Source organism: Archangium sp. Cb G35, assembly GCF_001896145.1.
GTDB classification, from domain to species: Bacteria; Myxococcota; Myxococcia; order Myxococcales; family Myxococcaceae; genus Archangium; species Archangium violaceum.
In genome coordinates this window covers 513,798-626,842 of sequence record NZ_MPOI01000007.1, presented here as the reverse complement: position 1 = coordinate 626,842, position 113,045 = coordinate 513,798, and the positions used below count along the sequence as shown (strand labels likewise).

The window sequence follows — 113,045 nt, the reverse complement described above, 5'->3', positions numbered from 1 at the left end:
GCGCTTCTCCTTCTCCACCGCCAGCTCGAGCTTCTTCTCCGCCTCCAACTGGCGTGCCGCCTCCCGCAGCCGCTCGGCGCGCTTGTTGGGGTCCCTCATCTCCTCGGGCAGCTCATCCCCGCGCTGCCCCTTGCCGTAACGCTTGTCCTCCTCGGCATCCAGCGCCGCGGCCTCCTCCAGCAGCCTGTCAATCTGCTCGTCCAGCTTCTTCATGGCCTCCTCCATGCGTCCGTAGCTCATGGCCTTGTGCTTGCTGGCGTTGGCCTTCCATTTCGAGCCGTCCACCGCCAGGTGCCCCAGCTTCTTGAGCCCCGAGCTACGCGCCAGCCGCAGCGTGTCCACGAAGAGCGCTCGGAAGGCTTCCAGGTGCCTCACCCGGAAGGCGCACACCGTGTCGTGGTCGGGCCTCTCGCCTCCCGTCAGGTAGCGGAAGGCGATGTCCGTCTCGCACCGCCGCTCAATCTCCCGGCTGCTCGTAATGCCTCGCGCGTACGCGTACATGAGCAGCAGCGTCATCATCACCGGGTGGTAGGGCGGCTGGCCGCGCTCCTGGGTGTACGCCTTCAGTATGGGGCTGAAGTCCAGCGTCTTGCGCAGGTCCGCGAAGAAGCACGCCAGGTGCCCCTCTCCCAGCACCTCCCTCGCGTACTGCGGCAGCAACTGCCCCTGCTCCGGCGTCCACTCCCGGAATGGCCTCGGCGAGGCGTAGCGGGCGGAGCTCTTCGACTCCTCCTCCCGCTCCGGCTTCTCGCTGGCGGCTACTTCCAACAGGGCGGCCTGCTCCGGCTTCTTCGTCGAGGTGGTGCTCACCCTCCACCTTCAACCAGAACTCGCCTCCCCTCTGAAGGACCACCTGGGGCGTCACCCCTCTGGTCCACCCTCTACGGTGGGATACTCCGACACGCTCCTAGCAGCCCGAGAAGCTACAGGTGTTGATCACACATCCAGCGGGCAGCTTCGCCGCAGCATCACCCTGGGCCTTGTTACACGCTTTATTGCAGCCCCCCAGGAAGGTCGTGTTCCCATAACCGCTGATGGTCGCTGGACACGAACCTCCTCCGATACTCTGCACGGTGCAGTTGGCCCAGCACTGCTTGCCCTGGGCTTGCACCTGTCCATCGCCGGGCTCGGGCTGCTCCTCCGTGCTGCCCACCGGCGGCGTACCCTCTTCCGTGGTGGGTTCGCTGGGTTGTTGTTCCGCGCTCCGTTCGTCTCCGCCGCATCCGGCGATGGAGAGGCATAAAACCGAAAAGAGCGACAAAAACAGCGAGCTTCTCTTCATGGCGGTTCTCCGATCTCCCTGACAGCGAGCGTTAAATTAAGAACGCCGCTCCTTGGAGCCAGTTTTGGCAAGGAGGGGTCGGGAGTTCCCCGCCCGAGGAGCAAGCCGCCGCTTTCGGGAGAACGAGGTCACCCTCCAGGGCGGGTTGCACATCGCCTGAAGACAGCCATGGCCAGGAGCGAGCCTGGCAACAGCGCGCCGCCTCTCAGCCCGTGGCGGCCAGCGTGTCCACGTACAGCGCCCGCACCTGCTCGGCGAGCGCCACCGCGTCCGGAGCGAAGGACTCGGGGGACAGCGGTGGCAGCACGCGCACGCGCATGGAGGCGCGCGGGCTCATCCAGATGCCATCGCCCTCGAGGAGCTGGGTGGTGCCCTCGATGACCACCGGCACCACGGGCACGTGCTCCTCCAGCGCGAGCTGGAAGGCCCCCCGCTTGAAGCGCAGCAGTCCCTCTTGCGAGTAGGTGCCCTCGGGGAAGATGAGCACCGGCATGCCCCGGCGCAGCCAGTACCGGCATTGATCGAGCATCTTGCCCATGGAGTTGGTGCTGCCGCGCTTCACGGGCACGTAGCCCAGCAGGCTCATCATCCACCCCACGATGGGGATGGAGAACAGGGACGCCTTGGCCACGAACTTGTAGGGGTGGAACAGGCCCATGGCGGCCAGGATGTCCGCGGCGGACTGGTGGTTGGCCACCAGCACACAGGCCCCGGAGGGCAGCAGCTCCCGGCCCTCCACCCGCGTGCGCCACCCCGGGGACGCGTGCAGCCACAGCATGTGACACCAGCGGCACACCAGCGCGTGCAGCCACCGCCGGTCCGGATCCACCGGGTACGCCACGAGGAACAACACCAGCCCGAGCACGAAGAGCACCGGGGCGGTGGTGAGGAAGAGCAGCCAGAACCAGGCGGTCACGACGTACTTCATGAGGCGGTCACCTGCGTCACCACGAGCTCCCGGCTGCTATCGGGAACGCCGGAGAGCCGCCGGATGAGCCGCCGGCGGACCACGTCGATGTGCTCACGGAAGAAGTAGAGGTTCTCGGCGTAGGCCAGCGGCACGGGGATCCGGTTCACCGCGCGCTCGGCCTCCTCGAGCCGCTTCATCATGTCCTCGAGCATCTCTCGCCCGGGGTTCTCCTCCAACTGGAGCTCGATTTCCTTCAGGCGGGCATACCAGCGGAAGATGCGCGAGCGCACCCGCCACAGGTACAGCGCCGGCACGGCCCGTCCGAGCGGCACCACCACGGCGATGATGGGCACCAGCATCACCCAGAGCCGGTCCACCAGGTTCGCGGCCCAGAAGGGGAGGTAACGCTGCAGCAGCGGGATGCCGGCGTCGTAGTAGCGGCGGGCCTCGCTGCTGAGCGGGAAGCCGGTCTCGAGCGGCGCGGGAAACTCGCCGGAGCGGTCCAGCAGCCCGGCGCTGCCGTGGATCTCACTCGCGGTGCGCATGAGCAGATAGGCGAGCGCCGGGTGCAGCGAGTCCTTCGCGACGAGGTTCGCGGTGGGCGCGAGCAGCACCACGTCATGCTCGGGGATGTCCGCGGCGAGGTTGAACACCCCCCGGGGCAGCACCAGCTTCGACAGGTAGGGGTAGCGGCGGACGTAGGCCTCACCGCGAGTGAAGCTGAGGAGCCGCACCCCGGGTTCCGCCGCGAGCTTCTGGATGGCGGGCGCCTCCGCGGGCGAGACGAGGAACACCGCGTCGATCTGGCCCTTCTTGAGCTGCTCGATGGCCGCGTCGCGCTCCAGCGGCAGGAGCTCCGTCGGGGCCTTGTCCGCGCCGTTGACCGACAGCAGCGTGCGGGCGAGCGCGTGCGTTCCGCTCTCGGCGCCCCCGATGGCGATGCGCTTGCCCTTCAACCCGAGCACGTCGTCGATGGGCTCGCCCCGGTAGAAGACCCAGAGGGGCACATACGAGAGGCTGCCGAGCGAGACGATGTGCGCCGCCTTCTCCCCGCTGGCCGTGCCGCTCTGCACGAAGGCGACATCGGCCTGTTCCGTGTCCTCGGAGAGGAGCTCCACGCTGCTGAGGGAGCCCTTCGTCTGCTGGATCTCCACCTTGACGCCGTGCCGGGCGAGGCGCTCCTGATACTTCTTCGCGAAGTAGCGGAAGCCGCCCTCGTCCTGGGGCGTGGCGATCACGAGCTTCATGGGAGGCGCGGGCTTGACGAAGTAGAACGTGACGGCGAACGCGATGCCGATGAGGAGAGCAGCGGGCGCGACCGTGAGCCACAGGTCGCGGCGCGACGTGCGCTGGAGCTGCTCCTTGAGCGTGTCCTTCTTCATGATGGGCGCGCAGTATAGACGCCGCGTGGAGAATGTCCGCTGGGCAGGCAGGGGAGCTCGTTCCGCTGCTCGGCCGGATGGCATATCCTCCCCGCCATGGATTGGTCGTGGATTCGTCCGAGATGGAAGCTGAGCAAGGCGGAGGAGGCGCGTCTGGTGGCGGCCATCCGCCGGGCGGAAGAGGGGCACCGGGGCGAGGTCGTCGTCCGCCTCGAGCGCAGCTGCCGCGGAGGGGAGCCGTTGGCCCGGGCCGCCCAGCTCTTCGAGGAGCTCGGGATGCGCCGCACGGCCGCGGACACCGGGGTGCTCCTCTACGTCGCGGTGGCCGACCGCAAGGCCGCCGTCTACGCGGGCCAGGGCGTCCACGGCGCCGCCCAGCCGGGTTTCTGGCAGGAGGTGGTGGACGGGCTCGCCCAGGGCTTCCGCGAGGGGGCTCCCGTGGCGGGGTTGGAAACGGCCATCGAGCGCATTGGCGGACTGCTTCGCACCGCCGTTCCCGGTGAGGACACCCGGGGCAACGAACTTCCGGACGTGGTGAGCCAGGCATGAGTGACGTGACACGGAACCGTTCCCCCCAGGGGCAGCAGGTCGCCGTCGATGACGTGGACGACCTCATCCACACCGCCACCCGGCTGATGCAGAAGGACTCGGCGCCGGAGACGCTCACCACCGAGGACGTCAAGCGCATCGGGCAGGAGCTGGACATCCCCGCCGAGTACATCGACCAGGCGATGGGGGTGCTGGAGCAGCGCCGCCGGGACCAGGAGCAGGCGAAGCTCGAGGCGGAGCGGGCGCGGCAGGCCCGGCGCGAGCGTCTGCGCAAGGGGGCGTGGGCCGCCGCTGGCGTGGCGGTGGTGCTCGGGATGAGCGGCCTCGTCATGCGCAATGGCCTCAACTCGACGCTGCAGGAGGTGACGCGCCAGCACGCGCAGGTGCGCAACGTGGTGGAGCGGCGGGCGCGGGAGCAGGCGCGCTATGCCACCGCCACCCCCGGCCCGGAGCGGGATGCCCAGATTTCCGGCGCGGAGAACCGGGTGAGCGTGGAGCAGCGGCGCTACGATCTCGTGGCCACCGAGTACAACGCCTCCGCGTCCTCCTTCCCGCGCTCCTGGGTGGTGCGCCTCTCGGGGCTGCCCTCCTCCGTGCCCCTGTCCTCCGAGGTGACCTCGTGGTGAAGGCCTCGGCCCTGGTGCTGCTGTTGCCGGCGCTCCTGCTGGGGAGCACACCGGTCATCGATGAGCCCGTGGAGGATCAAAGCGGGCTGCTGTCGTCCTCGGACGATGAAGAGGTGTCCAGCGCGCTGGTCCGCTTGCGCAACGAGACGGGCGTGCAGATGGCGATGCTCCTCGTGGATTCCACCGGGGGCGAGCCCATCGAGGACTACTCGATGCGGGTCTTCGAGGCGTGGAAGGGAGGCACCGCCGGCCTGGACAATGGGCTCCTCTTCGTGCTCGCGGTGGATGACCGGCGCGTGCGCCTGGATGTGGGCTATGGGCTGGAGGAGTACCTGCCGGACGACACGGTCAGGCGCATCCTCGACGCACAGGGTCCACTGCTCCGCGAGCGTGACTACCGTGGGGCTCTGCTGGGCGTCATCCAGGGCGTGCGCAATCACCTGCCGGATGTCCAGGACGTGCCGGGGCTCTCCGGCTTCGCTCCGGTGAGCGCCGCGCGAGTGAACAACATCATGCTGGCGCTGATCGGGATGGGAATCCTCGCGGGTGTGCTGCTCGGCTGCTGCCTGAGCGTCTGGCGCGAGCAGCTCGGCACCGCGCGGCTGGCAGGCAGCATCGGCGGGCTCGTCCTCGTGCCCATGGGCATCACGGGCCTGATGGTGCACTCGATCTGGATCCCCACGTTCCACTTCCTGCTGGCCTGGGCAACCTTCGCCGTGATGTTCCTGGTGGTCACCCTCGCGGCCCAGCACTTCTCCTTCCGGATTGCCTTCGTTCTGGGGCTGAGCGCCGTGGGGGGCAGCCTGGTGGCGCTCGCGGACCACCACGGCATGAACGTGCTGAGCATGATCCTCGAGTCCGGGAAGACCTTTTCCCTCCTCGCCGTCGTGCTGGTGATCGGCACCTATCCGCCCGTCTTCCGGGTGCTGCTGGAAATCTTGTTCTTGTTCCTCAGCAACTCCGGCTCCACGTTCAGCTCCTCGTCCTCGGGGGACTCCAGCTCGGGCGGTTCCTGGGGTGGGGGAGGGGGCAGTTCCGGCGGGGGTGGGGCCAGCTCCTCCTGGTAGCAACCCCGCCCCGCGGGGCAGGTGCGCACCTTTCCCCAGGTCCGTCCCCTTGATGCCGGCGGCCCTCGTGAAAACCTTCGGCGCCTCGATGGGGCTGGCGAGCGGGGGTCCAGGGTGACGCGAGGCGCGGGTGGCGAGGGTCGCTTCAAGGGCGCGTGTGGAGTGTTCACCTGTCTGCTCCTGCTCGCCTGCGAGCCGGAGGTTCCGGCACACGACAGTCACGAAGATGCGCAGTCGCCCCAGGTGGTAATGCCCGCTCCGGAGGAGCCCCGGCCCGAGCCATCGGAGCCCGCTCCGGAGGAGCCCTCGCCAACGGAACCCTTGCCCGTGCCGCAACCGCCGGTGCCTTCGGGCCGGAGCTGGTACGTGAGCACGAAGGGCTCGGACGGTGGGGCGGGCACGCTCGAGGCCCCATTGCGGACCATCGGCCGGGCGGCGGCGCTCGCGAAGCCGGGAGAGATCATCCGGGTGCTTCCGGGGGTCTATCCGGAGGAACTCGTCCTCGAGTCGCGGGGCTCGGGCGTTGCCCCCATCACCCTGCGCGGAGAGGGCTCGCCGAGGCCCACCCTCGTCCCGAAGGACAGGGTGCGCGGCGCGGTCCTCCGCGTGCAGGGGCGGTGGAACCTGGAGAACCTGCTCATCGACGTCGGGGGAGCGGGCATGTTCGCCGTGCTCTTCGATGCCACCGCGAGCCAGTCCATCCTCTCGGGCAGTGAGCTGAAGGGCGGCACCGCGGGCGCGGGTGTCTGCGTGGAGGGAGCGCGGGACATCACGGTGCGGAACAATCACATCCACCACTTCATCAAGCCGGGAGATGACTCCCATGGTGTGGCGGTGGTGGGCCCGGCGCGGAACATCGTCGTCCGGGACAATGACATCCATCACAACTCGGGCGACTCCATTCAGTGCCAGCCGGGTTCTGGTCCCGCGGACGGTGTGCTCATCGAGGGCAACACGCTGCACGACGAGGGCGAGAACGGGGTGGACATCAAGCAGTGCCTGCGCGTCACCGTGCGGGACAATGTCATTTCCGGCTTCCCCAACACGGCCATCCGTCAGGCGGGCTCGTCGGCCGGGGAGGCCGTGGTCATCCACGCCTCCGCCCGGGACATCATCATCCAGGGCAACTCCATCTCTCGCGCCGGGCGCGGTGTCTCCGTCCTCGATGGCGGCACGCCTCCCGAGAACATCGTGGTGGAGGGCAACCTCTTCCAGGACATCCGCAACATTCCCGCGGGAAACGGGCAGGGCATCCGCATCGAGGGCGCGAGGAACGTACGGGTGGTGGGCAACACAGTCGAGACCACGGCCAGCTACGGGCTGATGCTGGCGGCGGATGGCCGGAGCGTCACCGGGCTCGAGGTCAGGAACAACGTCCTCCGAGGAGGTTCGCAATCGTTGCTGCTTCGACTAGGTGCCGCCGGTTATCGCCCAGGGGTGTTGATGAGGGAAAACCAGTACGCCAGCGGTGGCGTCCTGAAGGGCGATGGCGCGAACTTCCCGGGTGAGCAACTCACCCTCACTTCCCCTGAGAAGCTCGAGGTGTGGAGACAAGTGCTCGGGGTGGATACGGGTTCCTCCGTACTGGAGTGAAGTCCGTGCGTTCCGCTCTTCCGAGCACATAGAGTCCGAGCCCCCCTTCCCCAGTGGAGGCCGTACTCATGCGTTGGTTTGGAACGATTGCCGTTGGGATTGTCGCGTTGCTCGGTTCATCGGCTCAGGCGCAGACGCCCGTCAGCGAGGAGCATGCTTCCTTCTCGGGTTGTGATTTCGCGATCAAGGTCGTGGAGGTGGCCGATCCGGAGTGGCCGTACTACTACCGGCCGCTCTACAAGATCTCCGTCCAGAGCGCGGTGCTCACGCCCGCCACCTGTGGGTTGACGCCCACGACCGTCGAGTTGGCGACCTCGAAGCTCCTGCCGGACATCGCGATCGCCGTCAGTGCCGATGGGCTCGTGGCCGGCTACTCCTTCGGAGAGTACATCCGGGCTTTCGGTCCCTGGACTCGCATCCGCGTCCACAGCCTGAACCCGAGCTCGTTGGTCTCCCTGAAGGTGGTGGGTCTGATGTCGAATCACGTGCCGACGAATGGTGGAGCCGGGATGCCGGCCGGCACCTACCTGGCTGGGCTCTCCCTCAACAACGGCGACCTCCAGGTGACTGGCTCCTTCGGCGGCAATTCGCTCACCGAGGATCCGGCGACCACTGCCTGGCCGTACCCGATCTTGACGGGAAACAACTTCGTCGCCACCTACGTGAGCTTCTTCGGCCAGTGGGCGCAGGCTCCCAGCATCGTCACCTACTGAGTGGGGCCGGGGGGGAGCATCTCCCGTGTGGATGGCCCGGCTACGCGAGCGGAAGCTCCAGCGTGGCCGTGGCGCCCTTGCCGGGCCCTTCGCTGTCCAGGGTGAGCCGGCCGCCCAGTGACTTCGCCGCCAGGCTGCTCGAGTAGAGCCCCAGGCCCTGTCCCTCCTCGCGGGTGGTGAAGCCTTGCGAGAACAACCGCTCGCGGTGCTCTGGGGCGATCCCCTTCCCATTGTCCACCACCTGGATGCGTGCCGTGCCGCCCTCCGCGTCGAGCCGCACCCATAGCTGCCGTTGCGCCACGGGCAACGCACTCATGGCGTTGCGGGCGTTGGTGAGCAGGTTGATGAGGATCTGCAACACCCGGTGCTTGTCCAGCCGCGCCTTGGGCTGCGCGCGAAGCTCCCGGGTGACGGTGATGCCATTGCGCTGGAGCGCCGGCAGTTGGATGCTCAGTGCATCCTCGACCAGTTGCGAGAGGTCGCACTCCTCGGGCAGGAGCGAGCTCCGGGCATAGGCCTGCTGCACCTGGATGATGGCGCGCATGTGCTCGATGTGCTCCCTCAGCTTCCCCGCGCTCTCCTTCAGGGACGTGTGCTCACGCAGCAGCTCATCGGCCAGGCCGGAGAGATAGCTCATCCACTGGGGGCCCCGGGGATCCTTCGTCAGGAAGCCCGCGAGGTCTCCTTGATGCTGCTCCAGCAGGCTCGCGAGTTGCTTGAGCCGGACCATGCGCGAGTTCTCCACCTTGTCGCGGAGAATCTGAGCGTTGAGGACGGCGCTGGTGAGGACGTTGCCCATGTTGTGCAGCACGTTGGCGGCCACCTCGGACGAGCCCGTCTCGCGAGCCACGTCCCCCAGCCGGGTCTGGGCCTGCTTGAGCTCCCACGCCTGCTCCTCCATGCGTTGCGCGAGCGCTTCGTGGGCACCGCGCAGGGAGGCCACGGCGCGTTGGAGCACGGCATGCCGCCGCGCGTTATCGATCGAGATCGCGGCTTGCGCGGCCAGCTGTCCGAGCAGCGACAGGCGTGCCGGGGTGAAGGTGTGTGCGGAGAGGGTGTTCCCCAGGTACAGCACGCCCTGGAGCTCCTCCTGGTGCACCAGGGGCAGGCAGAGCACCGAGCGGAGCGGGCTCCCCTCGAAGGACGTCTCGGATGAGAAGGAGTGGGGCAGCGCCGTGTCCGCGATGAGCACGTGCTCCCGGGTCCGCTCGACGTAGGAGATCAAACTCCCGGGCAGATCCTTCTCCCGGGTCTCCAGGAGCGCCGCGATCGAGAGGCCGCCATCGTTGGCGAGGAGCAGGGCGCCCTGGGAGGCCCCCGCGTGCTCGGCGGCCACGCGCACCAGTGTCGTCGCCAGCCGCTCGAGGTCCAGCTCTCCGGAGATGGCCCGTTGGGCCCTCCCCACGGCGAGCGCATCGAGCTTCTGGGCCGCCTCCACCTCGGAGTGGGGCGCATGAAGGGCCGTGAGGGGAACCAACTGGGGCCACAGCGCCTCCAGGTGCCGGACCTTCCCCAGTGCCCCCCACTTCAAATAGGCCTCGCGCGCGTGCCGGGCATAGGCGTCCGCGAGGGTGGGGACCCGGCGCTCGCGCCAGAACCTCGCCGCCAGCTCGTTGGCGAGGCCGACGTTCTGGATGAAGCCGTGCGCGCGCGCGGAGTGGATGGCCTCCTCATAGGCCCGGAGCGCTTCTTCCATGCCGCCGGTGAGGCGGGAGAGCTCCGCGGACACCATCCGCTCGGCGGCGCGGAAGGTGTCGGGACACTGGCCCGCCCACTCCGCCAGTTGCTGTTGGTGCTGCCACATGGTGTCCAGGTACTGCCGTTGCTCCTGGGGCGCCGCCGCCGGGTAGCAGGCCGCCAGCGCCAGCGCCCGGTAGAGGTGGAAGTTCAAGAGCTGGATGTGGCCGAGCGAGGCCCAGGTGAGCTCCGCGGCCTGATCCCCCGCCTCCAGCGCCTGCGCGTAGGCGCCGCACATGAAGCGCGACTGCATCTTGAGGATCCAGTACCAGCACCGCATGGTGCTCATGTGGTGCACGGTGAGGCTGGCCTCGAAGGCGTCCTCGTCGAAGCCGTCACCACTCATCGTGTCGAACGAGCGCGACAGCCCGCGCAGCTGCTGCACATAGCGCTGGGTGTGGACGAGGACGTCCTGCACGGCCTGGAAGCCGGACTGGCGCGCGAAGTCGAGCCGCGGGAGGGTCTCCTGGTACACCTCCTCCAGCGGGTGTCCCAGGAGGAGGCGGTCCGTGACGATGTGGTTGCTGCAGTAGCAGGCGACCTGGAAGTCCCCGCCCTGCAGCGCCTGGTGGAAGGCGTCGCGGACGACCTCCAGCGAGTAGGAGAGGGGGCGCACCCAATAGCTGTTCAGCTCCAGGGCGTACAGCGCCCGCCCCCGCGCGGCGGAGAAGCCGTGGCGCTCCACCAGCTCGCTCGCGAGCACGCCGAAGGCATGGCCTTCCCGGTACCGCTTGAAGACGGAGCCCTGCGTCAGCCCGTACCAGCCGTACCCGTGGACGGAGGCCTCGGTATTTCCGTACAGGAGGCTCAGGGAGACCATCCGGCACAGGTGGAGGATGAGCAGGTTCTCGTCCGTGAAGATGGCCGGGGTGAACAGCGCGGCGAGCACGTCCATCACCGCCTTCATGCCCGGGTCGGTCATGAGGGGCAGCTCGAGGAGATCCTCGATGGAGCGCTCACCCAGCAGGGCCCACACTTCGTCGTTGGCGATCACCACCTCCCTCCGGGAGGGGTGGGGAGGCAGGGGCATGCCGAGCCGGTCCAGGGCCTCCAGCAGACACGCCTTGGCGCCCTGGATTTCATTGGCGGCGAGGAGCAGCTCGCTGTCCAGGCGATAGACCGCCGCCAGGTCCACGCGGGACTGGGCCCGGGGCCGGAGCGACTCCACCAGCCGGCGCGCCTCGGCGGCGTTGCCGCTCATGAACTCACTGTGGGCCTGGTCCAGCTGGAGCCTGAACGCCAGCTCCGGGTCCGTCTCCCAGGGGTCGCCCGGAATGAGCGTGAGGGCCAGCGCGAAGAAGTCCGCGGCCGAGCGGAACGCGGTCGAGGCCCGGGCCTTCCTGCCCGCCTCGGCGTTCAGCCGGGCGACCCGGTGGCGCTCGCCCGCGTTGGTGATCAGCTCCACTCCCGCGTCGAGCTGTCCCACCACATCGAAGATCTGCTCGCGGAGCTCCTCCGGCGGCAGGCTCGCCAGCAGCAGGCGGCCGATGCGCAGGTGGACGGCCTTGCGCTCCGGCTCGGGGATGAGGTCATAGGCCGCCTGCTGGATGCGATCGTGGAGGAAGCGGCACTGCTCCGGGCCGCTGCGCACCAGCATGCCCTCGCGGATCGCCTCCTCGAGGCCCGATTCCACCTCGCCCGGCTCCGCGCCGGAGAGGATGAGCAGCAACTGGCGCGGGAAGATGTTGCCCACGCACGCGGCCAGTTGCAGCAGGTGCTGGGTCCGGACGGGCAACTGGCGCAGCCGGCTCACCATGAAGTCGGCGACGTTGTCGGAGTAGTCCTGTGCCCGGACCCCCGCGGCATCCCACCGCCACCCGCCATCGGCCGCCCGGGTCAGCAGGCCGTCCCGGTGCAACGTCAACATGAACTGGGTGAGGAAGAAGGGGTTGCCGCCCGTCTTCTCGTGGGCCAGGGCCGACAGCGGCCCCACCATGCCCTCGCCCGCTCCCGGGAGGGCGTCCGCGACGAGCTGATGGATGTGCTCGGGGCTCAGCGGCTCGAGCCGGAGGTCCGTCATCCGCACCCTCGCGTTGCGCAGCTCCGTCAGCCTCAACGCCAGCGCGTGGGAAGGGCCCACCTCGTTGTCGCGATAGGCGCCAATCAGCAGCAGCGGCGGCGTCTCCGGGTGGGTGAGCAGGTGCTGGAGGAGCCGGAGGCTCGCCAGATCGGCCCACTGCAGATCATCCAGGAACACGACGAGCGGGTGCTCGGGGGTGGCGAACACGCCGAGGAACTTCTGGAACAGCCGCTGGAAGCGATACAGCGCGTCTCCCGGGGGCAGCTCCGGAACCGCTGGCTGCCGGCCCACCACGCGCTCCAGTTGGGGCACCACGTCCACGAGGACCTGGCCCTGCTCGCCCCACGCCTCGCGCAGCCGCTCCCGCCACCGGGCGAGCTGCTCCTCCGGGCCCTCCAGGAGCTGTTGTGTCAGGCCGCCCAGGGCCTGCGACAGGGTGGCGTAGGGAATGTCCCCCTGGAACTGCTCGGACTTCCCGCTCAGGAAGAACCCCTGCCGCCGCACCACCGGCTCCCGCAGCGTGTGCACCACCGACGACTTGCCGATTCCGGAGTAGCCGCGGACCAGGATGAGCTCCGACTGGCCTTCCTGGATGACCCGCTCGAAGCTCCGCAGCAACGTGGCGACGTGCGTGTCGCGTCCGTAGAGGCGCTGGGGCAATTGGAAGCGATCGAGGGTATCCATAGGTGATGGGCCGGTGGAACGCGGAAGAGAGCATGCCACTTCCCACGCTCGAGCACCCGGAAGGGCCTCCTCCTTCTCACACTCCGGGTGACATCGGGGATTCCATGGAAGTGAAAGATAGTTTGCATTCCACATTGCGCTGCGGTTGCGGGTTGTCCAGGTCCGCTGTGTGCTTTGGGTGCTGAGACCTACATGGCGCGCAATGGCGCGTACGCGTGTCTTGGAAATGTGGCGGACTGTTCATTCCAGGGACTACTCCCGAGCCGCGACAGTTCGAGCCACGCCCCATGCACACCCCCGCTCCAGCCTTGAAGAGAGACGAAGCCCGGCGCCTGCAGGCACTCGATCGTTCCATCGTCCCCGATATGCCTCCCGAACCCGACTACGAGGACCTGGTGCGGCTCGCCGCTGCGTCGTGCGGCATGCCCATCGCCCTCATCAGCCTGGTGGATCGGGACCGGCAATGGTTCAGGGCCAGCGTGGGGCTGCATGGGCCGGGCGAGACGGAGCGTGTCAACTCCTTCTGCACCCACGCCCTCCAGCGCGAGGGCGTCCTGCTCGTCGAGGACGCCGTCGCCGACGAGCGCTTCTCCACCCACCCGCTCGTCCAGGGCGAGCCGTTCCTCCGCTTCTTCGCGGGGGTGCCGCTCCGGACGGAGGACGGCGTGCCGATCGGGATGCTCTGCGTCCTGGACCGGCGTCCTCGCGGGTGGAGTGAGTCCCAGCGCCGCTGCCTGAACGGGCTTCAGCGTCAGATCGAGCTGGTGCTGAGCATGCGCGCCCGGGCGCGGCGGCTCCAGGAGCGCAACACCGAGCTGGAGCAGGCCCAGGAGCGCATGCGCTCCCTCAACGCGTTCCTCCAGGCGGAGATGCGCGAGCGCCAGCGCATCGAGCGCGAGCTGGTGGATCAGCAGGAGCTGCTCTCCAGCATCCTCGCCCACATTCCCCACTCGGTGTTCTGGAAGGATCGCCACAGCATCTTCCTGGGCTGCAACCAGCAGTTCGCCCGTGACATGGGGGTGTCCTCGCCGCTGGAGGTCATCGGCAGGACGGACTTCGAGCTGCCCGTGTCGAGCCCGAATGCCGGCATCTACCGCCGGATTGATCGCGAGGTGATGGAGTCCGGTGTCCCGCGGCTCACCTATGAGGAGTCCCTCCAGCGCCCCGATGGACAGGTGTCCTGGTTCCTGACGAGCAAGGTGCCGCTGAAGGACTCGGAGGGGGTGGTGCAGGGGCTGGTCGGCATCTACGTGGACATCAGCGAGCGCCGGCGCCAGGAGTCCACGCTGCAGGAGACCAAGGAGCTCATCGAGCGGCATGCCGCCCACCTGGAGGAGCAGGTCCTCGAGGCCCACGAGCGCACCCTCCATCTGATGGAGCACTCCCGCGAGGTGGTCTTCGTGCTGGACGCGGCCGGGAATGTGCTGGAGGTCAACCCGGTGGCGGAGCGGCTGCTGGGCATCTCCCGCGAGCAGTTGCTCGGCACCTCTTTCGAGACGCTCGCGTCCGAGGACGATCGCGGCCCCCTGCGGCGCATGCTGACGGATCTGCGCGTGCGCGGCACGGTGCGGCTGGAGGAGCAGGGGCTGCGCTCGGCGAACGGGGGGCGCGTGGCGCTCGGGATCGCCGCTTCACTCCAGGTGTCGGGCACGGCGCGGCGCCTGCTCATCGTCGGGGATGATCTCACCGAGAAGCGGCGGCTGGAGCAGCAGAACATCCAGAATGACCGGCTGGCCTCGATGGGGGCGCTGGCGGCGGGCATCGCGCATGAGATCAACAACCCCACGTCCTATGTGCTCTCCAACCTCAGTTATCTCCAGGAGTGGAGGGACGAGCTGGAGCGGGAGCTGGAGGCGATTCCCGGGCTGCCGCCGCGCCTGTCGGAGACGCTTTCCGAGGTGAAGGAGATCCTCGCCGAGTGCCTGGTCGGGGGCCAGCGCATCCGGGACATCGTGCGCGACATGCGGTTCTTCTCGCATACGGCGGGCGAGGAGCAGACGCCGGTGGACATCCACTCGTGCCTGGATGTGGTGCTGCGCATGGCCAACAACGAGCTGAAGCACACGGCCCGGCTGGAGCTGCACTACGCGGAGTCCCTGCCGCCCGTGTCCGCCAGCGAGGGCCGGCTCAGCCAGGTCTTCCTCAACCTGATCGTCAACGCGGCCCAGGCCATGCGGTCCGGAGGCACGGAGCGCAATGTCCTCCGGGTGAGCACCGCGGTGGAAGGGGAGTGGGTGCGCATCGACATCTCGGACACCGGCCACGGGATTCCTCCCGAGGTGCTGTCCCGCATCTTCGAGCCCTTCTTCACCACCAAGCCCGCCGGCTCCGGGACGGGGCTCGGCCTGTCCATCAGCCAGTCCATCATCCAGAAGATGGGCGGGGAGATGCGGGTGAAGAGCGAATCCGGCCGTGGTACCACCTTCACGCTTCTGCTACCCGTGCTCGTCTGACTTTCACGGGGAGTCCTGATGGTGTCCTGGAAGGAGCTGGTGTTGCTGGTCCTCTCGTCCGTCTGCTTCGCGGGCGGGGGGATCTTCATGAAACTCTCGGAAGGGGCGTCCCGGCTGCTCCCGACCCTGGCCTTCCTCGCCCTGTTCCTGGTCGGAGCCGTCGTCCTGGCCTTCGCGATGCGTGGGGGCGAGCTGGGGGTCATGTACATCGCGGTGCTGGGCCTGGAAGCGGCCCTGACGCTCGTCTTCAGCATCGCGTTCTTCCACGAGAGCTTCTCGTCCATGCGCGTGCTGGCGGTCGCGCTCATCCTCGCCGGGGTGGCGCTGCTGCGGTGGTAGCTCCGGGCTCACGCCGCCGTCAGCCGGGACTGCGCGAACCGTGCCGCGTCCGTCCCCGGGTAGCGGCCCACCACGTGCCGGTAGAGCTTCTGCGCGCTCGCCGCGTCTCCGAGCCGCTCCCCATACAGGCGCGCCAGGATGACACACGCCTTGGGCGCGAGCGGATCCTCCGGAGAGAGCTGGGCCACCTGCTTCAGGGCTCGGATGGCCAACGGGTAGTCGCCCGCCGCCGCCGCCTTCTGTCCCACCGCCACATGGCTGGCGGCGGGCAGCGACGCCAGGTTCTCGGGGAGCCGCCGGTACAGCTCGAGGGCCCGGTCCAGCGCGTTCGTCTCCACCGCCTTCACCACCTGGACCTCGAGCGGCTCCGGCTCCGGCACGGCCGCGGGGCGGGGCGCCGGTTCCGGCTCCAGCTCGATGAAGCGCGGGCGGGGCGCCGGTTGCTGGGCCTCGGGCTGCGCCTGGGCGGGCACCCGCGCGGCGCGCTTCTTCCCCCGAGGCTTCACGCCGGGCAGCGCCGGCTCGTAGAACTCCGACTCGATTCCGTAGCCCACCCGGTCCCCATGCACGTACAGCAGCAGCCCGAGCATGCGGGCCATCACGAACGGGACATAGAGGGAGATGGCCTCCGCCAGCACCGAGGCCACGAGGGGGATGCTCAGCGAGTAGACCTGCGCGGCCACGAGCATCAACACCCCGTGCACCACGGCGAGTGGCACCATCCAGGCCGCGACCGTCAGGTAGCCCGAGCCCAGGCGCTTGCTGATGCCGATGACCTTGAAGGGGTTGAGCAGGGACAGCGTGCTCTCCCCGGTGGCCGCGATGATCAGGGCCATGGGGGCGTAGAGAGCACTGGCGAGCACCACCACCACCCAGAACAGGGCGTCCGGAAGGTCCAGGTCCTCGACGAGCAAGGAGAAGAGGATGGCGGGGACCCAGATCAGCGCGGTGGCCACCGTGCCGCGGATGGCGGGGCGCACCAGATCATGATGGAAGTCGTGGAAGTCGGGCGCGGTGAAGTGCTCGGCACCCATCGCGGTGCTGCGGACGATCCAGAAGAGCGAGCCCCAGAAGCTGCCCAGCCAGATCGCGAGCGGGATGAGCCCAACCAGGAAAGGCAGGATGCCGGCGACCCCTCGGGACAACGCCACCACCGCACCGACGGCGAGCAGGGCCATCAGCCCCGACTTCTTCAGCGGGTACAGCCACGCTTCCAGGAGCCGCCGGGTGACGGGAGTGTGCGAGCGGTGCACCTTCCACTCTTCCACCGCTCCGCCACACCGGGCACAGGAGAGCAGGTCGGTGGAGGCCACTGATTCGACCACGGCGCAGTCGGGGCACAGCTTCGCGTCACAGGCCGGGCAGAACCACCCGGCGGCGGCTCGGGGGTGGTACTGGCAGTAGGAGTTCTCGGAGGGCGCGGGCATGGTGGGAATCGGAGAAGGGACGTGCACTCTACCCGATGTGGCCGCCCGGCCACGCTTCCTCCTCCCACCAGGCCCGGGACGCGGCCAGCCCACCTCATTCCAGAGGGGCGCGCGCCCTACAGGGGCTGGCACGTCGCGTGCTATTCCTCCTCACGAGGAGAGGATTCCATGTACCGCCCGTTTCGCTTCCTGACCGCTCTGCTGTGTTCCGTCCTGGTTGCCCCTTCCGCCCACGCGGCGGGCCTCAAGGTGTCGCTCACCGAGCGCTCCCAATGGCCCTGGCCCATGACGAGTCCCCAGGCCTTCGACGTGGCCTCCCGCGCGGAGCTCGCCGTGTTCACCGAGGCCATGGCGGACACCGATGCCCGCGGCGACGCCACGGGCGACGCGGCGTCCCTGTCGAAGTGGAAGGAGCGGATGCGGCAGGTGGTGGTGACCAACTTCGCCAAGGCCCGGGAGACGTGTGCCGCCGGGGCGCTCTTCTGCGAGGGCGCGGTGCCCAAGGACTGGGAGGCCATGGTCGCCACCTCGCGGGCGGGGCTCGCGAAGCTGCCGGCGGAGCTGGCGCCCTGGTACGCCGAGCAGAAGCCCTTCCACCAGGGCTATGTCGCCGAGCTGGTCCGCCTGGCGGGGCTCTTCCCCAAGGTGACGAGTGAGATCCTCCCCCTGTCGCCCTCCGAGCAGTTCGGCCTGGAGATGCCGGACCGGAGCTTCCTGCTCACCTTCGATGACGGCCCCACGCCCAAGGGCGGCGGCACGGACGCGCTCGCCGAGCAGCTGCGTGCCCAGGGCATCCACGCCGCCTTCTTCCTGCTCGGCAACAACTACGAGGCCCGCCGCAAGGCCACTTCGGTGGAGCAACTCCGGGCGCTCTACGCGGGCATGTGCGTCGGCTCGCACGGCCAGGAGCACCGCTCCCACGCCTCGTGGGCCGGCGCGGTGGCGGGCATGGAGTCCTTCCATTCCAAGCTCGCGGAGACCCTGCCGGAGGGCCAGACGAAGCTGACGCTGTTCCGCCCGCCCTACGGCCAGCGCAATCCGGGCATCCTCCAGGCGCTGGATCGCGGCGGAATGAAGAACATGCTGTGGAACATCGACTCGCAGGACTGGCACGCGAGCAACTCGGGCACCAAGGCCGCCGGGCGCGTGCTGTCGCTCATGCTGCTGTGGCGGCACGGCATCATCCTCTTCCATGACATCCACCCGAAGGCCGCCAGCGCCCTCCCTCGCATCTGGAACGAGACGCGCGGCTCGGGCGTGAGCTGGGTGGACTGCCGCTCGGAGTAGAAGCACCGGTGCTGGAAACGACGAAGGGGGGCGTTGCCGCCCCCCTCGTGGAAGTCCCGTGCTTGCGGTGGTGCATGCACCTTCAAAGTTGATTCGAATCGACAGCCCTTGGGCTTCGCGGCCCCAGGCGCCATGTCGATGCTTCGCACATGTACGCCGAGTGCAGCATCCTTCGGATCACGGCCACTTCGCCCTCTTCAACACCACGGTGTCGCGGTTCTCTTCCACCGTCCTTTTCCCACCCGTGGGAGTCCGGGGCTCGCGCGCTTCCGCCCGTGGAGCGGCCAGGGAAGCACCTCGTCTCCCAGGGGCTCAGTCGTACCGCAGCGCCACCATGGGGTCCACGCGGGAGGCCCGGCGTGCCGGCAGCCACATGGCCACCAGCGCCACGCCGACGAGCCCCACCGGCGCCAGCAGGAACACGGAGACATCCAATGCCTCCACACCGTACAGCAGACTGGAGATCAGCCGCGTGAGGCCGGCGGCGCCCGCCACGCCCAGCGCCAGGCCCAGGCCCACCGGAGACAGCCCCTGGCGGAGGATGAGCCGCACCACCTCGCCGCGCGTCGCGCCCAGCGCCAGGCGCACGCCGAGCTCCCGGGTGCGCTGGTTCACCAGGTAGGACAGCACGCCGTAGATGCCCACGGCGGCCAGCACGAGCGCGAGGCCCGCCATCAGTCCCAGCAGCGTCATGTTGAAGCGCTGCGAGCCGAGCGAGCGCGAGAGGATCTCCTCCATCGGCTGGACGTGCGTCACCGGCTGCAGCGAGTCCACCGCCTGGATCTCCCGCGGCGCGGTGTCACCCAGTTGGGCGAGCTCCTTGCCAATGGTGATGCGCTGCCCGAGTGGATCCTGCCCGGGCCAGTAGCGGCGCGCGGCGGTCTCGTTGATGACCACCACCGGCGCGCTCCCATGGCGATCCGCGCCGGTCAGCAGCCGCCCGCGCACCAGCCCGATCTTCAGCGCCTGGAAGTAGCCGGCCGTCACCGGCCGGTAGTCCGCGTCCCCCTCGGCGTCCTTGCCACCGGGCCCCGGGTCGCGGCCCTCGATGGTGAAGCCCATGTCGGAGCCGTCCTCGAAGGGAAGGGTGGTGGCGAAACCCACGGTCTGGACGCCGGGCAGGGCGCGGAGCCGCTCCTCCACCTTCCAGATGAAGGACTCCTTCGAGCAGCGTGGACATGGGGGCCCCTCCCGGCTGGCTGCCCTACGTTCTTTCGCCGGGACGATTGCCGGGAATTATGATGGCGGGCATGTCCGCTCCCGAGATCTCCCCCGCGCTCTCCGTTCCACTCGACAGGCTCGCCGAGGGCTTCGCGGCCTGCTTCGCCGGGTATGTGGTGCCCATCTCCGGGGATGTGCGGGCCTTCGAGCAGCGGGTGCGCACCGAGCACGTGCACCTCACCGACAGTCTGGTGGTGGTGCGCGAGGGCCGGGTGGAGGCGCTGGCGCTCGTGGCCCGCCGGGGAGACACGAGCCGGGTGGCCGCCATGGCCATCGTGCCCGGGTCGAGGCGCACCGGGGTGGGCCGTGCGCTGGTGCACAGGCTGCTCGACGAGGCGCGGGGCCGGGGAGATCGCTCGATGCTGCTGGAGGTCATCGAGAGCAACGCCCCCGCGGTGGCTCTCTACGAGCGCGAGGGCTTCCAGGTCCGCCGCCGGCTCGTGGGGTGGGAAGGGACGCTTCCGGAGCACGCCGCGCCCCTGGAGGAGATTCCCCTGTCCACCGCGCTGGCGGCGGTTCTACGGGATGGCGAGCCCGGGCTTCCCTGGCAGCTCGCGCCGGAGACCCTGGCAGGGCTCACGGCTCCCGCGCGGGCCTTCCGTTTGGGGGCCGCCGTGGCCGTGATTCTCGAGGCCGGGCCCCAGGACGTGATGATTCGCTCCCTGGTGGTGGCCGGAGACCAGCGCAGGCGAGGCGAGGGGAGCCGCCTCCTGCGGGCGCTCGCGGCCCGGCTGCCGGGCCGCCGCTGGAGAACTCAAGTCATCCTTCCCGAGCAGCTGGGCGCCGCCTTCTTCTCCGCCAATGGTCTGCGGCGGCAGGCGCTCACCCAGCTGGAAATGGCCCATGGGCTTCAGGCGGGTGAGGCCTCCATCCGCTGAAGCGGGGCACGGAGCGCCGCCTTTTCCCAGGTGAGGAGCGCACGCTGGTAGTTCTCGGAGATCCGCTGTGCCGCCTCGGCCGCGGTGCTCCGTCCCTCCTGCAGGGCCCGGAGGGGGTTCCACCAGATCGTCTGGCCGAGCGAGAAGCCGATGAAGCCCGGAGTGGAGCCGGCCACATGCAGCCAGCGCTCCAGCCGTTTCCAGCCCGTGCGGTGGTCGAGCACGATGCACGACACGTGCTCCCGTCCTCCCGCGCGGGCCTGCCGGGCCACGTTCTCGCCGTCCTCCGGCCGTTCCAGGCCCTCGAGCTTCCACACGTCCGGCTCCACACCACCGTTCTGCAACTCCTCCATCGCCCGCACCAGGAGCGAGGGCCGCAGCTCGGCGTCATAGCGCTCCAGGTCTCCTCCGAGGGCCTCGAGCTGGGCCTCCGTGGGTGGCACCCGCAGCTCGAAGAGGAAGCGGCGTCCGCGCTGCTGCAACCAGTCCGTCAGGTGGGCGAGCCGCTCCCGCTGCCGGGCATTCCGCTCGGGGTCTCCCTCGGGGTTGTAGCGCACCATCACCTTGGTGAAGGCCGGGTCGAAGGTCTCCACGTGCGCGCCGAAGTCCTGTCCGTATTCGAAGTCGAACTCGTCCTGCCCGTTCTTCTCCACGGACAGGGCCAGGAGGGGCCCGTCCTCGAGCACGTGGGTCGCCACGTGGGTCGCGTAGTGCTCGTCCACCAGGATGCCACTGCCGTCGCGCCGTCCTCCCTGGCGGAGGGCCAGCAGGAAGCCGGTGTAGATGAGCAACTTCATCCGGCGGATGGCCTCCGCTTCGTCGTCCGTGGGGGGACCAGACAGGCCGAGGAGCGAGTGCTCGAAAGAACTCCGGTGATCGAAGGCGAGCAGATACAAACGGGAGAGGGACGGTGGAGAGAGCGTCGACATGAGCGAGGGCCTGCTTTGGGCGGAGAGAACTCCTGCCACCAAAAGTGAGGCCGGGCCCCGCAGGCGGGCAGCCCAGGACTGCAACGGCCCAAGGGACAGGGTGGCCTGCATGCTCCACGAGCAGGCCACCGCGGCTCACGCGGTCATGAACCGGTAGAGCGCTTCCGCGGCGCACGCCGGCTTGGACTCGCCCTCCACCTCGATGGTGGCGAGCATCAGGGCCTCGACGCCCTTGGGAATGTCCTTGAGCTCCTTGAGCTCGAGGCTCAGCCGGTAGCGGGCGCCAGTCTTGAGGGGAGCGGGGAAGCGGACCTTGTTGAGGCCGTAGTTGAGCACCAGGGCGAAACCCCGGATGTCGACGATCTCGAAGAACAGCCCGGCGATGCGCGAGACGCTGAAGTAGCCATGGGCGATGGGCACGCCGAAGGGTGACTCCCGCGCGCACCGCTCACGATCCAGGTGGATCCACTGGAAATCCCCGGTGGCCTCCGCGAAGCGTACGATGTCCTCGTACGCCAGCTGCTTCCATTCGGAGGCCCCGAGCTTCTGTCCGGCCAGGGCACGCAGTCCGTCCAGGCCGTCGATGATCGTCGTATTGGGCATGGGCTGCCCATACCACGGGACTACTGCAGGTAGGGCGTGTTCTCGGCGAAGTACTCGTGGTTGTCCGCGTTGTTGAGCGCGTTGGTGGGGTTGGAGATCGCCAGGCTCTTGGCGCCGCTCTGCCCGTAGACGTGGTCATCCGTGCCGGCCACCGCCGTGAAGTGGCTCATCTCGTGGATGAGGGTGCCGCCCTTGGAGTCGGTGCCCGTCATCGGCGCGGACCAGAAGGCGCTGCACACGTAGATCTTGTACGGCTGGTTCGGGTAGACGTAGGCGTAGTAGCTCTTCTTGCAGCTGCAATCGACGGTGATCGGCTTGGTGTCGAAGGCGTCCTTGATGGCGGCGAAGTGGGTCTTCGCGGTGGTCCAGCCGCTGCTGGAGAAGGCGCCGAACCAGGTGGTGTAGCGCGGCGTGCCCGAGGGCGAGCCGTTGAGGTAGGACGACGAGTCATTGGCCATGGCGCTGGCCGCGTTGATCGCATCCAGGAGGGTGGTCTGCTGCGTGGTGGAGCAGCGGCCGCTGAACGTGATGCTGCCAATCGTCGTGGGGGGGTCGGTGGGCTTGGCGGCGGCGGCGGAGCGGCCCTCGATCCACACGGTCATGTCGTTGGACTTGAGCAGGCCGGCCTTGGCGCTGTTGCCGTGGAGCTTCTCCGTGGCCACCTCGAAGCGCACGGAGTAGCTGCCGGTGCGCGACAGGTCATACACCTCGCCGAGGTCCAGCGTGCGGCTCAGGCTCTCGCCGGGGGCCAGGGTGAGGAAGTCCTTCTCGGAGGCGGCCTGGCGCTTGTAGTGCGGGCCGGTGAACTCCACGTCCTCGCCGTTGAGCTTCACCTGGAGGAGCGACTCCTCGAGGCCCTCGGCGGGCGTGTACCACTTGAGCAGCTTCACCGGGTGGCGCGAGTCGTTGGTGAGGGTGAGCGTCACCGAGGCCGTCTCGCCGGCGCCGAAGGCGGCCTTGTTCGCGGACAGCCGCACCGAAACGTCCCGGGCGGCGAGCTCCTGCGCGCCCTGGGCGAGTCCCTCTCCATTCACCGTGGTCTCGTCCCCCGGCACGCCGCAGGCGCCGAGAAGAGACGCACCCACGACAGCCATCCACTTGAAATTGCCACGAAGGTTCTTGCTCATAGGACTCGCTTCCTTTGCTGGGGGATGAGGCGAGCCGTGTGATGAGCAAGGCCCGGGCCAGGGATTCGTCCTTTGTGAGAATGCGAGGTTGCAGTGTTCCCGGCGCCGTGATGGAGCATCGGGGCTCCAGCGTCCAGCCTTCCGGAACGTAAAGAGTCATTACGAGCGCGTGACGATTTCCCAGCAACCCCGAGCCGTTGGGAGCGGGCTGGTGGGTGTCCCAGAATCGGACACGATGCGAGATCGATGGGGTCATCTGGTACAGCCGGGGCCTCTCGGGAGCGCGGCCCGACCGGCGGCCGTCTTCCTGGAGCCGTTCAGCGGGGTGGGGCTCCCTGGTGACGTGCCGCGCTCCACACTGGGCGCATGTTCGTCTTCCTCCTCGGCCTCGTGAGTGCCCCTGTCGCTGCCCTGTTGCTCGTGGCGGCCATCTCCGTGGGGGCGACCGTGTCGGGCCAGGCCTATGCCGTGGGGGGCGCGGTCCTCTCGGCCGGGCTGCTCACGAAACGCTGGCGGAGGTGGCGTGGCCTGACCCGGGCGGGGCTCGGCCTGCTGGTGCTCGTCGCGGGTGCGCGGCTCGCCCTCGCGGATGGGCGCGGCCTGCACACGGTGCGTCTGCCGGACGAGGGCTGGCGGCTCGTGAACCGGCTCGTCGATGAGCGGGATGGAACGCTGCTCGCGGCCCATGCGCTCCTGCTGTCGGGCCGGCTGCCCCGTGAGGACGCGCGTGAATTCGTCCCGGCCCTCGAGTCGGCCTTCTCACGGATGCGGGAGGCCGAGGGATTGAGCGCCACGCCCGCGGTCGCGACGTGGCTCGGGCTCCAGTCCCCCGAGTCCTTCGATACCGTCACCATCCCCGCCGGGCGCGACGCCGCTCCCGAGACCGCCGTGGTGTTCCTGCACGGCTATGCCGGCAACTTCGCCGTGTACTGCTGGCAGATGGCGCGAGCGGTCCAGGCCATCTCCGCGCTCACCGTGTGTCCCTCGGTGGGCCCGATGGGCGACTGGTGGTCGCGCCGGGGAGAGGAGACCCTGGAGCGCACCTTCGCCTGGCTCGCGCGGCGTGGCGTCAAGCGGGTGTACCTCGGAGGGCTGTCCAACGGGGGAGTGGGCGCGAGCGTGCTCGTGGGCCGGGCCGCGCATCCCGGGTTGGAGCTTCGGGGGCTCCTGTTGATCTCCGGGGCTTCGACGAAGGTGCCGCCACCGCGCGTGCCCGTGCTGCTCGTCGAGGGGAAGCACGACTCCATGATGCCCGCGAGGCTGATGCGTGAAGCCGCTCGACGGGCGGGGAGCCTCGCCACCTACGTGGAGCTCGACAGCGGCCACTTCGCCTTCCTGGACCGGCACGAGGCGTGTGAGAAGGCCATCGCCGCGTGGCTTCTGGAGAGGGAGCGGGACGCGAACCGGTGACGCTCCGTGCTTGAGGCATCCCCCACGGGTGCTCGAAGATGGCGTCCCCCTCATCCCGAGCTCTCACATGCCCCGCGCCGCGCTGATCCTCCTGCTCTCGTTGTGTGTCCTCTTTCCCGGGAGGGCCCTGGCGGAGGACGACGTCATCACCAAGGTGCAGGACTGGTTCTCGAAGCTGGGCAAGCCGAAGCCGCCTCCCGAGGAGGATCTGGGCGCCCGGAACACCTTCACCATCAATCCGCTGGCGCTGCAGCACTCGCAGCTGGGAGTCGAGTACGAGCGGGCTTTCGGCAAGCCGCTGTCGATCTACGTGGCGCCGGAGTTCGCTTATGGCCGCACGCCGGAGGCGTGGACGTTGTCGCTGGCGGGCACGCTGGGCATCCGGCTCTTCGTGCTCGGCAATGCTCCGAGCGGCATCTACTTCGGGCCCGAGTTCAGCGCGGTCTATCAGCTCCGCTCGGAGAACGGCGTGCGGCGCAGGGGCGTGGGGGTGGGCCTGGGCGGGACGGTGGGCTGGACGCTGGTGCTGTTCAACCGCTTCACGCTCGCGGCGGGCTTCTCGGCCCAGTACCGCTCGATACCGGACCTCGAGGCGCAAGGGGAGGGGGCGCTGCGGGTGCAGATCATCCCCACGCCCCGCCTGGCCTTCGGCGTGGCCTTCTGACGCCCGCGCTCACGTCTCGCGCACGAGCTTCCCGAAGGGGGCGAGCGCGAGCATCGCGAGCTTCACGTGCTGGATGGCGAAGGGGATGCCGATGATCGTCACGGCGAGCCCCAGCGCGAGCCCGATGTGGGTCACGAAGATCCATATCCCCGCGACCACGATCCAGAAGACGTTCAGGATGCAGCCGATGGCGCTGGTGCCCGGCGCGTCGACGATGTCCTTGCCGAACGGCAGCAGGCCCAGCCCGGCCATCTTGAAGCACTGCACACCAAAGGGAATGCCCACGATGGTGAGGCACAGCAGCAGGCCGCCGATCATGTACTCGAGCCAGATGACCCACCCACCGAGGACGATCCACAGGACGTTCAAGAGCAATCGCATGGCGGGAGCTTAACGCCTCGGGCTCGCTCCTTGCCGCCCTTCCTCACAGGTGTGTAGCGTCCGGGAATCCTGAGAACACAAGGAGCCGGGATGAAGCTGGTATCGAGCAGTGCCATCGTGACGGGAGCGGGGCAGGGAATCGGGCTGGGGATCGCCGCGCGTCTCATGCGGGACGGAGCCAATGTGCTCCTCTTCGGACGGACCCGGGAGAAGGTGGAGGCCGCCGCCGAGGAACTCAACCGGACGATGGAGGGGCGCGCGCGGGCCGTGCCCTTCACGGGAGATGTGGTCCGGGCCGCGGACGTGTCCCGGGCCATCGAGACCGCCACGAAGGAGTTCGGCCTGCCGGGCATCCTCGTGAACAACGCCGGGACGGCCACGCTCTCCCCGATCATCGACATGCCGGAGCAGGACTTCGAGCACGTCCTGGACATCAACCTCAAGGGGCCCTTCCTCTTCATCAAGGCCCTGGGGCGGGCGCTCGTGGACGCGAAGCAGCCCGGGTCCATCGTCAACATCTCCTCGCTGAACCAGACGGACGTGACGGACGGGCTCGCCCACTACTGCGCCTCCAAGGCGGGGCTCGCGAACCTCACCAAGGTCGCGGCCTCGGAGCTGGGGCGGTACGGCATCCGGGTCAACATCGTCGCGCCGGGCGTCATCCGCACGCCCCTCTCCGAGGGGGCCGGGCTGATGACCGAGGCCATGAAGAAGGAGTTCCTCGACCGTACGCCGCTCGGCAAGGTGTGCGGCGAGCCGGATGACGTGGCGAAGGTGGTGTCGTTCCTCGTCAGCGACCTCTCGTCGTGGGTCACCGGCGAGACCATCGCCGTGGATGGTGGCAATCACATCCGCGGAATCCACAGCTACGCGGACACGCTGGGCATCACCAGCCCCAAGGTGGGCTGAAGCCCGTCCGTCAAAGGCCGAGGGCCCGATGCACCCGTCTGGGAGACGGAGCACCGGGCCCTCATGACTGCCTGGACTCCAGTTACTTGCTGCCGGGTCCGAACAGCTCCGCGGAGGCCTGATCGCCCGTGCTGAAGCCGCCCACGGTCAGCACACGGCCATCCTCCAGCAGCGTGGACGTGTGGTCGTAGCGCACCAGGCCCAGACTGGCCGTGCCGGCGAAGGTGCCGGTGGCCGGGTCATACAGCTCGGCCGAGGCGAGGATGCCGTACCAGTCGCTGTAACCGCCGGCGAGCAGCACCTTGCCATCATTCAGCAGGGTGGCGGTGTGGTAGCGGCGGCCCTTGCCCAACTGCGCGGTGGTGCTCCACACGCCGGTGGCCGGGTTGTACAGCTCGGCCGAGGCGAGGGTGGCGGCGTTCGCGTCGTAGCCACCCGCGACGAGCACCTGACCATTCTTCAGGGCCGTGGCGGAGTGGTACCGGCGGCCCGTGCCCAGGCTCCCGGTGCGCGTCCACGCGCCGGTGGCCGGGTCATACACCTCGGCGCTGGCCAGCGGCAGACCACTGGCATCCAGGCCTCCCATGACGAGCACCTTGCCCCCGGACAGGGACACGGCCTTGTGCTGGCTGCGGGCTTGGTTCATGAAGCCCACGGGCTTCCACGTGCCGGTGGCGGGGTCATACACCTCGGCCGAGGAGAGCGTGCCCGAGTGCTCGCTGTATCCGCCGGTGACGAGCACCCGCCCATCACTCAGCAGGGTGGCGGAGTGATCCTTGCGGCCGATGCTCAGCGAGGCCGTGGGGCTCCACGAGCCGGTGGCCGGGTTGTACAGCTCGGCCGACTCCAGCGAGCGCGCGTCGTTCTCTCCGCCGGTGAGGAGCACCCGTCCGTCCTTCAGAGCGGTGGCGGTGGGCAGCAGGCGCGACATGGACGCCGGGCCCGTGAAGCTCCACGAGCCGGTGGCCGGGTCATACACCTCGGCCGCGCTGTTGAAACCACCCACGACGAGCACCTTGCCCCCGGACAGCCGCGTGGCCGTGTGGAGCCCGTGCTCGAGGTTCATCCTGCCGGTGGCGCTCCACGCGGGAGGCGCGGGGAGCTCGAGGTCCGTCAGGACGAAGTCGTCGATCTGGTGGTAGTTCTGGTCGGCGCCGATGCCCGCGGAGAACCCGACGCCCTCGTACGAGTAATCCGGCGCGGTCAGCTTGTGCGTGAAGAGCAGCCCGCCGTCGAGGTGCACGGACACCTCGCCGTCCACGAAGCGCACCTTCATGGTGTGCCACACGGCGTCCTCGGTGCGGGAGTCATTGACGTAGGCGAGCTTGCCCGAGAACGTGTGGGCGTTGTCCTTGATCAGCCCGATGAAGCTGGCCGAGGGATCCCAGCTCGCGTTGAAGTAGTTGTCGATGATGACGCCGTAGCCGGGCTGGTTCGCGTAGGCGGGGTTGAAGCCGAGGAAGCCGCCGCCCGCGGGCCTGTACCCGCCCTTCTTGTAGAACATGAAGGCGAGCCCGTCCGCGCCGCCCTGGTACCGGCCGCCGATGCGATAACGGAACGAGGCCTCCCACTTGCGCGTCTTGAGCGGGGTATTGGCCATCATGTAGATGCCGCCGCCCGTGTAGCCGCCCACCCGGGTCATGTAGAAGGACTGGCTGGTGGCGTCGTGGAGCGTGTTCGGCACGTCGCTCTGCACCACGGTCCACTTCCCGTTGGTGGCCGGGTTGGTGGAGAAGTCCTCGGAGAAGAGCGTCGTCTCCGCCTGCACGGACGACGAGCCCAGCAGGCCCCCGATCAGAGCCGCACCCAGTAGATTCATTTTCATTGTTGTTCCCCCTCGGCGGCCCGGGTGGGGGCCGCGTGTTGGACAGCGCTAGACAGCACTGCGCTGACGCTCATACCGCGCGGGCCTGACACGCGATCCGCTTGGGAACGCTTGCCGCGTAGGCGGTGCGGGGGGTAGACGGACACCCGATGAAAATCAGGCCCCTGCACTTCTTCATCTTCTGGCTGGTGCTGAATCTCGTGCAGGCCGCGTTCACGGAGCTGACCAGTGACGAGGCGTACTACTGGCTCTACTCGCGCTCCCTGGAGTGGGGCTATTACGACCATCCCCCCTTCATCGCGCTGATGGTGCGGCTCGGGTACTCGCTCTTTCCGAACGAGTTGGGCGTACGCCTGGTGAATGTGATTCTGAATGCCCTGAGCGTGCTGCTGCTGTTCGAGCTGGTGCCTCGGGAGCGGCCGGGGCGGGACACCCTCATCTATCTGATGGTGCTGTCCCTGCCGCTGCTGAACTACCTGGCGTTCATCATCTTCCCGGACGGGCCGCTCCTCTTCTTCCTGGTGCTGTTCCTCATCGGCTACAAGCGGTTCCTGGAGAAGGAGGACCTGTCCGCGGTGCTGTTGATGGGGGGCTCCACCGCCTTGATGCTGTACTCGAAGTACCACGGCGTCCTGGTGGTTGGCTTCACGGTGCTCTCCAACCTCCGGCTCCTGCGCTCTCCGCGCTTCTGGCTGTCCATGGTGCTGGCCCTGGTGTTGTTCCTGCCCCACCTGGGCTGGCAGTACGCGCACCAGTTCCCGACGTTCCAGTTCCACCTGAAGGGCCGCACCACCGCTTTCACCACCCGGTATCTGCTCGAGTACCTCGGCCAGCAGCTCCCGGCGATCGGGCCCGGGCTGATCTTCATTCCTTTCGCAGTCAGGACACAGGACCGGTTCGAGAGGGCCTTGCAGCTCATCTGCGTGGGCACCTTCGGCTTCTTCCTCTTCACGGCCCTGAAGGCATTCGTCCACTTCCACTGGACGTCCATTGCCCTCTTTCCACTCCTGCTGCTCGCCTCGCGGTTCTACGAGGAGGAGAAGCGGAGGAAACTCTTTCAATTCCTGGTGCTGCCGCTGGCCTTGGCCGTCGTGGTGCTCCGTCTGTATTTGATGTTCCGCATCTTCCCGGTGAACCACATCAACGTGGACTACTACCATGGCCGGAAGTCGTGGGCGGAAGACATCGAGAAGGTGGCCGGTGACAGGCCCGTGCTCTTCGGGGACAACTTCCGCGAGTCGTCTCTCTATTCGTTCTACTCGGGGCACACGGGTGTGGCCCTGCAGAGCGGCGAGCGGCGCCAATCCCAGTACGAGCTGTGGAACTACGAGGATGGTCTGCAGGGACGCGAGGTGGTCATCGTCCAGGATCGCCCCTTCGCCGGGAGCACGGAGCTGCGGACGCGCATGGACAAGACAGTCCATTACCTCCTCGCACCCGGGTTCTCGTCGTATTACGACACCCCGGTGGAGGTCGCGTTCCCTCCCGCCGTGAAGAGTGGAGACGCCGTGGCCTTCACCGTCGCGGTCTCCAATCCGAGGAACACGGCGCTCCGCTTCGAGCGAGGCGGCTTTCCCCAGGCGCCCACGCTGTTCTACGTCATCCGGAAGAACGGCCAGGAGGTCCATCGAGGGATGCTGGATGTCTTTCCGGAGGACGCCGTCATCCCGCCGGGCGGCCAACGGGAGTTCAAGACCTCCCTCCCATTGCCCGCGCTGGAGGACGGGGCCCATACCGTGGTGTTTGGAATCCGGTATGAGCCCCTCCTGGATGCCTACAACTCCAGGCCCCGTGAATTCCGCGTGGGCCAGTGATGAGCGCCGCGCCTACTTCGTGAAGATGCCCCGCCAGAGCAGGCGCTCCTCGCGGCCCGGATCATTTTCGACCCGGGACGTGAGGTTGAAGATCAGGGTGGGGCGCTGCTCGGTGTCGTAGGCCGGCCACGTGGGAATGGTGGGATGATTCGGGTTGCCGTTGCGTGCGAAGGCGATCCACGCCGCGCTCATCTGCTCGGACAGCTTGAAGCGCTCGGGGTCCTTGCCGGTGAAGGAGGGAACCAGGTCGGCGTTGTCGAACACGAAGGGAATCTCGAGCGCGTGGGTGGACTTGAGCTGGCCCTCGAGGATCGGCGTCTCCCAGGTGAACAGGTACACGTAGACGGGGGCGCCCGCCTGGGCCACCTTGCGCTCGGCGGTCAGCAGCGACGGCGCCCGGAACAGGTCGCTGCCGGCGGCGAGGATCAGTTCCTTCGCCGGGGCGTCCGGCATGGTGCGGCGGTAGTGATCGAAGACCTGGTCCTTCGCATCGCCCACCAGCCGGCCCAGGCCCATGCGTGCCATGCCGTCGGGCATGGCTCCCAGCTTCCCGTGGAGGAACAGCGTCATCTCGTCCTTGTTGGTGCCAATCATCAGGGGCACTCCGGCCGAGCCGGCGGGGGCCGAGGGCTCGAACGGATTGCCGGGCAGGACCTGCCCATCCGCCACGGGCGTGAAGGGCGAGTTGAAGGTGAAGGTCCCCCGGTCCTTCTTCATGACGGCCACCTGGGCATCGAACACCTTCTCCACGGGGAGGTTCTGCAATGCCTCGAGGTCTCCAGGCTGGAGCTCGAGCTCGGCCATCAGCTCGCTGGCGTGGGTTGCCGCATCCTCCGGCTTCATCGCGCGCACGAGTGCACCGCTCTGGCTGATGGCCTTGTGGAACAGCCCCTTCGCCGCGGGCATGGCGAGCAGGCTCGTCACCTTCATGCCGCCGCCCGACTCGCCGAAGATGGTGACGTTGCCCGGATCCCCGCCGAAAGAGGCGATGTTGTCGCGCACCCACTCGAGCGCCGCGACGATGTCGAGCATGCCGGCATTGCCCGACGGAGTGTTGGCGGCGCCCGTATAGAGGTAGCCCAGCGCTCCGAGCCGGTGGTTGAGCGTGACCACCACGACATCACCGCGCCGGGAGAGCGCGGTGCCGTCATACATGGCGGCGGACCCGGAGCCTTCCACGAAGCCCCCGCCGTGCAGCCAGACCATGACGGGGCGCTTGCCGCCATCCGCCACGCCAGGCGTCCAGACATTGACGACCAGACAGTCCTCGCTCATGGCCTGGGTGTCGGGCGTGGCGAGCGCCGCCACGACCTCGCGCGCGACCGCCGTGCGGATGGCACTGCGCTGGGCGCAGCGCGGGCCGTACTCGATGGCATCCCGGACACCGTTCCAGGGCTCGGCCTTCACCGGCGGCATGAAGCGGTTCCTACCCGACGTGGGCCCGCCGTACGGAATCCCCTTGAAGACGCGGGTGCCCTCGGAGAGGACACCGCGCACCTGGCCGTTCGCGGTGTCCGCGATGACCGGACCTTCGCTCTTCAGCTCGCGGCCCTTGTTCTCGGTGACGATCGGCTTGTGGACGCAGCCACCCGCCAGGACGAGCGCGAGCAGGGCGATGAGGGCAGACGGACGGCGTACGACGGCGTTGATTCCAGATGGCATCGTTCGTTCCTCCTGGCGGCGTGCCATAGCAGAAAGCCGGATGCCCACGGCGAACTCGACGCGTGGGGCGTGCGGCTCACAGCCCCCAGGCGTGGGACCACTTGACGAACAGCGTGTCCGTGGACGCTCCCGCGAAGAGGCGATTGGGGAGCACCAGGTGGAACAGCTCGGCGCTGCCCTCTTGCGGCGGCAGCTCCTGCTGGGCGCGCGAGTAGACGAGGAAGAGGGTGGCGCCGGGCGAGTACTCCCAGCGCAGCACCATGTTCATGTTGAGCGCGGCCTCGTGGTAGCTCGGGTCCATGCCGGGCTCCGTGGGGAGGAAGTCCGCCAGGTGCACGCGTCCATCCGCGCCGGGCGTGGCCTCGTAGAAGGGGCCGAAGCGGTTGGTGGCGCTGAAGAGCTGGGCGTAGAGCTGGAGGGTGAGCTGCGGTGACAGCACCAGGAGCTGGCGCAGCGTGAGGGAGAGGATGAGCGGCTCCTGCTCACTGAACAGGTAGCGGCCGTTCGGCAGGGTTTCGAGCCACCGGGGGCCCTCCATGAAGCCGTAGAAGTCCGCGATGAACTGCGTCTCGAGGTTGGGCAGGGGCCGCCAGATGGTGGTGAGGGTGGCGCCCTGTCCGTGCTTGGAGAGCGTGGGGGCGGGGGCCACGAGCCGGTTGACGTAGGCATCCAGGCGCAGCGAGAGCGGCAGGTTGCGGTTCGTCTCGCCCCAGGCGGTGATGTACTGGTAGTCGGGCCGCTCGATGGGAATGCCGGTGAGGGGGATCTCCCGGATGTCCTGGCGGTTGAACTTCGCGCCGATCTTGAAGCCAGCGACGTGGAAGCCCGGGAGGGTGGCCTCGGTCAGGAGGAGGAGCTGATCGTTGACGTGGAGGGCGCGCGAGTCCGTCGTCCAGTCCCGGTAGGCGTTGAGCGAGGTGGAGAAGGTGTGGAGCGGGCCCCAGCCCGAGGGCCGGACGAACTCGACGGTGGCCTTGGCGCTCTGCTGGTTCTGGGTGGTCTGGAAGCCGGTGGCGTTGAGCTCCAGCCTGGGAGAGGCGTACTCGTAGCCGACGCTGAAGCGCAGGGGATCGCCGCCGAGCAGGCCGGCCGTCATGTACGTGCCGAGGCCGGTGTCACCCGGGCGCAGCAGGGTGCCATCGCGGCGCAGCTGGCCGGCCTGGGGGCCACCGACGACCTGGGAGCCGGCGAGCTGTCCGACGAAGACCCAGTTTCCGTCCTGGGTGCGGAGGTTCCAGTCGAGGGCGGCGGCGTTGCCTCCGGCCACGAGGCAGTCGTCGCGTGGTCCGGGCTCCTCGGGCAGCACGGAGCCGCAGCGGTGGCCGAGCGGCGTGGCGGCACCGGCGGAGAGCCCCACGGTGGAGCCGGGGGCCACGGTGGCGCGGGAGATGGCCATGAAGAAGTTCTGGGGAACGCCAGGCTCTCGCGGCAGCGCGCTGTTGGGGGCGAAGTGGAAGGGGCGGGTGGGGTGGAACTGGTAGCGGGAGTCCGGCTGCCCCGGGTCCTCATCGGCGCGGCTCGGCGGGGAGGCATCCATCACCACGGCATCCAGCAGACCAATCTGGATGTTGCGGGTGATCGCACCGGTCAGCTTGGTGGCGGCGAGGATGGGTGTGTCCAGGCCGATGCGGCGCGAATAGAAGAGCATCTGCGAGGAGTCGCTGATCTCCGCGCCCGCGGGCTGGAAGATGTCCATGCCCTGGGTGAAGAAGGGACGCTTCTCCGGGAAGAAGGCCTCGAAGGTGGAGAGGTTGAGGATGAGCTCGTCGGCCTCCACCTGGCCGAAGTCCGGGTTGATGGTGGCGTTGAGGACGAGCTGGCTGGTGAGGGAGAGTTTGACGTCGAGTCCGACATCCGCGGACGGCTCCCACAGGCGGGGTCTGGGGAGGAAGGGATCCGAGGACAGGGGCCGGCGGCTGGCGCGGGAGGCGACGTAGGGGGTGAGCTCCACGTCCATGTGGGGCTCGAGTCCCTGCATGCCCACGAGGTTGCCGAAGCGCGAGACGAAGGCGTTGGCGTTGCGGGGGATGAGGATGGAGTCGATCACCTCGGACTTGCGGGCGATCTCCCGGCGGACGGCGAAGCCCCAATCCTGGATGGGAGCGCTGGGGAAGCGGAGCAGGCGCAGGGGGATGGCGAGCTCCACCGACCAGCCATCGGGCCGGAGGGCGGCGCGCCCGTCCCAGATGGCGTCCCAGTCATTCGAGCTCTTGTTGTCGTCGAAGTAGAGGGTGTCACGGAGGGTGCCACCCGCGTTCACGGAGAATGCGTAGGCGGTGCGGCGATCATGCGCGCTGTCGATGGACACCGTGACGATGTCCGACTCGGGAGGCTGGCCGCGGCGCCCGAGCTGGCGGTTGACGAGCTGTGGCTGCGAGTCGAAGTTGATGATGCCGACGTAGAGCGTCTGGTCGTCGTAGAGGACGCGCACCTCGGTGCGCTCGGTGGGCTCGGCGCCTTCCTGGGGAAAGGTCTGGACGAAGCGCGTGTAGCTGGGCGCGGTGGCCCAGACCTCGTCATCGAGCTGGCCGTCGAGCTGGGGCGGGACGGAGGTGCGGATGGCCTCGAAGGTGCTGTGAGCCTGCTCGGCGCGGGCCGTCGCCAGCGAGAGGAGCAGGGTCATGCAGGCAAGGGAGCGAGCGAGCGAGACCAGGAGGCGGGGGAGAGACGACATGCGGACCTGTTTGTAGCATCAGGGCCTCCCTGAACTGAACGGCAGCCAACCAGGCTCCAGCCCGCTACTCCGCGAGATACACGGCGTTCGCGGCACCCTCGAGGTCGATGACCCGGTCGCGCCTCATCCCGAGCCGCTCCGCCACGCGGAGAGAGGGTGCGTTCTCCAGGTCGATGATGGCCACCACGGGAACGTGGGGAATGTGCTTCCGGGCCAGTGCCAGGGCCACGCGAGCCACTTCCGTCGCATACCCCGAGCCCCATGACCGGGGACTGAACCGGTAGGCGAGGTTGAGCACCGGCTGTCCCTGGAGCTGCTTGTGGCGCAGGCCGCTGAAGCCCACGACCGTCCCGGGTGCGTCGAGCCGTTCCACGACCCAGTACCCCACGCCGTGGCGCGCCCAATCTCCCAGCCACAGCGCCATCAGCTCGCGCGCGGCGTCCATGGAGCGCAGGGGCCCGGAGGGATCGAACCGGCTCGTCTCCGGGTCCGCGTGGATGGCGAACACCGCGTCCAGGTCACCTTCCTGGATGCGCCGGAGCAGGAGCCGCTCCGTTGCCGTTCGCTCGAAGTCCTGACGCATGGCCATGCACTCAGGCCACTTGCTTCAACAGGCGCTCCGCCTGCTCACGCACGCTCGGATCCGTACTCTTCTGGGCCTTGCGCGCGTGCTGAGCCGCCGCGGCCTTGTCCGTCTTCACCAGGGCCAACGCCATGTTCAGGTTCGCACCCGGCTCGTCCGGGTGCACCGTCAGCACCTTCGCCAGCAGCTCCTTCGCCTTGGCCGCCGTCTCCGGCTTCTCCAGGTAGAGCACCGCCAGCTCGTTCACCGGCCCCGGTTCCGTCGGCGCTCGGGCCACCGCCTCTTCCAGCAGCGTGCGCGCCTGCGCCACATCCTTGTCCGCGCCCAGTTGCAGCGCACGCGCCAGTCCGAGCCGCGCCTCCCACGAGTCCGGTGCCAGCCCCAGCGTTTCCCGGAAGAGCCGCCGCGCGTCCTCCACCTTGCCGCTCGTCAGCATCACCAGGCCCTGCAGGTACGGCCCGTTCGGGTTCTTCGGCTGCAACTGCCGCAGCTCGAGCGCCGAGGGCAGCGCCGCCTTCGGGCTGTTCGTGAAGATGCAGAGCTTGATGAACTCCTCGTGCAGCTCCGCGTTCCGCGGCGCACGTTGGATCGCCTTCTTCAACGCCTGCTGGGCCTTGCCGATCTGTCCCTGCTGCACCAGCACCTTCGCGGCCAGTGAAAGTGGCAGCGACTCGCGGGGCGCCAGCGTGGCGGCGTACTTGAAGCACTTGAGCGCCTGCTCCAGCTGCCCCTGTCGCCACACCGAGACACCCAGGTAGGTCGTCGCGTGCGGGTTCTTCGGCTCCGCCTTCAGGGCCTGGACGAAGGCCTGCGACGCCTCCTCCTCCTTGCCCGGAAGGCTCAGCAGCGCGTAGCCCAGGTTGTAGAACTCGGTGAAGCCCGCCTTGGGGTTCTTCGCCAGCGCACGCAGCTCGTTCAGCGCGCCTTCGTCCTTGTCCTTCTCCACCTTCAGCCGCGCCAGGAACCCGAGCGCCTCCGGATGGTGGGGGTGGAGGACCAGCAGCTGCTCCAGGAGCGGCCGGGCCTCGTCCGGGTGGTGCTGCGCGAGATGCAGCCGCGCCAGACCCAGCAAGGCCGTGGCGTCCTGCGGGTTCTTCGCCAGCACTGCCTCGAACTCACGGGCTGCTTCCTTCAGCAGCCCCATCGTCATCAGCTTGAGACCTTCTTTGGCGCTACGCGCGGTGGCCATGCGAGGAGGATGCTACCAAGCGCCCGGCCGAATCAATTCCACGGCGTGAGGTCGATGTCCGGGATGATGTCGTCGATGAAGTCCTTCACGTCCTCGAACCGGTCACCCGCCCAGTCGGCGACGTCCTCCAGCTTGTCACCGGCCCACTCCACGCCCTCCTCGGCCAGGCCGCCCAGCACCTCGCCCAGGAAGCGCGCCGTGTTGCCGCCGTTGATGCTGCCGTTGACGTCCACGCCGAAGCCGGCGCCCACCGCGGCCTCCGCGCCCACGTCGAAGGTGAGGCCCTCGCCCGTCAGCTCGATGTTGGCGTGCGCATCCCCGCTCACGCCCGCCGTGCCACTCAGCTCCACGCTGCCCGAGGCCAGCTCACGGCCCTCGTGAGACACCGTCACGCCGCCCGTCAGCGCGCCCCGGGCTCCGGCGAAGCCCTCGGCTCCGGCCTGGATGGACACGTTTCCGTCGGTGCCGATGTGGATGTCCAGGTTCAGCTTGCCGTCGGCACCCACCACGCCCTCGGCGCTCAGGTCCACGGTGATTTCGATCTGCTCGCCCGCCACATCCACCGTGAACGTCTTGGTGGCGCTGGCGCCCGCCTCCACCGCCGTGGCGCTCACGTCCACGGAGAGGTTCACGTCGATGCCGCCCGGGCCCACCTTGGCCTCGGCGTTGCCGTCCACCTTGAAGCTCGGGCCGTTGACGTGCGCCTCGCCCTGCACGCCGCCGGGCAGCGTGCCCTGGGTGCTCGCCTCGAACGCCGAGCCCGTGTCATAGCCGACGTGGCCGTTGGCGCTCGTGGCATTGACCTCGCCGGAGGTGGTGACGCGGCTCTGCGGCTGCGTGGCGACGGGCGTCTGCGCGGGCTGCGTGCGCGGCGTGGTCTGGGAGCGGTTGACGTTCAGGCCGGACATGGGGGGGAGACCTCGGCGGAATTTGAGTGCGAGTACTGCGACACCCTTATTCTCCGAGAATCCCGTAGAAAGTTTCCTGGTCCGTGATTCTGGGGGTCTTTCAGGGGGCCCAGGCGAGCCAAGTGCCTGAAAAGACAGGCCTCACCCGGCGCGGAGCGGAGACCCTCGTCGATGTCACAGGATCGCGGTCCGGCTCGTCCTGGGGGCGAACGTGGGCGCCAGGGTCCAAGAGCCCCGGCCTCCCGCACGACAGCCAGGGGTATCGGACATGAAGATCGTCGTCATCGGTGGAAGCGGACTGATCGGGAAGAATCTGGTGGGCAAGCTCCGTCAGGCGGGGCACGAGGCCGTCGCGGCATCGCCCTCCACGGGAGTCGATAGCGTCACCGGCGTGGGGCTGGAGCAGGCGTTGGCGGGCGCCCAGGTGCTCGTCGACGTCTCCAACTCGCCGTCCTTCGAGGACAAGGCGGTGCTGGACTTCTTCGAGACGTCGGGCCGCAACCTGCTCGCTGCCGCGAAGCGTGCCCACGTCCGGCATTACGTGGTGCTCTCGGTGGTCGGGACCGAGCGGCTGCTCGGCAGCGGCTATTTCCGCGCGAAGATGGCGCAGGAGGAGCTGATCAAGGCCTCCGCCATTCCGTACACGATCCTGCGCGCGACGCAGTTCTTCGAATTCCTGGGCGCCATCGCGCAGTCCTCCACCCAGGGCACCCAGGTGCATCTCTCGCCCGCGCTCGTGCAGCCCATGGCGGCCGAGGATGTCGCCTCGGCGCTGGCCGACGTGGTGCTCGCCGCGCCCGCCAATGCCACGCTCGAAGTCGCCGGTCCCGAGAAAAAACCCCTCGCCGAGCTGATTCGCCGCTACCTGAGCGCGAACGGGAAGTCCCTCGAGATCCGCATCGACGCGGAAGCCCCTTATTTTGGCATCCGGCTGGATGACCGCTCCCTCACGCCCGATGACGGAGCCCGGCTCATGCCCACCCGCTTCGAGCAATGGCTCGCCCGGTCCGCCGCCAGTACCCGGTGAGAGGAGCCGCCATGTCCAGAACACTCGCTCTGAGTACCGCCCGGCTGATGGGCGCCGGTCTGCTGGCGAACGGCATCTACATGCTCGTGTCGCCCGGGAGCTGGTATCTCGCGGTGCCCGGTGTCATCACCACCGGTCCCTTCAACCAGCACTTCCTGCGCGACATCGGTTTCATCTTTCTCCTGCTGGGTGTGGCCTTCCTGAGCGGTGCTTCCAGGCCAGGTGCCCGAAGCATCCTCTGGTCGACGGCCACGTTCTGGCTCTGCGGCCATGCCCTCTTCCATCTCTGGGAAGTGGGGGTTGGCATTTGCGGACCCTCGGCCATCCCGCGTGACTTCCCAGCGGTCACGCTCCCGGCCATCATCGGTGTCGTGCTCTCGATGTGGTCCGTGCGGGACGAGCGCGCCGTGCGGGCCTCCACCGCCTGAGACGATTGCCGGAGCCCCTCATATGTCCCCCAGGAAGACAGGACCTGGCGCGACGGAGCTAGCGGGGCCGGAGCGCGTGAAGTTCAGCGGTCGCGTGGGCGGCCTGCAGATGCCGCTCGAGCAGCTCCATGGTCTCATCCCAGTCGAGCTTCTTACCGTTGACCTTGATGCCGACCATGCTCACCGCGATGCGGCGAGGCTTGCTCTTGGGGAACACCACCGCCTGTGAAATCAACAGGCCGCGAACCTTCTTCGCGGTGGGCAGGCGGGTGTTCTCGCCGACGTGGAAGTTGATCCAGGTCTGCGACGGCTCGACGATCTCCAGGCCGGTGACCTCGACCAGCGGCAGCGGCGCGGACAGATTGTTCACCTGCAACTCGGTGCGGGTCAGCACCATGTGTGGCGTCGCACCATCATTGCGGTGCTGGTAGGCGAGCACGAAGGAGAACAGCACCAGCCCCAGCATGCCGGCGAGCACTCCCCAACTCGGCGACGTCGTCGTTCTCATGATGTAGATCGCCAGCACCAGCAGCACCGCGCCGGACAACGGCATGGTGTAGAAGAACTTCTTGGTGTCGCTGAACTCGCTGCGCTCGGGTGCGTTGGCGATGATCTGCTTGAGCTCGCGGATTGCCTCGGCCTGATCGGCCTTGCTGCGGTGGGCGAAGTCTTCGCTGAGCGACTGCGCCAGGTTCAGCGTGGCGTCGATGGAGCGGGATTGGGACATGGACGGATTCCTTGGGAAGAACGGCGGGGTTTCAGGCGGCGTGGGGGCGGATGGCCAGCATTCGCGAGAACCATGAGGTCTCCGCCTCTCCGAGCTTGCGAGTGGCTTGCCGCAGCAGCGCCTGGTCGAGTGATACGTCGAGGGCCTCGAGCCGTGTACGGGTCGGAGGATGGGTATCGATCGGGTGGGCGATGGTGTGTTCCAGCGTCTCCCGGGTCAGCGTCAGCTCGGTCCGCCGTAGCCGATCCTGCAGGACCTGGAGCAGGTTGCTCCCCCGCAGCCGCGGATCGGCCAACAGCTGATCGATCACATCGGACACCGCGGTCACCCGGATCAGCGCCGAGGCACACACGGCGGGGCCACCGACACGGGCGCCCACCTGATCGGCGGCCAGCTCCTGCTGGCGGCTCCAGTGATGATAGGCGCGGTCGAACTGGTCGAGGTAATACACCGAGGCCCAGATGGCTGGACGGTTGAACCAGCTCGGCTTGTCCTCGTCCTGCTGTATGAGCACGGCGATCTTCTGCTGCATGCGCTGATACAGCGGCGACAGCCGGGCGCCATGGTCGGTGTCGTTGTGTGAGAAATGCCCGAGCTCGTGGCCGATGATCGCGGCCGTCTCGGACTGGCTCAGCACACTGGCGAAGGTCAGTGGGATGTACAGCGTGCGGCCACTCAGCAGGTGTTGCTGGGGCTCAACCCGCACCGGCGTGCTGGTGACGAAGAAGCCCTGGACCAGGCCGACCACGATATGGTCCGGCCGCGGCACGTCGAGCTTTCTGGCGATGCTGTCGATCCACTTCCACAGCCCCGGCGCGTCGTCGCGCGTCTGCACCCGGCCGAGCACGTCCACGCTCGAGTCCTCCAGTGGAGCCAGCTCGCGGCGGGCGCGGAAGAACAACCAGGCGGTGCACCAGATGGCGCCCCACAACGGCGAGGTGAACACCAGCGCCACGTAGCCGTGGGTGGCCCAGTGGGTATACGTCCAGGCCACCTCGTACAGCGCGGTGGCGGTCAGCGCCGTCAGCATCAGTCCGATGTGCCACAGCAGCATCCGCGACACCGTGTCGAAGCTCGCCCCCAGATGATCCAGCAGGTAATCGAACGAGCGGTGCGCGCGGTCGCTGTCGACGCGGATCTTCAGCACGATGCCCAGGCCCATCACGAAGGCGCCAAACGCACCGAGCAGCGCGGAGATCGACAGCACGCGGCGCAGCATCAGACTGCCGGGCTGCGCCTCGAGAAAGCGCAGCTTCTCCTCGATCCGGCTGGCGCGAGACTCCATCGCCCTCCGTTTCATCTCCGCCTTGCGACCGCTCTCTCCAGTATCGGGCGGGTGGCGCAACTGCTCCAACTGCTGCGGCAGCCGCACCAGATCCTGCTCGATCTCCGTCACCCGGAACCATTGCAGGGCGGGGTAGAGCATCAAGCCAAGAGGGAGCAGCAGCAGGAAGGCGAGGACTTTGCGGTGGATGACGTGGTCGCTCATGGACGGTGTTGGGGCCGCGAGGTCTCGAGGACCCGTTTCAGCGCGTGTGCTGTTCGAGCAGAAACGCACCGAGGGGGTGTTCACGACGGCCTGAGTGAACGAACGTTCGTTCGCGCGACGCGGTTAACACACCCTCTTGCTCCTGTGCAATCGCTAGAATGGGAGAGCGAACGTTCAGGTACCCGCCGGTGCTCGAGGGGCATCCGCTCAGAAGATGAGTCCCTTCTCGTGCCGCTCTGCGAAGCTGGAACCATGGAACGTTTCGTCGAGGTCGCCGAGGGAGTCTCGCTCTGGGTCGAATCGCGAGGGCCGGAGGATGCGCCCGCCGTTCTGCTCATCATGGGCTCCACCGTCTCGGGGCTGGTCTGGCCCGACGAGCTCGTGGAGGCCCTGGCCCGGAAGCACCGGGTCATCCGCTATGACCACCGGGACACCGGAGCGTCCACCTGGGCTTTCGACAGGGTTCCCTACTCAGCGACCCGGATGGCCGAGGACGCACTGGCCATCCTCGATGCGCTCGGCATCGAGCGCGCGCACGTCGTGGGCCTGTCGTTGGGAGGCTTCCTGGTGCAGTGGCTCCTGGTCGCGCATCCCGAGCGGCTGCTCAGCGCGACGGTCATCGGGGCGCCCGCCCTCGAAGGCGCGCCCGCCCGCGCCAACGTGACGGCGCGAGCCCCCGTGGACCCCGGCCTGTACGAGTTCTGGCGCCACATGTTCGAGCCGCGTGACCGCGAGGCGCAGATTGAATGGCGGGTCGAGAACTGGCGCAGGCTCAACGGCAAGGTCATTCCCTTTGATGCCGGGGAGTTCCGTGCACTCGAGCGACGCATCATCGACCACGCCGGCCGTCACGATACCTCAACTGCCCATGCGCGCGCCGACCCCTCCGGACTGGCTCGGGGGGCGGAGCTCGCTCACGTCACCGTGCCCACACTCGTGATCGCCACCCCGGAGGATCCCACCAATCCCGAGTCCAACTCGCGGTTCCTGGCGGAGACCCTGCCGTGCTCGACCCTGGTGACGATCGATGGGATGGGGCACACGATTCCACGTGCCGTCGTGCCCCCGCTCGCGGCGGCGCTCCAGGGCCACATCGAGACCGTGGGCCGCCGTTGAGCAGGAGACGCATCGGGGCCTGAAAACAGCGGGACTTCCTCAGCGCCGGAACATCACGCGCGGGCCTCGTTCCCGCGACGGATGCAGGTCGGCCCCGCCCGTGCCTCCACCTCGCGGCGCACTTCGTCCCGCAGCCCGAGGAGGAAGCCCAGTTCGGCGACGACGAACAGGGGCCCGACAATCAGCCCGATGAGGTCATCGACGAAGGCCGGCTTGCGACCTTCGTAGTAGTGCCCGACGAACTGGATGATCCACCCGACCACGAACAGGCCCAGCCCCACGCTCAGCCAGGTGGCCGTGGCCTGGGTGGCCAACACCTGACCGAACCACAGCGCTCCACCCAGCACCAGGGTCATGACCAGACCGAAGCGTCCGTCGAGCCTCCAGTAGAAGAGCGCCGACGCGAGGCTGACGGCCGTGGCCGGTGAGAGCATGACCCCGAGCACCTCGAAGCCGGGCCGGGACAACAGGGTGGCGACGGCCAGAAAGATCATCGGAATGCCGACGAAGTGCGTGGCGATGTTGCGACGGTCGCGGTGATAGGCCGCGTATTGAGCGAGATGATCCACCAGCGTCTTCATGTAGGCTCTCCTCGGTTGTTCGAGCCCTCCATGATGGCCCCAGGCGCGGACCGGGTCTGTCGGGTAGCCGACACGGTTGTTGCCCCGAGCACAGAATGACAGACGAGCACGTGCGGGCCTGTCGGCCCCTCATCCTCAGCGGCCGGTGGTTCCAGGAGATTCCCGAGGAATTGGGGGCCCGATTGCTCGACGCGGCCGTGGTGCGCCGGCTGAGCTCCGGCCAGCGGCTGTTCTCACGCGGAGACCAGCCCTGCGGCCTCTATTGCGTGGTCGAAGGCACCATCCGCATCAGCGGGGTGAGCGAGAGCGGCAAGGAAGCGTTGCTGATGCTGATGGAGCCGCCCCACTGGTTCGGGGAGATCTCCCTGATGGATGGCCAGCCGCGCACCCACGATGCCATCGCCGAAGGCGCCACCCGCGTGCTGCAGGTGCCACAGGCGGCGCTGAAGACGATGCTCGCCCAGGAGCCGCGATATTGGCGCGACTTCGCCCTGCTCATGAGCCACAAGCTGAGGCTCATGTTCATCGCGCTGGAGGAATTGTCGCTGCTGCCCGCGCCAGCCCGTCTGGCGCGGCGCCTCCTGATGATCGCGGAAGGCTATGGGAACCTGCGCGAGGGTCCGCGGCGGGTCATCGATGTCTCGCAGGAGCAGCTCGCGCTGATGCTGGCGATCTCGCGGCAGACGACCAATCAGATCCTCAAGGAACTGGAGGCCCGGGGCGCCGTCCGCCTGACCTACGGGAAGATCGAGATCCTCAGCCTGGAGAAACTCCAGGACGCGGCGAGCCAGGCATAGGGCCGGCCTGGAGAAACCTCCTCAGCGACGGAACATCACATCGGTGCGCAGCACGTACTTGTGCCCACGAAGCACCGGAGCACCCTGGTGCATGAGCGAGTGCTCGAACAGGAGCAGCATGCCGCGGCGCGGAGCGACGGACGTCCCGGATTGGAAGTCCGTCGTCCCGCCCTCGAAGCCGTCGTTCAGGTACACCATCGCCGTGAACAGGCTCAGCTCCTCCGGCGAGCGGATGAAGGGCCCATCGCTGTGCCACTTGAAGTACTGGCTTTCGGTGTAGCGGTAGTAGCGGAAGCGTTCGTTGAGCCCATGCGCGCGCCAGGTGCCGATGCGCCAGTGGTGGACGGGGACGAAGCCCTTCATCCGTTCCCAGAGCCGGCCCGCCATCACCGTGTCGTCCTTCATCACCCGGGTGTTGTTGCGGATGTCGGGCCTCATCGCGAAGCCCCGGAAGGTGGTGATGGGCGCGTCCTGGTAGCCCTCGGCGAGCGTCTGCCGGATGAGCGCCTCGCACTCCTCGGGCGACAGGAAGTTCGCGACGGTGACGATGGACTCATCCTCCGTGAGGACCGTCCGCTCGGGGAGGGGCATTCCGTTCAGGTCTGTGTCTGTGGAGTTCATACCCTCAGAGTGCGTCGGGCGGGCTTTCTCCTCCAGGGCACCACCGGGCGGGACCGGGCAGAACCGGGCAGAACTCCGCGCCCACGAGACAGGCCAGGCTGTCTGCTACCATTCCGGCGGTGCCACGCTTCCACCATGCCCTGCTGCTCCAGACCCGCCTCGACCTGAACCTGACCCAGGAGCAGGCCGCCGCGGCGGTGGGGGTGGATGTGCGCACGTACCGTCGCTACGAGTCAGGTGCCGTCAACGACGCGGACGGGGGCTTCTCGGTGCGCCACCCGACCCGCCGGAAGATGATTCAACGGCTGGCGGCGGAGTTTGGCCTCGCCGAGGCGGACCTGCTGGTGGACGACTCCCAGGCCCCCCCGCCTCCGGCCGAGCTACTCCCCGCGGCGCCGGAAGCCCGCGAGGCCGAGGAGACGGAGTGGCGGACCCACTTCGCCCACGCTCTCCAGCACGCGCGCCACTTCGTCGGGCGCGGCGAGGTGCTCTCCTTCCTGTCCGATTGGGCGGTGGCGCCCCGGCCGGCGGAGCGGGCGGTGGCACTGGTGGCGCTCGGCGGGGCGGGGAAGACGGCGGTGGCGGAGCGCGTCGTGTCCGGCCTCGGTGAGGGGCCACGCCCGGGGGGAACCTTCGTCTGGAGCTTCTACGAGGCCCCCCGTGTCGAGGGTTTTTTCGCGCGGGCCCTGCGCTACTTCACGCGAGGGGATGAGGCGGCCCCGGGCGAGCGTCTGGAGCGGCTCCAGGATGTGCTGGGTGGAGGGCCGCCGCACCTGCTCGTGCTGGACGGGCTGGAGGTGGTGCAGTCGGACGGCGGAGACGGGCGCGCGCGGGGGGAGTTCCTGGATCCCTCCCTGCGGAGGTTGCTCTCGTCGCTCACGCGGGGGCTCGGTGCCGCGCGGGTGCTGATGACGTCGCGCCTGCCGCTCGCCGACCTCGAGGCCTGGGAGGGGAGTGGCCTGCGGACGATTGCCCTCGCGCCGCTCTCCGAGGACGAAGGGGTGGAACTGCTGCGCCTCTGGGGGCTGAGCGGGGGAGGCGGCGCCCTGCGCGAGCTCTTCGTGAGTACGGGCGGGCACGCCCTCTCCGTGTCGATGATGGGCTCCTACGTGGGGAGCTTCCTCGGCGGGGACGTGAGACGCTTCGAGGAGGTGCCACTCGCCGAGGCCGCGCGCGACGATCTCCTGGCCCGCCGGCTCCAGGCGGTGCTCTCGGCCTACGCCCGGGCACTTCCGGAGCGCGAGCGCGACGTGCTCGCCCGCCTCTGCGTGCTCGGAGGCGGCGTGGACGAGGACGCCCTGGAGACCATCGCCCAGGCGGGAGGCGCGCTCGCGGGCAGCCTCGCGGGAATGGGCCGGGCGGAGCTGCGGCGGACGCTGGCGCGGCTGGAGCGGCTCGGTCTCGTCTTCGAGGCGCGAGAGGGGCAGGCGCTCTATTCCACGCACCCCTTCCTGCGCGACTACTTCAAGTCGCTCCTGGGTGTTGCCCCCGAGCTCATTCACGCGCTGGAGCGGGATCGGCTCGCCGCGCGCCTCGACACCCGCGTCCACGAGCCGCCCCGGGATGGCACGCGGCTGGATGCCTACGAGGCGTTGCTGCTCCACACGCTGCGCGCGGGCCTGCCGCTCGAGGCGTACAGCCTCTATGCCCGGAGCCTGGGTGGCTTCGAGCACCTGGGCCTGCGGCTCGGCGACATGAGCCGGGGCGCGCGCCTGATGTCGACCTTCGCGCTGGAGGGAGACCCCCGGCGGCTGCCCGAGTCACTGCCAGAGGCCATTCGCGGTGAACTCGCCTACGACTGGGGTCTCTACGCGGGAGCGCTGGGCGAGCTCGCCTTCGCGGTGCGCTGCTACGAGACCTACGTGGCGCTCGCCGAGCGGACGGGGGATGGGGTGGCGCTCATCACGGGGCTGCGGACGCTGGGCTATACCGAACGGCTGCGCGGGCGGCTCACGATCGCGCGGGAGTTGCTCGGCCGTTCCCTGGCCGAGGCGCTGAAGCGGGAGGACCGGGCCCACGCCGCGCGGGGAGCCGCCCTCCTGGGGCTGGTGCTGCACGACCTGGGTGAGGTGGCTGCTTCGGACGAGCACTTCGAGAGGGCCCACGCGCTCGGCGGACCGCCGGTGGCCCGCCGCGCGCTCTGGCAGGCGGAGCATGAGCTCGCCCTGGGCCGCCGCGAGTTCGCGCGCGAGGCAACGAGGCACAACCTGGAGCAGTGCCAGCGGTTGGGGTGGGGTGGCCATGTCGCGCACTGCCACGCCGTGCTGGGGCTGCTCGCAGTGGAGGACCACCAACTGGAGGAGGGGAGGGAGCACCTCGTCCACGCCCGCGCCTGGTCTCGCGCCTCGAACGAGGTGGAGATGCTGCTGCGCTGTCATGAGCTCGCCGCACGGGTAGTGCTGGCGGAAGGGAAGTGGGCCGAGGCGGAGCGGGAAGCGGGGGAGGGCCTGTCGCTGGCGGCGGCCTGTGGGTTCGGCCTGTTCCGGAGCCGGCTCGCGTGCCTGGTGGCGCGGAGTGTGATGGCTCGCGAGCCTCGGGGCGGGGTGGACGCGGCGCTCGCGGCCCTGGACGCTACCTGCGGCGAGGATGCATGGGGCCGAGCGGAGGCGCTGGAGCTCGCGGCGAAGGCGCTGGAGGCCACGGGGCAACAGGAGCGGGCACGTGAGCTGCGGCGGGAGCTGCGTCCCCCGGTGCGTGCGGCCACGTGACATACCGAAACGAACGGGAGCCTGAAAAGCTCACGCCGCGGAATGATGCATGCAATTCGCTCTGGTAACGTCCGAGGCCCTCATGGACCTGGAACTCTACCGTTCATTCACTCAGCGATTGCGAGCCCGGCTGGAGACCGATACGCGCGTCCTGGGATTGGTCGCAGTGGGCTCGATGGCGGAGCTCGGGCGTACGCCCGACACGTGGTCGGATCATGACTTCTTCGTGATCACGGTTCCGGGTGCGCAGGAGTCGTTCCGCCAGGACCTGGGCTGGTTGCCCGACAGCGAGCACATCGTGCTGAAGGTGCGGGAGACGGCGCATGGGCTCAAGGTGCTCTATGACGATGGCCACCTGCTGGAGTTCGCCATCTTCGACGAAGCCGAGCTGCACCTGGCGAAGGTGAACGACTACCGCGTGCTGTTCGACCGCACGCGCCTCGAGGCCGGCCTGTCGCACCTGCGTACGAAGTCCGCGGCCGAGGCCTCCTCCGTCGACGTGGAGCGCTCCTTCGCGCTCTTCCTGTCGGCGTTGCTGGTCGGCGCGGGACGCACCGCGCGCGGTGAGGTGCTCAGCGGGTCATCCTTCATCAAGCAGCATGCGCTGGGTCATCTGCTGCGGATCCTGACCCACCGGGCGCCCACGGAGAGCCAGACCCGGCTCGACAACCTCGATCCGTTCCGCCGCTTCGAACGGGAGTTCCCGGACCAAGGGCGGACGCTCCATCACCTGTTGTTGCTGGAGCCCGGCCACTGTGCCCGGCAACTCCTCTCCTTCGCGGAGGAGCAACTCGCGCACCGGATGGAGCGTTATCCAGCCCGGGCTGTGCAAGTCATCCGGAACCAACTGGAGTCGTGGGGTGGCACCGTCTGAAGTCTTCGAGCTGGTGGCGGAGCCGCTCGAGGCGCCCTGGCCGTCGGACAATCTCAGTGCGGACGACGTGCCAGTGCTGAGCCTCTCTGAGTTCGAACAGTTCGCGGCGCTTGGAGAGGGACTCGGCTGCCGCTCACTGCTGGCCAGCACGGCGGGGACGGAGGACCCGTGAGTTTTCTTTCACGCCGGCAATGAAGACCTGACCCGCCCCATGGCTCGAGGCTTCCGGCATGGCGGCCAAGAGCGGGCCAGAAGTGCTTCGCGGGCGGAGGCTTTTCAGGTGCGCAGCCGGACCCGCTCCTCCCGCTCGGCCGTGGACTCAGCTCTCCGCGGAAGCGGACGGCTGGGCCTGCTCGGTGCACACGTCCCGGGAGGCGTCCTGCTGCTCCTGGGCGTCCTGGCTGAGGGATGCCTGGCTGAGGGATGCCTGGGTAGCGCCGGTCCCGCAGACCTCCCTGCAGAGCGCGCCATCCTCTCCACAGGTGGTCCTGAAGGTGGCGCCAGCGTAACAGTCCATGTTGCAGTAGCTTTCACACGTGCACACATCCACGCACTGCGGTGGATATGCCAGGGCCGCCGACGAGACACCGAGGGAGACAACGAGGCTGAGGCGGGTACCGAACTGCTTCATCCAATTCCGCATGCACGCTCCTGGGTGGGTTCGAGGGTACTCGTTCACGGGAGCAGTTTTTCGCTCCCCCCTCGAAGGTCATGAGACGGCGAGCTGGAGAGTAATGCAAGGAAACGAGCAACGCCGTGCGGCCACCGGTGTCACCCAGGCAGAAGGTGTACACCCTGGATGTGAAGGACCTCACGCGCCTGGCGGTGGGAGACCCGGAGACCGCCGGCAGGCCCGCGGCGAGGTGCGCGGAGGCCGTCATGGCCAGAACGCTCTCCAGAGCATAGGAGGTAGTGCGGCTCACCGGGCGTTTTCGAGTTGCCGCGCGTTTCTCTTTGGAAGGAGCACGCTGCCTCCGGATGAGACGTCCCCCGTTTTCGTTAGAGGAGAGATCGCCCCGTATTTTTCGTAGAAAAAGCTGGAGAAGGTTTCATCAGGGTCATGCGCACGCTTGAGCGCGAAGAAAGCCTTCGCTTTCGGATAAGCCCGTTGGAATTGCTCCGGAGTGGCCAGGGTATCGAAGGCCAGGTAGTAACTGCCTCCCAGGGCCAGGGCTGCATCGAGCAACTCATGGGTTGCGAGCGCAAGCTTCTCCACCCACCTGGCATCGTCCTTGCGGGCCAGGTAGCAGGGAATCATGCAGATGCTGTCTCGAGGTGCGAGGGCCAGGAGCGCTTCGCTGTTCCCGGGAACGAAACGAAAGTGATTGGTGAGCAGCGGGAGCTCGGGGTATCGGGCGAAGATCTGGCCAGCGGCACGCGTGAACTCGTGGAATCGCTCGACCGGGACGACGTACTTCTGGAGCAGCATGGAATCAAAAGCCCCTGGGATGTCATCCCACAACAACAGCCTGCGGCTCCGCAGCGTTCGCTCGGAGTGACTGGCGGCGTGCACCATCACCTGAAAAGCCCTGTCGCGAGCGAACTTCGAGCGCTGCTGCAACCAGACGAAAGCGTTGAAGAGCAAGGGTGGCGGCTCGTTGCGCTTCAGACGACGCAGGTCGCCGTCACCGTTCTCGTGGGCATGGGTGTAGGTGACGTAGAAGCCTTGGCTGCAGGTCGCATCCAGGAAGCCGTAGCACAGCGCAGGCCGCTCTCCCGGTGACTTCAACCGCTGGATGTAGCTGGCACATAGAGGCTCCGATCGCATCAGGATCACCTCGCTCTTTTCCACGACACGGTCCAGTGCCAGCGCCAAGGTCACGTCCACCACGACCCCCGCCAACCCATAGCCGCCGGCCACGGCGGGGAACAAGTCCGCGTTCTCCTCGCGGCTGACGTTGATGATGCGGCCATCGGCCCTGAGCAACCGCAGGGACTGGATGCTCTCGATCAGGGGGCCGAACTCGATCGTCTTTCCATGCACATTGGCCGCGATGGAGCCACCGAGGGTAAAGCTGTCGAACTCCTGCTTGGTGGTGACGGACAGACCGTGGACCTCGAGCAGCGGCGTCAGGTCCGCCCACGAGGCCCCGGCCTGCACGCGGATCGTGCGCGACCCCGCATCGAACTCGAGCACGCGCTTGAGGTGGCGCATGTCGATCATGACCGCGTCTCGGTAGAAGGACTGGCCGCCCGCACTGTGTCCAATGCCACGGATGGAGACCTTCGCCCCACTCGCGACAGCGTCCACCACATAGCGGCGCAACTGCTCCTCATCCGCCGGGTGGACAACAGCCCGGACAGGTGCCGACTGCATCCGTCCCCAGTCGGTGACGGGTTGCTGGCTCGTGTACTCGCTCATTCCCTGACCTCGGTCGTGACTGGGTGCGGCCTGCTCTGTATTGGAGCCAGTCACGGTCCGATGTGACGCTGCCAGGGGGGCCGCCTCGAGTTTGCTCCCCTGGACGGCGAGCGAGCACCCGTCTCCCGCCGTCCATCACCCTTCCCGGCAGATACAAAAGTCCCGCGGGCACTCATACCGGGAGACATCGTGAAAAAGGAGGGTCAGTGCGGTTGAGCCGCTGAGGGCGGAACTGGCCCCGAAAAGGACGGAGCACCCATGAAAGCACTGGTAACTGGCGCGACGGGCCTGATCGGTAACGCGATCCTTCATCGGTTACTGAAGCAGGGACACCAGGTCCGGGCGCTCGTCCGCGACCCGGCGCGGGCCGCACGAGTCGTGCCTCCGGAGGTGGAGCTGGTGCGCGGCGATGTGACGGAGCCGGACTCTCTTCCCCTGGCCATGCGGGATGTGGAGTGGCTGTTCCACGCCGCGGGACTGCCCGAGCAGTGGCAGAAGGATGAATCCATCTTCGACCGGGTGAACCACCTGGGAACGGTGAACGTGCTCCGGGCCGCGCTCGCCGCGAGAGTGAAGCGGGTGGTGTACACCTCGACGATGGACGTTTTCGCCGCCCCAAGCGGCGGCACGCTGGTGGAGACCCGCCTCGATACCGAGCCGAAGGCCACCGCCTATGAGCGCTCCAAGCAGGACGCGGAGCGGGATGCGGAACGTCTCCGCCAGGAGGGGCTCGAGATTGTCTACGTCAACCCTTCAGCGGTCTACGGGCCGGGCCCTGCCCAAGGGGGCGTCAACGCGTTCTTCATCCGGCTCCTCAACCGGCAGATGCCAGCCCTGCCGCCCCGAGGCATGTCGGTGGCGTACGTGGACGGGGTGGCGGACGCGCACCTGGCGGCGGCCGAGCACGGCGTACCAGGCGAGCGTTATCTGGTTTCGGATACCTACGTGAGCAATGCCGATCTGGTGCGGGAGATCTTCCGCGTGGCGGGAGAGCAGCGGCGTGTGCCCCCGACACTGCCCGCGGGGCTGATGAGCGTGGTGGCGACGGTATCCGCGCCCCTTGCGAGAACCTTCGGCTTCAAACCGCTTCTCGCGCCAGGGGAGCTCTCGTTCCTCCTGTGGGACGTCCGTGTGGACACACGCAAGTCACAACGCGACCTTCACTTCACCCCGATGCCACTTGCCGAAGGCGTTTCCCGGACGGTCAGCGCTCTGCGCGAGCAAGGGCTCGTCGGCACCGGGAGCTAGGGGGAAGATTCAATGCCAATTCACGGCGCCCGCCGCCGTGCTCCAGTGTTCCGATCGCGAAATGTCCCTGTCCCATTCCTCTCCTCTCTCAGGATGCTTGTCATGCGTTGGCTCCCTCAATCTTCTGCGCTTCTGTTCGCCCTTTTCCTCGTCGCCGCGGGTTCGGCTCACGCACAGGAAGGCAACCCCTCGCTCCAGGGGACGTACATCATTGACGTCTCCGCAAGCGACAACGTCAACAAGGCGATCGACCACACCGTGGTGCGGATGAACATGTTGAAGCGCCCCATTGCGCGCAGCCGTCTGGCGAATACCAATCAGCCATACCGGCGGGTGGTGATTGCACACACCAGCTCGGAAGTGACCATCACCACGGATAGCCGCGCGCCGATCGTCACGTCCCCCGACGGAACGCCGATCCAGTGGACGCGAGAGGATGGCGAGGAGTTCGATGTGAGCACCCGGTGGAAGGACGGCAAGCTCGAGCAGACCTTCAAGTCCAAGGACGGCCAGCGGGTGAACACGTACACGCTCAGCCCGGATGGCAAGCAGCTCACCATGGAGGCGTGGGTGACCAGCTCGCGTCTCCCACGACCCCTGGCCTACAAGCTCGTGTTCAACAAGGAGTAACGGCGCATAAGAGAAAGAGGGGCAGCGCAGGGGAGCAGGGGGCTTGGGCCTGTTGGCTGTGGAGGCGCGGGCCTCAACACCACGCGGGCTCGCACGGCGCTCTTCGAGTACATTGAGGTCTTTGTCCACGTAATCGGGTCAAGCCCGATAGTGGCGACTACAACCCTCGAGCACTGCCTCCCCATGCGTCTCCCATTCCTGCCAGCCCTCGTCCTTGCATCCGTGATGCTCGCCTGTACCACCCGGGGTTCGACACCCGCGCTTTCGAAGCACCTCTCGCCGCTGGACTCCGCCGCCGAGCAGTACGTGAAGCTCGTCCTCGCGCTGGACCAGCATGGCCAGGGCGACGTGGATGCCTATTACGGACCGGAGGAGTGGGCACGGGAGGCCCGCGCCGCGCGGCTGCCCCTGGCGGAGATAGGGCAGCGGGCCGCCGTGGTGGCGAAAGCGGTGGAGGCCGTGCCCGTGCCTGGCGATGAACTCGTGGCGATGCGCCGCCGCTTCCTGCTCACCCAGCTCTTCGCACTGTCCACGCGCGTGCGGATGCTGTCGGGGGAGCAGCTGACGTTCGACGAAGAGACTCAGGCCCTCTACGACGCACGTGCGCCGCACCACCCCGAGTCGGAGTTCGAGGACGTGCTCGCGCAGCTCGACCGGCTGGTGCCCGGGCCCGGTCCCCTGGGCGAGCGGGTGGAGCGCTTCCGCCAACGCTTCGTCATTCCCGCGGACAAGCGCGATGCCGTCTACCGCACCGCCATCGACGAGGCCCGCCGGCGCACGCTCCAGCATGTGGCACTGCCGGCCCATGAGCGCTTCACGCTGGAGTACGTCACGGACAAACCCTGGGGGGCCTACAACTGGTTCAAGGGCAACGCGACCAGTGTCATCCAGATCAACACCGAGCTGCCGGAGGTCATCCGGCGCGCCGTCCTGATTGCCGCGCACGAGGGCTACCCCGGCCACCACGTCTACAACTCGCTGCTGGAGCAGCACCTGGTGCGCGAGCGTGGGTGGGTTGAGTTCACGGTGTACCCGCTCTTCTCCCCCATGTCCCTCATCGCCGAGGGCAGCGCTGACCATAGCGTCGAGCTGGTCTTCCCCGACGCCGAGGCCTACGTGCGTGACACGCTCTTCCCGCTCGCGGGGTTCGACCCGAAGCAGGCCGGCGCGTACATGCGGCTGGAAGCGCTGCTCGAGAAGCTCTCCTATGCGAACAATGAGGCCGCGCGCGCCTACCTCGATGGGAGGGTTGGCAGGGAGGCGGCGCGCGACTGGCTGACGCGTTACGCGATGCTGTCCCCGGAGCGCGCCGAGCTCGTCATGAAGAGCATCGAGGCCAGCCGCTCGTATGCCATCAACTACAACGTCGGACGCGACCTGGTGAAGCAGTACGTGGAACGCCGCGCCGGACCGGGCGCCACCCTGGAACGGCGCTGGGAGGTATTCCTCGACCTGCTCGCCTCGCCCCGCCTGCCCTCGGACCTGCGCTGACCCGCCCTCCCGCCCGGATTGCGGCAGCTGACCAAAGCCTGCAAATCTCGCAGCGCGCCCGCGCAGACCTGTGCTTCACTTCAGGTTCTTGGCAAAGAACTCCGTGAGCTTGTTGAAGGGGATCTTGTCCATCTTGTCATACAAATCCACGTGGTCCGCGCCAGGCACAATCACCAATTCCTTGGGCTCGGAAGCCATCTCGTGAACATCTTCGGAGTAGTAACGCGAGTGGGCATTCTCTCCTGCCACCAACAGGATTGGGCGCGGCGAAATCATTTCAATGTTTGCGTACATCGGAAAGCTGAAGAACGACATTGGCGTTGTAGCAGTCCATGCGGTGGTGGAGTTGATGCCTCTCGGATGGAAACCGCGTGGGGTTTTGTAATAATTGAAGAAAGCAGCCAGGACCGGGTTTGGATTCTCGGGCAATGATTCTGGAAGGATGCGCTGTCCTTTGACGATGTTGCCCTTTTCGTCAAACGGGACTTCGTGAAAGCCCGGCGAATAATTGCCATTTTCCGCATCCGCCCAGCGCTGCTGGCTGATGTAGTCGATCACCTGGCGGCGCTGTTCTTTCGTGTAGCTGTCTTTATGGCTGCGGCTGATGCTCCGGGACATGTCGTACATGGAAACCGTGGCTACGGCTCTAATGCGCGAATCGCTGGTAGCGGCAGTCAGAGCCATGCCGCTGAAACCACAAATTCCTAGAGCGCCGATGCGCTTACGGTCAACGGAAGCCTGCAAACCGAGATAATCCACTGCCGCACTGAAGTCCTCGGTATTGATGTCCGGCGATGCGACATTGCGCGGTTCGCCGCTACTTTCCCCGGTATAGGACGGATCGAAAGCCAGCGTGACGAATCCGCGCTCGGCCATGGCTTGTGCGTACAGGCCGGATGATTGTTCCTTCACCGCGCCGAACGGACCGCTGACCGCGAGCGCTGGCAGGCGCTGACCGGTGCGGTTCTTCGGCAGATACAGATCGCCCGCCAGGGTGATGCCGTAGCGGTTCTTGAACGTCACTTTCTGATGATCGACCTTCTCGCTTCTGGGGAAGGTCTTGTCCCACTCCCTCGTGAGCTTCACGGTGTTCTCCTTGGTTCTTGTCGCATGCTTCGATGGCGCGGCCTCGGCCGCGACCGGTTGAGAGCCGGACAGGATCGCTGTGGCGGTGATCGCGATCCGCAAAAATCCGCTGCGCTGCTTGTGGTTGTTCATGTCGTTCTCTCCAGGCCGGCGCAGTTGCGCGCCGACACCTCAAGCGTAAGGACCCGGCTCCGCCGGGGGCTACGCGTCGAATGTGAACGGGTCGTTCATCGCTCGTTAACAGTGGGCCTTCACTTCTTCCTCTAGGCGGCGCCCTTCAGCGGCGCCAGGCGGACCTCGGCATCGCCAACGCAGGCATCCCTCGACGACCGGATGGCCAGGAGGGCCGCTCCCCCGAGCAGTGCGGCGCTCACCACGAACGTGCTCTGGTAGCCGCTACGGTCGAACAGCACTCCTCCGAGCGAGGCGCCAACGGTAATGGCGAGCTGAATGGCTGCGACCATGAGGCCGCCGCCAGCCTCCGCGTCGCGCGGCAGCGTGCGGCTGAGCCACGTCCACCACGCGACCGGCGCCGCCGTGCCGATGAGCCCCCACCCTCCAAGGAGGACGGCCGTTGCCGCGAGGGACCGGCCGAAGACGGCGAGCGCAACCGCGATGACGGCCATCGCCACTGGCGCGGCGATGAGCACCGCGGACAGCCGCCTGGCCACGAGGAACCCGATGAGATACGTGCCCAGGAGCCCCGCGGTTCCCATCCCCAACAGGATCAGCGAGAGGGTGGACACCCCAACCCGCGTGACCGTCTCCAGGAAGGGACGCAGGTACGTGAAGAGGGCGAACTGGCCCATGAAGAAGAGCGTGACCGACAGAATGCCCCACAGCGCCTTGGGGCGTCGAAGGACGGCGAACGCGCTCGGAGGCGGAGCGGCGCGCTGCGTGGGCATCGGGGGCAAGGTGAAGAACTGCCACACGAGGGTGATGGCCGCGAGAGGAACGACCGCGAAGAACGCACCCCGCCACCCGATGTACTGGCCCAGGAAGCTGCCGAGCGGCGCCGCGATAGTGGTGGCCAGCGCGTTTCCACCGTTCAGCAGGGCGAGCGCACGAGGCACTTCTCGCTCGGGGACCAGCCGCATGACGGTGGCCGCTGACAACGACCAGAAGCCGCCGATGACGATGCCGATGAGTGCACGGCCCAGCATGAGCACGGTGAAGCTCGGCGCCAGGGCGGTCACCAGGCCCGAAGCCAGCATCACGCCGGTGAGGCCAAGGAGCAGCTTCCGGCGGTCGATGGACCTGGCCGCGGACGCGATGACGAGGCTCGTCAGCAGGGCGAAGAGGCCGGACACGGAAATCGCCTGGCCAGCGCGGCCTTCGCTCAGGTGGAGGTCCGACGCGATGGGCGTCAGGAGGCTCACCGGCATGAACTCGGACGCGATGAGCGTCGAGACGCACAGGGTGAGCGCGAATACGGCGCCCCATGACGCGGAGCGAGGGGCTGGCGCCACGGGCGCGTCGGCGAGTGGGATGGACATGATTCTCTCTCTCAAAGTGCCCTGCGTGTCGTGCTCGCTGGAGCAGCAGGGCCCGTTGAAAGGATTAAGCGGCGCGCCCTCCGGGGACCAGATGGCGGGGAGCGAACGGGCCGTTAAGCAGGGGTTGATGGTGGCCCAGCTGTTTGCCGAAAGTGGCCATACTCGTTCGCGGAGCCGTCACGGCACTCCACAGCGGCACTTCGGAGGAACCCCTGCAATGAAGCATGTCCTCTTCCAGCAGCTCCACGTGTTCCTTGCCGTCGCGCGTCTTCAGAGCTTCCGTGGCGCGGCGCGCGAGCTCGGCGTCTCCACGGCCGCCGTGAGCCAGTCTGTGCGGCAGCTGGAGAAGCAGCTGAGCGTGGTCCTGCTCAACCGCACCTCGCGCAGCGTAGCCCTGACGGACGCGGGGCGGCGGCTGGTGGAGGAGGCCGGTCCGGGCCTTGCCCAGGCCGCTGCCGCCCTCCACGGGGCCTCGGCCCAGCCCGGGGAGGCCGTCGGACGGCTGAAGCTGTCCGTGCCACGAGCGGCGGTGTCCCTCCTCATCATGCCCGTGCTGCCAGCATTTCGGGCGCGATACCCCCGCGTGGAGGTAGACGTCGTCGTCGAACAGCGCCTCATCGACATCGTCGCGGAGGGCTACGACGCCGGCGTGCGCCTGAGCGAGACCATCGAGCGCGACATGGTGCAGGTGCGCCTGACCGACGCCTTCCGCTTCGTGGTGGTGGGTGCACCGGCCTACTTTGAGAAGCACGCCCCCCCAAAGCGCCCCGAGGACCTGCTCCGGCACGAATGCATCGTCCTGCGCTCACAAACGACTGGCACTCCCTATGCCTGGGAGCTGGAGCGCGGAAGCAAGATCTGGCGCGTCCCGGTGCAGGGCGGTGTCTCCACCAACGACGAGATGACTGGCGTGGCGCTCGCCGCCGAGGGGGTGGGGCTGGCGTACGCCCTGGAGCCAGCCATCCAGGAGCATCTGCATTCCGGACGCCTCGTGCGGGTGCTGGAAGACTACGCGCCCACCGTGCCAGGCTTCTTCCTCTACTACCCCAGCCGCGCACAGCGCTCGAAGCCCCTGCGCCTCTTCATCGAGGCAGCCAAGGAGCTGGCCGGAAGGCCGAGCTGACGCGCTCGCAATTCCGCCACACGCCCGGGATGGAGCGCTACCTGTTCACCAGGGATGCCGAGCTGGCGCGAAGTGCTCCAGGGCCTCCTTGAGGGCGGGAAAGTTCAACCGGTCTCCTTTTTTCCTGGGCTCGTGCGGGCAACCGGAACAATGTTGTTCATGTCTTCGGACCCGCGCTCCACGTGGACGACCTCTCCGACCGCTCGCGAGAGCAGCGCATCGCCTCCGCCCAGGCGCCGAGGCTCCAGGCAATCCCCGATGAAATGGCTCCTTGCGTGCGTCGCGCCGGTCCTGCTCGCAGTATGGATTTTGTTCTTGAGCGCTCACGGGCCGGCCTCATGGCTGATAGTTCCTGGTGCTCTGATTGGCAGTGCCTGCGTCGCTGGCTTTTCTTTTCTGCGCTCGTTCTCTCGTCCCCTGCGAGCGCTCTGTCTCTCGCTCTATCTGCTGCCGCTGGGGCTCTTGTCTACCTATCGTGCGTCGCCGTTCTCCGTATCGAAGACCTTCGAGATCGGCGCGCTCCCGCCGGCTTCCGCGCCTTCCGAGATGTCGATTGCCCAGCTTCCGACCGGCGTCACCTACCGCAGCGCGTCCTTTGGGTATCGCGGTGGCTCTCTCTTCGAGCCGCGAGAGTTCTCCATGACCGCGACCCTGATCAAGCACCCCAAGGGTGATCTCTTGATCGACACCGGGTTCGGCCGGGATATCGCACAGCACCTCGCGACGCTGCCTCTCTTCTTTCGGCTCCTGACACGGTACTCGCTGAACAAGACCGCGCGCGAGCAACTCCAATCGAGCGGGTATGACCTGACCCGGCTGCGAGCGATCCTTTTGACCCACTCCCACTGGGACCACATCAGCGGCGCCGCGGATTTTCCCGAAGTGCCTGTCTGGATACCTCCCGCGGAACGAAGCTTCGTACAAGGTGAAGACTTCACCACGGCCCCGGCAAGAAGCATCAAGCCGCTGCATCTCGAAGAGTATCGATTCGATGCACGCCCCTATCTTGGCTTCGCGGAGAGCCATGATGTCTACGGAGATGGCACGGTGGTGATCGTCCCGGCGCCCGGCCATACGCCGGGCTCCGTGATTGTCTTCGTGACGCTTCCGGACAACAAGCGCTACGCCTTTATCGGAGACCTCGCCTGGCAATTGGAGGGCGTCACCGAGCAGGAGGAGCGCCCGCTCACGCAGCGCCTCGCAGATGCAGGGCCTCGGCTCGTTCGTGAGAACCTCGCGCATATGGCCGCGATATCAGCGCGATACCCGGAGATGACCATCGTCGTCGCGCATGATCCGCGGAGCTTCGCATCGATTCCGACGTTGGTGCCAAAGCCATAAGATGGGCTCCATTTCGGCTCGTAGAGCACCTTGCCTTCCCCCGGTATCTCTCGCACCAGTTTGGCGAGCATGGGCGACACCGGAGGCATGACGGGCAGTTTCATGAAGGAAACCCGGCCCGGGTGGCGATCAACCCGGAGCACGGGGGTCCCCACCGCCAATGCCTGCTCGCTCGGCGACCGGTTCTGACCCGGGAGTGCGTTATTTCCGCCAGATGGGAAATGGGACGAAACTCGGGGCCGGATGGGGCCGATAATCCCCAGTCCGAGCCAACCGGGTCCCTCCGAACATCTGGAGCCGCTGGCGCCTCTGGAGACCGCACATGCGCGTGCCACGCGAACCCCGCAACCCACTGTCCCCCATTCGAGTCAACGACCGGACTCCCCCGGGAGAGACCGCCCAGGTCCGGGGGCGGCGGGACACCCCCGAGGGGTTCCAGCGCAACCCTCAGGAGGGGACGTCCCAGCAGCCGCGCGTGCGTCAGCCGGCGCTCGAGGCCCACCAGGGCCGGGACGGCTTCGATTCCCCGACGGCCCGGTTCCAGCGGGCCACCCCGGTGGCGGGCTCGGCTGCCGAGGCCGGGACGCTTCCCATCCCCGCGGTGGAGACCCAGCAGGCTGCCCCGGTGGAGGGCACGGCTGCCGAGGCCGTGACGCTTCCCGCCCCCGTGACCCTGAACCTGACGGGCTCGGTGGGGAACGGGGGCATCAACAACCCCGCCGATGTCCGTCAGGTGCAGGACCGGCTGCGGGAGCTGGGCTACCTGAGCGACGCGAATCACTCGGCCGAGCAGGTGGATGCCGCGGGGACCGAGCCCATCACCACGCAGGCCATGCCCCAGACGATGGAGGCCCTGCTGCGCTTCCAGAAGGAGGTGGTGGGCGCGAGTGACGGCAACATCTCTCCCTCGGGCCCGACGGCCTTCTCCCTGGCGGATCCGACGTACGGCACCCAGAGCACCATCAACCCCCGGGCCGCGGACCCCACGGCCGGCCTTCCCGTGACGACGCTCCCGCACCCCGTCGCGCAGATCGCCCAGGCCATCGAGGCCGCGGAGACCGGTAACGGGCCGCTCGGCGAGAAGCCCGCGCTCCTGCGCAATGGTTCGGGCACTCCCGCCTCGTTCGGCAAGGGACAGCTCATCGGCGGGACGGCGCTGGGCGTGCTCGCCGGCAATCCCGAAGCGGCGCGGCACTATGGCCTGGATGACGAGGCGCTGAGGAGCCTGCAAGACATCGCCACGGCGACCCGCGAGGCCTACACGGACATCTATGAGAGGGTTCCGGCGGGAGGGGACACCGAGGCGGGGCTCCAGAGCCGCATCGCCGAGTACACCGGCTCCGAGGAGGGCACGCGCTTCCGTGAGGAGACGGGGCTCGGTGACGAGGACATCGAGAACATGTTCCGGACCGCGCAGCTGCGCCGGCAGATGGCGGGTGTCAGCAGCCGCGAGGCGCTCCTGGCCAATCCCGACGCGGCCGCCAACGTCGAGGCGCTCGGCCTGGGGAACAGGGATCTCAATGCCTATCTGGATCGACCCGCCATCCACGGGGAGCACCGCGAGGGCTTCATCACCCGCGCGCTGCTCTCGAGCGAGCATGGCCAGGCCCTGCGCGACGCCATGACGGACAACGGGGGCATCCCCATGTCGCGCCTGCTCATCCAGGAGAATTACGAGATGGTCACGAGCCGGGGCGAGCGGGAGCTGGGGCGGCCCCTGACCGGACTGGAAGCCGCGCAGGCGACGATGATCGCGCACAATGGCCCGAGCGCCCTGGACAACTTCTTCGCGAGTCTGCGCCAGGGAAGGCCCGCCGAGGTGACGCCCTACGTCACCCACGCCATGGAGTTCTGGCGTCCCTGACGGGGTTCCAGGCGCGCCGGCTCTGGCACCTCCTGAGAGGCCTGAACAACGGCGTATCAGAACGCTACTCGGCGCAGTTCTTCGCTTCCCACTTCGCGAGCAGCTTCTCCTCGGGGATGAAGGCCTTCCCGTTCCAGCGCACGGTGACTCGCCACCGCTCGCCCGGATCGGTGTCGCAGGCGCCCGAGGAGCCTTGACAGGTGCGCTCCAGCACGACCGTGTCCTTGCTCGCCGACTTCACCTCCGTCCTGCACCCCACGGCTCGGGAACCGGCCAGGGAGTACTCGTCCTTCTTCGAATACACGCCGAGCAATGCTCCCGCGCCGTCGCGAGCCACCACGCTCAACCACCGCACGGGAACGGACGTGAACGACAGGTCCGAGGCCTCCGGCTCCTCGGGCCAGGCGAGCTCCACCACCGACAGCGTGAGTCCCTTGCCCTTCACCGTCCGCTGCAGGTTCACGGCCTTGCTCTTCTGCTCGACCCAGGTGGGGCACGCGGCCTGGACTCCCTTCACCGGCTTCTCGTAGGTGAAGGGATGGAGGGCCTTGATATAGGCGCGCTCGTCCCGTCCCTCGTCACGGGGGCAGACGCCGAGCAGCACGATCTCGAAGCCCGGGTTGAGGCCCGGCACAGTGTCACTGGAGACGATCTTCGGGAAGCCCGGTGCGAAGCGGACGAGGTCTCCGAGCAGCCGCTTCTCCGCATCCCACTGCGCGAGGGACTCGTACGCCGCGGTGGTGTCCTTCCCACCGCCCCAGACGATGGCGACGAGCTCGCCCGAGGACTCGGGTACCGGCGGGATTCCCGCATCGGTGGGAGCCACGGCCTGTTCCTTGCGCGCCTCTCCGGTGGGCGCCGCGCCAGCGCACTGGCAGACGGACATCTCGCCTTGGACCGTGGTCCACCATTCACCCGTCCAACCGCCCAGGGAATCGCACACCTGTGGGCATTGCTCCGCCGCGTGCTCCCGGTTCCAGAGGGGACCTGCCTCGATATTCTGGGGGCCAGCGAGCGCCACCGTGGTCCCCAGCCATGCCATGACGCCCAGAAGCCTGACTCCGTCGATTCGCCGCATCCATCACCCGTTTCGTGCCACGCGTTGAGACGTCGAGTAGTGCAGCCCGTGGGCCAGCCCCGGAGGGCTGTGTAACCCTCCGGAACTCCTCGGGGCGTAGGCCGGGTGTGTCCCCGCAGCCACATGCCAGAGGCCGTGTAGAGGGGGAGGGCAGGTGCAGAGGGGCCGAGGAGGGCCGCTGACGGGTGATCATGAAGGAGCTGCTGAAGTACCTTGAATGACAGCGAACCGGAGCCCCAACCCATGCAGCCTCCTCGCATCCCCCTGCCGCACTTCCTCCAGCTCCACCAATGGGTCGCCCATCCGCTGCGGTTCATGGAGGAGTCGGTCCAACGCTACGGCGACAGCTTCGTGATGCAGTTCCCCAACACCCCGCCGTTCCTCTTCACCCGCGACGTGGAGATGGTGCGCCAGCTCTTCACGGGCAAGCCGGAGGACCTCTACGTGGGGCCGGTGAACCGGGTGCTGGAATCCGTGGTGGGGAAGAACTCGCTGCTGTTGCTCGATGACCAGGAGCACATCCGCGAGCGGCGGATGATGACGCCGCCCTTCCACGGCGAGCGGATGCTGTCCTACGGGCTGTCCATGCGCGAGTCCACGAGCCGCTCCATCGACGGGTGGACGCAGGGCAAGGCCTTTACCCTCCACGAGGTGTTCCAGGACATCACCCTGGACATCATCCTCAAGACGGTCTTCGGCCTCGCCGAGGGCGAGACGTTCGAGCACTTCCACGGGCTGTTCGCGCGGATGCTCAACATGGGCTCGCACAATGCCGTGCTGTACCTGAGCGCCCTGCTCCCGGCGGAGCGGATGCTCCAGCTGCTCGCGGTGGGGAGGGATCCGATTCAGCTCGGGCCCTGGAAGGCCAACGTGAGCCGCGCCCTGCCGTGGACCCAGCTCAGCCGCCTCATGCAGGAGGTGGACGCGTACCTCTACGCGGAGATTACCCGGCGGCGCGCCGAGGGTGTCGAGAAGCGCGAGGACGTCCTGTCCCTGCTGATGCAGGCCCGTGACGAGCAGGGCCAGCCCATGTCCGACCGGGAGCTGCGCGACGAGGCCATCACCCTGCTCGCCGCCGGACACGAGACCACCGCGACCACGCTCTCGTGGGCCTTCCACTTCGTCCTCCAGCACCCCGAGGTGGAGGAGAAGCTCCGGGCGGAGCTGCGGCAGGTGGCGGGAACGGGGCCGCTCGCCCCCGAGCAGGTGAACCGCCTGGAGTACCTGGACGCGACGTTGAAGGAGACGTTGCGGCTGGTGCCCGTCGCTCCCGCGGTGGGCCGGGTGCTGCAGCGGCCCATGAAGGTGAGCGGGTGGGATCTGCCTGCCGGCATGGCGGTGATGGCGTGCGCCTACCTCACCCATCGCCGCCCGGACCTGTGGCCCGAGCCCGAGCGCTTCAACCCGGAGCGCTTCGTGGGCAAGCGCACCAGCCCCTACGAGTATTTTCCCTTCGGCGGCGGGTCCCGGCGCTGCCTCGGCATGGCCTTCGCCACGTATGAGATGCGGATTGTCTTCGCCGAGGTCCTCCGCCGGGTGAAGCTCCGGCCCGCCACGCCCTACACGTTCCAGGTGGCGCGGCGAGGCGTCACCCTGGCCCCCCGCGGGGGCGTGCCCGTCATCGTCGAGTCACGGAACTGACTCCAGCCTCCACACCGTACTGCTGCCGGACGGTTCATTGCCTCCGGGCGGGTACAGCTACAGCTCGGGCCGCCTCCTCACGCCGGCCACGTTCGAGGGCGGTGTTCTCGCCGTGGGCACGGGCCGCATCGGCCTCTTCTGGTTCACCGACGAGGACTGAGCAACCGAGCCCCGGAAACACCACGGGGCCACCCCTCGCTCTCGCGAGGCCATCTCCTTCACGCGCCCGGTGCCGTGGAATCCAGTGTCTCGGTCCTGTCCCTCTTCGCGGCGGACTCCTTTCCCTCAAGCGTCAGGGACAGACCCGCGAAGGTGACGGTGATCAGGTGCACACGTTGCAACTCGTCTATCAGGTCGAGGAGCTCGGGCCGGGGAATCCGCAGCTCCGTCCCCAGCGCATTGACCGCGTCGTGGCTCAACGGGGCTCCACCACGGGAGGCATCAATCGAGTACAGGGCCCGTAAGAAGGCTCGAGGCGTATCTGCCATGACTTTCCCTCCCTGAGGCGATCCTCCTTCAGGATGGGTCGCTGTATGGACCACGGCAGTAGAGAATGGAGTGGGCCTCTGGCCCTTCTCTCGGAGGCCTCGTGGGCGGGGTTCGAGGGCCTGTTCGTCAGGCTGGCCCAGGTGACGGGTAGAGCTCCGGGTGCAGGAAGGGCATCAGTGTCGTTGGCATGCAGCGGAGCGCCGTCGAGCTTCTAGCGCAGCGCCGCGAGGGCCGCGCCGACCTTCGCCACCGTCACCGACACGGGCGTCGTCACCTCCGGAGCGAAGATGGCCACGCGGAGCTCCTCGAAGGCCCACCGCAGCTCTCGCGCCAACTCCTGGTCACGCACGGTGGCGCGCCTGGCGAGGAAGGTCTCCCACAGGGGGGTGAAGGGCTCGGCCTTCCCTGCGTCCTTGCCGGGGTTCGCCACCGCACGCGACAGCCGTGCCTGGGCCGCGCGGAGGTAGCGCGGGTAGTCCAGAAGGCGCACGAAGGGAATCCACTCGATGAGGTTCGCGGGGAACAGGTGCCCGAGCTGCGAGCGGATGTCCCGCACGGCCGCCGCGCCGCTCGGCCCCTTTGAGGCTGCCTTGAGTGCACCGAGCGTCGTGGCGAGCTCCCTGGAGGTGGCAGCGACGGCGTCCGCCCAGTCCCGGGCCGTAGGCTCGATGAGCGGTGAGCCCTCACGGACCAGCGCCTCGAAGTCCGCCTTCGTGCGGGGCAGCGGCGCACCCGGTGCGAGATTGAACGCATCGTCGACGCTGCGTGCGAGGACGAGCGCCCGGAAGGCGTCGGCCTGGCCCCGCGCGGGCGGCGCGCCGTCCAGGGAAGGGAAGGGCGGCGGCATGCGCGCGGCGCTGACGGCCACGTGTCCGCGCGCGGCGAGCATCAGGAGCCGGCGGACCCCCGTGCGCGTGGCCGCTTCGGCGGCGGAGGATGTCTCGAGCAGCACCAGGTCCACGGCAGCGCCCCGGTCGACGAGCGCGGGGTAGCTGCGGACCTCGAGCTTGCCGACCCGCCGGGTGACCACGGGGGGCAGCTCGCCGAAGGTCCAGGCCGTCAGACCCTTGCGCTCCCAGTCCGAAACAGGTGCCGCGCTGCGCAGCGCCGCCCGTGCATGTCCCCCGTGCTGCTCGAGCAGCGCGTCGGCGTCGCGGCTCCGCGCGAGCTCCTTTCCCCGCTCGTCGAGCACCCGGAGCGTGATGCGCAGGTACGGCGCCACGGCGTCCGCCCGGAAGGACTCCTCGGGCACGTCAACGCCGCACAGCCGGGACACCGCACGCGCGAGCGCTGGAATCATCGGCCCGCGGAAGGGCACGAGTTCCTTCTCGAGACGGTCAACCAGGTCCGGCACCGGCCCCAGTTGCTTGCGCTGGGCGCGGGGGAGCTGCTCGAGCAGGGCGGTGAGTTTCTCCCGCTGCCACCCGGGGATGGTCCAGTCGAGCTCACCCGGGACCAACTGGGCGAGCAGCAGCAGCGGCACACTCAGGGTGATGCCGTCGTCCTCGGCCGCGGGGTCGAAGGTGTACGTCACCGGCACGGACGCGCCGTGCAGGGTGATGGTGTCCGGGTAGTGCGCCGGGGACAGGCCCGGGTCGTGCGAGAGGGCATCCTCCATCGAGAGGACGAGCACGCCGGGGTCGGCCGCCTCGGCCTTGCGGCGCCAGACCTCGAAGCTCGCTCCGTCCGTCACGTCCGCCGGGAGGCGCTGGTCGAAGAACGTCAGCAGCGCCTCGCTGTCGAGCAGCTCGCTGCGCCGGGCCTTGTCCCGCAGGCGCGCCACGCGCTCGAGCACCTGGCGGTTCTTCTCCTGGAACGCCCCCCGGGTGCGGTACTCGCCGCGCACCAGGGCATGCTCGATGAACATCAGCCGTGCCTGGGCGGGGTCCATGCTGGCCAGGGCCACGGGGCGCTCCTTGAAGACTTGAAGCCCGAAGAGGGTCGCGTTCTCCTTCACCACGGCGCGCGCGGACTTCTCCGACCAGTGCGGTTCGGAGTAGCTGCGCTTGAGCAGGTGGGGGGCCGCCGCCGCGAGCCACTCCGGGTCGAGCTTCGCCACGGTGCGCGCGAACAGCTGGGACGTCTCCACGAGCTCGAACGCCATCACCCAGGCAGGGGGCTTTTTCGCGAGCGCCGACGAGGGGTGGACCATGAAGCGCGTCTGCTTCGCGCCCGTATAGTAGCGCTGCTCCGGATTCCACTGGCCGATGCGGGACAGGAGCCCGGTGAGGAGCGCCTGGTGCAGGACGTCCCCGCGCGCCGGGGCGCCCCGGCCCTTGCGCGGCAGGCGCAGCTCGCGGACGGTCTCCTCGAGCTGGCGCTGGACGTCCCGCCACTCGCGCACCCGCAGGAAGGACAGGAAGTTGTCCCGGCACACGCGCCGCAGATGGGACGTCCCCCGGCCCTCGGCCTCGCGCACGAACGCCCACAGCTTGAGGAGCCCCGTGAAGTCCGAGTGCTCGTCACGGAAGCGCCGGTGCGACTCGTCCGCCTCCTGCGCGCGCTCCCGGGGCCGCTCGCGCGGGTCCTGCAGGTTGAGCGCCGCGGCGACGATGAGCACCTCGTCCAGGCACCCGTACTCGGCGCCGGCGAGAATCATCCGCGCGATGCGCGGGTCCACCGGGAAGCGCGCGAGCTGGTGCCCGAGCGGCGTCAAGGTGCGCTCCTTGCCCTCGATGGCCCCGAGCTCCTCGAGCACCCGCCAGCCCTCGGCGATGGCCTTCGGCTGGGGCGGGTCGAGGAAGGGGAAGTCCTCGACGTCGCCGAGGCCGAGGGACTTCATCCGCAGGATGACCCCCGCGAGCCCGGTGCGCTTGATTTCCGGGTCGGTGAAGGCGGGCCGCGAGGTGAAGCTCGCCTCGTCGTAGAGGCGCACGCAGATCCCCTCGCGCACGCGTCCGCAGCGCCCTTTGCGCTGGTCGGCGCTGGCCTGGGAGACCGGCTCGATGTGCAGGCGCGTGGTGCCCGAGCGTGGTTCGTAGCGCGACAGGCGCGCCACCCCCGTGTCCACGACGTACACGATCCCCGGGATGGTGACCGACGTCTCCGCGACGTTGGTGGCGAGGATGACCCGGCGCTGGGGGATGGTGGCGAAGACGCGCGACTGCTCGGCGGCCGACAGGCGCGCATACAGGGGCTGCACCACCGTGCCGCGGAGCTCGCGCGCGTTCAGGGCATTCTCGGCCTCGCGGATTTCCCGCTCCCCGGGGAGGAACACGAGGACGTCCCCGTCCGGGTCGAGCGAGATCACGTCCGCCACCGCATCGGCGACGGAGTCGGCGAGCTCGGCGTCCTCGGGGGGCGGCTCGTAGAGCACGTCCACCGGAAAGGTACGGCCCTCCACCTGGATGACCGGAGCCCCCCCGAAGAACTGCGAGAAGCGCTCGGTCTCGATGGTGGCCGAGCTCACCACCACCTTGAGGTCGGGGCGCCTGGGGAGGATGCGCTTGAGCCACCCCAGCAGGAAGTCGATGGTGAGGCTGCGCTCGTGGGCCTCGTCGAGCACGATCGTGTCGTAGCGTTTCAGGAGCGGGTCGCTGTGAATCTGCGCGAGCAGGACCCCGTCGGTCATGAACTTCACGGCCGTCTGCCGGGACGAGCGGTCCTCGAAGCGAATCTGGTAGCCGACGTCCGTGCCCAGCTCCGTGCCGAGCTCGCGTGCCACGCGTGCCGCCACGCTCGTCGCGGCGATACGCCGGGGCTGGGTGACGCCAATCTGGCGCGGGCGGCCGCGCCCCATGGCGAGCAGGACTTTCGGCAGCTGCGTCGTCTTCCCCGAGCCGGTGGCCCCCGCGACGATGACCACCTGATGGGCGGTGATGGCCGCGGTGATGTCCTCCACCCGGCTCGAGATGGGGAGCTCGGGGGGGAAGCGCAGGGTGGGCAAGCCGCCGGGGGTGGGGACGGGTGAGTCGCCGGACATGGCAGCATGACCTATCACTGAAGCGCACGCTCCGCCCCTGACGAAGTGTGTGGGCGCCTGCGCGCCCGGCGTTCCTGGCGGAGGTAGCGCTCTAATCCGGCTTGAAAGCTTCGTTGGCGTTCGTACCAGCAGTGCCAAGCATTCGACCGCCTCCGACCACGTGAATCCACCCGTTCACCGTGACCGCGGCCACGCCGTGCCGCGGCGTGAGCATCTTCTTCATTCCTCGCCAGGCCTGGGTGGTTGGGTCGTACTCCTCAACCTGGGCATAGACCGCCGGGAACTCGCCGCCGATCGCATAGAGCTTGCCGTCCAGCGCCGCAGTGCCGAGCCCCCCGCGCCCGGTGGGCATTTCAGGCAGCTTCGTCCAGGTCTTGGTCACGGTGTCATACGCCTCCAAGGCAGCGAAGTTTTCGTAAGGAAAGGGTGTGACACGACCGCCGACGACATAGATCGTCGTGCCGATGCTCGCGGCCGCCAGGTGCTCTCGGCCCGTAGGCATCTCCGGCAATGTCTCCCAGGTATCCGTTGATACATCGTAGGCTTCGTGAGCCTTTCCCGAGAGACCGCCCACGCAGTGGATTTTGGTTCCGACCACGGCGACAGCGAATGCGGCGCGAGGCGAGACCATCGACGCTTTGGCGGACCAGGTGGATGAGCCTGGATCGAACTCGAACACCGTCTCCGCCGCGACGGAGCGGGGGCCATAGCCGCCGAGCACATACAGCTTGCCGTTCACCGCGGCGACGCCCGCGTGATCCCGTGGAGCCGGCATCGAAGGCCCCGGCGTCCAGCTGTCCGTAGCGGGATCATAAATCTCGAGGAGAGACAGCGGGGTCTCGTTGTCCAATTTACCGCCGACCGCGTAAATCTTCCCATCGATGACTCCCGCGCCCAGCTCCGAGCGACGAGGACCCTGCATGGGCGCGTGGGCGATCCACTCGCCGGGAGAAACCGGCGGCGGAGCGGGCTCTTCTCTCGGGGCATTGGGCTCTCCCGAGCCGCAAGCGATGAGAACCAGCAGAACCGCCGGGAAGAGATGGGTTCGGAGGCGGAAAGGCGCGGGATTCATGGGAGCTCTCCTCTATATGCTACCGGTGGCCGGGGGATTTCCGCTGCTCCCGGCCTTCAATTGAGAGCACCGTGAAGGCTTCTCGGGAAGTGCAGAACCTCGCGGGAACGAAGGGCTCGCGAGCGGGAACGAGCCGCATGGCACGGGGAACGAGCGTGGCCGTCCCGGGACCGCGGCACCGCTTCCGTGGTACCCAGGCTTCATGCCACAGGAGGGGATGCACTTTGGGCGGAAGGCCCTCTCGGGCGTGGGCTGGTGGGCGCTCGTGGCGCTCGTCTTCATCACCGAGAACTGGACGTCGCGCACGCTCGCGGGCCAGTCCGTTGACGTGGTGCGCCTCCTCAAGGCCGAGTTCCTCACCATCATGCCCTGGGTCCTCCTCTCGCCCTTCATCGCCGAGCTCACCCGGCGCTACCCCATCTCCGGCGAGCGGCGTGGGCGCCACCTGCTCCTCCACGGGTTCGCCGCCCTCGTCACGGCCCTGGTGCACACCGTGCTGGGCTCGCTCCTCGCGTTATGGGTGATGGCCCCGGACCCGCGTCCGTGGACCGAGCTCTATGTCCGCATGCTGAGGCGGGCCATGAGCGGGCACCTGCTGATGTACGCCTCGCTGCAGGCCGTGCTGCATGCGATGGCCTCGCAGCGCGCCCTGCGCGAGCGCGAGGTGCAGGCCTCGAAGCTGGAGGCCCAGCTCGCCCAGGCCCAGCTCGCCGTGCTGCGCACCCAGCTTCAGCCGCACTTCCTCTTCAACACGCTGCACGCGGTGTCCGCCCTCATGGCCCGCGACGTGACGGCCGCGCGCCGGGTGCTCGCGAGGCTCAGCGAGCTGTTGCGCCAGTCGCTGGATACGGACGCCGAGCCCGAGGCGCCCCTGCGCGAGGAGCTGGAGTTCCTCGAGCGCTACCTGGAGATTCAACACACCCGCTTCGAGGACCGGCTGCGCGTCCACTTCCAGATCGAGCCCGAGGCCCTGGACATCGCCGTCCCCCGGGCGCTGTTGCAGCCCCTCGTCGAGAACGCGCTGCGCCACGGGCTGGCGCCTCGCGCGGAGGGAGGCACGGTGGAGATACGCGCCCACAAGCGCGAGGGCCGGCTGCACCTCGTCGTCGCGGATGACGGCGTGGGGCTGCCCGAGGGCCTCACCGCCCCCGTGCGCGAGGGCGTAGGCCTGCGCCACACCCGCGCCCGCATGCGCGCCCTGTATGGTGAGGCGCATGTGTTCGACTTCCGCCGGCGCGAGGGCGGCGGCGTCGAGGTGCACCTGGCGGTGCCCTGGTGTCCGGCCTCCACCTCGCGAACGGCCTGAGGAGGAGCCATGGAGCCCATTCGAGCTCTCATCGTGGACGACGAGCCGCTGGCGCGTGAGCTGCTGGGCGCGCTCGTCTCCGCCACGCCAGGCTTCACCGTGGTGGGCGAGTGCCGCAACGGCCGTGAGGCGGTGGAGGTGCTGCGCACCCATCCCCCGGACGTGGTGTTCCTGGATGTGCAGATGCCGGAGCTGGATGGCTTCGGGGTGGTGGAGGCGGTGGGGGTAGAGCAGATGCCGGTGACGGTGTTCGTCACCGCGTACAACGAGCACGCCCTGAGGGCCTTCGACGCGCAAGCGCTGGATTACCTGCTCAAGCCCTTCGACGACGAGCGGCTGGAGCGCACGCTGAAGCGGGTGGAGGCCCAGGTCCGCCTGTCTCGGGGCGGAGGAGAGGTGGCGCCCCGGTTGGTGGCCCTGCTGGAGTCGCTGCAGCGGCGCGAGCTGTACACGGAGCGGCTGGTGCTGCGCGAGGAGGGCCGCGCCTCCTTCCTGCGGGTGGGGGATATCGACTGGGTGGAGGCGGCGGGCAAGCACGTGCGGGTACACGCGGGAGGCCGGGTGCACACGGTTCGCGAGTCCATCTCCACGCTGGAGGAGCAGCTGGACCCGAAGCGCTTCGTGCGCGTGCACCGCTCGGCCATCGTGAACCTGGACCGGGTGCGCGAGGTGCAGGCGTGGTTCCACGGCGACTTTGTCCTGCTGCTGAATGACGGCACCCAGGTCACGACGGGCCGAGGCTATCGGGAGCGCCTCCAGGAGCTGCTCGGCAAGCGGCTCTGAGCGCTCTCCGCTCGCAACGCTGCCGACGGTGTACATCAGTCGCCTTTGTATGTGCCAATCACCGGCGGAGCCGTGGGTTGGGTATCCACGCTCCACTTCCGTGGCGGCGGTTGGATCCACATTGCCCGCGGCTCACGGGAGGGCTGGCCGGCACAGCACCAGCCCTCGGTGAGCCCGCAGCTACGACAGGCCGAGGTGGGCGGCGATCTCTGCGAGCTCTTCGAGGACCCTCAGCAGGATGAGCAGCAGGCGCGCAGCCTTGGTGGCCTTGTCGAGCTTCGAGGGCTTCGCGGGGGTGTTCGCTTCATTCGTACTCATGGTGGTGCCCTTCGGGCAGGCGGGTGCAAGCCGCTCCGGCGGTTGCCGGGCGGTGTGCCTGTCCAGGTGGTTGTTGGTGGGTGGTTGGGCGCGGCGGACGCCTGCGCTCTGGGGGGCGCAGTAGCGCCAGCCCCAATAGATTGTTGTGACTCGCGGGCCCTTAGCCGCGACGAACCGGGCCCGAGCGTGCCTGGGTCCAGGAGAATGCGGCATCCGCGAGGGCCGCGGCCGGAACTCGGCCTGCGGCTGGTGACGCGGAACTGCGGTGAGCCGGGGAGGGCGGGCAGCGCCGCCAGCCCTCCGGTATCAAGAGGCTACGGCAGGGCGAGCAAGGTGAGGCGGATGGCGAAGATGGCGGCGGGGAGCTGCAGCAACTGGAACAGCACAGTTGCAACCTGGATGGCCCAGAAGGCCCGGGAGTGCTTCTCGCTGGCGTTCGCTTCGATCGTCTTCATGGCTGGGCCTTTCGGGCATGAGGGGACGAGCCGTTCCGGCAAGAAGCCGGGCGGAAGCTCGTCCTTGTTGGTGTGTGAGGGGTTACCTGACTGAGTGGGGTGTAACGGCTTGATCTTTCAGGTAAGATCCAACGGGTGCGTGTGCCGCCGAGATCTCGCCTGCTCTCCCGATGACTGACGCTAGTCGACGGCTTGCGCCACGGCCGCCAGGGCGTGATATGGTCGCCCAACCGCTTGAAACTACTAGGCGGGTGGGTGCCGGGCCGTGCATGTGCTTCAGGTGTAGGTGGTTACATATGACGCATGGCGTCACGCGCGCCGTGGCCTTTGCTCCCGCGCGGCTGGAGCCCCGCTTCTACCTTAAGTGGGAACCCCCGCCGGGCCCGGTCGGCGCCCTGTCCCCTTCTCCCGTAGGGTCAGACTCATCCCGATGAATGTCGGGCTGCAGGCCCCCACCTTCTCCGGGGTATTTCCAACACGGGAACGGTGGCGCTTCGGGAGTTGCTGGAGCAGGTGAAGGAGAACCTCAACGGTGTGGGAGACGCGGACCTGGGGCTGCACGGGATCGCGCTGGCGGAGCTGGAGACCCTTGAGCAGGCGAAGCGGGACGAGGCGCGCCGCCTGCACGGCAAGGCCATTCTTGACGGGTCAGCGGCAGTGACCCGCGCCGAGCTGCTGGAGCAGGAGCGGGACGAGGCGCTGAAGGCCGCGGCCGAGTACTCGGACCACCTGGACAGGGGCGGGACGCTCGTCGGGCCCTGCCCGCACGGGAGGACTCCATGGGTCCGGCGCGAGACGTGCGGCGAGCTCAACGCCGTCCAGGTGGCGCTGCTGCTGCGGGACGCGGAGAGGGGTGCCCGCGAGCGCGCGGAGGCGGGCAAGGCGACCCTGCACGAGCAGGCGGTCCGTGCTGGCGTGGAACTGCGCCATGCCTACCGCGTCAAGGCGGACTGGAACCTCGTGGCGCGGGCCATCGACATGCTGGAGCGAGCCACGACGTCGGCCCCGTCCGGGTCAGATGTAGGGGTGATTGCCTAAGTGGCTGTAACTATTGAACACCAGAGCTGCGGTGGCGCACCCGCTGGAGAGGTGCCACAGGCTCGTCCAGGCCGGAGCGGATCAGAGGCTTGAGAGGTCATCGAGCGGCAGCTCGTAGTTCTTCCCGTACCTGGGTACGGCGCGGTCGAGCTGCCTCACGAAGGTCTTGAAGTCAGGGCTGATCCGCATCAGTGCGCACACGACGGCCAGGTGCTTCCCCAGGTGTTCGTGGCCGATGTCGACGCTGAGAAATTGGTGGTGCTTGTGACGGCGGCGGCCATCCTTCACAACCGGGTTCTTGCGCTTCAGTTCGTCGAGCACGCCTTCCGGCAACCGTTCATAGACGAGGTTGTTGGTCAGCTTGCCCACGAGCACCGGCTTCTGGCTGCCTGGATCTGACTTCCAGCCCAGGAGCCGGAACATCTCTGTGTAGAACTCATCCGGGAATCGCTTCGCCCAGGGAAGGAGTTCCTTGGCGATGTACGCCTCGAGGATCTTGTGGAGCTCACCGCGGCGCCTCTCGGCCTCGTAGCCGGTGGCCTCGTCCACCAGTGCCACAATGCCGACCCGCGAGAAGCCGCGAACGAGCACCTCGGCCTGACGGGCGATGTGCTGCTGCTGCGTCTGGAGGACGCCAGCCGCTCGCGCCTCAAGGATGGCGTCGCAGAGGTCGACGAGAGCCGCCGCCTCGAAGCCGAAGGCCATTCCGCCGCCCGGAATACGGAACTGAAATGGCGACTGGATCAGAGCCGCTAACCCCTCAGAAATATGGGGAGAAATGCCCTTTCCACGTGAAAAATTGGTCAGTCGGTCATACCCCTGTTTGGGGTTGCTGCCACCCTTCATCCCGAGCGTCGAGATCATGCCCGCGCGAGAGAGCACTCGTCGGCCGTCGTCGAGGACGAAGCAGGGGATGACTAGCTCCTCGGCTCCATTGCCGCCGGCAGGGATGTGCAGTTCGCCCTCGTGTGTTGCGCGCGGGGTGCGCTCCGTCCCTGGCGACTTCGCCCAACGGGCCTCAGCCGCAGCTTGAGCGATCTCGCGGCGGCGCTCAGTGGACAGGGCCGCAGCTCTCGCGCGACCGCCCTTCTTTCCGCCCCTCCCGCCCAGCTTCTTGGCGGCGTCCTTTGCTTGCTCGGTCATGCATAGGAGGCTAACCACCCCATGCATGGGCGGTCAAGCATGCGACCCATGCTCGGGAGGCACAGGAGCTGCGCCGGGTCTTGCGGCTGCTAGATGGGTGTCCAGTCTTCAACCTTGAACGGAGGCGTCATGGTTCATCTCATCAGCTACGACCTCAACGGCAAGGAGCCGTCGAGCAGCTACGAAGCCATCAAGCGCGTCATCACGACGAATGCCATCGACTACCGGCACGTCCTCAAGTTGGGCTGGCTGGTCCGCACGAACCCGAGCGCATCGAGTCCGAAGAAGGTGTAGGCGACGGCCGCCAGGACTGGAGTCATCCTGCTGGGGATGGTCACGGGTCCATGCCTCGTCCGTATAACACCGTTTATAACAGGTGCTTGCCATGCTGGTGGCGGTGTGGCAGAGTCACGACCATGCCGTTGACCACTCAAGATCTCGTTCGAATCCGAACTACCCTGGGTTTGACCCAAGAGCGCATGGCTGCACTCCTGGGTGTTTCATTCGTGAGCGTGAATCGGTGGGAGCGTGGTCACTCCGTGCCTCTTCGCGCAGTGCTCGACTTGTACGAGGCATTGGATGGGGCCGTGCGTGCAGGCAATCCGCCGGAAAAGATCATCCGTGTTGCGGCTGAGGAGCGCCCCCAGTTTCTTCAGAAAATCTTCACCATGGCTTATGCGTCGGGAGGTCGTCGATGAGTTTCTCCGTTTTGAATCTCAAGTACCTCGGTGGGGGGGGCTTTGCTGACGTGTACTTGGGGACGCGAAGTGACACGGGCGAGCAGGTCGTTGTGAAGTATCTGCGTGAGCCCCAAATCCCAGGTGCCAAGAAGGCCTTCATGCGGGAGTGGAAGATTCTTTCGCGGAACCTGCATCGAAAGTTGATGAATGTCTTGGGGGCCAATCTCGAGGCCGAAAAGCCATTCTACGTCATGCCGTACGTCGAGGGTGGTTCGCTGGTGAAATGGGCTGGTCGCCTTGATGACCGGCAGATCTTGGATTTTGCCTTGCAGTTGGCTGATGTGATCAGCGCACTGCATGATGCGAATGTTGTCCACGGAGATATCAAGCCAGACAATACCCTTGTATCAGGGAGTGATATCCGACTCGGTGATCCTCTTGGGAATGGTTCTGGCTGCACCATTTCGTTCGGAACCAAGCTTGGAGGAACCCCTGGATATTGGGCGCCTGAAATAGCTGCTGGCAATCCGATTTCGAAGGCGGGAGACTGCTACTCGTATGGGGCGACTCTTTATCATTTGGCAACCGGGTTGGTGCCTGTGGATGGTCGAAGCCTTGACCCTTTGCCATATCGGCCGAGTTCTCAAGGTAACGGGCTCCGTGATGTGATTCTTGCGGCGTGCCGCCTGGATCCATCTCAGCGCCCGACGATGGCTGATATTCGCGCCTATCTGATGAAGAGTCTGCTGGCTCAACCCAAGCAGAAGTCTGCGGTGCCTGCTCAAAATGCCCGGCTTGTGGCTGCGAAAATTCCTAAACCCCCAGTTCCACGAAATTGGCACGCGCAGAATCCGCAGCCAGCACCAGTATTCAAGTTCGAGCCTGCTTACAAGCCGAAGCCTGTGCAGCAGGTGGCACCTGCTTTTGTTGCCAAGCCTGACAAGGAAGATAGCCCATGGGGGACAATCCTCGTCCTTGGAGGCTTGGCGTTGTTGGGCATGGCCATTGCCAACTCCAAGGGTAAAGGTTGATTTTGCTCGCGGTACTGGGGCCCGGGGCGGGACAGCCCGGGACCATGTAACAGCCCGGGACCATGTAGTTGTAATGCTAAGTGGCGCTGATCACGATCTGTCCGCGCGCGCGCCTGCTCACCATGTGCGCCACGGCCTGGCCGGCGTGCGCGAGCGGATAGGTCCTGTCGATCACGACCTTCACGGCGCCCGATTGAATCAGCGCGCCGATGTCCTCGAGGTTCTTGCGTGACGGGACGAATTGAATCGTGCGCCACTGCCTGGACTTGAAGAGCGCCCCGAACGCCATGCCAGGCAGCGTTCCCAGCCACTTGTGGGTGCCGATGCTGTTGGGCAGCAACACCCCATTCGCGGTGAGGACGCGCGCCGAGACCGACGGAGGGTGGTTCATCACGTTGTCCATCACCACGTCGTAGCGCGCGTCCTGCTCCGGGTAGCTCGTCCGCGTGTAGTCGATGACGTGGGAGGCACCGAGCGAACGCACCAGCTCGACGTTCCTCGTGCTGCACACGCCCGTGACCGTGGCACCCAAGGCCCTGGCGATCTGCACGGCGAACGTCCCCAGGCCACCGGAGGCACCGTTGACGAGCACCTGCTGACCTGGGCGGACGCGAGCGACATCGCGCATGGCCACCAGCGCCGTCACGCCCGACATCACCGCCCCGGCGGCTTCCTCGAAGCTGAGCTGCGCCGGCTTGTGCGCCAGTTGCGTCGCCGGGACCACGGTGTATTCGCAGAAGGTCCCGGGAGCGCCGCGCTTGTAACCTCCCGTCCACACCGAGCCGAACACGGCGTCGCCGGGTGCGAAGCCGGTGACGTGGGCGCCCACCGCTTCCACGACGCCGGCGACGTCCGAGCCGCGGACCGGCGACACGGGCGCACGAAGGCCGGACACCAGGCGCAGCACGTAGGGAACTCCGAGGGTGGCGATGCAGTCCGGCGTGTTCACCGACGTCGCGTGCACACGGACGAGGACTTCGCCCTCGCCCGGCGTGGGGATGTCGCTCTCGCCCTGTACCAGGACGCGTTCAGGAGCTCCGTAACCGCTTTGCAAGATGGTTCGCATGAGGACCACCCTACGCGTGCGAAAACGGGCGCTCCACGTATGATTTCGGGATGCCGGCGTGCAAAAATGTGCGCATGGACTGGGACGACCTTCGTTACGTGCTGACGCTCCACCGCGAGAAGACGTTGTCCGGCGCCGCCGCCACCCTTGGGGTCTCCCGGACCACCGTCGGGCGGCGCCTGAAAGAGGCCGAGGAGCGGCTGGGCGTCCGGCTCTTCGACCGCACCGAAGAAGGCTTCGCGGCCACGGCCGCTGGCGACGAGCTGGCCGAGACCGCGGCGCGGCTGGAGGCGGAGATCCACGTGGCCGAGGGGCGGCTTCTGGGCCGTGACGCCGAGCTCCGCGGCCGGCTGCGGGTCTCGACGGTGGACTTCCTGTTCGCGGGTTTTCCCGAGGTGTTTTCCAGCTTCATCCAGCGCTATCCGGGGGTGGAGGTGACCCTCGGGGTGACCAATGAACAGGTGTCGCTCATTCGCCGCGAGGCCGATGTGGCGCTGCGTCTGGAGAACAATCCGGCGGAGGGCCTGGTGGGCCGCCGCGTCGGTCGAATGCAGTTCGAGGCCTACGCCGCGCGTTCACTCGTCGATCGGCTGGGCCCTGGTGCCACCCTCGCGGATTTTCCGTGGCTGCATTCGGACGAGCGCTCCGATGGGCGTTGGCTCGATGGATGGCTGGCCCGGAACGCGCCGGGAGCCAAGGTGTCGCTGCGTTCCGACGACTTCGCGGTCCGCCGGCGCGCGCTCTCCGCCGGCATGGGCGTCACCTTCCTGGCGTGCTTCGACGGCGATGCCGATCCAGGGCTGGTGCGCGTGGGGGCGCGCCTCACCGAAGAAGCGCGCGATCTCTGGGTGCTGACGTTGCCAGAGCTTCGCAACAACAGGCGTATTCGTGCCTTCATGGACCACGTCTACGACGCCTTCAAACCCCATCAGCGCGCGCTCGAGGGGAGCGCATAGGCCGCGGACCATCGGACAAGCTCTGAAGACGCGCCGGAGCCTGAAAACACCGAGGCCGGAAACCCCTGATTGCTCAGCGGCTTCCGGCCTCGGCTTGTGTGTCCCCGACGGGATTCGAACCCGTGTTACCGGCTTGAAAGGCCAGCGTCCTGGGCCTCTAGACGACGGGGACCTCTGTGAGTCGCGGGGGGATCGAACCCCCGACCCTCGGCTTAAAAGGCCGGTGCTCTACCAGCTGAGCTAGCGACTCGCACTATTCTTTTTTGATCAGACGCCAGATTCCTTGGTTCCTGGCGTCTGCGAGGGGCTCTCTACCAGCACTCGCTTCGGACTTCTACTGGCGATCGTTCCCCTCGTCACCTGACAGCCACCCTTCAACGGCCCGTCCCCGCGTCTCCTTCCGCCTCCCTCTGGAGGCGCTATACAGAGGCCATGTCCCGTGACGTCCGGAATTCCGAGGAAGCCCCCGAGGAGAACGACGCGCTGCAACTGGAGGGTGGGGAGGACGAGGAAGAAGAAAAGTCCTCCTCCGGCCACCGGCGCTACCTCACCCGCTCTGGGGCCGAGCGCATGCACAAGGAACTGCTGCGCCTGCTCAACGAGGAGCGTCCCAAGGTCACCGCCGAGGTGTCCGCCGCCGCCGCCCAGGGCGACCGCTCGGAGAACGCCGAGTACATCTACGGCAAGAAGCGCCTGCGGGAGATCGACCGGCGCATCCGTTTCCTCCAGAAGCGCCTGGACACCGCCACCATCGTCACCCCGTCCGAGCAGCCGGACACCAGCCGCGTCTACTTCGGCGCCACCGTGACGCTCGAGGACGAGGACGAGGCCCGGGTGACCTATCAGATCGTCGGCTCGGACGAGATCGACACCGCCGGGGGCCGGATCAGCGTGGAGTCGCCCATCGCCAAGGCCCTGCTGCGCAAGAAGGCCGGCGACACCGTCGAGGTGCACCGCCCGCGTGGGGAAATCGAATACACCATCGTGCAGATCCGCTACCTGTAGGGGTGTTCGTCCGAGGACACTGGGGCCCTCCAGGGCGCAGGGGGAGCGGGTGTCCACTGATCCGGGGATCCACGAGCGGGGCGGGAACCCCGCTGTTAGCGTTGCGTTACACCCGAGGTAGGCCCCAAATGGGCCGGAGCCGCTTCCCGCGTGGGAGGCCCGGCCTAATATTCGGTTGGCAGTCAGGCGCAGAAGCGGTCCGTCAGTCGGAGTCCCGTCGCACGGTCGGTTCCAGCGGTCGCACCCACTACGAGGTCGCGCTCCACACGATGCGAAAGAACTTCATCCTCGACACCAACGTCCTTCTCCACGACCCCCGCTCCATCTACAGCTTCAAGGAACACAACGTCATCATCCCCATCTACGTCATCGAGGAGATCGATCAGTTCAAGCGCGATCTCTCCGAGCTGGGGCGGAATGCGCGTCTGGTGGCGCGCTACCTGGACTCCTTCCGGGAGGAGGGCTCGCTCAAGGACGGGGTGCGCCTGCCGCACGGAGGCGTCCTGCGCGTGTGCTTCACCGACAGGGATCTGCCGCTCTCCATGGCGGACAGCAACCTGATGGACAACCGCATCCTCTCGGTGGCCATCGACTTGATGGAGCGCGAGCCGCAGTCGCCGGCCGTCTTCATCACCAAGGACACCAACCTGCGCATCCGCGCGGACGCCCTGGGCCTCATCGCCGAGGACTATGACGCCGAGCGGGTGGAGATCACCGAGCTCTACACCGGCTTCACCGAGCGCCTGGTCTCCCGCGAGATGGTGGACCAGATGTACAAGCCCGGCGCCGAGGTGGAGATCTCCGGGCAGGAGTCGCTCTCGCCGCACCAGTTCATCCTGCTCAAGGACGAGACGAACCCGTCGCACACGGCCATGGGCCGCTTCAACGCGTCCCGGGGGCGGGTGGTGCCGCTGCTGCGCGGCATGAAGTCCGAGGGCGTCTGGGGCATCCGCCCGCGCAACATGGAGCAGAGCTTCGCCCTGGACCTCGTGATGAACGACGAGATCAAGCTCGTCACCATCGTGGGCAAGGCGGGCACGGGCAAGACGCTGCTGGCCATCGCCGCGGGGCTCCACAAGGTGACGGAGGAGGGGGTGTACCAGAAGCTGCTCGTCAGCCGGCCCGTGTTCCCGCTCGGCCGGGACATCGGCTACCTGCCGGGCAGCCTGGAAGAGAAGATGAACCCCTGGATGCAGCCCATCTTCGACAACGTGGAGTTCCTGATGAACCTGAGCCGCGCCGACAAGAAGGCGGGCCGGGGCTACCACGAGCTCATCGACCTGGGGCTGATGGAGATCGAGGCGCTCACCTACATCCGCGGGCGCTCCATCCCCAACCAGTACATCATCATCGACGAGGCGCAGAACCTCACCCCCCACGAGGTGAAGACGATCATCACCCGCGTGGGCGACAACACGAAAATCATTCTCACCGGGGACCCGTTCCAGATAGACAACCCCTACGTGGACGCGACCAACAACGGACTCGTTCACGTGGTCAACCGGTTCAAGAATGAGAAGATCGCGGGCCACATCACCATGGCCAAGGGCGAGCGCAGCGCCCTGGCCGAGCTCGCGGCCAACCTCCTCTAGCCCCCTGCGCCGCACGAGGAAGCAGTCATGAAGGCAGAAGACGGTACGGCAGAGGGTGCCCCCCAGGGCACGCAGGGTGACGGCGAGGAGAAGAAGCCGCTCATCGAGTACCCCACCGTCTACACCTTCAAGGTCATGGGGCGGCAGGAGTCGGCGGGGCCGGCGGGGTTCGCCGCGTATGTGCGCGAGCTCTTCCGGTCGCTCATGGGCTCGGAGATCTCCCCGGATTCCATCCAGGAGCAGCCCAGCAGCAAGGGCAAGTACGTGTCGGTGAGCGTGTCGGTGTACCTGCTGTCCGAGGAGCACCGCCGCGCCATTTATGCCCGGCTGCGGCAGGAGCAGCAGGAGCAGCGGGTCGTCTACTACCTTTGAGGGCGGCCCCCGCCCGGACAGGCGGGGGGAATTGGCGATTCCCGGCCACCGGTGTAGAAGGGGCTCCTCATGAGCCCGGCTGAGCCCTTCCCGCTCTACTTCCCTGGTGACGCTCGGCGCCCCTTCAGCTCCGAGATCGCGACCCGCCGCTTCGCGAAGGTGGCGCAATTGGAAGAGGGCGGGCGGGTGCTCGAGCTCGGCTGTGGCCCCTCCGGCCTGGCCAGCGTGGTCCTGGCCCAGGAGTTCGGCTGCTCGGTGGTGGCGGCGGACGCGGACGAGACGCTCCTCATCCACATGCGTGACCGGGTGCGCTCGCTCGGGCTGGACGGCCGGGTCGAGGTGCGGCGCGTGGATCTGCGCAAGCCCGCCTTCCGGGAGGGCGAGTTCGACGCCATCCTCTGTCAGGGCCGGATCTTCCTGGCGCTGGCGGATGCGATGGGCACCTTCCGGCCCCTGCTGGCCCACAACGGCCGGTTGGGCCTCACCTATCCGGTCCGGGTGGGCCGCGTGACGCCCCGCGCCGTGCTCGACTTCTGGGAGCGCCGCCTGGGGGCTTCGTTGCTGCTGCCCCGCGAGCTGCTCCAGCACCTGGCCCTGGCCGGCTTCGAGCCCGAGTCCGTCGAGTCCCTCCAGGACGCCGAGCTGGACACCCTCTACAAGGAGCTGGAGCCCCACCTCGCCAAGGCTCCGGCCGAGCAGGCCACCTGGCTGCGCGAGGAGATCGCCCTGCACCGGGAGAACGGCAAGGCCACCGCGAGCTACGCGTTCGCCGTGGGCCGCCGCCGCGAGCCGGGAGAGAAGCCTCCGGCCGCACGCGATCGCGGGTAGTTGGGTTGGGTGGACTGACCCTCACCCCGGCCCTCTCCCAGAGGGAGAGGGAGGAAGAGGGGAGGGCGGGGTGCTTGCTCAGTGCACCGCGCCGTGGAAGTCCAGCAGCTCCACCGTCTCGGGCGCCACGCTCAGCTTCACGTCGTCGCGGTAGCCCGCCGCGTCGCCACCCACGTGGAAGGGCATGGGCCGGGCGAAGCGGATGTGCACGTCCTGGGCGTAGAAGTCGTGGATGCCCTCGGGGAACCAGCGGCCCGCCCACAGCTTCGGCAGGTTCGCCAGCACGCTGGTGGCGTGCAGCTGACCCAGGCGCAGGTGCATCATCCCCCGGCGCTCGCCCGCGAACGGGAACATCCGGAAGCCGTACCCGTAGAAGGGCATCGTCGCCGCCGCCGCCATCATCAGCTTGCCCTGGAAGATGCGCTGCCCCGGGGCGATGGGCGCGCCCACCGGGTTGCCCTGCGGCCCCACCCGGTACGCCTCTCCGGCCTGGCCGTTGATGATCTCGCACTCCACCCACGTCGGGTTGGACAGGTAGTGCGGCACCGTCTTCAGGGCCACCGCCGAGAAGTAGCCGCCCGGGCCCGACAGCATCTTCTTGAGCAGCCCGCCGCGGCCCAGGTTGTCCTTCACCCAGAGGAAGTCGTTGAGCAGCTTCCCATCCACGCCCATGCCCGCGAACGGCGTGCGCATGCCCTCCACCATCAGCAGATCCATCCGCCGGTGGCTGGGGACCTCGCCCGCGCGCGCGCGCACCACGTCCTGCAGGATGCCGTCCGCGCCAGCGCCGGCGTTCACGTACGTGGCCAGGCCGTTGCCCGTGCCCAGCTTCAGCACGCCGAAACGCGGCGCGCGCTTGCCGGCGAAGCGGCCCCGCGGCTCCAGCTGGCGGAACACCTCGCTCACGAAGCCCTGGAACGTCCCGTCACCGCCACCCGTGAACACCATGGGGTAGTTGCGCTCCAGCACCGTCTGGACGATGCGGCGGCAGTCCAGCTCCGAGCGCGACAGGAAGAGATCCTGCTCCGGCACCACGTGTGAGAGGGACTTCACCAACTGTGCGTCCACCCGGCGGGCGTTGGCGTTGAGCAGCACCGCGACCTTGTGCTCGGGCGCTCCGGCGACGGACGGATTCTGGCGCGTATCCACGGACCGAAGTGGCTGTACCAGCATGAGGCTGCCTCCAGGGGGGGTTGGGGCGTCGGGCTGCCTCAGTGCACATTTTCAGCCAAGAGCTGACGCGAGGCGTTATCTCCCCCCTGTCTCAATGGTTCCGGGGGGTTGGCGCGTCAGCTACTGATCGGATGCCTGGCGGGTTGCCACGCGCGGGTGGCGGAGGTGGAGAGCGCGTTACGCACCGTGGCGTGCCGGTGGCGAGCACGTGACGCATCTTGACGCGGTTTGACACCCCGGGGTGGGTGGTTACGTTGGTCACACATCGGAAGCAATCGACGGTTTCTCGATATTTTCCTCAGTCATTTCGGGAGGTTACACACCGTGGGCAAGATTATCGGCATCGACCTGGGCACCACCAACAGCGTGGTGGCGATCATGGAGGGTCGCGAGCCCAAGGTTCTCACCAACGAGGAAGGCGCCCGCACCACGCCCTCGGTCGTCGCGTTCGCGAAGGATGGGGAGCGGCTGGTGGGGCAGGTGGCCAAGCGTCAGGCCATCACCAACCCCGAGCGGACCATCTACTCCATCAAGCGCTTCATGGGCCGGCGGTACGAGGAGACCACCGAGGAGGCGAAGCTCGTCCCCTACAAGGTGGTGCGGGGTCCGCACGGTGACGCGCGGGTGGAGGTGGACGGCAAGCAGTACAGCGCGCCGGAGATTTCCGCGCAGGTGCTGCTCAAGCTCAAGCGCGCCGCGGAGAACTACCTGGGCGAGAAGGTGACGGAGGCGGTCATCACCGTCCCGGCGTACTTCAACGACGCCCAGCGCCAGGCCACCAAGGACGCCGGTGAGATTGCCGGCCTCACGGTGCGGCGCATCGTGAACGAGCCGACGGCGGCGGCGCTCGCGTACGGCCTGGACAAGAAGAAGGACGAGAAGATCGCCGTCTATGACTTCGGCGGCGGCACGTTCGACATCTCCATCCTGGAGGTGGGCGAGAACGTGGTCGAGGTGCTCGCCACCAACGGTGACACGCACCTGGGCGGCGACAACATCGACCACACGCTGATGGACTGGCTCATCGGCGAGTTCAAGCGCGACAACGGCATCGACGTCTCCAAGGACAAGATGGTCATCCAGCGCCTGAAGGAGGCGGCGGAGAAGGCGAAGATCGAGCTGTCCTCCACGATGGAGACGGAGATCAACCTGCCGTTCCTCACGGCGGATGCCACCGGTCCCAAGCACCTGAACGTGCGCCTGACGCGGGCCAAGTTCGAGGCGATGATCGACAACCTCGTCGAGCGCTCGCTGGAGCCGTGCCGCAAGTGCCTGAAGGACTCGGGCGTGGACCTCAAGGACCTCAACGAGGTGGTCCTCGTGGGCGGCTCCACGCGCATCCCGAAGGTGCAGGAGGCGGTGAAGCGGCTGTTCGGCAAGGAGCCGAACCGCTCGGTGAACCCGGACGAGGTGGTGGCGGTGGGCGCGGCGGTGCAGGCCGGCGTGCTCGCGGGCGAGGTGAAGGACATCCTGCTGCTGGACGTCACCCCGCTGTCGCTGGGCGTGGAGACGCTGGGCGGCGTGATGACCAAGCTCATCGAGCGCAACACCACCATCCCCACGCGCAAGTCGGAGACGTTCTCCACGGCGGCGGATGGTCAGACGCAGGTGGAGATCCACATCCTGCAGGGCGAGCGCGAGATGGCCGGTGACAACCGGAGCCTCGGCCGCTTCCACCTGACGGGCCTGCCCCCGGCGCCGCGCGGCGTGCCGCAGATCGAGGTGACGCTGGACATCGACGCCAACGGCATCCTGAACGTCAACGCCAAGGACAAGGCGACGGGCAAGGAGCAGAAGGTCACCATCACCCACTCCTCCGGTCTGGCGAAGGATGAAGTGGAGAAGATGGTCAACGCGGCCAAGGAGAACGAGACCGCGGACAAGGCCCGGCGCGAGCTGGTGGAGGTGAAGAACCAGGCCGAGTCCCAGGCGTACAACGCGGAGAAGATGATCAAGGATAACCGCGAGAAGCTGTCTCCGGACGCGGTGTCGACGCTCGAGTCGGCGGTCAAGGCGCTCAACGAGGTGCGTGAGGGCCAGGACAAGGACGCCATCAAGGCGGCGTTGGATCGCCTGCAGCAGGCCAGCTACAAGGTGGCCGAGGAGATGTACAAGGCCACCGGTGGCGCGCCGGGCGCTGAGGCTCCGCCTCCGGGAGCCGACGCGGGTGCGCCGGGCGCGGCTCCGGGCAGCTCGGCCAAGCCGAAGGACGACGTGGTGGACGCCGAGTTCCGCCAGTCGTAAGGCCGCCTCTGGCGAGCCACCCTCACGAATCCCTCCCTCTCCCCCCGGGAGAGGGCCGGGGTGAGGGTATCAGGACCTGGGGTTGAACCCCGCGGAAGGGCCGGTGCTCCCAAGAGGGAGTATCCGGCCCTTCTGTTTCATTCGCGCTCAGTGGGCTCCACCCGATATGAATGGAGCCAACGCGAGGAGACCCATGAACGCGCTGACGACGACGCCCCCGGGACATGACGTCATCCTGTACGACGGGCATTGCCGCCTGTGCATCGGGGCCGCGAAGCAGTTCCAGCGGCTGTTGGGCGGCCACGGTACGCAGTTGCGCTCGTTCCGGGAGGAGGGCGTCCTGGCGGAGTACCCCGGCATCCCGCTCGAGCGGTGCGAGCAGGGGATCCAGCTCATCCAGGGGGATGGGCGGATCTTCGAGGGCGCCGAGGCCGTGGTGCAGGCGCTGGGGCGCAGGCCGGCCGGCAAGCTGCTCTTCGTCTACTACGTGCCGGGGCTGAGGCAGCTCGCGGACTGGCTGTATGGGCTCGTTGCCCGCTACCGCTTCCGCATCGCGGGGCGGGCCTGCCCGGACGGTGCGTGCGCCGTGCACTACAAGTAGGGGTCGCCGAGCCCTTCTAATGGGGGCGGGGTGGGGGCTACGATGCGCCTCCCGTGATCCACCCGCCCACGCCCGTCCCACCCCAGGCCGCGCATGCCTTCCGCCACTTCTTCCAGGAACTGCGCGAGGCCTACCTCGAGCGTGAGACGCTCTTCACCCAGATCGAGCTGGCGCTGCTGTGCCGGGAGCACGTGCTCGTCGTCGGACCTCCGGGAACGGCCAAGAGCGCCATCGCCTCGGCGGTGCTCGGCCGCATCCTCGACGAGAAGACGGGGCAGCCCTCGCTCTTCGCCAAGCAGATCGCCGAGTCCACGGTGCAGACGGACCTCATTGGCCCGGTGGACTTCAAGGTGCTCACCGAGACGGGCCGCACCGAGTTCATCACCGAGGACGGCATGCTGGGTGCCACCCACGCCTTCCTCGACGAGGTGTTCGACGGGCGCGACATGCTCCTGCGCTCCATCCTCAACGTCCTGCACGAGCGCGAGCTCAAGCACGGGCGCCGGGTGACGAGCGGGCGCATCGAATGCGCCATCATGACGAGCAACCGCTACCTCTCGGAGGTGCTGGCGCGCTCGCCGGAGCTGCTGCTGGCCTTTGCGGACCGGCTTAGCTTCATCTCCTTCGTGCCCAAGTCCTTCGCCCGGCGGCCCAGCCGCGCGGCCATGCTGCACCGCTTCGCCCATGGCATCCGGCCGGACCTGCGCGCGTCCCTCACCCTGCAGCAACTGGACGTGCTCCAGGCGGCGGTGGAGCAGGTGACGGTGGGCAGCCACCTGCTCGAGGCCATCGAGCTGCTCACCGACGAGCTGGAGCGCGCGCTCACGGCCCAGGTGTCCAAGCTGCCCGACTACGTGCCCACCAAGTACTTCTCCCAGCGCTCGGTGGTGAAGGCGCTGTGGGCCCTCAAGGCCGCGGTGGTGAGGGATCAGCTCTACCGCCGCCCGGACCGGCCACTCGAGGCCACCGTGGAGGACCTGGACGCCCTGCGCTGGTTCTTCCTGCTCGGCGGGCCCCAGGCGGAGGAGGTCGAGGCGCTCCTCAAGGTGGCGGTGGATCCACGCGAGCGCGCGCAGTTGGAGATCGTCCGCATCGAGCAGAAGGCCTTCGACGCGGCGCTGGCCAAGGTGAAGGCGGAGCTGGGCACGGGCGTGGATCGCGAGGCGGCTTCGCTCGGCTCGGCCGACGAGCTCAAGGCGGTGGAGGCGCTCGCGCGCAACTTCCAGCCGGGCATTGTCACCACCACGGCGCAGCGCCTGCGCGCCAAGCTCGTCCCGGGCCCGCGCCATCCGGACAACCGGGTGGCCCTGCTGGGAGCCGCGCGGGGACTGCTGTCGGTGGTGGAGCAGCGCATGACGCGCGGTCCCATCGAGGGCGCCGAGGCCCGGGCGGGGACGGCCATGTTCACCGCGCTCTCGGAGACGGTGGAGCTGTGCCACCAGGTGACGGAGCTGCGCCAGCGGCTGCCCGCGCTGAGTGACGCGGTGTCCCGATTCCTCCTGCAGGCGCTCGAGCTGATCGCGCTCAACGCCGAGAGCCTCGCCTTCGACGAGACGGTGAAGCTGGATACGCTCGGTAGCTTCACGGACAACGTCTCCGACGAGCTGGGCCGGGTGGGCGAGCTCCTGGCGCTGCTCGCCGAGGGCAGTTCGAGCGTGGTGGCTCGGCTGCGGGCCGCGGGGGCCGAGGCACGCGGCCGGGCCGTGGCCGCCCTGCGCCAGCGCGCGACGAGTGCCTACCCGGGGACGCGCGGCCGGAGGGATCCGCTCGATGCCCTCGCGGCGGATTCGCGACAGCTGTCCCAGCTCGAGCAGGCCCTGTGCAAGCTGGACCCCGCCCAGCGTGGCCTCAAGCAGGAGCTGCTGCAGCCGATCGGCTCGGCCTACGCCAAGGACGTGCTGACCACCACGCCCTTCGAGCGCATCGACCAGTTCTCGCGCACGGTGCAGACGGTGGCGGAGAACCTGCGGCGCGAGGGCCTGGCCCCCGAACCCGTCCTCGCCGAGTGCAGGGAGATCCTCGAGGGGCGTCTGCGCGAGTACGTGCGGAACATCGGCCGCGAGGTGGCGAGCCCTCCGCCGGCCCCCCAGGCCGCCGTCAGCGGCGAGGCCTACAACTTCTACCGGGGCGACTTCTCCACGCAGATCCGGGATGGCGAGTACGCCTCGTTGCTCGGGCTGGACGGGCAGCTCGCCTTCGCTCGGCCCGACTCCGCCACGTCCTTCCTGTCCAATGAGATCCGCGACGCGGTGGCCCGGGTGGAGCTGGCCTTCGTGCAGACGCGCCTCAAGTACCTGCGCAGCTGGCTCACCCAGCTCCTCACCGACCTGCCGGCTCCCAAGACCGTCCAGCGCCGCCCCCAGGCGGATCAGATCTTCGATCGCCTGGTGAAGAGCCGTTTCCCGCTGCTCGCGCTCAAGGAGGGCGAGCTGGTGCGCATCAAGGGCATGCTCGATGTGCTGATCGCCGTCTCCGGCGAGCTGGGCGAGAGCGCGCGCAAGCTGGACAACGTGCGGCGCGGCATCGACGACGACTTCACCCGCTTCAGCAAGGAACTGCTGGATAAGCGGGCCTCGCTGTGAGGAGGTGCTGACGCGTGCTCGCCTCGCGGCTCTCACGCCTGCGGCTCCGGTTGGACGCGCTCCAGGGAGCGCCGTCCCAGGCCGAGGGCTTGCGGGGTTGGTGGCTCGGGCTCACCGCCCCGGCCGAGGTGGACCTGTCCCTGCCCACCCTGACGGCGCTGGATCGGGCCATGGAGCGGGTGGGGGTGCACACCCTCGCGGACGCGCGGCTGCTGCTCGAGCTGGGCGTGCGCAAGGGCAGGGTGGGTGACCTGTCCACGGGCCTGAAGACCCGGGCCCAGGAGACCCTGGAGGAATTCGAGCGGACGCTCGACGCGGTGGAGAAGATGTTCCGGGTGGGCCGGTCGCCTCCGGGGGCGCGCACGGCGCTGGAGCGCGGCTTCGTCCGGCTCACGCGGGTGCTGCGTGTGGCGGATCTCTTCATGTTCCCCACGCCTCCGCCCACCGGGGAGGGCACCTTCGAGATCTTCGCGCGGCCCGGTCCCGTCTGGAACGACCGGGTGGCGCCGAGTACGGCCCGCATGGCCGTGGCCGAGTTCCTCGCGCAGCGGGCGCGCTCCAACGTGGATGATCTGGTCCAGAAGCGGCGTGACCTGGACGTGGCCCACGAGATCCTCCTGCGCATCGGCATGGAGCACGATCGTGACCGGGGCGTGGCCCTGCGCAGCGAGGTGTCCCAGGCGCGTGAGCGGGTCCGGGAGCAGCCGGCGGCGCGCTCCCTGGATGCGTTGGTGCAGGAGGTGCGGCACACCGCGAGCAGGGATCCCCAGATGGCGTGGCGCTCGCTCCGAGGCCTCTACGAGCGCGCGCTGGAGGCGAACGACGCCCCGTTGGCGGAGGCCGCCCGCGCGGCACTCGCGCCACTGATGCCCAACAAGCAACCCCTGCGGGCCATGCTGGAATCCGCCGAGCGGGATGACCTGACGCGCTGGTTCGGCGAGAAGCCCCCCGCGCACGAGGGCCCCAACGGTCTGCGCGAGCCCCCCAAGGCCTCCACCGCGGATGAGCTGCTCGCGGATCTGGCCTTCTCCCTGGAGCCCGAGCAGCTCTCCGCCTTCGAGCTGGCGTCGGGCTGCGGCCGCTACTTCGACGTGGAGGACGCGCTCACCGAGGAAATCGTCGAGATGAACACCCGCAAGGTGCGCCCCGTGCCCCGGCGGGTGCCGTACCCCACCCAGAACATGACGTTCGAGCGCACGGGTGGTCTGCACGAGGTGCACAACTTCGTCATCTCGGACCCGCGCATGGTGCTGTACGACCTGGCCGGCCACAGCCAGACGGTGCGCGCCTACCTGGAGGATGAGCCGCCTCCCCAGCCCAAGAAGATGAAGCGCACCGCCGTGCGCGTGTACGTGTGTGACGCCTCGGGCTCCATGCACGGCGCCCGGGCCCGCTTCCGCGACGCCATCATCATCGCCGAGCTCAACAACCTCCGCGTGAAGGCCCGCAAGGGCGAGCCGTTCGATCCGCTCTACTTCTCCTTCTTCAACGACATCCCCACCGAGCTGGCCCGCGTGGACACCGCCCGCGAGGCCACCCGGCAGATCGAGAAGCTCTTCCGGGACTCGCCCGCCGAGGGCCAGACGGACATCTCCCTCGCGCTCATGTCCGCCTTCGAGTCCATCCGTTCCGCGCAGGGGAGGGATCCGTACCTCGCCCGCGCCACGGTGGTGCTCATCACCGATGGCGAGGACCGCGTCGACCTGGAGCTCATCCGCCGCACCCGCGCTCCCATGGACGCGCTGGACATCTCGCTCAGCTTCATCTCGCTCGGCGAGGAGAACCCGGACCTCAAGTCGCTCGTGATGGAGCAACGGGCCCGGGGCGGCCGCGCCTTCTACCACCACCTCTCCGACCAGGAGATCCAGTGGGCGCGCACCGAGTTCGACAGCCCCTGGCGCACCCTCCTGCCGCAGGACGTGCCCGTCACCCCGGAGGCCGTCGAGGCGCTCGCGCCCCACCTCCAGGCCCTGGAGGCCCTCGCCGCAGGACGCACGCTTTCCTCCGCGCCCGTGGCCTCCGAGGTCTCGTTCGACGCGCTCTTCCCGGAGGCCGAGCGGCTCTCCGGACAGAAGGTGGCGGAGGCCCCCGGCCCCGAGGTGCTCGCCCGCGTGGCCGACATCCTCGAGGCCATCGTGGAGGCCGCCGCGCTCGCCCCCGCGGATCGCCGTCCCACCGAGGGACTCTTCCTCCTGCAGCACCTGCTCGGGGTGTACCAGATTCCCCCGGCCCGCTATCTCGCCGCGCTCGCCACGGGAGGTTCAGAGGTGCACGAGCGCCTCGCACGTGTCCGCCTCCTCTGCCGCCCGTTCGAGTAGGCTGACGCCAGTCATGTTCTTCGACTGGTTTCGCAAGAAGAAGACGCCCAAGAAGCCTCAGCGGCCCACGGATCCGCTCGCGGCCTTCGATCAGCTCATCGAGGACCTGGAGCGCCAGGGCGCCGAAATCCGCAAGTCCGCCGCCACGCTGCTGGCGCTCCGGGGCGACCTCGCCCGCTCCGAGGATCGCTACGTCAAGCGGGTGCAGGAACTCGCGAAGCGGAAGGCCCTGGCGGACGAGCAGGGGGATGGGAAGATCTCCGCGACGCTCGAGCGCGACCGCTCGCAGGCCGAGTCCCTGCTGAACACCACGCGCGAGTCGCTCGTCCGAGCCGAGCAGGACGGCAAGCTGCTGCTGGAGGCCGCCGCGGATCTCGGCAACCGGGTGGCCGAGCTCCGCATCGAGCGCGAGAGTGCCTCCGCCCGGCTCGCGGTAGGAGGGCTCGTCTCCACGGCCCTGCAGGAGCAGGTGGAGCGCTTCGAGAAGGTGCTCGCGGTGGATGCCGCACGGGACGAGGTGGAGCGGGCCCATGCGCTCGCGGACATCTACCGCGAGGAGCGTGGCGAGGCCGTGAAGCCGGGTTGACCCCAGGAGGGACGCGATGGGCTGCTGCCACTACCACCCCGTTGGCGAGGGCTGCGACAGCGCCTTCACCGTGGACACCTCACGCATCACCTTCGGCCGCGGCTGCCTGGCCGAGGTGGGTGACCGGGCGAGGGCGCTCGGGATGAAGCGCGTGCTGCTGTTCTCGGACGAGCGGCTGGCCCGGCTGCCGCACTTCGAGAAGGTGCGCCAGTCGCTGCTCGCCGCCGGGCTGGACGTCGCCGTCTACACGGATGTCCACGTCGAGCCCACCGACCGCTCGTTCCTGGAGGCGGCGCGGTTCGCCTCGGAGGTCCGGCCGGATGGCTACGTCTCCCTGGGGGGCGGCTCGGTCATCGACACGTGCAAGGCGGCCAACCTCTACGCCACGCATCCCGCCGGCTTCCTGGCCTACGTCAACGCGCCCGTGGGAGATGGGCGCCCGGTGCCCGGCCCCCTCAAGCCGCACATCGCCTGTCCCACCACCTCGGGCACCGGCAGCGAGGTCACCGGCATCACCATCTTCGACCTGCTCTCGATGGCCGCGAAGACCGGCATTGCCTCGCCCGCGCTTCGGCCCACCGAGGCGCTCATCGACCCGGACTGCACCGAGACCCTGCCCGGTGAGGTGGTCGCCGCCAGTGGGCTGGACGTGCTGTCCCATGCGCTGGAGTCCTATACCGCGCGGCCGTACGTGCGCCGTCCCGCTCCGCCCCGGCCGAGCCTGCGGCCCATGAGCCAGGGCGCCAACCCGTGGAGCGATCTCGGCTGCCGCGAGGCGCTGCGCCTGATGGGTCTGTACCTCGAGCGCGGGGTGAAGGATGCGCGGGACCACGAGGCCCGTGAGCAGTTGATGTGGGCCTCTACTCTGGCGGGTATCGCCTTTGGGAACGCCGGGGTGCACGCGCCGCACGGCATGGCCTACGCCGTGGCCGGACTGGTGCGCGACTTCCGGCCCTCGGGCTACCCGGACGGAGAACCTCTGGTTCCGCATGGCATGGCCGTCATCGTCAATGCCCCGGCCGTGTTTCGCTACACCGCCGAGGTCAGCCCCGAGCGCCACCTGGAGGCCGCGCAGCTCCTGGGCGCGGACGTGCGCGGCGCCACGCCCGGTGATGCCGGCGAGGTGCTCGCGGGCAGGCTCATCCAGATCATGCGCGCCGTGGGCATCCCCAATGGCCTCGGTGGGGTGGGCTACTCCGACGCGGACCTGGCCGCCCTCACGGAAGGGGCCTACCCGCAGCAGCGCCTGCTTCAGAACGCTCCCCGCGAGATGACGAAGCCCGTCCTCACCGGCCTGTTCCGCCAGGCGCTGCGCTACTGGTAACCGAAGCAGGGGCAACCGCCATGTCCGACGTCGAGACCTCCGACCGCTACCGCTACTTCCTGCCCATCACCACCCGTTGGATGGACAACGACGCCTACGGTCACATCAACAACGTCACGTACTACAGCTACTTCGACACCGTCGCGAACCACTACCTCATCCACGAGGGCGGCCTGGACATCGTCACCAGCCCCATCATCGGACTCGTCGTGGAGTCCCGGTGCTCCTACAAGGCCCCGCTCGCGTACCCCGACCGCCTGCGCGCGGGCCTGCGCGTGGACAAGCTCGGGAACCGCTCCGTGACCTACGGCATCGGCATCTTCAAGGAAGGCGAGGAGCAGGCCGCCGCCCACGGTTACTTCGTGCACGTGTTCGTGGACCGGCAGAACCGGAAGGCCGTGCCCATGCCCGAGCGGATGCGGGAGGCGCTTGCGCGGATCTCCGTGGTCTGAGCGCGGAGACGCGGGAGCTCGGTGGGGCACAACCTGGGGGCCGGATACCCTCACCCCGTCCCTCTCCCGGGGGGAGAGGGGATGACGCGCGGTTTTGACGCGCGGTTTTGACGCGCGGTTTTGACGCGCGGTTTTGACGCGCGGTTTTGACGCGGGGGGTTATGTGCGCCGCGCCGTCTGGTGCAGCTCCAGCACGATGTTGCCACCCTTGAAGAGCCTCACCGCTCCCGAGGTCTGGCTCACCACCAGCGCGATGCACTTCGTCGTCGATGTGATGCTCGCCGCCGCCGCGTGCCTCGCTCCCAGCCCCAGCGGAATCTTCACCGCCTCGTCCGAGGCCGACAGGTAGCGCCCCGCCGCCAGCACCACCCCGTCCTCTCGAATCACGAACGAGCCGTCCAGCACCGAGAAGTTCTTGATGGCCTCGCGGATCTTCGGATCCAACACGTTGCGCTCGGCCTCCGACAGACCCTGGAACGGGTTGATCGTCATCTGCCGGCTCTTCTCCATCACGCTCGTGTGGTCCCCGATCGTGATGATCGTCCCGATGGGATGGCCCTCGAAGCCCTCCTGGCCCACTTGCAGCGCCAACTGGATGAGCGCGTCCACCACCTGCGAGTTGAACTCGTCCCCCAGCTTCACGCCTTCGATCGTCAGCCGGTCGTCCAGCGAGCCCCCGATGCGCATCTGCATCAACGTGTCTGGCGAGCGGCCCAGCTTGCCCGTCATGCACAGCACCAGGTCGCCCTCCTTGAAGGCCCCCTGGGAGAGCGCGGACACGAGCGCTACCTTCACCCGCTCGGTGCGGGAGTAGTCGTAGGCCGGTATCACCAGCGCCTTCTGTTTAGTAGCCAACAACTCCTCGGCGATCCGGGGAGAAGTCACCGCGTAGACGAGCTTGCGCTTCGCGAGCTGCCGGCGCAGGTCCTCGGGCGGGATGGGCACGTCGCTGATGTAGAGGAAGTGGTCCACGTCCCCCTTCCCAGCGAGCGAGAGGGCAGCTCGCAGGAACTCCCGGTCGAATTTCGAGGCATCGCTCATTGGGTACGACCTCGCCGCCTGTTTCCATGAAGTGAATCCGGGTCTCCTTGACACCGGACCGCACGTGAATAAAGCTTTCCGGCCCTTTTTTACGGGGTGTTGGGCCCATTTCCCCGCAGCACGGGAGCCTAAGGCTGTGAACCAGAAAGATCTCAAGCGTTACAAGAAGATGCTCGAGGACAGCAAGACGAGCCTGCTGGAGAGCGCCAAGAAGACGCTGGTGGAGGAAGCCAGCTTCGATACCGATGATCTCCCCGACGAGATCGACCAGGCCTCCTCCGAGTACGCTCAGTCGATGGTGTTCCGCCTGCGCGACCGGGAGAAGTTCCTGCTGCAGAAGATCGAGCGCGCCCTGGGCCGCATCGAGGACGGCACCTTCGGCATCTGCGAGCGGTGCGAGGAAGAGATCTCCCCCAAGCGGCTGGAGGCGCGGCCTGTCACCACGCTCTGCATCCGCTGCAAGGAGGAGCAGGAGAAGAAGGAGAAGTCCTACGGCTGAGAGGCCGTGGTAGGGCAGGGGCGCTCCCCCCACGCACGGGCCCGCGTGAAAGCGCTCCTGCCGCTCGTCAGGCCGCCAGTTGGATCTCCACCCGGAGCAGCTGGCGGCCGATGAGGAAGTGGTCCCCGTTGTCCACGAACACCGGACCCGTCAGCCGGATGAACGTGCCGTTGGACGAACCCACGTCCCGCACCCGCAGACGGTCCTGCTTCACACTCAGCAGCGCGTGACGCCCCGAGACGAAGCCGTCCGTAGGGAAGCTGATCTCCCCCTGCTCGCGCCCCAGCTGGTTGTCGCCTTCCTTCAGCGGGAAGGCCGCCCCGCGCAGCCCACCCTCCAGAATCTGCACCAGCCGCAGCCGGTAGCCCGGATCCGTCGAGCCCCAGATGTGGGCGCCGCCCGGACCCACCGCCGCCGCGGGGATGGGCTCGAGCACCAGCCGCTGCCGTCCCAGGCGCAGCTCTCCGCCCACCGGCAGCTCGCGCTCCTGGCGCAGGCGCACGAAGACGCCATTGGCGCCTCCCACGTCCTCCACCGCCAACCTGCCTCCCGAGAAGAAGAAGCGCGCCTGCTCGGGCATGATGAAGGGGTCATCCGTCAACGTCAGGTCCCCCTGGGGGCCGCAGGTGAGGGTGTCCCCCGTCATCCGCACCACCGACTCGGGGCCGCCATCCGCCCGGACCACCCGGAGGGCCACCTGGGGCCTGGCGGCCAGCTTCGGCGCGGCCATCACCATGGTGCCCGAGCGCATGGGCGAGCCACAGGCATGGCAGGTGGAGGCGTTATCGGGGTTCTCGGCGTCGCAACGGGGGCAGTAGGAGGCCATGGCGGGCAGAGGTACATATCAAGCCCGGCCAGGGGTTGCTCGGGCGCTGAACATTGCCCGTCCACCTTGCGGGCGACCCGATGCTCGTGGGAAGTTCGGGGGCCAACACCCGATTCCTGCATTCCGGGATACCCCCCTTGCATTGCCCCAGCTGCGGCGCTGACGCCGGTGACGCCTCGAAGTATTGCCCCTCCTGCGACTCCCCCCTCTCGCGTGGGGAGCCGGAGGAGTACATCGGGCGCACCATCGCCCAGAAGTACCAGGTGGAAGCCCTCATCGGTGAGGGCGGCATGGGCAAGGTGTACCGTGCCCGCCAGGTGGCCCTGGACAAGCTCGTGGTGCTCAAGGTGCTGCGCCACACACTCCTGGGCGATGACCGCACCGTCGCCCGCTTCAAGCGCGAGGCCAAGGCCGCCAGCCGCCTCAACCACCCCAACTCCATCAGCATCCTCGACTTCGGCATCGCCGAGGACGGCGCGCTCTTCATCGCGATGGAGTTCGTCCCGGGGCAGGACCTGCACACCGTGCTCAGCAAGGACGGTCCGCTCCCCGAGCAGCGCATCGTCCGCATCGTCAGCCAGGTGCTCTCCGCCCTCTACGACGCGCACAACGCCGGCGTCATCCACCGGGATCTCAAGCCCGAGAACATCATGGTGGAGCAGCGCCGCAACGAGCCGGACTTCGTGAAGGTGCTCGACTTCGGCATCGCGAAGATCCAGGACTCCGAAGGGGAGGGGCCCGCCCTCACGCGCACCGGCTTCGTCTGCGGCACCCCCGAGTACATGTCCCCCGAGCAGGCCCGCGGCGGCTCGTTGGATCACCGCTCGGACCTGTACGCCGTGGGCGTCATCCTCTACCAGCTCCTCACCGGCCGGCTGCCCTTCGAGTCCGACTCGGCCGTGGGCTACGCCACCAAGCACCTCACCGAGGAGCCGCTTCCGCCGTCGCGCAAGCGCTCGGACATCCGCGTGTCGCCCGCCATGGAGCGGCTCATCATGCGGGCCCTCTCGAAGAGCCCGGATGACCGGCCCCAGGACGCCGAGGCCTTCAAGGCCGAGCTGGTCGCCGTGGAGAAGGAGCGCGAGCGCCGTTCCAGCGCCTCGCCGGCCGTCCGCCGCAGCGGGGCCGCCCAGGGTGTGCTCGCGCCGCTGCCGCGCAGGGCCACGCCGCCTCCCACCGGGGTGAGCACGGAGGTCACCGACCCGGGTTGGGGCGGTGAGTCCGATGCCACCGTACGCGCCATGCCCGAGCGCATGCAGCCCGAGCGGATGCCGCCCGGCGCCGCCCTGGCCCGGGCCTCGGCGGAGCGCACGCAGCTCGCCCCTCCGAACCGGCCCGCGCCGGAGCGCGAGCGGCCCCACCCGGCGCCCCTCGCCGCCGTGCGGTCCGCGACCGATCGTTTCCCCCCGGAGCGGCCCCCGCTCGAGCGCGCCACCACCGAGCGTTCCCTCGTGGAGCGCTCGCCAGCGCCCACCGTCAACTCGGCGATCATGCACGACAAGACGGAGGCCCTCGTCGCCACCATCCCGGAAGCGGGCGGCGGCTTCGGCTTCCTCAAGGCCTTCGTCCTCACCCTGGCGCTGGTGACGATCGGCCTGGTGGCCTGGTGGATGTACACGAACTGGCAGAACCAGTCGCAGGAGCAGCCCTTCGTCCCGCCGAAGAACGCCCCCATCCCGGGACAGGAGTCCGGAGCCTATGTGCCCGCTCCGAGCGCGCCGCTGTACGAGCAGGACTTTCCGAACGACAAGCGCAACCCCCGGGAGGCGCAGCGGCGGCAGCAGGCCGGTTACGCCGCCTTCAAGCGTGGCGACTTCGAAGCGGCCGCCACCGAGTACTCGGCCGCCTTCGCCGCGGCTCCGTCTCCGGAGCTGTCGCTGATTCTGGGCGAGATGTACTGGGCGCTCGAGAAGCACGACGAGGCGCGCGCCTGGTGGAAGCGCCACCTGCGCGACCTGCCTGCTTCCCAGGCTCGCGCCACCCTGTTGAGCAAGGAGCCGCAGCTGGCCTCGGCGGCCGGGAGCCGCTAGCCCCCGGCCCGCGCCTCAGCCCATCAACTCCACCTGGACGATGTGCTGGCCCAGGCGCACGCGATCCCCGGGGCGCAGCGGCCGATCCACCGACGCGGCGATGCGCACGAAGGTGCCGAGGCCTCCAGAGAGGTCGCGCAACTGGGCACCGGCGGGCGTGAAGCTCAGCTCGCAGTGCCGGCCGGCCATTCCGTCTTCCTGCGGGTAGGTGAAGTCGCAGTTGGCCTGGCCGATGGTGAGCAGCGGCGCGGACGTCACCACCGTGCGGCCGCTGCGGCCACCCACCAGGACTTCCTCGACGCCGTACACCCCCTGCCCGGGAGGGACGGGGGCTCCGTAGACGGTAGGGCGCCCGGCGAGGGGTGGCGGGGCCTCGAGCTTGCCGAGGAACCGGAAGAGGCGCTGGCCCGCACTGAAGAAGGACATGGGCGGGATCGTCTCGGCACCGGGGATGGTGACGTAGACGCCCGAGGCGCTGGACTCATCGCGCACATGCAGCACGTTGTCCTTGATGAGGAAGGTGGCGTGCTGGGGGGAGACGAAGACGTCTTCCGCGAAGAGGATGGCCCCGCGCGTCCGGCCCACGCTGCAGCCGGTGACGGGCAGCTTGAAGCGCTGGCCCCGGGTGGCTCCAGCGACCACGGCCAACCCGAAGCGGGAGGCGGCGGGGACGGGACGGGCCGCCGAGGCGGGCGCGGCGGCCGGCTTGGGCGCGGCCACGGGAGGCGCCGAGGGGGGCACGGCGGGGCGCGTCAGGGGCAGGGGCGCCGCCGGGGAGCGGGGCGCGGCCACGCCGGGCGCGGCGCGGGTGGCCAGGGGGATGCCTCCAGCGGACGCCACGGGGGGTGGGGTACGGGAGGAGGCCGGACGGAGACCAGGCGGGGACTCGGGCGAACGGCCGAGCCCTGGGGGCACCCGGGACGTCCCCGGGCCAGGCTTGCCCGCGGCGGAGGCGGGCGGGGTCCTCGAAGGTGGCGGCTTCGCCGTGGCCGGCGCCTCGCTCAGCGAGGTGCCGCAACTCGCGCAGACCTCGGCGCGAGGGGGGTTGTAGCCGTCACAGTTCGGGCAGACCACGGCAAGGGCGGACAGCAGGAGCTGTGACATGGGCAGATCGACTCTAGGAGTGGCTGTAACGCCGGGTCAACGAAAGCGAGCCCCGCGCGAATCCCGAGGTTGTGACGTTGCCCCCCCTGGGGGCGGCAGTTAGCATTGCTGACGATTCGATGATTCGCCTCAACGACATCCTCCAGCGGGTTGCCTCCTATCATCCGGACCCCGATCTGGACATCATCAAGAAGGCGTACGTCTACTCGGCCAAGGTTCACCAGGGCCAACTACGCAAGTCGGGAGAGCCTTATCTCATCCACCCCCTGGAGGTCGCTGGCCTCCTGGCGGAGCTGAAGCTGGATGAGGCCTCCATCGTCACGGGCCTGCTCCACGACACCATCGAGGACACGCTCGCCACCTCCGAGGAGCTCACCGAACTCTTCGGCCCCGAAGTCGCCCAGTTGGTCGACGGGGTGACCAAGCTGTCCAAGTTCTCGGCCTCGGCCACGCTCTCCCAGGAGGAGAAGCAGGCGGAGAACTTCCGCAAGATGATCATCGCGATGGCGCAGGACATCCGCGTCATCCTCGTGAAGCTGGCGGACCGCACCCACAACATGCGGACGCTGGATCACATGGCCGAGGAGAAGCAGCGCCGCATCGCCCAGGAGACCCTGGACATCTACGCGCCGCTGGCCAACCGCCTGGGCATCAGCTGGATCAAGACCGAGCTGGAGGATCTGTCCTTCCGCTACGTGAAGCCCCAGGACTTCCTCGCGCTGCAGGACAAGCTCAACAAGCGCAAGAAGGAGCGGGAGAAGTACATCGAGGAGGTCAGTGACCTCATCCAGAGCAAGCTGGAGGAGCGTGGCCTGAAGGGCGACGTGAGCGGCCGCTTCAAGCACGTCTACAGCATCTACAAGAAGATGAAGTCGCAGGGGATCGAGTTCGAGCAGATCCACGACATCATCGCCTTCCGCATCCTCATGCCCGCGGTGCCCAGCTGCTACGAGGCGCTGGGCCTGGTGCACCAGCTGTGGAAGCCGGTGCCGGGACGCTTCAAGGACTTCATCGCCATCCCCAAGCCCAACATGTACCAGTCGTTGCACACGACGGTGGTGGGGCCGCTGGGCGAGCGGATTGAAGTGCAGATCCGCACCCCGGACATGCACAAGGTGGCCGAGGAGGGCATCGCGGCGCACTGGGCGTACAAGGAGGGCAAGGCCCTCACCGTCAGCAAGGACGACGAGAAGTTCGCCTGGCTGCGCCAGCTCATGGAGTGGCAGCAGGACCTCAAGGACCCCAAGGAGTTCCTGGAGACGGTGAAGGTGGACCTCTTCACCGACGAGGTCTTCGTCTTCACCCCGAAGGGGGACGTGAAGAGCCTGCCGCGCGGGGCCACGCCGGTGGACTTCGCCTATGCCATCCACTCGGACGTGGGTGGGCGGTGCGTGGGCGCCAAGGTGAACGGGAAGATCGTCCCGCTGCGCTACAAGCTGAAGAACGGGGACACAGTGGAGGTGCTCACCAGCCCCCAGGCGCACCCGTCCAAGGACTGGCTCACCTTCGTCAAGACGAGCCGGGCCCAGCAGCGCATCCGCGCCTTCATCAAGCAGCAGCAGCGCGAGAAGAGCCTGCAGCTGGGGCGCGAGCTGCTGGAGCGGGAGCTCAAGCGCTACCAGCTCAACTTCAACAAGCTGCTGAAGACCGGCGCGCTGAAGAAGACCTGCGAGGAGCTCGGCTTCCGGGTGGAGGACGATCTGCTGGTGGCCCTGGGCTACGGCAAGGTGGTTCCCAACCAGGTGATTGTCCGCGTGGTGCCGCCGGAGAAGCTGGCGGCCAGCTCGGGTGATGGCAAGTCCACCTCGGCGGAGGCCCAGGCGCAGAGCGGCGGCGGTAGCAGCAGCATGCTGCCGGGGCTGTCGAGGGTCACCGACTTCGCCAAGAAGCTGGTGGGGAAGCAGAACAGCAGCGGAGTCCAGATTGGCGGAGTGGACGACGTGCTGGTGCGCTTCGGACGCTGTTGCAACCCGGTTCCGGGCGATCCCATCGCGGGCTTCATCACCCGGGGCCGGGGCGTGACAGTGCACACGGTGGGCTGCGACAAGGCGCTGGCGACGGATCCCGAGCGCCGCGTGGACGTGTCCTGGGACGTGCGGGGCGACTTCAAGCGCCCCGTCACCCTGCGCGTGCTGACGGCGGACCGGACGGGCCTCCTGGCGGATATCTCCAACACCTTCTCGAAAAAGGGCGTGAACATCTCCCAGGCCAATTGCCGGGCCACGGGGGATGACCGCGCGGTGAACACCTTCGAGGTCATCATCTCCGACCTCAAGCAGCTCACCGATCTGATGCGCACCATCGAGCGTCTGCCGGGCGTCTTCTCCGTCGAGCGCATTTGAGGTGCTGCGGAGGGCCGCGTCACTCCTCTCCCTCTCCCCTCGGGAGAGGGCCGGGGTGAGGGTGCCCGTCACCGTTCTCCACCCGGCGTCCCACCCCTCCAAGGGGTTGGCCGTGCGCCGGGCAGATGCTAGAGCCGCCGCGGACGCGCGGCCGCTCCTGGCCGCCTCGTATCCGAGGTGAACTCATGGCTCGCAAGATTGTGCACTCCGACGACGCGCCCAAGGCGATTGGCCCCTATTCGCAGGCCGTGCAGGTGGACTCCGGGAAGATGACCTTCCTGTCCGGGCAGATCCCCCTGGATCCCAAGACGATGCAGATGGTGGAGGGGGACGTCATCGACCAGGCCGAGCAGGTGATGAAGAACCTGGGCGCGGTGCTGACGGCGGCGGGCCTGGACTTCTCGCACGTGGTGCGCTGCACCATCTTCCTCACGGACCTGGGCGACTTCGCCAAGGTGAACGAGGTCTACGGCCGCTACTTCACCGGGGCGCCCCCGGCTCGCGCCACCGTGCAGGTGGCCGCGCTGCCCCGCGGCTCCAAGGTGGAGATCGACGCCATCGCGGTGTCCTGAGGGAGCACCCGCAAAGAGAAAGGCCGCCGGACCCATTTCGGTCCGACGGCCTTTTTCATTCACCGGAGGCGGGGATTACTTCTGGTCCGCCGCGACGGTGCCCTTCTTCTTCGCCAGCTCCTCGTCGATGACGCGCTTGAAGGCCTCGAAGGGCTGCGCGCCGACGACCGAGCGGCCGTTGATGAAGAAGGTGGGGGTGCCGTTGACGCCCACGCGGGTGGCCTCGTTCATGTCCGTGGTGACCTGGGCGTCGTACTTGCCCGAGTCGAGCGCGGCCTTGAACTGGCCCATGTTCAGGCCCAGCTCCTGCGCGTACTTCTCGAGCGAGGCGCGATCCAGGGCGCGCTGATTGGCGAACAGCTTGTCGTGGTACTCCCAGAACTTGCCCTGCTCGTTGGCGGCCAGCGCGGCGGCGGCGGCCGGCTTGGCGTTCGCGTGGAAGGGCAGCGGCTGGTTCTTGAAGGCCACGCGGACCTTGCCCTTGTACTCGTCCTCGATCCGCTTGAGCGCGGGCAGCACGCGGCTGCAGAAGGGGCACTCGAAGTCGGAGTAGGCCACGATGGTGACCGGGGCGTTCTTCGGACCACGCACGGGGGCGTTGCCCACCTCGATGTTCTGCACGGGCGGCTCGGCCGGGGCCTGCGCCTGGGGAGCGGAGCCGTTGGACTTCACGCCCTCCTCGACCGCCTTCGCGTACAGGTCCGCGGGCTTGGTGCCGGCGGCCAGCAGCTTCTCGGCGCGGGCCTTCTCGTCCTCGATGATCCGCTTGAAGTTGTCGAAGGGCTGGGCGCCCACGAACTCACGGCCGTTGACGAAGAAGGTGGGGGTGCCATTGGCGCCCACCGCGGCGCCGGCGGAGGCGTCGGCCTCCACCTTCGCGCGGAACTTGCCGGAGTCGAGCGCGGCCTTGAACTGGCTCATGTTCAGACCCAGCTCCTGGGCGTACTTCTCGAGGTTGGCGCGATCCAGGGCCTTCTGATTCTGGAACAGCTTGTCGTGGTACTCCCAGAACTTGCCCTGCTCATGGGCGGCCATGGAGGCCTCGGCGGCGGGCTTGGCGTTCGGGTGGAAGGACAGCGGCTGGTGACGGAACACCACGCGCACGTCCTTGGGGTAGGACTCCTTGATCTGCTTGAGCGTCGGGCCGACGCGGCTGCAGAAGGGGCACTCGAAGTCGGACCACTCGACGATGGTGACCTTGGCATCCTTGGGGCCGAAGGAGGGGGAATCGGCGGGCACGTCCACCTTGCGGTAGGCCTGCGCCGGAGCCTGCTGCTCCTGCGGAGCCTTGCTGGGAGCGGACTCCACGCCCTTGGCGATGATGGCGGCGTACACCTGGCTGGCGGGGGTGCCCGAGCGCGTCAGGGCCTCGGCCTTGCCGAGCTCCTCGTCGATCAGCGCCTTGAAGTTGTCGATGGGCTGGGCGCCGGAGAGGAAGCGGCCGTTGATGAAGAAGGCCGGGGTGCCGTTGGCGCCGAGCTTGCCGGCGAGGGCCTGGTCACGGTCGATGATGGCGGAGAACTCGGGCTTGGCCAGGTCCGTCTTCCAGCGGGCGACGTTCAGGCCGATCTCCCCGGCGTACTTCTCCAGGTCCGCGTCCTCGAGGGCCTTCGCGTTGGCGAAGAGCTTCTCGTGGTACTCCCAGTACTTGCCCTGCTCACCGGCGGCCATGGCGCCCAGCGCGGCGGGCTTGGCGCGCGGATGGAAGGAGAGCGGGTTCTGCTTCATGACCACGCGCAGCTTGTTGCCGTAGTCCTTCTGGAGCTGCTTCACCGTCGCGTCGGCGCGGGAGCAGAAGGGGCACTGGTAGTCGGAGAACTCGACGAGCGTGACGAGCGCGTCCGCGTTGCCCTTCACGGGCGAGCCGTCGATGGGAACCTTGAAGACGGTGGGGTCCACCTGCCGGGCATTCTGGCGGGGCGCGTTGGCGGCAGCGGCCGCCGTGGGCTTGTTGGCAGCGGCGGAAGCCGTGGTTCCGCCGTTGATGGCGCGGCCACCGGCGAATCCCAGCACCAGGCCCACCAGCAGGGCCACGATCACATTGGGTTTCATGAGTCTGTTCTGCTCCTAGAGTACGTCGTCAGGTCCGACTGCGATCCCGGGCTTTATCAAGTCAGCAGGGCGCGGGTAGATAACAGAGCCCGTTCCGAGCACGCAAGGCGGGCAGGCCTGCTCGGACTGGGTGAAGACGCCACCCAGGGCCCCGGAAACACAAGGGTTTTCGGTGAAAATTCCTCCAGCGGTTCCGTGCTCCAGGCCTACACTGGGCCCATGCAGCCGGACGTGCGAGTGGACGCCTCGGGGACTTACTGTCCCGTTCCCATCCTGGAGATCGCCAAGGCCGTCCGCCGGCTCGCCCCGGGGACGCTGGTGGAGCTCGTGGCGACCGACCCCGGGGTGCAGTCCGATCTGCCCGCGTGGTGCGAGGCCACCGGTCACGCCCTGCTCGGCCTGGAAAGGCGCGGGGCGGCCTGGGTGGCCTGGGTCCGCAAGGCGGACGGAGGGGCGTGAGAGGAGGCGGGGCACCATCGGACGCTGGTGACCTGAACCGCCCCGGAGTTTCATCCCGGATTTTCCGGGGGATTTTTTTTCCGCCCCCGGATGCCTGCCCGCTACGTGAGCTGCAGCACCCGCTCCTCCAGCCGGCGGCCCCGGGAGACGCCCAGGATGAGCACCCCGGTCTGGAGCAGGTGGCCCACGACGCGGCTGATGACCTCCTCGGGCTGGTGGGCCTGACCGTCGAAGCGGACGTGGAGCAGCGTCTCGCCCTCCATGCGCGCCGAAGTGACGCCGGGCAGGGCCTCGAGCTCCGGGATGATGACGGTGCCACGGGCCACCTGGACGCGGAACTCGGCGGACTGGCCGGTGAGCTCGGTCATGGTGCCGGCCTGCGCCAGCTTGCCCCGGTCGAGGATGGCCGCCGCGTCGCACAACTGCTCCAGCTCCTGGAGGTTGTGGCTGGAGACCACCACCGTGGTGTGCTGGTCCTTCAGCTCGCGGATGACCTGACGCACCTGGTTGGCGATGCGCGGATCCAACCCGGCGGTGGGCTCGTCGAGCAGCACCAGCGGCGGACTGCCCATCAGGGCCTGCGCCAGGGCCGTGCGCTTGGCCATGCCGTGGGACAGTGCGTGCGTCTCCACGCCCCACGCCTCGATGAGGCCCACCCGCTCCAGGCACGTGCGCGCCTCCTGCTCGGGATTGGCCACGCCGCTCAATTGGGCCCAGTACGTGAGCAGGGGCCCCACCTTCCAGCCTCCGGGCAGGATGGCGTCCTGGGGCAGCACGCCGATCTTCCCCTTGAGGGCGCCATCCACGCGGGGGTCCACCCCCATCACCCGCAGTGTGCCGCTGCTGGGCCGCAGGTAGCCGCACATCATGGAGAAGGTGGTCGTCTTCCCCGCGCCGTTGGGGCCGATGAGTCCGTACACCTCGCCCCGGTTGACGGTCATGCTCACCCCATCCACCGCCACCTTGGGGCCGAAACGCCGGGTGACCTCGACGATCTCGATGGCGCGCTCGCTCACAGGTCCCTCTCCCGCAGGATGACGATGGCGCCGCCGAGGAACAGCACCGTGAAGAAGACGTAGGCCATGCCGCTCACCGCGAACTCGGCCAGCCGGGGATGCAACAGGCCATTGGCGTAGTGGGACGGCGAGAGGTAGCGCACGTACGCCACCGGGCTGTCCTTCGCGGCGAAGCCGCCGATCAGGTTCACCAGCCAGAAGCCGAAGAGCACGAAGATGTTGACGATGAGGCTCAGCGCCGGCGCGCGGAACAGGCTGGAGCACAGCGTGGTGAGCGCCAGGTACGAGAGCGAGAACACCACCGCCGCCAGCCAGAACTTCAGCAGGTTGAACGCGAAGGACCCCAGGTCGAACTCCGGCGTGGTGAGCCAGGCGTAGACGAAGATGCCGGCGTCGATGATGAGCACCAGCCCCAGCAGCACCGTGGCCTGGGACAGGAACCTGCCCAGCAGCAGCGACAGGCGCCGGGCCCGCACGGTGAGGTAGCGGATGGAGCGCGGGCCCACCTCGCCGCTCACCTGGTCGAAGCCCATGATCGCCACGTAGAGCGGCAGGAAGAAGAGGGTGGCCTTGAAGACCACCACCACCACCAGCGGAACCTGCGCCAGGGCCTCCATCACCGCTTGATCGCCTCCCACCAGGAACCCGAGGAATCCCTTGCTGAACTCCTCCGTCACCTGGCTGGCCGCCGACGCATCCGCGCCGGCCTGGGCGATCTGCATGTCCAACTGCTCACGCAGCGCCCGGGTGATGCCGCCCACTACCAGCAGCACCAGCAGGGAGAACAGGCTGTAGAGCGCCAGCAGCGCCAGTACCCGGGCACTGCGCAGGGTGCGGCGGCACTCGGCACTCCAAACCACTGCAGTCTCATTCAAGACGTTCAAGGCAGGTGGACCCTATCGGGCCCAGGAGGGGCTCGCCAGGATTCTCGCTCTCCAGGGGAACGCTCACAGCGGAATGGACGTCTCGACAAGGGCGGGTACCATGCCCACCCCCCCACTCGCGCGACGGTTCTGCATGATGCTTTCCCGGGTCCTCCCCGCCACGCTGCTCCTCCCCCTGTTCCTCCTGCTCGTTGGCGCGGACGATGGACTTCCGATGGAGGAGGGGAGTGCGCCCGTGGCCGAGGCCGCCTCCCCGGATGCCGGGCTGGCGGACGCGGGCATCGCCGAGGCCACTGACGGCACCGGGAGCGAGGAGTTGCTGGGACTCGTCCCTCCCGTGCCGGTGCCCTCGCGGGAGTCGGATCCGCCCATCACCCGCCTGCGCTCGCTGACGGCGAAGCAGGACGTGCTCGCCCGGGCGAAGAAGGACGCGCAGGGGCGCCTGGTGGTGCCGGGCCCCCAGGGCAACGTGCCGCTGACCATCGATCCGGTCCTCCAGTCGCAGCTCACCGGCATCCTCTCGCAGTACCGCGTGCCCTATGGGGCGGTGGTGGTGGTGGAGCCCTCCACGGGCCGCGTGCTGGCCATGGCCGAGCACTCGCGGGCCCAGCCGGGGTTGCGCGGACTGGCCACGCGCGCCGTGTTCCCCGCGGCCAGCATCTTCAAGATCGTCACCGGCGCCGCGCTGCTGGAGGCTGGGGTGACGCCCGATGCCGAGACGTGCTTCCACGGCGGCAAGCGGCGGCTCTCCGAGAAGCTGCTGCAGGACAGCGAGCGGGATGGCCAGTGCCACTCGCTGGCCGAGGCCATGGGCAAGAGCGCCAACGTCATCTTCGCCAAGCTGACGCAGCGCTACCTGTCGCCCAAGGCGCTCAAGCACGCGGCGGCCCGCTTCCACTTCAACCGGGAGCTGTCCTTCCCGGTGCCCACGGACGTGTCGCTCGCCGCCGTGCCGGAGGAGGACGAGTTCCGCCTCGCCCAGACGGGGGCGGGATTCGGGGACGTGTACCTCTCGCCGCTGCATGGCGCGCTGCTGGCGTCCGTGGCGGCCAACGGGGGCGTGTGGAAGGACCCCGTCCTCTTCGATACCGGCGCGGAGGCCCAGGCCGGCAAGCCCGCCGAGCAGGTGCTGTCGCCCGAGGTGGCGCGTGACCTGGCGACGCTGATGGAGGCGACGGTGACGAAGGGCACGGCGCGCCGCATCTTCCGCGAGCGGGGCATGGGCGTGCCGGGCGCGGTGGGCAAGACGGGCACGCTGGCGGACCGCAATCCCTTCCGCGACTACTCGTGGTTCGTGGGCTTCGCGCCCAGGGACAATCCGAAGGTGGCGGTGGCGGCGGTCATCGTCAACGAGCCCATCTGGCACATCCGGGCCACGTGGCTCGGCCGTGAGGCCATGCGTCTGGGGCTGGCGCGCCTGCCTCCGGGTTCGCTCGTGGCTCCCGCGAAGGACGAGGAGCCGCAGGAGCAGGCCCCCGCGGAGGAGGAGTCCGAGGAGGAGCTGTCCTCCGAGCCGGTGGCCGGAACCCCCGCCGAGCCGGGCAGCAAGTCGGCGATGACGCGGCCCTGAGGAGGCGCGCTCCCTCTCCTCCTGGGCCGGGAACTTCCAGCTCCGGGTGATGTCTTCTCCGCGCAGGAGGAGACCCAATGCGCCTCGCCTGGACATCGCTGTTGCTGTTTTCCGCTCTCACCGTGGGCTGTGCGACGGCCCCGAAGGACCCCGGGGCTCGAAGCACCGCGTCCGTGACCGGGTCGATGCCGGAATTCATCGAGAACGACTACGCGGCGGCCCTGCGCGAAGCGAAGTCCCGCCACCTGCCGCTCCTCGTCAAGGTCTGGGCTCCCTGGTGCCACGCCTGCCGATCGATGCAGGCCAACGTCCTGCCCCATCCCTCGGTGGCACCGTTCGCCGCGCGCTACGTCTGGCTGGCCATCGACACCGATGCGCCTGGCAGCGCCGGGTTCCTCCAGCGGTTCCCGATCGACACCTGGCCCACGGTGCTCGTGCTCGACCCGGAAGGAGAGACCGTTCTGGCACGCTCGGTGGGCGGAGCCTCGGTCGAACAGTTCGTGGGCCTGCTCGAGCACGGCCTGCGCGCCTCCCAGGGGCAGCTCGTGGACTCCGACAAGGTGCTTGTGCTCGCGGATGCCCGTGCCGCCGCGGGGGCCCACGCCGAGGCGGCGCTCGCGTACCAGGAGGCCCTGAAGAAGGCTCCAGCGGACTGGCCGACCCGGGGCAGGGCCGTCACCTCCCTGCTGAAGTCGCTCGGCGCCGCCGGAGAGAGCGTGCCGTGTACAGAGGCCGCCCTCGATGAGCTTCCCCGTCTCCGCGCCGCCGAGGACCAGGTCCGGGTCGCGGCCACGGGGCTCGCATGCGCCCTGGACATTCCCGAGGGTGACAGTGCCGCGCTCCGGAGCCGGCTGAGCCTCGTCGCGGGCAGGGCCCTCCAACTGCCCCCAGAGGCCGTGGATCCCGACCTCCGCTCCAGCCTCTATGAAAGCCTGGTCGAGGCTCGCCAGATAGACGGCGACGACGCCGGAGCCATCGCCCTGGCCGAGGAGTGGCTCGGCTTCCTGGAGCGAAGCGCCGGGCGGGTACGGACCGCGCAACAGAAGACCGTCTTCGACGGCCACCGGGTGATGGCTGCACTGTCCATCGGCCGGCCCGAGCAGGCCGTGCCCGCGCTCGAACAGAGCGAGAAGGAGCTCCCGGGTGATGACAACCCACCGGCACGGCTGGCGATGCTCTACCTGGCGGCGGGCCGCCTCGACGAGGCCCTGAAGGCGAACGGCCGGGCGCTGGCGCTCGCGCGAGGTGCCGCGCGGATGCGCGTGCTGTCCCTGCGCTCGGACATCCTCTTCGCCCGTGGTGACCGCGCGGGTGCATCGGAGAGTCTCGAGCGGGCGATTGCCGAGGGCCGCACGGCCGTTGACCTGAGCTCCCGCCGGCAACTCGTGTGGCTCGAGAAGAAGCGCAAGAGGTTCGACGCGCCGGAAATGGCTCCGGCGCGCTGAACCGGAGACGCCGCTACGGAATCTCGGCCGGAACTCCCCGGCCGCGCAGCCAGGTGTCGGCGAGCGGCTTGGGATCGTAGCCCGTCTCGGCCTTCACGAGGTCCAGCAGTTGCTGCATGCGCGCCGTGCCGCCCACGTGGCGCTGGTAGAAGCCCGCCAGCACCCGGTCCATCGCGTCGGCGCCAATCTGCTTCTCCAGCGCGCGGTAGAAGAAGGCCCCCTTCTTGTAGGGGATGTTGGACCAGAGCGGATGGGTGAGGATGTCGATCTCGTTGCACGTGGCATCCGGCAGCGCCTCCGTGTCGCGGCGCGCCACCGCCCGCTCCAACACTCCCTTCCAGCCGGCCCACACCTGCTCCTCGGCCTCCACGCCCTCGGTGGCGCGCACCGAGCGGGCCGTGAGGTACTCGGCGGTGCCCTCGGACAGGACGAAGTCCTCCCAGCACTGGATGCGCACGCCATTGCCGTACCAGCCGTGGGCCGCCTCGTGGTGGTGCACCAGCTTGTCCTTCATGGCGTCCGTGGCCACGTGCCAGTACGGGTGGTGCTCCATTCCGCCATAGGCCCCCTCGCCCCAGTTGGCCGACACCGAGCCCACCTTGTTGCCGAAGGTGTAGGCGCCGTACTTCTTCTCGAAGAAGTCCACCGCGTCCTTCAGGTGCAGCGTGCCCTCGGTGGCCGCATCCTCCTCACCTGGCAGGTACCAGACGGACACCTGGGTCCCCGCGCTGGTGCTGCCCAGTGGCTTCTCGGTGTACTCGCCCACCGCCCAGGCCAGCATGTAGGCCGGAGCGTCGCCCGGGATGCGCGTGGGGTACACCGCCGTCTTTCCCGCGGGCACGTTGCTCAGCTCGAGCGAGAACTTCACGCCGTCTTCCAGCTGCGGGTGGCAGGGGAAGAGGTTGGAGCAGAAGGACGGCCACAGGAAGGTGGTCCCGCTGGGCAGGTACCCGTCGAAGTCCGGCGACTGGCTGAGGGTGTAGTCGATGAGGACGTGGCTCGCCCACTCGGGCACGCCGATGTCCAACTGCCCGTCCTTCACCGTGTAGTTCAGCGCGCCGCAGCGGCTGCGCACGCCGGTGACCTGCAGGTTGCCGACCTTCAACGACAGGGCCCCGCTCTCGGCGTCCGCCACCTGCACGCGAGCCGTGGCGCTCAACGATTCGAGATTCACGCTCAGCGCCAGGGAGCGGATGTCGCGCGATGGATCCTGGCCGGGCTGGGGAGAGGCACCTGGCTTCGAGTCATCGCAGAGGCGGGGACACGCGGGCAGCTCCGCGCCGTTCTCGGGCACCGGGCACGCCAGTGACTCCTCGGTGGGCGCTGGCTCCGTGGGGCGGCAGGCCCAGAGGCTCGTCAGCAGCAGGAAAGTCGTTGTTCTCGAAGGGCTCAGGCGCATACGTATTCCGTGGGAAGCAGGGAAGTCCGGTAGGGCTCCTATCACAGGCGGCCGACCCGTGTGGGCCGTTGGCCGTTGAGCCGGACAGCTTCCCCGGGAGGCGTCATGTCAGGGCAGGACGAGGTCATGCGCGGGATCACCGAGGCCATCGAGCGAAGCCAGCGCGGTGAGCGCGAGGAAGCGCGTCGGATGTTCTCGGAGATCTGGAAGGAGCTGTCTCCCGACGGAGATCCCTTCCACCGGTGCTTGCTCGCGCACTACATGGCCGATCTGCAAGACGACCCGCACGAGGAGCTGGCCTGGGATCTGCGCGCGCTCGAGGCCGCGGACCTGGTTCCCGAGGAGCGGGCGCGCGCGTATCACGAGACGCTGTCGGTGAAGGGATTCTATCCCTCGCTGCACCTCAACCTCGCCGAGGACTACCGCAAGGTGGGTGACCTCGTCCGCGCGCGCGAGCACGTGGCGCGAGCGAGGGCCTCGGTGGAGGCCCTGGGGGATGACGGCTATGCCCAGATGATCCGGGCTGGAATCGAGCGCCTCGCGCGGCAACTGCCTCCCGAGTGACCCGGGTGCCCCGGCCGTGGAAGCGGGTGCTCCGCCGCTCCGATAGCGGGCAGCCGTTCTCCACCCGCCCACGGTTCGTGCTACGGGAGAGCCGTGGAGACGTGGGTCACACCCTTCGAGCCGCAGCCAGCCCCTGACGCCATCGCCGGGTCCTTTCCGAGCCCCTTCGACGAACTAGGTCCCCACGCCCTGGCGCGCCGGGCCGCGGAGTTGTTGCAGGCGGAGTTCCGGGCGGGATTCGTCGCCCCGGGGATTCCGGCCGCGCTGCTCGATGGCCCCGAGGGCGGCAAGATGTTCGGCGTGCTGGTCGTACGGGCACCCGATGGGCGCATCGGGTTCCTCCGGTCCTTCTCCGGTATGCTCGCCGGGCGATGGGAGGTTCCAGGTTTCGTCCCGCCACTCTTCGACCGCGAGGCTCGCGAGCACGTGGAGCCCGCGGGCGAGGCCGTGGTGAAGGCGTTGCTCGCCCGTGCCGAGGCGATGCGGACCTCGCCGGAGCTCACCGGGCTCCGGGCCGCCCATGATGCGCAGGAGGCACGTCACGTCACGGAACGCGCGGAGTTGCGCGCCAGGCACGAGGAGCGCAAGCGGCGGCGCCACACGCGGCGGGCCGAGCTGGAGTCCTCGAATGCGCTCACGGCGGAGGAGAAGCGCGCGGCCCTCCATGCGCTCGACCAGGAGAGCCGGGGCGACAAGGCGGAGAAGCGCCGGATGGATGCGGCCCAGGAGTCCGAGCGCCAGGCCATCGCGCCCAGGTTGGCGCGGCTGGAGCGGCGTCTGCGCGCCCTCGAACGCCTGCGGTGGATTGTCTGCCGCGCGCTCATGAAGCGGCTGCATGACACCTATGGGGTGCCCAATGCCCGGGGCGAGCGCCGTCCACTCCGAGCCCTGTACGCGCCGGGAGAACCGCCCTCGGGGGCCGCCGACTGCGCCGCTCCGAAGCTCCTCGCCCATGCCTTCGCCCACGGCCTGCGCCCGCTGGCGCTCGCCGAGTTCTGGTGGGGCACTCCGCCCTCCTCGGGAGGACGCGCCGCCGGTGCGTTCTACGCCGCCTGCCGCGACAAGTGCGCGCCCCTGCTTCCCTTCATGCTGGAGGGCCTGCGCGTCGACTCCCCGAGGCTCTTCGCACCCCCCTCCGTCGTGACCGGAGACCTGTCCGTCGTCTTCGAGGACGCCTGGATCGTCGTGGTCGACAAACCCGAGGGCCTGCTCTCCGTGCCCGCGAAGGACACCTCGGTGACGGACTCGGTGCTCGCCCGGCTCCGGGTCCGCTATCCGCATGCGACGGGCCCGCTGCTCGTGCACCGGCTCGACCTGGACACCTCGGGCCTGCTCGTCGCGGCGCTCGACTCGCGGACGCACGCGGACCTGCAGCGGCAGTTCGCCCAGCGGGAGATCCACAAGCGCTACGTGGCCTGGGTCGAGGGACTCGTCCGGGGCGAGGAGGGCACCATCGACTTCCCCATGCGCGTGGACCTCGACGACCGCCCCCGGCAGATCCACGACCCGGTGCATGGCAAGGCCGCGGTGACGCGGTGGCGGGTGCTCGAGCGGCGCGGACCACGCACCCGGGTGGCCTTCTTCCCGCTCACTGGCAGGACCCACCAACTGCGCGTCCACGCGGCGCATCCACTCGGACTCGGCGCCCCCATCGTCGGGGATCGCCTCTACGGCCACGAGGACGTCCGCCTGCATCTGCACGCGGAGTCGCTCTCCTTCCTGCATCCGGAGACCGGCCAGCCCGTTTCCTTCGAGCGGCCGGCTCCGTTCTGACCGCCGGCTACCAGAACACGATCAGGGACGACGCCCGGTCATTCCAGTTGTACCAGCGCGGGAACCAGCCGGACCAGCCGATCCACCCGAAGAGGCCCACGTGGGGGATGGCCCAGCCGCGGCCGAGCCACAGCTGATGGCCTCCGAAATTGGAGTGCTCGAAGAGGACCGTCCAGCTCGAGCAGGGGCTGTTCCACACGGACGAGATGCGATCGTTCCAGAAGCCACCCAGGTTGCCGATGGCCTGGCCCGGCCACGCGGAGAACCGCGCGCCGCTGAAGAAGCTGTGCTCCCAGTAGTGCGCGGGAGGGCAGAGGAGCTGCCTCTCCTTGGGCTGCTCCGAGGGCATCTGGCCCGTCTTCTCCATGTAGACCTTCAGGTCCTCCGAGGTGCGGAAGCCCTGGACGACGTCCAGCTCCGCCGAGCGCGAGTCGAGCACATAGTGCCCGATGTGCACCCCGGCCTTCTGGAGCTCCTCGGCCGAGTACAGCTTGCCATCCACCAGGATGGGCAGCTCCGGGAGGAAGCCCTCATCCGGCTTCTCCTGGGACTCGGGGCGCGGATCCTGGAAGGCCAGGTCGAGCGTGGCCGGGTAGATCTCCGCCTCCTTGTTGGCGATGGGCTCCAGATCGTTGGGGGGAACGGGCTCGATGCCTCCACCCGAGGCGAGGGCCGGGCCACTCACGAGGCCGAAGGCGAGGACCAGCGAACCGATCATCTGCTTGCGCTTCATGGATGCTCCTTCAGGGATGAACAGGGGTGAAACAGGGTCTCCCGGCATTTCTGCAATCGCAGGGCCAGCCTGTTTGTCCTGTTTGTCTAGAGGGAGGCGTCTTCCTGTTTATCCCGTTTGTGGCCTCGCGAGCCACGCACGTGAGCGCACGATGTTGTCCGGCCGTCCACAGGCGCGGGCGCGGCGCTTCTCCGCGCCCGTTTCACCGGGGCGTGAGCGTCACCAGCCCGCCGTCCACGAAGGCCTGGAAGTACTTCAGCGCCTCCAGCTCCTTCAGTGGAGACATGGAGATGATGGCCCCCAGGTCACGCTTGCCGTCGATGCGCGACAGCAGGTAGCGCTCGGGGGTGCTCAGCTGCAGCGTCTTGAGCTGCGCCGCGGACATCTGCAGCGTGGGCACCTGGGGCTTGTCCAGCATCTCCCGGCGCAGCATTCCCACCAGCGCGGCCTCCGCCGAGCGCAGCAGTGCCTCCGTCTCCGGCGTGGGCGCCATCTCGTGCGCCCGGCGCGCCAGCGCCTCGCCGTCCCGGAAGTTGCCGTTCTCCAGGAAGGACTGCGCCGCCTGGATGACCTCGCTCGTGGGGGACTCGGCGCCGATCACATCCACGTCCACCACCTGCGCCTCGTCCTCCTCCGAGGGCGTGGGCCGCTGGCGTCCCGGCGGCGGCGTGGCCGAGACCTTCACCGCCTCCAGCCGGTAGAGCGCGTACAGGCGCTGGTACACCAGGAAGTCCGAGGCGTGCAGCACCTTGGCCATCTCGTCGATGGTCAGCCCCTCGCGGATGCGCTTCACCAGCTTCGCGTCCAGGGTGCCCGGCTTGGGCGG

General features: G+C 68.2%; 98 protein-coding genes and 2 tRNA genes (2 of these 100 cut by a window edge). 55 read left to right on the top strand and 45 right to left on the bottom strand.

Annotated elements, in window-relative coordinates; all coding sequences use genetic code 11:
* From BO221_RS24090 to BO221_RS24080, 4 genes are all read right to left on the bottom strand, one after another.
* Nucleotides 1-810: part of an IS1182 family transposase coding region (locus tag BO221_RS24090; RefSeq protein WP_073562806.1), annotated on the bottom strand (this coding region is incomplete at its 3' end). Its footprint begins 498 nt before the window's first position; the window shows 810 of its 1,308 annotated nt.
* A 97-nt stretch (nt 811-907) separates the two neighbouring features.
* Nucleotides 908-1,282: a hypothetical protein gene (locus BO221_RS53945; protein ID WP_143195641.1), complete on the bottom strand. Its 375-nt coding sequence runs from the start codon at nt 1,280-1,282 to the stop codon at nt 908-910.
* Between the two features lie 205 nt (nt 1,283-1,487).
* On the bottom strand, nt 1,488-2,210 hold the full coding sequence (locus BO221_RS24085) for a 1-acyl-sn-glycerol-3-phosphate acyltransferase (RefSeq protein ID WP_073562805.1): 723 nt from the start codon (nt 2,208-2,210) through the stop codon (nt 1,488-1,490).
* Nucleotides 2,207-3,574 carry a TAXI family TRAP transporter solute-binding subunit gene (locus BO221_RS24080; protein WP_073562804.1) on the bottom strand — a complete coding sequence of 456 codons (1,368 nt, stop codon included), beginning with the start codon at nt 3,572-3,574 and terminating at the stop codon, nt 2,207-2,209. The genes BO221_RS24085 and BO221_RS24080 overlap by 4 nt, the downstream gene beginning before the upstream one ends.
* Before the next feature lie 96 nt (nt 3,575-3,670).
* On the opposite strand from BO221_RS24080, the gene BO221_RS24075 reads away from it, so the two are divergent.
* The 5 genes from BO221_RS24075 (at nt 3,671) to BO221_RS24055 (ending at nt 8,122) form a co-directional block, all read left to right on the top strand.
* Nucleotides 3,671-4,123, top strand: a complete 453-nt coding sequence (locus BO221_RS24075; protein WP_073562803.1) for a TPM domain-containing protein — start codon at nt 3,671-3,673, stop codon at nt 4,121-4,123.
* Nucleotides 4,120-4,749 carry a hypothetical protein gene (locus BO221_RS53940; protein WP_073562802.1) on the top strand — a complete coding sequence of 210 codons (630 nt, stop codon included), beginning with the start codon at nt 4,120-4,122 and terminating at the stop codon, nt 4,747-4,749. Before BO221_RS24075 ends, BO221_RS53940 begins: the two co-directional genes overlap by 4 nt.
* Entirely contained in the window at nt 4,743-5,816 is a 1,074-nt protein-coding gene (locus tag BO221_RS24065; RefSeq protein WP_073562801.1) for a YgcG family protein, read from the top strand. Before BO221_RS53940 ends, BO221_RS24065 begins: the two co-directional genes overlap by 7 nt.
* Before the next feature lie 366 nt (nt 5,817-6,182).
* Nucleotides 6,183-7,409: a nitrous oxide reductase family maturation protein NosD gene (locus BO221_RS24060; RefSeq protein WP_233166233.1), complete on the top strand. Its 1,227-nt coding sequence runs from the start codon at nt 6,183-6,185 to the stop codon at nt 7,407-7,409.
* A gap of 68 nt (nt 7,410-7,477) precedes the next feature.
* Nucleotides 7,478-8,122 carry a hypothetical protein gene (locus tag BO221_RS24055; protein ID WP_143195640.1) on the top strand — a complete coding sequence of 215 codons (645 nt, stop codon included), beginning with the start codon at nt 7,478-7,480 and terminating at the stop codon, nt 8,120-8,122.
* A 40-nt stretch (nt 8,123-8,162) separates the two neighbouring features.
* Here BO221_RS24055 and BO221_RS24050 read toward each other — a convergent pair whose 3' ends face one another.
* The gene (locus tag BO221_RS24050) at nt 8,163-12,563 is read right to left on the bottom strand and encodes an AAA family ATPase (RefSeq protein WP_073562798.1); all 4,401 of its coding nucleotides are present in this window, start codon (nt 12,561-12,563) and stop codon (nt 8,163-8,165) included.
* Between the two features lie 308 nt (nt 12,564-12,871).
* Here BO221_RS24050 and BO221_RS24045 point away from each other — a divergent pair, with 308 nt between their 5' ends.
* Together BO221_RS24045 and BO221_RS24040 are read left to right on the top strand one after the other, a co-directional pair.
* Nucleotides 12,872-15,016 carry a PAS domain S-box protein gene (locus tag BO221_RS24045; protein ID WP_143195639.1) on the top strand — a complete coding sequence of 715 codons (2,145 nt, stop codon included), beginning with the start codon at nt 12,872-12,874 and terminating at the stop codon, nt 15,014-15,016.
* A gap of 18 nt (nt 15,017-15,034) precedes the next feature.
* A complete protein-coding gene (locus BO221_RS24040; RefSeq protein WP_233166232.1) occupies nt 15,035-15,355 on the top strand; it encodes a multidrug efflux SMR transporter in 321 nt (106 codons plus the stop codon).
* Nucleotides 15,356-15,363: 8 nt separating this feature from the next.
* Here BO221_RS24040 and BO221_RS24035 read toward each other — a convergent pair whose 3' ends face one another.
* Nucleotides 15,364-16,782: a B-box zinc finger protein gene (locus BO221_RS24035; RefSeq protein ID WP_073562860.1), complete on the bottom strand. Its 1,419-nt coding sequence runs from the start codon at nt 16,780-16,782 to the stop codon at nt 15,364-15,366.
* Nucleotides 16,783-16,950: 168 nt separating this feature from the next.
* Here BO221_RS24035 and BO221_RS24030 point away from each other — a divergent pair, with 168 nt between their 5' ends.
* Nucleotides 16,951-18,069, top strand: coding sequence for a polysaccharide deacetylase family protein (locus tag BO221_RS24030; RefSeq protein WP_073562796.1), 1,119 nt, complete (start codon nt 16,951-16,953; stop codon nt 18,067-18,069).
* A gap of 312 nt (nt 18,070-18,381) precedes the next feature.
* Here the strand turns inward: BO221_RS24030 and BO221_RS24025 are convergent, their stop codons facing one another.
* Nucleotides 18,382-19,212 (bottom strand): FtsX-like permease family protein, encoded by an 831-nt coding sequence (locus tag BO221_RS24025; protein ID WP_073562795.1) that lies wholly within the window; start codon nt 19,210-19,212, stop codon nt 18,382-18,384.
* A gap of 107 nt (nt 19,213-19,319) precedes the next feature.
* On the opposite strand from BO221_RS24025, the gene BO221_RS24020 reads away from it, so the two are divergent.
* Nucleotides 19,320-20,168: an N-acetyltransferase gene (locus BO221_RS24020; protein WP_073562859.1), complete on the top strand. Its 849-nt coding sequence runs from the start codon at nt 19,320-19,322 to the stop codon at nt 20,166-20,168.
* On the opposite strand, the gene BO221_RS24015 is transcribed toward BO221_RS24020, so the two are convergent.
* The 3 genes from BO221_RS24015 to BO221_RS24005 all read right to left on the bottom strand — a co-directional run bounded on the left by BO221_RS24015 (nt 20,141) and on the right by BO221_RS24005 (nt 22,827).
* Nucleotides 20,141-21,097: a 2-deoxy-5-keto-D-gluconate 6-phosphate aldolase domain-containing protein gene (locus tag BO221_RS24015; RefSeq protein WP_073562794.1), complete on the bottom strand. Its 957-nt coding sequence runs from the start codon at nt 21,095-21,097 to the stop codon at nt 20,141-20,143. The two genes, BO221_RS24020 and BO221_RS24015, sit on opposite strands and share 28 nt — an antisense overlap.
* Nucleotides 21,098-21,232: 135 nt before the next feature.
* Nucleotides 21,233-21,700, bottom strand: a complete 468-nt coding sequence (locus tag BO221_RS24010) for a MaoC family dehydratase (protein ID WP_073562793.1) — start codon at nt 21,698-21,700, stop codon at nt 21,233-21,235.
* Nucleotides 21,701-21,720: 20 nt separating this feature from the next.
* Nucleotides 21,721-22,827 (bottom strand): M35 family metallo-endopeptidase, encoded by a 1,107-nt coding sequence (locus BO221_RS24005; RefSeq protein ID WP_073562792.1) that lies wholly within the window; start codon nt 22,825-22,827, stop codon nt 21,721-21,723.
* Nucleotides 22,828-23,193: 366 nt separating this feature from the next.
* Here BO221_RS24005 and BO221_RS24000 point away from each other — a divergent pair, with 366 nt between their 5' ends.
* The gene (locus BO221_RS24000) at nt 23,194-24,237 is read left to right on the top strand and encodes an alpha/beta hydrolase (protein WP_073562791.1); all 1,044 of its coding nucleotides are present in this window, start codon (nt 23,194-23,196) and stop codon (nt 24,235-24,237) included.
* A 67-nt stretch (nt 24,238-24,304) separates the two neighbouring features.
* Entirely contained in the window at nt 24,305-24,901 is a 597-nt protein-coding gene (locus BO221_RS23995; RefSeq protein WP_143195637.1) for a hypothetical protein, read from the top strand.
* 9 nt (nt 24,902-24,910) lie between these two features.
* Here the strand turns inward: BO221_RS23995 and BO221_RS23990 are convergent, their stop codons facing one another.
* Nucleotides 24,911-25,282: a YccF domain-containing protein gene (locus BO221_RS23990; RefSeq protein ID WP_073562789.1), complete on the bottom strand. Its 372-nt coding sequence runs from the start codon at nt 25,280-25,282 to the stop codon at nt 24,911-24,913.
* Nucleotides 25,283-25,372: 90 nt separating this feature from the next.
* On the opposite strand from BO221_RS23990, the gene BO221_RS23985 reads away from it, so the two are divergent.
* On the top strand, nt 25,373-26,191 hold the full coding sequence (locus BO221_RS23985) for an SDR family NAD(P)-dependent oxidoreductase (RefSeq protein WP_073562788.1): 819 nt from the start codon (nt 25,373-25,375) through the stop codon (nt 26,189-26,191).
* An 82-nt stretch (nt 26,192-26,273) separates the two neighbouring features.
* Here BO221_RS23985 and BO221_RS23980 read toward each other — a convergent pair whose 3' ends face one another.
* Complete coding sequence (locus BO221_RS23980) at nt 26,274-28,016, bottom strand: kelch repeat-containing protein (protein WP_083681303.1); 1,743 nt, start codon at nt 28,014-28,016, stop codon at nt 26,274-26,276.
* 149 nt (nt 28,017-28,165) lie between these two features.
* Between BO221_RS23980 and BO221_RS23975 the strand changes: the two genes are divergently transcribed.
* Complete coding sequence (locus BO221_RS23975) at nt 28,166-29,830, top strand: glycosyltransferase family 39 protein (protein ID WP_073562786.1); 1,665 nt, start codon at nt 28,166-28,168, stop codon at nt 29,828-29,830.
* 12 nt (nt 29,831-29,842) lie between these two features.
* On the opposite strand, the gene BO221_RS23970 is transcribed toward BO221_RS23975, so the two are convergent.
* From BO221_RS23970 to BO221_RS23950, 5 genes are all read right to left on the bottom strand, one after another.
* Entirely contained in the window at nt 29,843-31,492 is a 1,650-nt protein-coding gene (locus BO221_RS23970; protein ID WP_073562785.1) for a carboxylesterase/lipase family protein, read from the bottom strand.
* A 76-nt stretch (nt 31,493-31,568) separates the two neighbouring features.
* Entirely contained in the window at nt 31,569-34,166 is a 2,598-nt protein-coding gene (locus tag BO221_RS23965; protein ID WP_073562784.1) for a DUF5916 domain-containing protein, read from the bottom strand.
* Nucleotides 34,167-34,230: 64 nt separating this feature from the next.
* Nucleotides 34,231-34,755: a GNAT family N-acetyltransferase gene (locus BO221_RS23960; RefSeq protein ID WP_233166231.1), complete on the bottom strand. Its 525-nt coding sequence runs from the start codon at nt 34,753-34,755 to the stop codon at nt 34,231-34,233.
* A 4-nt stretch (nt 34,756-34,759) separates the two neighbouring features.
* A complete protein-coding gene (locus BO221_RS23955) occupies nt 34,760-35,938 on the bottom strand; it encodes a tetratricopeptide repeat protein (protein ID WP_073562783.1) in 1,179 nt (392 codons plus the stop codon).
* A gap of 32 nt (nt 35,939-35,970) precedes the next feature.
* Nucleotides 35,971-36,846 carry a transporter gene (locus BO221_RS23950; RefSeq protein ID WP_073562782.1) on the bottom strand — a complete coding sequence of 292 codons (876 nt, stop codon included), beginning with the start codon at nt 36,844-36,846 and terminating at the stop codon, nt 35,971-35,973.
* A gap of 268 nt (nt 36,847-37,114) precedes the next feature.
* Here BO221_RS23950 and BO221_RS23945 point away from each other — a divergent pair, with 268 nt between their 5' ends.
* Nucleotides 37,115-37,873, top strand: a complete 759-nt coding sequence (locus tag BO221_RS23945; protein WP_073562781.1) for an SDR family oxidoreductase — start codon at nt 37,115-37,117, stop codon at nt 37,871-37,873.
* 11 nt (nt 37,874-37,884) lie between these two features.
* On the top strand, nt 37,885-38,301 hold the full coding sequence (locus tag BO221_RS23940; protein WP_073562780.1) for a hypothetical protein: 417 nt from the start codon (nt 37,885-37,887) through the stop codon (nt 38,299-38,301).
* A 58-nt stretch (nt 38,302-38,359) separates the two neighbouring features.
* Here BO221_RS23940 and BO221_RS23935 read toward each other — a convergent pair whose 3' ends face one another.
* Nucleotides 38,360-39,028: a hypothetical protein gene (locus tag BO221_RS23935; protein ID WP_073562779.1), complete on the bottom strand. Its 669-nt coding sequence runs from the start codon at nt 39,026-39,028 to the stop codon at nt 38,360-38,362.
* 31 nt (nt 39,029-39,059) lie between these two features.
* Nucleotides 39,060-40,517, bottom strand: coding sequence for a M48 family metallopeptidase (locus BO221_RS23930; protein ID WP_073562778.1), 1,458 nt, complete (start codon nt 40,515-40,517; stop codon nt 39,060-39,062).
* A 252-nt stretch (nt 40,518-40,769) separates the two neighbouring features.
* Here BO221_RS23930 and BO221_RS23925 point away from each other — a divergent pair, with 252 nt between their 5' ends.
* Nucleotides 40,770-41,633: an alpha/beta fold hydrolase gene (locus BO221_RS23925; protein WP_073562777.1), complete on the top strand. Its 864-nt coding sequence runs from the start codon at nt 40,770-40,772 to the stop codon at nt 41,631-41,633.
* A gap of 53 nt (nt 41,634-41,686) precedes the next feature.
* On the opposite strand, the gene BO221_RS23920 is transcribed toward BO221_RS23925, so the two are convergent.
* A complete protein-coding gene (locus BO221_RS23920; protein WP_073562776.1) occupies nt 41,687-42,214 on the bottom strand; it encodes a DUF962 domain-containing protein in 528 nt (175 codons plus the stop codon).
* Between the two features lie 95 nt (nt 42,215-42,309).
* Here BO221_RS23920 and BO221_RS23915 point away from each other — a divergent pair, with 95 nt between their 5' ends.
* A complete protein-coding gene (locus tag BO221_RS23915) occupies nt 42,310-43,011 on the top strand; it encodes a Crp/Fnr family transcriptional regulator (RefSeq protein WP_073562775.1) in 702 nt (233 codons plus the stop codon).
* 21 nt (nt 43,012-43,032) lie between these two features.
* On the opposite strand, the gene BO221_RS23910 is transcribed toward BO221_RS23915, so the two are convergent.
* Nucleotides 43,033-43,632 carry a 2OG-Fe(II) oxygenase gene (locus tag BO221_RS23910; protein WP_198956164.1) on the bottom strand — a complete coding sequence of 200 codons (600 nt, stop codon included), beginning with the start codon at nt 43,630-43,632 and terminating at the stop codon, nt 43,033-43,035.
* Between the two features lie 119 nt (nt 43,633-43,751).
* Between BO221_RS23910 and BO221_RS23905 the strand changes: the two genes are divergently transcribed.
* From BO221_RS23905 to BO221_RS23895, 3 genes are read left to right on the top strand one after another with little or no spacing between them, the layout of a single operon-like run.
* Nucleotides 43,752-46,340: a helix-turn-helix transcriptional regulator gene (locus tag BO221_RS23905; RefSeq protein ID WP_073562774.1), complete on the top strand. Its 2,589-nt coding sequence runs from the start codon at nt 43,752-43,754 to the stop codon at nt 46,338-46,340.
* Between the two features lie 49 nt (nt 46,341-46,389).
* Nucleotides 46,390-47,214 (top strand): hypothetical protein, encoded by an 825-nt coding sequence (locus BO221_RS23900; protein ID WP_073562773.1) that lies wholly within the window; start codon nt 46,390-46,392, stop codon nt 47,212-47,214.
* A complete protein-coding gene (locus BO221_RS23895) occupies nt 47,201-47,386 on the top strand; it encodes a hypothetical protein (protein ID WP_073562772.1) in 186 nt (61 codons plus the stop codon). The genes BO221_RS23900 and BO221_RS23895 overlap by 14 nt, the downstream gene beginning before the upstream one ends.
* A 147-nt stretch (nt 47,387-47,533) precedes the next feature.
* On the opposite strand, the gene BO221_RS23890 is transcribed toward BO221_RS23895, so the two are convergent.
* Together BO221_RS23890 and BO221_RS23885 are read right to left on the bottom strand one after the other, a co-directional pair.
* Nucleotides 47,534-47,857, bottom strand: coding sequence for a hypothetical protein (locus tag BO221_RS23890; RefSeq protein WP_073562771.1), 324 nt, complete (start codon nt 47,855-47,857; stop codon nt 47,534-47,536).
* Between the two features lie 276 nt (nt 47,858-48,133).
* Nucleotides 48,134-49,576, bottom strand: coding sequence for an FAD-binding oxidoreductase (locus BO221_RS23885; protein ID WP_073562770.1), 1,443 nt, complete (start codon nt 49,574-49,576; stop codon nt 48,134-48,136).
* Nucleotides 49,577-49,834: 258 nt separating this feature from the next.
* Between BO221_RS23885 and BO221_RS23880 the strand changes: the two genes are divergently transcribed.
* The 3 genes from BO221_RS23880 to BO221_RS23870 all read left to right on the top strand — a co-directional run bounded on the left by BO221_RS23880 (nt 49,835) and on the right by BO221_RS23870 (nt 52,945).
* Nucleotides 49,835-50,824: an NAD-dependent epimerase/dehydratase family protein gene (locus BO221_RS23880; protein WP_073562769.1), complete on the top strand. Its 990-nt coding sequence runs from the start codon at nt 49,835-49,837 to the stop codon at nt 50,822-50,824.
* Nucleotides 50,825-50,926: 102 nt separating this feature from the next.
* Nucleotides 50,927-51,454 carry a hypothetical protein gene (locus BO221_RS23875; RefSeq protein WP_073562768.1) on the top strand — a complete coding sequence of 176 codons (528 nt, stop codon included), beginning with the start codon at nt 50,927-50,929 and terminating at the stop codon, nt 51,452-51,454.
* A gap of 183 nt (nt 51,455-51,637) precedes the next feature.
* Nucleotides 51,638-52,945, top strand: coding sequence for a hypothetical protein (locus tag BO221_RS23870; RefSeq protein WP_073562767.1), 1,308 nt, complete (start codon nt 51,638-51,640; stop codon nt 52,943-52,945).
* A gap of 75 nt (nt 52,946-53,020) precedes the next feature.
* Here the strand turns inward: BO221_RS23870 and BO221_RS23865 are convergent, their stop codons facing one another.
* Together BO221_RS23865 and BO221_RS23860 are read right to left on the bottom strand one after the other, a co-directional pair.
* Nucleotides 53,021-54,163, bottom strand: a complete 1,143-nt coding sequence (locus BO221_RS23865; protein WP_083681301.1) for an alpha/beta hydrolase — start codon at nt 54,161-54,163, stop codon at nt 53,021-53,023.
* 131 nt (nt 54,164-54,294) lie between these two features.
* Nucleotides 54,295-55,527 carry an MFS transporter gene (locus BO221_RS23860; protein WP_073562766.1) on the bottom strand — a complete coding sequence of 411 codons (1,233 nt, stop codon included), beginning with the start codon at nt 55,525-55,527 and terminating at the stop codon, nt 54,295-54,297.
* Between the two features lie 217 nt (nt 55,528-55,744).
* On the opposite strand from BO221_RS23860, the gene BO221_RS23855 reads away from it, so the two are divergent.
* The 3 genes from BO221_RS23855 (at nt 55,745) to BO221_RS23840 (ending at nt 59,855) form a co-directional block, all read left to right on the top strand.
* A complete protein-coding gene (locus BO221_RS23855) occupies nt 55,745-56,650 on the top strand; it encodes a LysR family transcriptional regulator (RefSeq protein WP_073562765.1) in 906 nt (301 codons plus the stop codon).
* 258 nt (nt 56,651-56,908) lie between these two features.
* Entirely contained in the window at nt 56,909-57,991 is a 1,083-nt protein-coding gene (locus tag BO221_RS56335; RefSeq protein WP_233166230.1) for an MBL fold metallo-hydrolase, read from the top strand.
* Between the two features lie 322 nt (nt 57,992-58,313).
* A complete protein-coding gene (locus BO221_RS23840) occupies nt 58,314-59,855 on the top strand; it encodes a hypothetical protein (RefSeq protein WP_073562764.1) in 1,542 nt (513 codons plus the stop codon).
* Between the two features lie 64 nt (nt 59,856-59,919).
* On the opposite strand, the gene BO221_RS23835 is transcribed toward BO221_RS23840, so the two are convergent.
* Complete coding sequence (locus BO221_RS23835) at nt 59,920-60,933, bottom strand: mannan-binding lectin (protein ID WP_083681300.1); 1,014 nt, start codon at nt 60,931-60,933, stop codon at nt 59,920-59,922.
* 243 nt (nt 60,934-61,176) lie between these two features.
* On the opposite strand from BO221_RS23835, the gene BO221_RS23830 reads away from it, so the two are divergent.
* Together BO221_RS23830 and BO221_RS57085 are read left to right on the top strand one after the other, a co-directional pair.
* Nucleotides 61,177-62,574 carry a cytochrome P450 gene (locus BO221_RS23830; protein WP_073562762.1) on the top strand — a complete coding sequence of 466 codons (1,398 nt, stop codon included), beginning with the start codon at nt 61,177-61,179 and terminating at the stop codon, nt 62,572-62,574.
* A 37-nt stretch (nt 62,575-62,611) separates the two neighbouring features.
* Nucleotides 62,612-62,734 (top strand): hypothetical protein, encoded by a 123-nt coding sequence (locus BO221_RS57085; RefSeq protein ID WP_255408484.1) that lies wholly within the window; start codon nt 62,612-62,614, stop codon nt 62,732-62,734.
* A 58-nt stretch (nt 62,735-62,792) separates the two neighbouring features.
* Here BO221_RS57085 and BO221_RS23825 read toward each other — a convergent pair whose 3' ends face one another.
* The 3 genes from BO221_RS23825 to BO221_RS23815 form a co-directional block, all read right to left on the bottom strand.
* Nucleotides 62,793-63,062, bottom strand: coding sequence for a hypothetical protein (locus BO221_RS23825; RefSeq protein ID WP_143195636.1), 270 nt, complete (start codon nt 63,060-63,062; stop codon nt 62,793-62,795).
* A gap of 212 nt (nt 63,063-63,274) precedes the next feature.
* A complete protein-coding gene (gene hrpA, locus BO221_RS23820) occupies nt 63,275-66,985 on the bottom strand; it encodes an ATP-dependent RNA helicase HrpA (protein ID WP_073562760.1) in 3,711 nt (1,236 codons plus the stop codon).
* Between the two features lie 91 nt (nt 66,986-67,076).
* A complete protein-coding gene (locus BO221_RS23815) occupies nt 67,077-68,057 on the bottom strand; it encodes a kelch repeat-containing protein (protein WP_073562759.1) in 981 nt (326 codons plus the stop codon).
* Between the two features lie 217 nt (nt 68,058-68,274).
* On the opposite strand from BO221_RS23815, the gene BO221_RS23810 reads away from it, so the two are divergent.
* Entirely contained in the window at nt 68,275-69,363 is a 1,089-nt protein-coding gene (locus BO221_RS23810; RefSeq protein ID WP_073562758.1) for a sensor histidine kinase, read from the top strand.
* Between the two features lie 9 nt (nt 69,364-69,372).
* Entirely contained in the window at nt 69,373-70,146 is a 774-nt protein-coding gene (locus BO221_RS23805) for a LytTR family DNA-binding domain-containing protein (protein ID WP_073562757.1), read from the top strand.
* Nucleotides 70,147-70,326: 180 nt separating this feature from the next.
* Here BO221_RS23805 and BO221_RS54945 read toward each other — a convergent pair whose 3' ends face one another.
* Both BO221_RS54945 and BO221_RS54940 read right to left on the bottom strand, forming a co-directional pair.
* Nucleotides 70,327-70,464 (bottom strand): hypothetical protein, encoded by a 138-nt coding sequence (locus BO221_RS54945; RefSeq protein ID WP_158079904.1) that lies wholly within the window; start codon nt 70,462-70,464, stop codon nt 70,327-70,329.
* Nucleotides 70,465-70,778: 314 nt separating this feature from the next.
* Nucleotides 70,779-70,919, bottom strand: a complete 141-nt coding sequence (locus BO221_RS54940; RefSeq protein ID WP_158079903.1) for a hypothetical protein — start codon at nt 70,917-70,919, stop codon at nt 70,779-70,781.
* Between the two features lie 486 nt (nt 70,920-71,405).
* Between BO221_RS54940 and BO221_RS23800 the strand changes: the two genes are divergently transcribed.
* Nucleotides 71,406-71,957 (top strand): hypothetical protein, encoded by a 552-nt coding sequence (locus tag BO221_RS23800; protein WP_073562756.1) that lies wholly within the window; start codon nt 71,406-71,408, stop codon nt 71,955-71,957.
* An 81-nt stretch (nt 71,958-72,038) separates the two neighbouring features.
* Here BO221_RS23800 and BO221_RS23795 read toward each other — a convergent pair whose 3' ends face one another.
* The gene (locus BO221_RS23795; RefSeq protein ID WP_073562854.1) at nt 72,039-73,100 is read right to left on the bottom strand and encodes a P63C domain-containing protein; all 1,062 of its coding nucleotides are present in this window, start codon (nt 73,098-73,100) and stop codon (nt 72,039-72,041) included.
* Between the two features lie 129 nt (nt 73,101-73,229).
* Between BO221_RS23795 and BO221_RS54935 the strand changes: the two genes are divergently transcribed.
* The 3 genes from BO221_RS54935 to BO221_RS23785 are packed head-to-tail and all read left to right on the top strand — an operon-like array spanning nt 73,230 to nt 74,811.
* Nucleotides 73,230-73,394 (top strand): hypothetical protein, encoded by a 165-nt coding sequence (locus BO221_RS54935; protein WP_158079902.1) that lies wholly within the window; start codon nt 73,230-73,232, stop codon nt 73,392-73,394.
* Nucleotides 73,395-73,444: 50 nt separating this feature from the next.
* A complete protein-coding gene (locus tag BO221_RS57645) occupies nt 73,445-73,798 on the top strand; it encodes a helix-turn-helix domain-containing protein (protein ID WP_083681297.1) in 354 nt (117 codons plus the stop codon).
* Nucleotides 73,795-74,811: a serine/threonine-protein kinase gene (locus BO221_RS23785; RefSeq protein WP_073562754.1), complete on the top strand. Its 1,017-nt coding sequence runs from the start codon at nt 73,795-73,797 to the stop codon at nt 74,809-74,811. Before BO221_RS57645 ends, BO221_RS23785 begins: the two co-directional genes overlap by 4 nt.
* Before the next feature lie 76 nt (nt 74,812-74,887).
* Here the strand turns inward: BO221_RS23785 and BO221_RS23780 are convergent, their stop codons facing one another.
* Nucleotides 74,888-75,877 carry an NAD(P)-dependent alcohol dehydrogenase gene (locus BO221_RS23780; protein ID WP_073562753.1) on the bottom strand — a complete coding sequence of 330 codons (990 nt, stop codon included), beginning with the start codon at nt 75,875-75,877 and terminating at the stop codon, nt 74,888-74,890.
* A 74-nt stretch (nt 75,878-75,951) separates the two neighbouring features.
* Between BO221_RS23780 and BO221_RS23775 the strand changes: the two genes are divergently transcribed.
* Nucleotides 75,952-76,833, top strand: coding sequence for a LysR family transcriptional regulator (locus BO221_RS23775; protein ID WP_073562853.1), 882 nt, complete (start codon nt 75,952-75,954; stop codon nt 76,831-76,833).
* Nucleotides 76,834-76,932: 99 nt separating this feature from the next.
* Here the strand turns inward: BO221_RS23775 and BO221_RS23770 are convergent.
* Both BO221_RS23770 and BO221_RS23765 read right to left on the bottom strand, forming a co-directional pair.
* Nucleotides 76,933-77,005, bottom strand: a tRNA-Glu gene (locus tag BO221_RS23770).
* Nucleotides 77,006-77,010: 5 nt separating this feature from the next.
* Nucleotides 77,011-77,083: transfer RNA gene (locus tag BO221_RS23765), tRNA-Lys, on the bottom strand.
* A gap of 182 nt (nt 77,084-77,265) precedes the next feature.
* Here BO221_RS23765 and greB point away from each other — a divergent pair.
* From greB to BO221_RS23745, 4 genes are all read left to right on the top strand, one after another.
* Entirely contained in the window at nt 77,266-77,838 is a 573-nt protein-coding gene (gene greB, locus BO221_RS23760; RefSeq protein ID WP_083681296.1) for a transcription elongation factor GreB, read from the top strand.
* A 269-nt stretch (nt 77,839-78,107) separates the two neighbouring features.
* Entirely contained in the window at nt 78,108-79,430 is a 1,323-nt protein-coding gene (locus BO221_RS23755; protein ID WP_073562752.1) for a PhoH family protein, read from the top strand.
* Nucleotides 79,431-79,457: 27 nt separating this feature from the next.
* On the top strand, nt 79,458-79,802 hold the full coding sequence (locus BO221_RS23750; protein ID WP_073562751.1) for a YbeD family protein: 345 nt from the start codon (nt 79,458-79,460) through the stop codon (nt 79,800-79,802).
* 69 nt (nt 79,803-79,871) lie between these two features.
* On the top strand, nt 79,872-80,630 hold the full coding sequence (locus BO221_RS23745) for a cyclopropane-fatty-acyl-phospholipid synthase family protein (protein WP_043398492.1): 759 nt from the start codon (nt 79,872-79,874) through the stop codon (nt 80,628-80,630).
* Between the two features lie 78 nt (nt 80,631-80,708).
* Here BO221_RS23745 and BO221_RS23740 read toward each other — a convergent pair whose 3' ends face one another.
* Complete coding sequence (locus tag BO221_RS23740; RefSeq protein ID WP_073562750.1) at nt 80,709-81,803, bottom strand: diacylglycerol kinase family protein; 1,095 nt, start codon at nt 81,801-81,803, stop codon at nt 80,709-80,711.
* Nucleotides 81,804-82,127: 324 nt separating this feature from the next.
* Here BO221_RS23740 and dnaK point away from each other — a divergent pair, with 324 nt between their 5' ends.
* The 7 genes from dnaK to BO221_RS23705 all read left to right on the top strand — a co-directional run bounded on the left by dnaK (nt 82,128) and on the right by BO221_RS23705 (nt 91,910).
* Nucleotides 82,128-84,047: a molecular chaperone DnaK gene (gene dnaK / locus BO221_RS23735; protein WP_073562749.1), complete on the top strand. Its 1,920-nt coding sequence runs from the start codon at nt 82,128-82,130 to the stop codon at nt 84,045-84,047.
* 193 nt (nt 84,048-84,240) lie between these two features.
* Entirely contained in the window at nt 84,241-84,648 is a 408-nt protein-coding gene (locus tag BO221_RS23730) for a thiol-disulfide oxidoreductase DCC family protein (RefSeq protein WP_073562748.1), read from the top strand.
* 53 nt (nt 84,649-84,701) lie between these two features.
* On the top strand, nt 84,702-87,230 hold the full coding sequence (locus tag BO221_RS23725; protein WP_083681295.1) for an AAA family ATPase: 2,529 nt from the start codon (nt 84,702-84,704) through the stop codon (nt 87,228-87,230).
* Between the two features lie 14 nt (nt 87,231-87,244).
* Nucleotides 87,245-89,548: a vWA domain-containing protein gene (locus tag BO221_RS23720; protein WP_073562747.1), complete on the top strand. Its 2,304-nt coding sequence runs from the start codon at nt 87,245-87,247 to the stop codon at nt 89,546-89,548.
* Between the two features lie 13 nt (nt 89,549-89,561).
* The gene (locus BO221_RS23715) at nt 89,562-90,134 is read left to right on the top strand and encodes a PspA/IM30 family protein (RefSeq protein WP_073562746.1); all 573 of its coding nucleotides are present in this window, start codon (nt 89,562-89,564) and stop codon (nt 90,132-90,134) included.
* 16 nt (nt 90,135-90,150) lie between these two features.
* Complete coding sequence (locus BO221_RS23710) at nt 90,151-91,458, top strand: hydroxyacid-oxoacid transhydrogenase (RefSeq protein ID WP_073562745.1); 1,308 nt, start codon at nt 90,151-90,153, stop codon at nt 91,456-91,458.
* A 20-nt stretch (nt 91,459-91,478) separates the two neighbouring features.
* Nucleotides 91,479-91,910, top strand: a complete 432-nt coding sequence (locus BO221_RS23705; protein ID WP_073562744.1) for a thioesterase family protein — start codon at nt 91,479-91,481, stop codon at nt 91,908-91,910.
* A gap of 159 nt (nt 91,911-92,069) precedes the next feature.
* On the opposite strand, the gene BO221_RS23700 is transcribed toward BO221_RS23705, so the two are convergent.
* Entirely contained in the window at nt 92,070-92,951 is an 882-nt protein-coding gene (locus BO221_RS23700; RefSeq protein WP_073562743.1) for a diadenylate cyclase, read from the bottom strand.
* 136 nt (nt 92,952-93,087) lie between these two features.
* Here BO221_RS23700 and BO221_RS23695 point away from each other — a divergent pair, with 136 nt between their 5' ends.
* A complete protein-coding gene (locus tag BO221_RS23695; RefSeq protein ID WP_043398472.1) occupies nt 93,088-93,450 on the top strand; it encodes a TraR/DksA C4-type zinc finger protein in 363 nt (120 codons plus the stop codon).
* Nucleotides 93,451-93,517: 67 nt separating this feature from the next.
* Here BO221_RS23695 and BO221_RS23690 read toward each other — a convergent pair whose 3' ends face one another.
* A complete protein-coding gene (locus tag BO221_RS23690; protein WP_198956172.1) occupies nt 93,518-94,285 on the bottom strand; it encodes an FHA domain-containing protein in 768 nt (255 codons plus the stop codon).
* Nucleotides 94,286-94,413: 128 nt separating this feature from the next.
* On the opposite strand from BO221_RS23690, the gene BO221_RS23685 reads away from it, so the two are divergent.
* The gene (locus tag BO221_RS23685; RefSeq protein ID WP_073562741.1) at nt 94,414-96,306 is read left to right on the top strand and encodes a serine/threonine-protein kinase; all 1,893 of its coding nucleotides are present in this window, start codon (nt 94,414-94,416) and stop codon (nt 96,304-96,306) included.
* Between the two features lie 15 nt (nt 96,307-96,321).
* On the opposite strand, the gene BO221_RS23680 is transcribed toward BO221_RS23685, so the two are convergent.
* Entirely contained in the window at nt 96,322-97,410 is a 1,089-nt protein-coding gene (locus BO221_RS23680) for an FHA domain-containing protein (protein ID WP_073562740.1), read from the bottom strand.
* A 119-nt stretch (nt 97,411-97,529) separates the two neighbouring features.
* On the opposite strand from BO221_RS23680, the gene BO221_RS23675 reads away from it, so the two are divergent.
* Both BO221_RS23675 and BO221_RS23670 read left to right on the top strand, forming a co-directional pair.
* Complete coding sequence (locus BO221_RS23675; protein ID WP_073562739.1) at nt 97,530-99,752, top strand: bifunctional (p)ppGpp synthetase/guanosine-3',5'-bis(diphosphate) 3'-pyrophosphohydrolase; 2,223 nt, start codon at nt 97,530-97,532, stop codon at nt 99,750-99,752.
* Between the two features lie 185 nt (nt 99,753-99,937).
* Nucleotides 99,938-100,324, top strand: coding sequence for a RidA family protein (locus tag BO221_RS23670; protein ID WP_073562738.1), 387 nt, complete (start codon nt 99,938-99,940; stop codon nt 100,322-100,324).
* A 75-nt stretch (nt 100,325-100,399) separates the two neighbouring features.
* On the opposite strand, the gene BO221_RS23665 is transcribed toward BO221_RS23670, so the two are convergent.
* Nucleotides 100,400-102,376, bottom strand: a complete 1,977-nt coding sequence (locus tag BO221_RS23665; protein ID WP_073562737.1) for a thioredoxin domain-containing protein — start codon at nt 102,374-102,376, stop codon at nt 100,400-100,402.
* A gap of 195 nt (nt 102,377-102,571) precedes the next feature.
* Here BO221_RS23665 and BO221_RS23660 point away from each other — a divergent pair, with 195 nt between their 5' ends.
* Nucleotides 102,572-102,835 carry a sulfurtransferase TusA family protein gene (locus tag BO221_RS23660; RefSeq protein WP_233166229.1) on the top strand — a complete coding sequence of 88 codons (264 nt, stop codon included), beginning with the start codon at nt 102,572-102,574 and terminating at the stop codon, nt 102,833-102,835.
* Nucleotides 102,836-102,936: 101 nt separating this feature from the next.
* On the opposite strand, the gene BO221_RS23655 is transcribed toward BO221_RS23660, so the two are convergent.
* Entirely contained in the window at nt 102,937-103,851 is a 915-nt protein-coding gene (locus BO221_RS23655) for an ABC transporter ATP-binding protein (RefSeq protein WP_073562736.1), read from the bottom strand.
* The gene (locus BO221_RS23650) at nt 103,848-104,711 is read right to left on the bottom strand and encodes an ABC transporter permease (RefSeq protein ID WP_233166228.1); all 864 of its coding nucleotides are present in this window, start codon (nt 104,709-104,711) and stop codon (nt 103,848-103,850) included. Before BO221_RS23650 ends, BO221_RS23655 begins: the two co-directional genes overlap by 4 nt.
* A 157-nt stretch (nt 104,712-104,868) precedes the next feature.
* On the opposite strand from BO221_RS23650, the gene BO221_RS23645 reads away from it, so the two are divergent.
* On the top strand, nt 104,869-106,305 hold the full coding sequence (locus BO221_RS23645) for a penicillin-binding transpeptidase domain-containing protein (protein ID WP_073562734.1): 1,437 nt from the start codon (nt 104,869-104,871) through the stop codon (nt 106,303-106,305).
* Between the two features lie 77 nt (nt 106,306-106,382).
* The gene (locus BO221_RS23640; RefSeq protein ID WP_073562733.1) at nt 106,383-107,750 is read left to right on the top strand and encodes a thioredoxin family protein; all 1,368 of its coding nucleotides are present in this window, start codon (nt 106,383-106,385) and stop codon (nt 107,748-107,750) included.
* Between the two features lie 13 nt (nt 107,751-107,763).
* Here BO221_RS23640 and BO221_RS23635 read toward each other — a convergent pair whose 3' ends face one another.
* Nucleotides 107,764-109,149 (bottom strand): M1 family metallopeptidase, encoded by a 1,386-nt coding sequence (locus BO221_RS23635; RefSeq protein WP_073562732.1) that lies wholly within the window; start codon nt 109,147-109,149, stop codon nt 107,764-107,766.
* A gap of 105 nt (nt 109,150-109,254) precedes the next feature.
* Between BO221_RS23635 and BO221_RS23630 the strand changes: the two genes are divergently transcribed.
* Nucleotides 109,255-109,713 carry a hypothetical protein gene (locus BO221_RS23630; RefSeq protein WP_073562731.1) on the top strand — a complete coding sequence of 153 codons (459 nt, stop codon included), beginning with the start codon at nt 109,255-109,257 and terminating at the stop codon, nt 109,711-109,713.
* Nucleotides 109,714-109,806: 93 nt separating this feature from the next.
* On the top strand, nt 109,807-111,486 hold the full coding sequence (locus BO221_RS23625; protein WP_073562730.1) for an RluA family pseudouridine synthase: 1,680 nt from the start codon (nt 109,807-109,809) through the stop codon (nt 111,484-111,486).
* Between the two features lie 7 nt (nt 111,487-111,493).
* Here BO221_RS23625 and BO221_RS23620 read toward each other — a convergent pair whose 3' ends face one another.
* Together BO221_RS23620 and BO221_RS23615 are read right to left on the bottom strand one after the other, a co-directional pair.
* Nucleotides 111,494-112,219, bottom strand: a complete 726-nt coding sequence (locus BO221_RS23620) for a peptidase inhibitor family I36 protein (protein ID WP_073562729.1) — start codon at nt 112,217-112,219, stop codon at nt 111,494-111,496.
* A gap of 202 nt (nt 112,220-112,421) precedes the next feature.
* Nucleotides 112,422-113,045: the 3' portion of a DUF4388 domain-containing protein gene (locus BO221_RS23615; protein WP_073562728.1), read on the bottom strand. 546 nt of this gene lie beyond the right edge of the window; only the last 624 of its 1,170 coding nucleotides appear in the window; its start codon lies beyond the right edge, outside the window; it ends in the stop codon at nt 112,422-112,424.

Bases quoted from the DNA above. Each gene is read 5' to 3' on its own strand.
- BO221_RS53945 (WP_143195641.1), bottom strand. From the start codon at position 1,282: ATGAAGAGAAGCTCGCTGTTTTTGTCGCTCTTTTCGGTTTTATGCCTC.
- BO221_RS24085 (WP_073562805.1), bottom strand. From the start codon at position 2,210: ATGAAGTACGTCGTGACCGCCTGGTTCTGGCTGCTCTTCCTCACCACC.
- BO221_RS24080 (WP_073562804.1), bottom strand. From the start codon at position 3,574: ATGAAGAAGGACACGCTCAAGGAGCAGCTCCAGCGCACGTCGCGCCGC.
- BO221_RS24075 (WP_073562803.1), top strand. From the start codon at position 3,671: ATGGATTGGTCGTGGATTCGTCCGAGATGGAAGCTGAGCAAGGCGGAG.
- BO221_RS53940 (WP_073562802.1), top strand. From the start codon at position 4,120: ATGAGTGACGTGACACGGAACCGTTCCCCCCAGGGGCAGCAGGTCGCC.
- BO221_RS24055 (WP_143195640.1), top strand. From the start codon at position 7,478: ATGCGTTGGTTTGGAACGATTGCCGTTGGGATTGTCGCGTTGCTCGGT.
- BO221_RS24050 (WP_073562798.1), bottom strand. From the start codon at position 12,563: ATGGATACCCTCGATCGCTTCCAATTGCCCCAGCGCCTCTACGGACGC.
- BO221_RS24040 (WP_233166232.1), top strand. From the start codon at position 15,035: ATGGTGTCCTGGAAGGAGCTGGTGTTGCTGGTCCTCTCGTCCGTCTGC.
- BO221_RS24035 (WP_073562860.1), bottom strand. From the start codon at position 16,782: ATGCCCGCGCCCTCCGAGAACTCCTACTGCCAGTACCACCCCCGAGCC.
- BO221_RS24030 (WP_073562796.1), top strand. From the start codon at position 16,951: ATGTACCGCCCGTTTCGCTTCCTGACCGCTCTGCTGTGTTCCGTCCTG.
- BO221_RS24020 (WP_073562859.1), top strand. From the start codon at position 19,320: ATGTCCGCTCCCGAGATCTCCCCCGCGCTCTCCGTTCCACTCGACAGG.
- BO221_RS24015 (WP_073562794.1), bottom strand. From the start codon at position 21,097: ATGTCGACGCTCTCTCCACCGTCCCTCTCCCGTTTGTATCTGCTCGCC.
- BO221_RS24010 (WP_073562793.1), bottom strand. From the start codon at position 21,700: ATGCCCAATACGACGATCATCGACGGCCTGGACGGACTGCGTGCCCTG.
- BO221_RS24005 (WP_073562792.1), bottom strand. From the start codon at position 22,827: ATGAGCAAGAACCTTCGTGGCAATTTCAAGTGGATGGCTGTCGTGGGT.
- BO221_RS24000 (WP_073562791.1), top strand. From the start codon at position 23,194: ATGTTCGTCTTCCTCCTCGGCCTCGTGAGTGCCCCTGTCGCTGCCCTG.
- BO221_RS23995 (WP_143195637.1), top strand. From the start codon at position 24,305: ATGCCCCGCGCCGCGCTGATCCTCCTGCTCTCGTTGTGTGTCCTCTTT.
- BO221_RS23990 (WP_073562789.1), bottom strand. From the start codon at position 25,282: ATGCGATTGCTCTTGAACGTCCTGTGGATCGTCCTCGGTGGGTGGGTC.
- BO221_RS23985 (WP_073562788.1), top strand. From the start codon at position 25,373: ATGAAGCTGGTATCGAGCAGTGCCATCGTGACGGGAGCGGGGCAGGGA.
- BO221_RS23980 (WP_083681303.1), bottom strand. From the start codon at position 28,016: ATGAAAATGAATCTACTGGGTGCGGCTCTGATCGGGGGCCTGCTGGGC.
- BO221_RS23975 (WP_073562786.1), top strand. From the start codon at position 28,166: ATGAAAATCAGGCCCCTGCACTTCTTCATCTTCTGGCTGGTGCTGAAT.
- BO221_RS23970 (WP_073562785.1), bottom strand. From the start codon at position 31,492: ATGCCATCTGGAATCAACGCCGTCGTACGCCGTCCGTCTGCCCTCATC.
- BO221_RS23965 (WP_073562784.1), bottom strand. From the start codon at position 34,166: ATGTCGTCTCTCCCCCGCCTCCTGGTCTCGCTCGCTCGCTCCCTTGCC.
- BO221_RS23960 (WP_233166231.1), bottom strand. From the start codon at position 34,755: ATGGCCATGCGTCAGGACTTCGAGCGAACGGCAACGGAGCGGCTCCTG.
- BO221_RS23955 (WP_073562783.1), bottom strand. From the start codon at position 35,938: ATGGCCACCGCGCGTAGCGCCAAAGAAGGTCTCAAGCTGATGACGATG.
- BO221_RS23950 (WP_073562782.1), bottom strand. From the start codon at position 36,846: ATGTCCGGCCTGAACGTCAACCGCTCCCAGACCACGCCGCGCACGCAG.
- BO221_RS23945 (WP_073562781.1), top strand. From the start codon at position 37,115: ATGAAGATCGTCGTCATCGGTGGAAGCGGACTGATCGGGAAGAATCTG.
- BO221_RS23940 (WP_073562780.1), top strand. From the start codon at position 37,885: ATGTCCAGAACACTCGCTCTGAGTACCGCCCGGCTGATGGGCGCCGGT.
- BO221_RS23935 (WP_073562779.1), bottom strand. From the start codon at position 39,028: ATGTCCCAATCCCGCTCCATCGACGCCACGCTGAACCTGGCGCAGTCG.
- BO221_RS23930 (WP_073562778.1), bottom strand. From the start codon at position 40,517: ATGAGCGACCACGTCATCCACCGCAAAGTCCTCGCCTTCCTGCTGCTG.
- BO221_RS23925 (WP_073562777.1), top strand. From the start codon at position 40,770: ATGGAACGTTTCGTCGAGGTCGCCGAGGGAGTCTCGCTCTGGGTCGAA.
- BO221_RS23920 (WP_073562776.1), bottom strand. From the start codon at position 42,214: ATGAAGACGCTGGTGGATCATCTCGCTCAATACGCGGCCTATCACCGC.
- BO221_RS23915 (WP_073562775.1), top strand. From the start codon at position 42,310: ATGACAGACGAGCACGTGCGGGCCTGTCGGCCCCTCATCCTCAGCGGC.
- BO221_RS23910 (WP_198956164.1), bottom strand. From the start codon at position 43,632: ATGAACTCCACAGACACAGACCTGAACGGAATGCCCCTCCCCGAGCGG.
- BO221_RS23900 (WP_073562773.1), top strand. From the start codon at position 46,390: ATGCAATTCGCTCTGGTAACGTCCGAGGCCCTCATGGACCTGGAACTC.
- BO221_RS23890 (WP_073562771.1), bottom strand. From the start codon at position 47,857: ATGCGGAATTGGATGAAGCAGTTCGGTACCCGCCTCAGCCTCGTTGTC.
- BO221_RS23885 (WP_073562770.1), bottom strand. From the start codon at position 49,576: ATGAGCGAGTACACGAGCCAGCAACCCGTCACCGACTGGGGACGGATG.
- BO221_RS23880 (WP_073562769.1), top strand. From the start codon at position 49,835: ATGAAAGCACTGGTAACTGGCGCGACGGGCCTGATCGGTAACGCGATC.
- BO221_RS23875 (WP_073562768.1), top strand. From the start codon at position 50,927: ATGCGTTGGCTCCCTCAATCTTCTGCGCTTCTGTTCGCCCTTTTCCTC.
- BO221_RS23870 (WP_073562767.1), top strand. From the start codon at position 51,638: ATGCGTCTCCCATTCCTGCCAGCCCTCGTCCTTGCATCCGTGATGCTC.
- BO221_RS23865 (WP_083681301.1), bottom strand. From the start codon at position 54,163: ATGAACAACCACAAGCAGCGCAGCGGATTTTTGCGGATCGCGATCACC.
- BO221_RS23860 (WP_073562766.1), bottom strand. From the start codon at position 55,527: ATGTCCATCCCACTCGCCGACGCGCCCGTGGCGCCAGCCCCTCGCTCC.
- BO221_RS23855 (WP_073562765.1), top strand. From the start codon at position 55,745: ATGAAGCATGTCCTCTTCCAGCAGCTCCACGTGTTCCTTGCCGTCGCG.
- BO221_RS56335 (WP_233166230.1), top strand. From the start codon at position 56,909: ATGAAATGGCTCCTTGCGTGCGTCGCGCCGGTCCTGCTCGCAGTATGG.
- BO221_RS23840 (WP_073562764.1), top strand. From the start codon at position 58,314: ATGCGCGTGCCACGCGAACCCCGCAACCCACTGTCCCCCATTCGAGTC.
- BO221_RS23835 (WP_083681300.1), bottom strand. From the start codon at position 60,933: ATGCGGCGAATCGACGGAGTCAGGCTTCTGGGCGTCATGGCATGGCTG.
- BO221_RS23830 (WP_073562762.1), top strand. From the start codon at position 61,177: ATGCAGCCTCCTCGCATCCCCCTGCCGCACTTCCTCCAGCTCCACCAA.
- BO221_RS23825 (WP_143195636.1), bottom strand. From the start codon at position 63,062: ATGGCAGATACGCCTCGAGCCTTCTTACGGGCCCTGTACTCGATTGAT.
- hrpA (WP_073562760.1), bottom strand. From the start codon at position 66,985: ATGTCCGGCGACTCACCCGTCCCCACCCCCGGCGGCTTGCCCACCCTG.
- BO221_RS23815 (WP_073562759.1), bottom strand. From the start codon at position 68,057: ATGAATCCCGCGCCTTTCCGCCTCCGAACCCATCTCTTCCCGGCGGTT.
- BO221_RS23810 (WP_073562758.1), top strand. From the start codon at position 68,275: ATGCACTTTGGGCGGAAGGCCCTCTCGGGCGTGGGCTGGTGGGCGCTC.
- BO221_RS23805 (WP_073562757.1), top strand. From the start codon at position 69,373: ATGGAGCCCATTCGAGCTCTCATCGTGGACGACGAGCCGCTGGCGCGT.
- BO221_RS54945 (WP_158079904.1), bottom strand. From the start codon at position 70,464: ATGAGTACGAATGAAGCGAACACCCCCGCGAAGCCCTCGAAGCTCGAC.
- BO221_RS54940 (WP_158079903.1), bottom strand. From the start codon at position 70,919: ATGAAGACGATCGAAGCGAACGCCAGCGAGAAGCACTCCCGGGCCTTC.
- BO221_RS23795 (WP_073562854.1), bottom strand. From the start codon at position 73,100: ATGACCGAGCAAGCAAAGGACGCCGCCAAGAAGCTGGGCGGGAGGGGC.
- BO221_RS54935 (WP_158079902.1), top strand. From the start codon at position 73,230: ATGGTTCATCTCATCAGCTACGACCTCAACGGCAAGGAGCCGTCGAGC.
- BO221_RS57645 (WP_083681297.1), top strand. From the start codon at position 73,445: ATGCCTCGTCCGTATAACACCGTTTATAACAGGTGCTTGCCATGCTGG.
- BO221_RS23785 (WP_073562754.1), top strand. From the start codon at position 73,795: ATGAGTTTCTCCGTTTTGAATCTCAAGTACCTCGGTGGGGGGGGCTTT.
- BO221_RS23780 (WP_073562753.1), bottom strand. From the start codon at position 75,877: ATGCGAACCATCTTGCAAAGCGGTTACGGAGCTCCTGAACGCGTCCTG.
- BO221_RS23775 (WP_073562853.1), top strand. From the start codon at position 75,952: ATGGACTGGGACGACCTTCGTTACGTGCTGACGCTCCACCGCGAGAAG.
- greB (WP_083681296.1), top strand. From the start codon at position 77,266: ATGTCCCGTGACGTCCGGAATTCCGAGGAAGCCCCCGAGGAGAACGAC.
- BO221_RS23755 (WP_073562752.1), top strand. From the start codon at position 78,108: ATGCGAAAGAACTTCATCCTCGACACCAACGTCCTTCTCCACGACCCC.
- BO221_RS23750 (WP_073562751.1), top strand. From the start codon at position 79,458: ATGAAGGCAGAAGACGGTACGGCAGAGGGTGCCCCCCAGGGCACGCAG.
- BO221_RS23745 (WP_043398492.1), top strand. From the start codon at position 79,872: ATGAGCCCGGCTGAGCCCTTCCCGCTCTACTTCCCTGGTGACGCTCGG.
- BO221_RS23740 (WP_073562750.1), bottom strand. From the start codon at position 81,803: ATGCTGGTACAGCCACTTCGGTCCGTGGATACGCGCCAGAATCCGTCC.
- BO221_RS23730 (WP_073562748.1), top strand. From the start codon at position 84,241: ATGAACGCGCTGACGACGACGCCCCCGGGACATGACGTCATCCTGTAC.
- BO221_RS23715 (WP_073562746.1), top strand. From the start codon at position 89,562: ATGTTCTTCGACTGGTTTCGCAAGAAGAAGACGCCCAAGAAGCCTCAG.
- BO221_RS23710 (WP_073562745.1), top strand. From the start codon at position 90,151: ATGGGCTGCTGCCACTACCACCCCGTTGGCGAGGGCTGCGACAGCGCC.
- BO221_RS23705 (WP_073562744.1), top strand. From the start codon at position 91,479: ATGTCCGACGTCGAGACCTCCGACCGCTACCGCTACTTCCTGCCCATC.
- BO221_RS23700 (WP_073562743.1), bottom strand. From the start codon at position 92,951: ATGAGCGATGCCTCGAAATTCGACCGGGAGTTCCTGCGAGCTGCCCTC.
- BO221_RS23680 (WP_073562740.1), bottom strand. From the start codon at position 97,410: ATGTCACAGCTCCTGCTGTCCGCCCTTGCCGTGGTCTGCCCGAACTGT.
- BO221_RS23675 (WP_073562739.1), top strand. From the start codon at position 97,530: ATGATTCGCCTCAACGACATCCTCCAGCGGGTTGCCTCCTATCATCCG.
- BO221_RS23670 (WP_073562738.1), top strand. From the start codon at position 99,938: ATGGCTCGCAAGATTGTGCACTCCGACGACGCGCCCAAGGCGATTGGC.
- BO221_RS23665 (WP_073562737.1), bottom strand. From the start codon at position 102,376: ATGAAACCCAATGTGATCGTGGCCCTGCTGGTGGGCCTGGTGCTGGGA.
- BO221_RS23645 (WP_073562734.1), top strand. From the start codon at position 104,869: ATGATGCTTTCCCGGGTCCTCCCCGCCACGCTGCTCCTCCCCCTGTTC.
- BO221_RS23640 (WP_073562733.1), top strand. From the start codon at position 106,383: ATGCGCCTCGCCTGGACATCGCTGTTGCTGTTTTCCGCTCTCACCGTG.
- BO221_RS23635 (WP_073562732.1), bottom strand. From the start codon at position 109,149: ATGCGCCTGAGCCCTTCGAGAACAACGACTTTCCTGCTGCTGACGAGC.
- BO221_RS23630 (WP_073562731.1), top strand. From the start codon at position 109,255: ATGTCAGGGCAGGACGAGGTCATGCGCGGGATCACCGAGGCCATCGAG.
- BO221_RS23620 (WP_073562729.1), bottom strand. From the start codon at position 112,219: ATGAAGCGCAAGCAGATGATCGGTTCGCTGGTCCTCGCCTTCGGCCTC.